The sequence below is a fragment of the Chthonobacter albigriseus genome, from assembly GCF_013839445.1.
Taxonomy (GTDB): Bacteria; Pseudomonadota; Alphaproteobacteria; order Rhizobiales; family Pleomorphomonadaceae; genus Chthonobacter; species Chthonobacter albigriseus.
The window spans coordinates 1-114484 of sequence record NZ_JACDIT010000009.1 but is presented as its reverse complement, the minus strand read 5'-3'; the positions used below and the strand labels follow the sequence as shown (position 1 = coordinate 114484).

Here is a 114484-nt window from a genome sequence, read left to right as displayed (position 1 = left end):
TGAAGCCGGATGCGGCGGAAGCCGGCGAGATCGTTCACGTCGACGGTCGCGTGCTGGGGCGGCACGACGGGATCATCCACTACACGGTGGGGCAGCGTCGGGGTCTCGGCGTCGCGACCGGCGAGCCGCTGTTCGTCGTGAAGCTTGACGCCGGACAGCGCCGCGTGGTGGTCGGGCCGCGGGAAGCGCTGGAAACGCGACGGCTCCAGCTTCGCGACCTCAACTGGCTGGGCGACACGCCGCTGTCCGCCCTTCCGGCGGCGGGAATGGAGCTGTTCGCCAAGGTGCGCTCGACGCGCCCGCCGCAGCCGGCGGTGCTGACGATCGAGCAGGGCACGCCGTTCGTGGCGCTCATGGACGGTGAGCAGGGGGTTGCGCCGGGGCAGGCCTGCGTGCTCTACGCGTCGCAGGGGGGAGAGGCGCGCGTGCTCGGCGGCGGCTTCATCGGGGCGACCCAGCGGGGCGCGGCGGCGATGCGCGGCGCGTCGATCGGGGAACCGCGGTCCGTTGTCGCCGGTTGAGGCGTCAGCACGAACCAAAGGCGAGGATCTGGGATGACGAGGGATCGGGCACGCGTGGGAACGCAGGCCGAGCGGGCGGTCGACACCGTCATGCGGGCCAAGGACGTGGTCTCCGCCTACGCGCGGTGGGCCCCGGTGTACGATGTCGTGTTCGGCCCGATCATGGAGGCTTCCCGCAAGGCTGCGGTCTCGGCGCTGCCGCCGGACGCGGACCGGGTGCTTGAGGTAGGCGTCGGCACGGGCATCTCGCTGCCGGACTATCCGCCGCGGGTGAAGGTCACCGGCATCGACCTGTCGCCGGAAATGCTCGCCAAGGCGCGGCAACGCGTGGCGGAGCAGAAGCTTTCCAACGTGGAGGCGATCATCGAGATGGACGCCGCGCGGCTGGCGTTCGACGACGACAGCTTCGACGCGGCCATGGCGATGTACGTGATGACGGTGGTCCCGGACCCGGCGCGGGTGATGAGCGAGATGCGCCGGGTGGTGCGGCCGGGCGGCCGTATCCTGGCGGTGAGCCATTTCGCCGGCGACGAAGGCGTGCGGGCCCGGTTCGGGCGGGCGCTGTCGCCGCTCGGTCGGCTGCTCGGGTGGAACACGACCATCTCGGTTGCGACGATCTCGGCCTTCCCCGGCGTCCGGCTCGTATCGGATACGGCGGCGGGCCTCGGCGGTTTCTACCGTCTTCTCGAATTCGAAGTGGTGAAGTGAGGCGGCGACCGCTCCTTCCTTGACAGGCGGGCGCCGGCTTCACTATACCCACCTCACTCCGGCGGGGCCTTCGCGCTCCGCCTACGGGGTGGTCGGCAGAGTAGCTCAGGTGGTTAGAGCGACGGACTCATAACCCGTAGGTCGGCGGTTCGAATCCGCCCTCTGCTACCAACCCCCCGTTTCACAGCCCATTTTTCATCGAACGCCCGTCGAGATGGCATGCGTTCGGCTGGGAGCCGCGGTTCCCGGCGCCCAGGGTCACTGCATCCGCGGTGTGACGCTGCGGGCGGCCTCGCGGCAGGCGGTCTCGCACGAGCGGCAGGCTTCGGCGCAGACGCGGCAATGCTCGTGCATCGAAGCATGCGAGGCGCATTCCTCGCCGCAGAGGCGGCAGGCTTCAGCGCAGACTTCCAGCATTTGGCGGATGATCAGTTCGTTGGAGCCGGTGCGGCGAGATGCGACCCGGCCGGTTGCGGCGCAGACGTCGGCGCAGTCCATGTTGAAGCGGATGCATTGGGTGAGGTCGGCGACCATCTTCTCACCCAGACAGGCGTCGGCGCAGGCGGTGCAGGCCTGGGCGCAGTCGTAGGCGGCTTCGATGGCGCGGACGAGCGCCGCGTTGACGTTGCCGCGGACGTGCGGGTGCGTGGAAATCATGTCGTGCGCGTGCATGGCTCGCTCCATTGTCGGGTGGGGATATCCACCGAACCGGTGCGCAGCGCGCGTGTTCCCTCAAGTTTCGTCCGGGTCGACCTCATCGGCAACGATCGGGCGGCGAACGCCCCAGGCGCCAAGGACATCCGTCATGTCGTCGAGCACGAAATGGCGAGCGCTGTCCTGGTCGTAACCTTCATCAAGGAGGTCGTCATAGTCGGTGAAGACGTGGCGGACGTAGGCGACCAGGGCAAGCCAGGCAGCGTTTTCAGGCGCTGCCGTGACCAGCCCCGGACTGTCCATGGCACGGTCGGCGACCACCCCGAACTCGTGGTCCGGGATGGCGGGGGCAAGGGCGCGGAGCGCGATCTCCACGTCGGTGCGGCGGCCCATCCGGTCGCAGGTCCCTTGGTCAGAGGTTGAGCATCTTCATGCCGGCCTCTGCGTAGCGCTCCCCGGCCGCGGCGCCAACAGGGAAGGCGGAGGCGAGTTCCTGGATCTCGTCGGGGGTCAGGACGATGTCCGCTGCGGCGACGTTCTCCTCCAGGTACTTGACGCGCTTCGTGCCGGGGATCGGCACCACGTCGTCACCCTGGGCGAGGACCCAGGCGAGCGCCAGCTGCGAGGGCTTTACGCCCTTGGCCGTCGCCAAGTCCTCGACGACGCCGACGAGATCCAGGTTGAGCTGGAAGTTCTCGCCGGAGAAGCGGGGGGAGTGGCGGCGGAAGTCGTCTGCCGGCAGATCGTCGATTGTCTTGAAGCGGCCGGTGAGAAAACCGCGGCCGAGCGGGCTGTATGGCACGAAGCCGATGCCGAGTTCGCGGATGGTGGGCAGGATCTCGTCCTCCGGATCGCGGCTCCAGAGGGAATACTCGGTCTGCAGCGCGGCGATGGGGTGGACGGCGGCGGCACGGCGGATGGTGGCCGGGCCGGCCTCGGACAGGCCGAGATAGCGCACTTTGCCTTCGCGCACGAGGTCGGCCATGGCGCCGACGGTGTCCTCGATCGGGGTCTCCGGGTCGACGCGGTGCTGGTAGTAGAGGTCGATGACGTCGAGCCCCAGCCGCTTCAGGCTCGCCTCGCAGGCCGACTTGACGTAGTCGGGCCGGCCGCTGACGCCGAGGCGCTCGCCGTTCGGTCCGCGCACGTTGCCGAATTTGGTGGCGAGCACGACGCGCTCGCGCCGGTCCCTGATGGCGCGGCCGACAAGTTCCTCGTTGCGGCCGACGCCGTACATGTCGGCGGTGTCGAGGAAGGTGACGCCGAGGTCGATCGCGCGGTGGATCACCGCGATCGATTCGGCCTCGTCGCCTTCCCCGTAGAACTCGGACATGCCCATGCAGCCGAGCCCGAGGGCGGAGACGGTGAGGCCGCCGGTGCCGAGTTTGCGTTGATGCATGGGGTGTTCTCCTGACAGGTCCAGATTGAATGGGATTGGAACGAGCTTACGCCTCCGGCGCGACGCGACGCCGTCACAAGGTCGGGAGTTCGAAAGAAGTGATCGCGGTCAGCCGGCCCGCGCGAGCGCGACATCGGTCACGGTGGTTTCGCCTTCCCCATAGTCGTCGGTGACGACGATCCGCAGACTGCCCGCGCCGTCATTGACGATGCGCATGCGGGCGGTCCGATCGCCGTTGACGGGACGCGGCCAGCGGACGGCCAGGTTGACCGTGTCGCCGCGGCGCTTGCCGGCGAGGCTCGCCGGCCCGACGCGGGAGCCGACGTAGGTGCCGCTGTACTGCCGGGAGGCGGGATCGTAGGTGATTTCCGCCGAGATCTTGCGGGAGAAGACCAGGTAGGCCCGGCACGTGCCGGCGATGGAGATGCGGTTCTCCGAACGCTCGCCGCTCAGCCGGCAGTTCACCTTCTGCGGTCCGGACTCGGCGTTGCGATGGACGACGCCGGCGCCGGACCAGGCACCGGAGAAGCGCTCCAGGAACCGCGCTTCCGTGGGGGGCACGGCGGCGCCGCCGAGGAGGAGGGCGAGCGGGGCAAGGATCAGCGAGCGAAGCGGCCGGGCTGGCATCAGGCGATCTCCTCGATGGGGGGTATCGCCTCAACGCCGACCGCGGCGTTTCGTTCGCCAGCGGCGGCAGGTTCGTCAGGCGCTGGCGTCGTCGAGGCGGCGGAGGTCGTCCGGCGACAGATCGATGGCGGCAGCGCGGACGAGACTCGACAGCTGGTCGACGGTGGTGGCGCTGGCGATCGGCGCGGTGACACCGGGGCGGGCGATCAGCCAGGCAAGCGCGACCTCGGCCGGATTGGCGGCGTGTGTGGCGGCGACCTCGTCGAGGGCTGCCAGGATGCGCATGCCGCGCGGATTGAGGTAGCCCTTGATTCCGCCGCCGCGCGGGCTCTTGGAAAGGTCCGCTTCGCTGCGGTACTTGCCGGAGAGGAAACCCTTGGCGAGCCCGAAATAGGTGATGACGCCGAGGTGCTCGGCCATGCAGAGGTCGCGGAGCGGGCCGTCGTAGGACGACCGGTCGTAGAGGTTGTACTCCGGCTGCAGCGTCTCGTAGCGGGGCAGGCCCTTGTCGGCCGCGACGGCGAGGGCGTCGCGAAGCTGGTCGGCGGAGAGGTTCGAGGCGCCCACGAAGCGGATCTTGCCCTTCTCCAGAAGGCGCTGGTAGGCGCCGAGCGTTTCCTCGTAGGGCGTTTCCGGGTCGGGCCAGTGCGACTTGGTAGAGGTCGATCACGTCGGTCTGCAGGCGGCGGAGGGAGGCCTCCACGGCCTCCTCGATGTAGGGCGCGCGGAGGCCCTTCCTGCCCGGTCCCATCTCCGAGCCGACCTTGGTCAGGACGAGCACCCGATCGCGGTTGCCGCGGGCCTTCATCCAGTTTCCGATGATCGTCTCGGACTCGCCGCCGACATTGCCGGGCGCCCAGGTGGAGTAGGCATCGGCGGTGTCGATGGCGTTGAAGCCGGCATCGACGAAGCGGTCGAGGAGGTCGAAGGAGGTCTTCTCGTCGGCGGTCCAGCCGAAGACGTTTCCGCCAAAGACAAGCGGGGCGATGTGGAGGTCGGTGCGGCCGAGGCGACGCTTTTCCATGGGGCTCTCCTGGATCCGGGGGTTGTCACGAACGTAGGGTGGATCCCGGCCAGGATCCACCCACCCGATCAAGGTCCGCGCCGGAGCGCCGATCAGCCGCGGCCGGCGGGTTCGTCGTAGTCGATGACGGGACCGAGCGGAACGATGCCGGTCGGATTGATGCCCCGGTGGCTCTCGTAGTAGTGCCGCTTGGCGTGCTCCAGGTTCACCGTGCGGCTGATCTCCGGGATCTGGTAGAGGTCGCGGGTATAGGCCCAGAGGTTCGCGTAGTTGGTGATGCGCTTCAGGTTGCACTTGAAGTGGCCGACGTAAACCGCGTCGAAGCGAATCAAAGTCGGGAACAGGCGAACGTCCGCTTCGGTGATCTCGTCGCCGAACAGGAAGCGGGAGCGGGCAAGGCGGTCGTCGAGCTCGTCGAGCATCGCGAAGAGCGGCACAACGGCCTCCTCGTAGGCGGCTTGCGAGGTGGCGAAGCCGGCCTTGTAGACGCCGTTGTTGACGGTGTCGTAGACGCGGGCGTTCAGGCGGTCGATGGCCTCCTCGAGACCTGCGGGACGCAGCGTGCCCGGCGTGGCGCCCAGATCGGCGAAGGCTGTGTCGAAGATGCGGATGATCTCCGAGGACTCGTTGTTGACGATGGTGCCTTCCTTGAGATCCCAGAGCACCGGCACGGTGACCCGACCGGAGTAGCGGGGATCGGCGGACGTGTAGATCTGGTGGAGGAAGTCGGCTTGCACCGGATGGCGCACCACGCCGGGCCCGTCCTCGAAGGTCCAGCCGTTCTCCAGCATGCGCCAGTGAACGACGGAGAGGCCGATCATGTCCTCCAGGCCGCGGAGGGCGCGAACGATCAGCGTGCGGTGGGCCCACGGGCAGGCGTAGGAGACGGTGAGATGGTAGCGGCCAGGCTCGGCCGGGACCGCCTCTCGTCCGTCCGGCCCCGGCGCGCCGTCGGGCGTAATCCATCGGCGGAAGCGGGTGTCCGGCCGCACGAAGCGTCCGCCCGTGCTCTTCGTGTCGTACCAGACGTCCTTCCAGATCCCGTCGACCAGCTGTCCCATGGCGGTTCCTTTCGCTCGACCTTCTCTAGCAGATAGGCCGCGCCTCGCCTCCCCGCGAGGCGGTGAACAGTGTTTTCAGCGACCGGCGGGACGCGGAACCAAAGGCGCGGGCTTTGCGTTCAACCCCCGACATGGGGGCGGGATCCACGTGCGTTCGCGATCGACAGAGGCGTTTGCAGCCGTGCTGTTCGACGTGGCCGGCATCGGCTGCGCGATGGCGCTTGCCGACGTGCGCGAGGTGCTGCCGCTTCCCCATCTGACCCGCCCGCCAGGGGCGCCCGCCGGGCTGGAGGGGATCGCCGACGTCAGTGGTGTCGCCGTACCGGTGCTGCGGCCGGCCGCGCTGTTCGGGCTTCCGGTGAGCGAGGTCGAGCCCGATCTCGACAGCCACCTCCTGGTGCTCCGGGGGACACCGATCGCGCTGCTGGTCGACAGGGCCCGCGACGTGATCACCGTGTCGCGGTCCGGTGTTTCGGACGTGCCAGATGCGGAGACGCTGAGGGGCTGCGTAACCGGCGTGTTCACTGCCGGCGGACGACGGATCAGCCTTGTAGCCGCCGGCCGGCTCATCCATCGGCACGAACGGGACCGGCTGGAGGCCTATGCGGCCCGCGAGGCGCTCCGGGCTGCGCAACTGACGGTCGAGCCATGAGCGTGCCACGGCAGCCGGATCACGACGGGCCTCTCGATCCCGGGTTCGTGGACATCAAGCGGCTGATCATCGAGAGGACCGGCCACGCCTACTACGCCGACAAGGACGACATCCTGTTCGAGCGGGTGCGCCGTCGCATCCAGGCGGCCGGCGCACGAGGGTTCTCCGATTATCTCGACCGCCTCGCCGGCGGTTCCGACGAGGCGGAATGGAGCGCGCTCGTTTCCGAGGTGACGATCGGCGAGACTTTCTTCTTCCGTTTCCGCGAGCAGTTCGCGGCGCTGAAGAACACGATCCTGCCGGATCTCATCGCGCGGCGAGGCGGCGACCGCCGGCTGCGGATCTGGAGCGCCGGCTGTTCGAACGGGTCGGAGGCCTATTCGCTGGCCATCACGCTCAGCGAGCTGATCGGGCCGGAGATCCTCGACTGGCGAATCTCCGTGATCGGCACCGACATCGACGAGGCGGCGCTGCAGCGGGCGCGCTCGGGGGTTTTCGGGGCGTGGTCGCTGCGCGCGGTGGATGCGGCGGGGCGCGACGCCTGGTTCGATGCCGGACCGCGGTCTGGGACGTACTCGGTCAAACGGCGGTTCCGGCCGATCGTCCGTTTCGAGCGGCACAACCTGTTGTCGATGCTCGACGGCACTTCACCCCTGCAGTTCACCGACTTCGACCTCATCCTCTGCCGGAACGTCCTGATCTACTTCAAGACTGAAACGGTGATCCAGCTGGTGGCGGCGCTGGGCGAGGCGCTGCGGCCGGAGGGCTGGCTGCTGCTCGGCCATGCGGAGACGAACCCGGCTTTCACGGCGTCGCTGGTGCCGGTGGAGATCGCGGGCGCAACGGTCTATCGGCGCCCGGGGCCGCATCTGCCGACCACTCCGGCCCTGCGCGCAAGCGAGCCATCCGCTGCCGTCCCGCTGCCCGCGATAGCAGAGCCGACCCGCAAGTCCGCACCGCGCGCGGTAGCGCGTGCGACCAGAACCCTCTCGCCGACGCCACCGACCGGCGCAGCCGAAACCAAGCCGATCAGCCTCGTGGAGCAGTTGCGCAGCCTTGCGGACGCGGGCGACTTCGCCGGTGCGCTGGCCGTCTGCCGGGAGGGAGAAGCGGACCGGCCGACGGACCCGCTGCTGCGGTTCTACGAGGGTCTCATTCATCGGGCGCTGGGCGATCAGGCGGCCGCCGCCTCGGCGCTCCGGCGAGCCATCTATCTGGATCGCGCCTTCGCGCTGGCGCACTACCACCTTGGACTCGTGCTGCTTGCGCAGGGTGACCGGACTGCCGGGCGTCGGGCGGTGGCCAACGCGGGGCGGCTTGCGGCGGCGATGCCGGGAACTGCGGACCTTGCCGAGGGCGACGGCCTGACCGCAGCGGACCTCGTCGCCGTGGCCCGACTCGTACTTTCCGACGGAGGTCCGCGATGACGGAGGACGCGCGCCGCCGCCGCATTCTCGATGCGCGGACGGCGGAACTCTCTGGCCGCCAGCCGCTGCAGACGGATGCTCCTGGGCAGGGCGCCTGCGCGGTGTCGGTGGGCGGGGAGGTCTTCGCGATCCCGATCGATCGCGTGCGTGCGGTCATCGAACCCATGCGCGTGGTGCCGCTGCCGGGCGGGCATCCGCTTGTATCGGGGCTAGGCCATGCCTGGGGCCGCTTCCACGCGGTGGTCGAACTCGCCGCCCTGCTCGGCCTCTCTCCCGCCGAGCGCAAGGCCGGGGAGGGTCATGTCGTGATCCTCCGGCACGAACCGCCGGTGGCGCTCACCGTGGAACGCGTGCTCGGCACCGGAACCGCCGTTCCGATCTCCCCGGACGACCCGCTTTCGGTCCGCCTTCCCGGGCTTGCCGACGCGGCTGCCCTCGTCGACCTGGAGGCGCTTCTCGCGCCGCTCTTCATCCCTGCTTCCCCTGGAGCCTGAACGCCCGTGTCGCTCTCGATCGCCAACCGCATCCTGCTCGGCTTTCTCGCCATCCTCGTTCTGATCGTCGCCATCGGCGTCTATGCGCTCGGCCAGATCGCTGACGTGCGCCAGACGACCGCCACGATCGTTTCGCGCGACATCTCGGTGCTGCGGCAACTGGGGCAGATCCGCGCCGACCAGTTCGCGCTGCGGGACTTGCGGTCGACGGCGCTCGTCCGGTTAGTGGCCGGGGCCGCCGGGCGGAGCGTGCCCAGCGACGAGGATCCCGTCGCGGCGTGGCGGGCGAAGATCGACGCCAGCGAGAACACGATGGACGAGGCGATCGAGTTGGCGCAGACGCTGCAGTCGCAGGCGATCGCGCCGCAACGCGCTGCGGCCTGGCAGTCGATCGCGGAGCGGCTGCGGCTGGCGCGGGACGAGATGGCGCGGCTGCATTCGGCGGGCGAGGCGCAGATGGCGGCGGTGGTGGCCTCCGACGTGGACCGGGCACTCGGGGCCGAAAGCGCCGTCCGGGAAGCCCGCGAGGCCATGTTCGCCGCGCTGACGGAGGCTGAGGACGCCATGAACGAGGCGATCGCGGCCGGGCAGGACCGGGTGTCGGCGGTCTACGAGGAGAGCCGGACGTCGCTGCTGATCGGGATCGGGATCACCGGTCTGCTCGGCCTGGTGATCGCGTTCGCGATCCGGCATTCGGTGAGAACGCCGCTTGCGGCCTTCATGGCCTTCGTCGACCGGGTCGGCACCGGCGACCTCGGTGGACAGGCCGCAGCAACCGGGCGGGATGAGCTCGGACAGCTCGGCACCACGCTGAACGGCATGGTGCACGGCCTGCGGGACCTTGCGGTGCAGAGCCGGTCGGCGACCGAGAACCTGAACGCGGCCGTGGCGGAGATCCGCGCGTCCACGCAGGAGCAGGCGGCGAGCGTGGAGGAGCAACTGGCCGCCGTGCAGGAAACCGCGGCGACGGTGGACGAGATCACACACGCCGGCTCGCAGATCGGAAAGCGTGCGCAGGAGGTGATCGCCTCTGCGCAGGTGACGGCGCAGACCTCGATGCAGGGGCTGGAGGCCGTGGAGGAGACCGGGCGGGCGATGGATGCGATCCGCGAGCAGGCCCAGGCGGTGGCCGAGAACATCGTGGCGCTCAGCGAGAAGACGCAGGCGGTAGGCGAGATCATCACCACGGTGAACGATATCTCGGAGCGTTCGCACCTCCTGGCGCTCAACGCGGCGATCGAAGCGGCGGCAGCCGGTGAGAGCGGGCGGAGCTTCGCGGTCGTCGCCGCGGAAATGAAGCTGCTCGCCGATCAGGCCAAGGAGGCGACCACCCAGGTTCGCTCCATCCTCGGCGACATCCAGCGCGGGATCAACGCGTCGGTGATGCTGACGGAGGAGGCGGTCAAGCGCGTGACCGCCGGTAAGGAACGGGCGGATGTCACCCAGCGGACGATCGACGAGATTACCGGCCGGGTGCAGGAGAGCGTGAACACCTTCCAGCAGATCGTGGCGTCGACCAACCAGCAGCAGCTCGGCATCGAACAGGTGATGAGCGCACTCGCCAACATCCGGCAAGCCAGCCAGCAGACCGCGGCGGGGACCCGGCAGCTGGATTCGGCGGCCGGCAATCTCGCCCAACTGGCCGAGCAGCTGCTCGGGCTCTCCACCCGCTACCGGCTCTGAGGTGAGAGGATCGCCTTGACCGACATCCAGCGCGAACTCCTGGCAGCCTTCGACGCCGAGCATCGGGAGCATCTCGATGCGGTTCGGACGGCGCTCTCGCGGGCCGCCGCCGGCGGTGCGATCGACCTGCGCGAGGTGTTCCGGCGGGCGCACAGCCTGAAGGGCGCGGCGCGGGCGGTGGACATGGCGCCGGTCGAGGCGATCGCGCATGCGCTGGAGGATCTGATCGCACGCGTCACGGACGGCAAGGCCTCGCTGGACGAGCCGACGATCGGAGCCCTGACCGAGGCGCTCGATCTGACGGAGGCGCTGGTCGCGGCCGTCATCCACGGGGCGCCGCCGCCCGATGCAGCGCGGATCGCCGGCATCCAGGCGCGGCTTGCCGGAGGAAACGCGCCGAAGGAGACGATACCCGTCCCGCCTGCGGTCGCCCCGGAAGCGGAACCGGTGCGCGACGAGCCGTTGCCGGACTACGTGCGAGTGACGGCGGACGGGCTCGACGCATTGGCCAGAACGGTGTCGGGCATCATGGCCGACGTGGAGGCCCAGGCCGTTCTGACCAGACGGCTTCGGGCCCTGGAGGCTGAGGTGAGGGAAATCCGGCGCGGGCTATCGTCGGGGCGCGGGGATGCGACGGCGCGGTTGCGCGACGTGGACCAGCGACTGCGAACGGCGGCGCGGAGCCTCTCGAACCTGGTGCGAGACCAGCGGCGGCAGGGTTTCGCCCTGGAGCAGTCCGCGCGACGAGCACGCAACGCAGTGGGGCGGCTCGGGCATGTCGCCGCGGAGACGGTGTTCGGCGGCTTCGGCGCCATGGTGCGGGAGATCGCGCGCGAGGAGGGCGTCGAGGTCGACTACCGGACCGAGGGACTGGACCTGCCCGTCGATCGCGGCGTGCTTCAGGCGCTGAAGGACCCGGTGACGCACATCCTGCGCAACGCGATCGGCCACGGCGCGGAGCCGGCGCAGGCGCGAACCGCGCGCGGCCGGCCGGCTGCGATGACGCTGACGCTTTCCGCGGCGATCCGGGCGGGCCGCCTGCAGATCCGCGTGCGGGACGACGGACGTGGACCGGACCTCCGGCGCATCGAGCAGGTCGCGTTGGAGCGGGGGCTGCTCCCTCCGCGGCATCCCGGCCAGCCGCCGACCGCGGCGGACAGGCTGCTGGCGCTGGTGTTCGAGCCCGGGTTCTCGACCGCCGGGACGGTCGACCGGCTGTCCGGGCGGGGCGTCGGTCTGTCGGTGGTGGCCGAGGCGGTGAAGGCGCGGCGCGGCAGCGTCCATCTCGGACAGGCCTGGCCGCACGGGACGGACGTGGAGATCCAGGTGCCGCTCGGCACGGTGCTCCAGTCGGTGCTGGTGGTGGAAGCCGGCGGGGTTTCCTACGGTCTGCCGACCTACGGCGTTGAGCGCCTGTTGCGGCTTCCGACCGAGGGATTGACCAGCGTGTCCGGGCGTCCGGCGGCCTGGATCGAAATCGGGGGACGCGACGTTATCGTTCCGATCGTTACGCTTTCCGAGCTGCTGGGTGGATCCTCCGTGTCGCTTCCCGTCGAAGCCGGCCATGCCAAGGTAGCAGTCTTGCGGCGGGGCGCACGGCGCTGCGCCGTGGCCGTCGAGGCGTTCCACGAGGCGCGGCCGATGCTGGTGGAAGCCATAGACGGCTTCGGTGCGGACCGCCGGCTGGTGACCGGCGCCGTGCTGCTGGAGGGCGAGACCCCGGCGCCCGTGCTCGACCCCGAGGGGCTGGTCGACCGGTGGATCGAGCGCGACAGCGAGCGGTCCGGCGGAACGCTCGGCCTGCCGGACTGGCGACCCCAGGTCGAAACCAAGCCCGCGACCATCCTGGTGGTGGACGACAGCATCACCACGCGCACGCTGGAAAAGAGCATCCTGGAGGCCCAGGGCTACCGGGTGCTGCTCAGCGTGGATGGGATCGATGCGCTGCAGGTGCTGCGGTCGGGCGATGCCATCGTCGACCTCGTCATCGCGGACGTGGAGATGCCGCGGATGGACGGGTTCGCGCTGCTGGCCGCGATCCGCAACGACGCCCGACTGGCGCCGCTGCCGGTGATCATGATGACGTCGCGGGCGGCGCCCGAGGACGTGCGGCGCGGCCTCGACCTCGGCGCGGACGCCTACGTGACCAAGCAGAAGTTCGACCAGCGCGAACTGCTGGCGACGATCGGGCAACTGCTATGAGGGCCGGAACCGGACCGACCCGGGTGATGATCGTGGAGGACTCGCCGGTGGTGCGGCGGCTGCTCACGCATATCGTGTCGCGCGATCCGCGGCTCCAGGTGGTGGCCGCCGTGGAGAGCGGGGAGGAGGCGCTGGCCGAACTGGACCGGGTCAGGCCGCAGGTGATCTCGATGGACATCCGCCTGCCAGGGATGGATGGGCTGGAGGCGATCGGACGGATCATGGCGCAGCGCCCGACCCCGATCGTCGTGGTGGCCGACGCGGTCGAGGACGCCTCGCTCAGAATCTCGCTCAATGCGCTCCGGGAAGGCGCGCTGTCCGTGGTGGAGAAGCCGGTGGCGCCCACCAACGCCTCCTACGAGGCGGTGGCGAACACCATCTGCACCCAGCTTGCCATCATGGCCGACGTTCCGGTGATCCGCCGCCGCAGCTTCGCCCAGCGGCCACAACCGGTTCAGCGGCCGCTGCAGCCGGATCCGGAGGCGCTGCAGGTGCCGACGGTGGTCGGCATCGGGGCATCCACCGGCGGGCCGCCGGCGCTGGCGCGGCTGATCGGGGCGCTGCCGCGGTCGTTCCCGGTGCCGATCCTCGTCGTCCAGCATATGGGCGCGAGTTTCATGGAGGGTTTCGCCGCCTGGCTGGACGGTCAGGTGGAGCTCGACGTCCGCTTGGCGCGGTCCGACGAGGTGGCAGTGCCGGGACGGGTCTACGTGGCGCCCGGAGACCGGCAGCTGACGGTGGCTCCGGGCAACGTATTGAAGGTGAGCGCCGACCCTCCGGTTGGCGGGCAACGGCCAAGCGCGACGGCGCTGTTCTCGTCGTTGGCGCGGGCCGCGGCGGGGCGGGCGGCCGGCGTGCTGCTCACCGGAATGGGCGAGGACGGCGCGGCGGGGCTGCTTGAGATCCGGCGGGCCGGCGGCTTCACGATCACCGAGGACGAGAGCACGGCGGTGGTCTACGGCATGCCCGCGGCGGCGGTGAAGCTCGGCGCTTCGCGTATCGCGCTGCCGCTGGACCTGATCGCGCCGCGGCTGCTCAGGCTTGTTCCAGGAGGCGGACGATGACGCCCGACATGCAGCCGCAGATGTCGGCACCCTCGCCAGGACGGCTTCTCGTGGTGGAGGACAGCCCGACGCAAGCCGTGAAGCTGCGGCTCAGCCTGGAGCGTTACGGCTATTCGGTCGACACCGCTCCGACGGCGGAGGCGGCGATCGAGAGCATCAACGCCCGGATCCCGGACCTCGTGATCGCCGACTATCACCTGCCGGGGATGAACGGCGACGGGCTCGCCCGGCAGATCCGGATGAACGTGCGGACGCGCACGCTTCCGGTGCTGATGCTGACGGAGGTGGGCGAGCGCGATTTCGAACGGCGCGGGCTGGAGAGCGGGGCGGACGCCTATGTGCTGAAGTCGGCGCCGGAAGACCTGCTGCTGCTGCGGATCCGGGCCTTGTTGCGGCGCGGACCGTCGGGCGGCGAGCATGCGGACAGCGAGCGGGCGCGCGGCGAGTTCCGAACTGCCAGCCTGCTCGTCGCCTGCGACCCGGGCGAGCGATCGGAGGCCATCGGCGAAGCCTTCGCGCACGAAGCCTATTCGATCGCGGTGGTGCATACGCCGGAGGACGCGCTGGCGGCGATGTCCGGTGCGCACGCGGCCGACTGCGTGATCGTCGACCTGCGCGCCACGCGCTTCGACGGCTGGGCGCTGCTGGCCGGCCTGGACACCCTGCGTAACGGGATGACCGGTGCGCAGCGGGACGCTTCCGCCTTCCTCCTGGTGGCGCTCTCGGCAGACGAACCGGCCGCCGGCAACCAGATCGCGGCGGCCTATGCCGCGGGCGCGGACGACGCCATTCCGGAAGCGGCAGAGACGGACGTGCTCGGTCTCAGGTTGCGGGCGCTGGTCCGCCGCAAGCTGTTCGAGGACGACAACCGCCGGATCGAGATCGAACTGCGCGACCGGCGCCTCGCCCTGCAGCAGGCGCAGGCGGAGGCTGCCGAAGCGGAGGCGAAGGCGGCGCTCGCCGGCAAGCTCGCCTTCGCCAACAGCGAATTGGAGACGGCGAACCGAAGGCTGCGGGAAACGCAGGGCCAGCTGGTCCACGCAGCCAAGATGGCGTCGTTGGGCGAACTGGTCGCGGGGATCGCGCATGAGATCAACAACCCGCTCGCCTTCATCCTGGCGCACCACGGGACCGTGCAGCGGCTGGTGAAGGCGGCGGCCGCCGAGGTCGGGCCCACGACGACGGCGGGCGGCAAGCTGGCCAAGGCGAGCGATCGTCTGACGGCGATGACCGTCGGCCTGCAGCGGATCCAGGATCTCGTGCTCAACCTGCGCAAGTTCTCGCGCCTGGACGAAGGCGCCTTCGGGGACGTGGAGGTGGCGCCTTCGATCGAGACGGTGCTGACGCTGCTGTCGCACAAGATCGGTGAGGGGATCACGATCCTGCGCGACTTCCAGGGCGCGCCGCGGCTGCGCTGCTCGGCCTCGCTCCTCAACCAGGTGGTCATGAACATCGTCAGCAACGCCGCGGACGCGGTGGGAGCGGAGGGCACCATCGCCATTGCAACGCGTTCGGACGCGGACACCTACGAGATCAGCATCGATGACAGCGGAGAGGGTGTTCCTGAGGAGATGCGCGACCGGATCTTCGAGCCGTTCTTCACATCCAAGCCGGTCGGTTCGGGGACCGGCCTCGGCCTTGCCATCTCCTACAGCGTGGTGCTGGCGCACAAGGGAGAGATCACAGTTGGGGAAAGCCGGTTGGGCGGCGCCCGCTTCGTGATCACCGTACCGCGGAGCCTTCCATGACCATCGCGACAGACGATACGCCCGACCGGGCGACGGTGCTGGTCGTCGACGACGAACGCGACATCCTGGTGGCGCTCCAGGATCTGCTCGAAGACGAGTACGCGGTGCTCGTCGCGGTCTCCGCCGAGGAGGGGTTGCGCCTTCTGGCGGCGCACCCGGACGTGGCGGTGATCATCTCCGACCAGCGGATGCCCGGGATGACCGGCGAGCGGTTCCTTGCCGCTGCGCGCGCCTTCTCGGACGCGGGCGCGATCCTCTTGACGGGCTACGCCGACCTTTCCGCCGTGGCCGACGCGATCAACAAGGGCGGAATCACCGGCTACGTGCCCAAGCCGTGGGATGCGGCGGCGTTGACCGCGATGGTGCGGGCGGCCGCGGAACGCTGCCTGATCGGGCGGGCACTCGCCGTGGAGCGGTCGCTGCTGCACGGACTGCTGGAGAGCAGCCGGGACGCCGTCTCGTTCAAGGATCCGCAGGGGCGCTTCGTCCGGCTGAACGCCCGGAAGGCGGCGCTGCTCGGTGCGGAGCCGGCAACGTGCCTGGGGCGTACGGAAGCGGAGATCCGCGGCTGCGATCCCGGCGACGGCGCAGCGGCTGACCGCACCGCGATCGAAAGCGGCGCGCATAGCGAGACGGTGAGCGAGACCGCGGAGAGCGACGGGCGCAGCGTTTGGACGGAGACCAGCCGGACGCCGATCCCGGGCCGGGACGGGCGCACCGCCTACCTGATGACGGTGGAACGGGACATCACGGAAAACCGGTTCATCGAGGCACGGCTCCGGCAGTCCGAGAAGATGCAGGCGCTCGGCACGCTGGCCGGCGGGATCGCGCACGACTTCAACAACCTCCTCACCGCGATCATCGGCAGCCTCGACCTTGCTGAACGGCGGCTGCCGGAAGACGAGCGCCTGAAGCGCTACGTCACCGGTGCGCGGCAGGCGGCCGAGCGCGGCGCGGTGCTGACCAAGCGCCTGCTCGGGTTCAGCCGGCAGCGGGAGCGCAAGCAGGAGCAGACCGACGTCAACGGGCTGGTGGCGCGGATGAAGGATCTGCTCGACCATGCGCTTGGCGGCACGGTGACGGTGGCCTGGTCGCTGATGGCGCGTCCGGCGACGGTGATGGTGGACGCAGAGCAACTGGAGCTCGCCATCCTCAACCTTTGCGTCAACGCGCGCGACGCGATGCCCGACGGAGGAACCGTCCGGATCGCCACCGGAAACCAGAGCGTGGCGGAGGGCAATCCGGAGCAGCTGGAACCCGGGCCCTATGTCACCATCTCCGTGGAGGACAGCGGCAGCGGAATTGCTCCCGACGTGCTGGCCCGGGTGTTCGAGCCGTTCTTCACCACCAAGGACGTGGGGAAGGGAACCGGTCTCGGCCTGTCGATGGTCTATACCCTGGCGAACCAGGCCGGGGGTGACGTTCGCCTCGACAGCGCCGTGGGTGAGGGAACCACCGTGACGCTTCGGCTGCCGCTCAGCGAGGCGCGCATGGAGGCCGTTGCGGAGAACCGGGCAGCGGCTCCGCAGAAGGTCCGGCCCGCGCGGGTGCTGGTGGTGGACGACGATCCGGCGGTTCGGGCCGTCACCGCGGCCTATGGCACGACCATCGGCCACCAGATCCAGGAAGCGGACGGTGGTCCGGCCGCGCTTGCGCTGATCGAAGCCGGCGAGCCGTTCGACGTCATGGTCGTGGACTACGCGATGCCTGGCATGAACGGGGTGGAACTGGCCGAGCGCATCCGCGCGCTGCGTCCCGGCCTGCCGATCGTCTTCGTGACGGGTCATGCGGAGGCGGACGCGCTGGATGCGATGGAGCGTTATCTGCCGAAGCCGTTCCGGCAGGAGGATCTGCAGGCGGCGATCGCCGCCGCGCTGCCGGCCGTTCCCGCGGGGACGACGGGACGCCGTCATCGCGTCGGCGTGTAGGCGGTCAGCGGCAGAGTTCGTCCGGATCGATGTCGATGGTGACGACAAGGCCGGCGCGGCGCCAGTCGTGGCGGATGGAGCCGCCGAGCTGACCCATGGCCGTGCGCGTGGCGAGTGTGGAGCCGAAGCCGGCCTGGGCGGGCGGGCCATCGACCGGCGGGCCGCCGACCTCGTGCCAGGTGACGACGACGCGATCATCCTGCTGCCTGCAATCGATGACCAGCCGGCCGTCGGCCGCGGACAGTGCGCCGTATTTCACAGCGTTGGTGGCTAGTTCGTGGAGGATCATGGCGAGCGCGGTGGCCGCCGGACCGGAGATCGGGCGGTCGTCTCCGGTGATGGAGATCTGTTCGACGGGGTAGGCTTCCAGGAGGATGGAGGCGAGGCCGAGGATGCTGTGGGCGTTCTGCAGCGATCGGCGGCTCGTCGGGCGGACATAGTCGTGCGCCTTCCAGAGCGCGGCGAGGCGGGCCTTCAGCTTCTCGGCGAAGGATGCGGCCGCCGGATCGGCGCGGGCCGACAGGGTGATCAGGCTGTTGATCACCGTGAAGATGTTCTGGATGCGGTGGGAGAGTTCGCGGCTGAGCAGGTCGCGCTGCTCGTCGTCGCGGCGGCGGTCGGAGATGTCGCGGGCGACGGCAACGACAGCTTCGGTTCCCCCGTTGTGGTCGCCGATTGCGGTGAAGGTGACGTCCCACCATTTCGGCGTGCCGTGCAGCGTCTCGCCATGGGCCTGAAAGCGCCCGACGTCGCCGGACCGTGCCCGTTCGAAGGCAATGCCAGCCACCGCGGGGTCATCGGTCCGCCAGAATGTGGACCAGTGCTGGCCGGCAATGACGGGGTACCCGTCCACTTCCAGCGTGCGCATGCCGCCATCACTCATGAAGGTGAGGTTGCCGGACAGGTCGAAAACGGCGATGCAGTCGTTGCTGCTGGAGAGCACACGCCGCAGGAAGTCTGCGCTCTCCGGTGGGCTGGGAGACAACTCTTCGACGAGCGTTTCGTCAGCTTTTACCATAAGCTCGACCTCATCCCCTTATCACCGCTCGTCTGTTCCCGTATTGTTTTCGCAAGTGTATTGTAGTCGACAGTCGAGTTCTCCGTATGTCCTGAATATACTATGCCTTGAGCTTGGCTCTCGCGCCGTTTGTTGGGTTTTGCTCTCCGTAGACCCCGATCAATACTTTGTCATAGTGAAGCCTGACGCAGGCGTAACACTCGCAGGACACTTCCTCGAGGGCGTTGCGGCTGAGCACTTCCACCGTTCCCCGGCGGGAGCGGACAAGGCCGCGCTTCTGCAGAATTCCGAGAACGCGCGACAGATAGGTCCGCTGTACCCCGAGCGCCTCGGCCAGGAACTGGTGGGTGACTGGCAGGTGGTCGTTGCCGATGCGGTCCTGGATGGTCAGGATCCAGCGCGCGCACCGGGCGTCGATCGGGTGCAGCGCGTTGCAGGCGACGGACTGGACGATCTGCGCGAGGATGCAGTCCGCGTAGCGGGCCATCAGGTTGCGGATCGCGATGGACTGCTGCTTGGCTGCCTGTAGGCGCGCCGCCTCGATGCGGTAGGCCGGGCCTGCAATCTGTACGACGGCGCGTGAAAAGGCGGGCAGGTTGCCCTGGCTGACGATACCGCCGATCGCGCCTTCACGGCCGATCGTGGCACTCTCGGCCACGTCGCCGTTGCGCATGACGACCAGCAGCGCGCCAATGGTCTGACCGCAGGGAAAGTGGATGGTGTTGACCTCGTCGCCGGCCTCGAACAGGGTCTGGCCTTGGCGCAGATCGACGCGCTGGAGGAAGGGCGCGATCAGCCCCAGGTCGCCCGGCGCCAGAACGTCGAGCAGGAAGTTGCCGGTACCTTTTAGCGTCCGCTCGCTCGCGTCCGTCATTCCGTCCCCGCCGCCGAGCCAATCAGCAATGTATGCGGGCTATAGCATATGGGGTCAGGCCGGTTTGTATGATTTCATACACAGGCGGTACAATTCAGATCCTGGTTTTTGTCCGGCGCGGCGGCGGTTTTCCGGGGCGAACGAGGCCGGCGGCGGTCAGCCGCGCGGCCGGACGTAGCGCGCGTAGGCGACCTGGACGCGGCGCTGATATTCGTCCGGCGTGATCTGCCGCGCGTCCACGCGCGCCGCTTCGGCCATGGAGATCTGCCAGAAGCGCTCCTCGTCTGGCGAGAGGCGGTAGCTCGACCGCTCGATCGCATACTGACGGCGTGCGGCTTCCGCATAGCCGATGCGGCCCTGGTTGCGGAGGATCGCGATGTCCTTCTTCTGGTCCTCGATCGACGCGGCGCGAACCGCGGTCGTCGGCGGAGGACCGAAGCCGACGCAGCCTGCGAGGGTGCCGGCCAGGAGGAAGGTGAGCACGGTGGATCGCTGCCAGGGGGTCATCGTGCGGGGTCCTTTGTCGTTGGTGCCAGACGGAGAACCTCCGGCACGCGCGGCTGTTCCAACCGTCCGCAGCGGCGTGGCGGCAGGACCGGAACTTTCGGGCGGCTTGCCGATTGAGACCACTCCGGCCGCCAGAGGCGGCGCGCGCGACGGAGGACAAGGTCATCACCGCGATCGAACCGGCGGCCTCGCCCAGCCTGATGAACCCCCAGGCGGAGGCCTTCTACACCGAGGCCCTGAAGGAGCTTGCCGACCTCGGCCTGCCCTTTCTGCTGGCCGGGACCTATGCGGTCAGCGCCTACACCGGGATCCGGCGGGCGACCAAGGACCTCGACGTGTTCTGCAAGGGCGGCGATTTTCCGCGCATTCTCGACCACTTCCGGCAGCTCGGCTACGCCGTTGCGATCGAGGACGAACGGTGGCTCGGCAAGGTGCACAAGGGCGAGATGTTCTTCGACGTGATCTTCGCCTCCTCGAACGGCACGATGCCGGTGAACGACCACTGGTTCCAGGACGCCCGGACGCTCGACCTGTTCGGCACCAACGTGCGGATCGTTGGGCCGACGGAGCTGATCTGGTCGAAGGCCTTCATCCAGCTGCGACATCGCTACGACGGTGCCGACATCGTCCACGTGATCCTGAAGCAGTCGGACGCGATCGATTGGAAGCGGCTGCTCGACTACATGGAGCTGCACTGGGAGGTGCTGCTGGTGCATCTGCTCAATTTGCGCTGGATCTATCCGACCGACCGCGACCGCATTCCGCGCTGGCTAATGGACGAACTGCTGGACCGGCTCTCGCACCAGCTGGAACTTCCGCCGCCGGACATGAAGGTCTGCCGGGGGCGGATGCTGTCGCGGGTGGACTACGCGATCGCTGTGTCGGACTGGGGCTATGCGGACGTCGGCGGTGAAGGAGAGTGGCGCAATGAGTGAGGCGGCTGACGGGGTGCGCAGGGTCGCGGCGATGGGCGACATCCACGTGCGGGACAATCACGACGTGGGGGCGCTGCGCGATCTCTTCGGCGAGATCTCGCGGGCGGCGGACGTGCTGGTGCTCTGCGGCGACCTCACCGACCACGGCACGCCCAAGGAGGCGGAGGTTCTGGTGGAGGCGCTGCGCGGCGCCTCGGTGCCTGTCGTCGGGGTACTCGGCAACCACGACTTCGAGTGCGGCCGGGTGGACGAGGTCCGCAAGATCCTCTGCGACGGCGGACTGAAGCTCCTGGAAGGTTCCAGCGTGGAGGTGGACGGGATCGGCTTCGTCGGCGTGAAGGGGTTTGCGGGCGGGTTCGGGGCGCGGATGCTGGGCTCGTTCGGCGAACCGGCGATCAAGACCTTCGTGGCGGAATCGGTGCAGGAGGCGATGCAACTGGAGATCGCCATGCGGCAGGTAAAGGCGCCGAAGTCGGTCGTGGTGCTGCACTACGCGCCCATCCAGGAAACCGTGGAGGGCGAGCCACCGGAGATCTACCCGTTTCTCGGCTCGTCGCGGCTGGCGGAAACGATCGACCGCTTCGAGGTGAACGCGATCGTGCACGGCCATGCGCACCGGGGCCGCTACGAGGGCCGGACGCCGCGGGGCGCGCCGGTGTTCAACGTGGCCTACCACATCGAGAAGCCGACGGGTCGCCCCTACGCGGTTCTGGAGATCTGAGTCGGAGCCCAATAAAAAAGGCCCCGCATCGCCGGGCGACGCGGGGCAGGCAAGCTGCCGCAGGGAGGCGACGGCAGCGCGCGGGCTATATCGAGCCCGGGGGGACGGTCGTGTGGTCGATCGACAGATGGCGAGAGGGTCGCCGCGCGGCAGCCGCGTCCAAGCCGGCTCCACTGCTCATGAATGCGGTAGACGGCGCAACGTTCCTTCGGTTCCTCCTGAAAAGCAATTTTGCAGCTTCAGCCGGAACGATGGCCGGGTCTGATGGTTCGCTTCTGATCGAACCAACGCTGGAGCAGAGCGATGACCCATGCGAGCGACGCCGGCGGCTTTCCGGCCGAGCCCGAACCGCCGGTGCCCGGCGACGTGCCGTCGCCCGACACGCCCGAGCCGACGCACAAGCCGCCGGCGAAGACGGACATGCCGGCCGCCGGTCCCCATTCCACGCCCGAGCTGACGGACGAGGACCGTACCCCCGGCGCGGGCACGCTGCCCGACCCCGGCGAACAGGGCGACATGGATTCCACGTCGGGCTGACCACCGGCGATGCAACGATCCGATCGGGAGACGCGCATGACCGACATCATTCAGGTCGGACTGGGGTTCTGGGGCTACGACTGGGCGACCGGGGTGCTGCCCGAGGTCGAGACGGTGCGCGTGGCGGCCTATGTCGACCCGTCCGAGGAGGCCCGCCAGCGGATCGCCGACAAGTTGAACGTGCCGGCCGACCGCTGTTTCGCGTCGCTCAACGACGCGCTGGCGGCGGTGAACGCGCCGATCGTCCTCGCCACGCTGCGCACCGACGCGCACTACCCGGTGGCCCGGCGGGCGCTGGAGGCGGGGCGACACGTGATCGTGGAGAAGCCGTTCGCCTCCAGTGTCGGTGAGGCCAAGGAACTGGTCGCATTGGCCGCCGCCGAAAAGCGGATGCTGATGGTCAGCCAGAACTACCGCCACTATCCCGCGCCGATCCGGGTGGCGGAGATGGTCGCCCAGCAGGCGCTCGGCCATGTCAGCCTGGTCGACATCGTCTTCCGCCAACATGCGCCGAGCATCGGCTACCGCTACTGGGACTTCCCGGACCCGCTTCTTGCCGACATGTCGATCCACCACTTCGACCTGATGCGGATGATCCTTGCCGACGAGCCGAAGGCGGTGTCCTGCCGGACCTGGAACCTGCCCGGCAGCCCGTTCCAGAACCATCCGGTCGGCGTGGTGACGGTGGAGTTCGCCGGCGGCACAATCGTCAGCTATCGCGGCAGCTGGATGAGCGGCGGCGCGGCCACGGCCTGGGCCGGCGAGTGGACGATCGACTGTGACGAGGGCGAGATCTGGTTCACCTCGCGCGGGCACGGCGCCGAACGGCTGGAGCGCGACCGGGTGGTGCTGCGCCGCCGCGGGTCGGCGGCGGAAGAGCAGATCCTCGACCACGTCAGGTACTTCGACCGCGCCGGCACGATGGCTGCGATGGAGCAGGCCGTGAGGACCGGCGTGCCTCCGGCGCGGTTCTCCTCTGGGGCCGACAACCTGATGAGCCTGGCGCTGATGCAGGCCAGCATCGTCTCGACCCAACGCGGTGGCGACTGGGTCTCGATCGAAGAAATCCTCTCAGTTTGAAGGGCTTAGCCCTATTCGCTGAGAATACGTTAACAGCGATGCGTGAAGTTTCACGATCGGCCTTACGGAATTGAAAACCGCCGGTGGGTAGGGTGATTCCAGGCAAACGGAACCTGGAAGTCACCGCCATCATGGCCACGCGCGCGCTCCCGACCGACCCGATGATCGCAACGTCGTGGCACTTCAAGGCGCTCAGCATCGACAGGGTCTGGAACGAGTACTCCGGCGCCGGCACGTCCACGGGCGTCTACGACGACGGCATCCAGATCACGCACGAGGACCTTGCGGCGAACTACGACGCCTCCAAGGAACTGGTGATCGGCGGCGTTCGCTATTCCGGCGCGATGGGCGACGCGCAGCACGGCACCGCGGTCGCCGGCATCATCGGCGCGGTGGCGGACAACGGCAAGGGCGGGGCCGGCATCTCCTACGGCACCAAGCTCACCGGCGTGACCATCCTCGGCGACGGGCCGGACTTCATGACGGCGATCCGGTCGATGAACCGGTTCGACACCACCAACAACTCGTGGAACTGGGTCGACAAGTTCGTCGACAGCCCGACCAGCTGGTGGGGGTCCGAGTTTCTCGCCGGGCTGAAGTCGGCGGTCGACACGGGCCGCGGCGGTCTCGGTACGGTCATCGTCAATGCGGCGGGCAACGATTGGACCTATGACCGGCGCGACGCCAACACGTCCGAGTTCAACGCGACACGCTTCACCATCACGGTGGCGGCCACCTCGTCCAACGGCGACGTTTCCTCCTATTCGAACCGCGGCGCTTCGATCCTTGTCGCCGGCGCCGGCGACGGCATCGCAACCACCGACCGGATGGGAACGTCCGGCTATGGCAGCGGCAACTACATCACCGGGTTTGCCGGCACGTCCGCAGCCACCCCGACAGTGACCGGCATCGTCAACCTGATGCACGAAGCCTCCGGCAACAAGCTCGGCTGGCGCGACGTCCAAGACATCATCGCGATCACCGCCGATCAGACGACGGCCACCTCGCTGTCGGCCACTGGCGTCGCCGGCCAGGGTGCGTTCACCTGGACCATCAACAAGGCGAACGGCGTCGACGGCGGCGGCATGCACTTCTCCAACGACGTCGGCTTCGGGCGCATCGACGCCTACGAGGCGGTACGCCTGGCCGAGGTGTGGACCCGTTTCGGTGCAGCCAAGACCAGCGCGAACGAGCTGAAGGCGGTGGCGAGCGGATCCAGCTCGATCCAGCTCACCGACAACGCCAGCGCGAGCTTCAGCTTCGCAATCGGTACCCAGCTGCTCGTGGAGCATGTGGACCTGACGCTGACGCTCACCCACGGCAACCTCAACGACCTGCAGGTGGAGCTGTTCTCCGCCGAGGGAACGCGGAGCATCGTGCTGACGCCGGGAACCGGCGTCCAGATCTCGGAGAGCAACTTCACCTGGGCGTTCGGGTCCGAGGCATTCCGTGGCGAGCTTTCCGCCGGCACCTGGACGGTGAAGATCACCGACACGCGGGCCGGCAGCACGGGGTCGCTGTCCGGCTGGAAGCTGGAGGCCTTCGGCAGCGCCGTGTCGCAGGACAGCGTCTACCACTACACCGACGAATTCCTGAAGCTGAAGGCCCTCGACGCTTCGCGCGGGGTGCTCGCCGACACGGGCGGCATCGACTGGATCAACCTTGCCGCGGTGGGCGGCCAGGTGGTGGCGGATCTGCTCGGACCAATCGTCGTGGCCGGCAGCAAGTGGATCGACATCGCCGCCGGAACACTGATCGAGAACATCGTCTCCAGCGACGGCAACGACATCCTCAAGGGCAACGGCGCGGCCAACAAGCTGGTCGGCATGCGCGGCGACGACACCCTGGCCGGCCTTGGCGGCGCGGATGTGCTCGACGGTGGCGTGGGGACGGACACGGCGGACTACAGCGCCTCGGCCGCGGCCGTCCAGGTGGACCTGGCCGCCCTGTTCCAGATCGGCGGCGACGCCCAGGGCGACAGCCTCGTGTCGATCGAGAACGTGATCGGTTCGGCGCTCGGCGACACCTTGTCCGGCGACGCGGGGAACAACGTCCTGGCGGGCGGGGGCGGCAACGACAGCATCGACGGCCGGGTCGGCATCGACACCGTGGTGTTCGCCAACGTGCTCTCCAACTATGCGATCGCCAAGTCGATCGTGAACGGCGTCACCTTCTACACCCTGACTGACAAGACCGGCGCGACCGGCGTCGATACCGTGAGCAACGTGGAGATATTCCGCTTCGCCTCCGGCGACCTCACCGTGGCGCAGGTCGACGCGCTGGCGGTCAACGGGGTCGTGGTGAACAGCATCAGCGGCACGACCGCCGCGGATACGCTGAACGGGACGGTCGGTGCCGACCAGATGAAGGGTTTGGCCGGCAACGATCTGATCCGCGGCAGCGCCGGAGCGGACAGCATCGACGGCGGTGACGGGATCGACACGGTCGACTACAGCCTGTCTACCGCGGCAGTCCAGGTGCACATGACCAATCCGGTGCAGACGGGCGGCTTTGCCGCCGGCGACGTCCTGACCAATGTGGAGAACCTGACCGGTTCAGCCTATGGGGACGAATTGCGCGGCAACGCGGACGCGAACACGATTCTCGGCGGCAACGGCAACGACGTGCTGGAAGGCCGGGCGGGCGCCGATCGGCTGGACGGTGGGGCCGGCATCGACATCGCGACCTACTGGTCGTCGAGCAGCGGCGTGAACGTCGACCTCGCCCGGGCGAGCCAGCTCAACGGCGATGCGCAGGGCGACGTGCTGATCGCCATCGAGAACATCAACGGCAGCAACTTCGCCGACTTCATCGCCGGAAACGGGGCGGCCAACACGCTGAACGGATTTGCCGGCAACGACACGTTCATCGGCCGGGCGGGCGCCGACACCATCGACGGCGGCGACGGCATCGATGCCGTCAGCTACGCCGGATCGCTGGGTGTGAACATCGACCTGACGCGGGCGTCCCAGTTGCTCAACGATGCGGCCGGCGATGTGCTGCGCAACATCGAGAACGTCACTGGCAGTTCCTACGCAGACACGCTGGCCGGCAATGCGGGCAACAACGTGCTGACCGGCAGCGGCGGTGCCGACTTCTTCCGCTTCGTCGGCGATTTCGGCAACGACACCATCTCCGACTTCGTGCGCGGCACGGACAAGATCGTGGTGGTGGGCCGCGCCTACAGCAACCTGCTGTTCTCGGTTTCCGGGGCCGACAAGCTGATCGCGGTCGCAGGGACCGACGACACGATACGCTTGGCCGGCGGGGCGTCGCTGGCGCTCACGTCCAGCGACTTCCGCTTCGCGTGACGCGGAGCCACCCGGCTCAGCGGGGCGGGGGATAGACGTCGAACGGGGACGGTGACCGGCGGCGGCGTTCAACCAGCCGCCCGCCGAGCGCCGCCAGACCAAAGAGGATCAGCGCCCCGATCGCCCAGACCACCCAGACGGCGGCGACGCCGATCCCGGTGAGGCCCTGGAACATGTCGGACGCGAAGACCACCCACTCCGGGTCGATCGGGATCAGGTCCGCGTTGGTGGCCGCGGCTCCTCCCGCGATCTCGACGGCCTTGCCGCCGAGCCAGGCGAGCCCGGTCCAGATGGCGATCAGAACCGCCGCGATCCCGTAGATGAGTCCCTTCACCGGTTACCTCCGCGCACAGGGTTGATCGGCCGGGCGCGCTCCGCCTTGAGGCGGGAGACATGCTCGCGCAGGAGAGCCACATTCTTGGTGTTGGCGCGGAAGAAGAGGTCGGCCACGTCGCCGACCAGGGGCACGACGCCGACGACCGTGTCGATGGCGAGATTGCCGATCATCCGGGCCACCGTGCGGTGTCCGGCGCCCAGTCGCCAGGCTTCCGCGACGATGTAGAGGCCGAGGCCCTGCGTCACGAGATCGCCAACGCCGGGAATGAAGCCGACGATGGTATCCGCGCCGAAGCGGATGCCGGTGCCGGGAATGCGGAAGGCGCTGTCGAGCGCTCGCGCGATCAGGGCGAGCCGCCGCTCGACGGCCTCGATCTCCTCGATGGTCCAGCGATCGATGGCGGGGGTCGTGTAGGTCCGGCCTTCGGGCGTGAGAATTTCGGTCACGGTCATATCAGCCTCCCAAGGGGCGGCGGGGCCGCCTGATGGAAGGGTCCGACATCGCGAGCGCTTCTGCTCGCCAGAGGGGCCCGGACCCGACGGCTTCCATATGGTGCCGATATCCCGGATTTTAAGAGCCATCGCCGCAAACCCCCTCCAACCGCAAGGACATGGCGTCCGAACGGGGCGGCGGGCGTGGTGTTCCCGGCGGAGCAATCCGCGTCAGGCGGTCTCCTCGACGCGGGTCGTTTCAGTGTGGATGCCGAGGTCGATCACCTTCTGCAGGCGGGCGGCCGTGGCAAAGGAGGGTTCGGTGGTGCGGCCGGCCGCGACCGCCGCGACGAACCGCTCGTAGTTGGTCGGCACGGGCTCGACCTGCACGTCGCGCCAGGTCTGGGTGTGGACGTCCTCGCCGGCGCAGAGGCGCAGGGTGGAGCCGTCGAAGCCGTGCTGGACCTCCAGGCCGCCCTTGTCGCCGTAGAGGCGGAGTCGGAGCGTGTTGGCGTATCCGGTGGCCCAGCGGCTGGCGTGGACGGTGCCGAGCGCCCCGTTGCCGAACTCGACGCTCATGGTGAAGCTGTCGTTGGCGTCCAGGTTGTATTCGCCGATGCGGTCGCCGTCGGACTTGTGGAAGGTCTTGAGGCGGCAGAAGACGCGGTCGATCTCGCTGGCGGCGCCGTAGGAGGCGAAGTCGAGGATGTGGATGCCGACGTCGCCGAGGACGCCCTTGGAGCCGTGGCTTTCCGAGAGGCGCCAGAGCCAGCGGTCCTCGGTGCGCCAGTCGCCCCAGTGGAGGCCGACGAGCCAGCTCTGCAGGTAGCTGGCTTCCACGTGCTTGACTCCGCCGAGCTGGCCGGAAAGCACGATGTCCCGCGCCTTCTGGATCTCCGGGACGTTGCGGTAGGAGAGGTTGACCATGGCCACCAGGCCCAGCTGGTCGGCGATGGCGGTCATCGCCTCAGCGTCGGCGTGGTTGGTGGCGAGCGGCTTTTCGCAGAAGACGTGCTTGCCGGCCCGCAGCAGCTTCATGGTTGTGGGGTGGTGCTCGCTGTCGGGGGTGACGTTGGCGACGGCGTCGAACTCGCCCCAGGCGATCGCCTCGTCGAGGGAGGTGAAGCCGCGCGGGATCGAGTGGCCGGCGCAGAAGGCCTCGACTCTGGAATCGAGCACGTCGACCGCGCCGGTCAAGGTGACGCCGTCGATGGCCGCGAAATGGCGGGCATGGTTCGTGGCCATCGAACCGGTGCCGAGGATCAGGAGACGCATCGGGTTGTCTCGGGGTGGGGGTGGCGGGGATTTATGGTCGGGGCTGTTGCCCCTTTTTGTTATCGAGCCCCCGCTCCGGTGGGGCGGGGGCTGGGTCATTTCCCGGGAAATCCGGGCTTTTCCTTTGATCGACGTTCAGCGGTAGCCGGCTTCGCCCGCCTGGTGCAGGCGGGGGCCGCGCTCCTCGATCGGCTCCAGCGCCGTCTCGACCGGGACGTTCGGGGCGTCGGTGATCGCCGTCCAGGCGGGGCCCGGGTTGTAGGCCCACTTCACCGCGTTGCGCAGGACCTTGCGGACGTTCTCGTCGTAGTAGGTGGGGTAGGTCTCGTGGCCCGGGCGGAAGTAGAACATCCGGCCGGAGCCGCGCTGGTAGGTGAGGCCGGAGCGGAAGACCTCCCCGCCCTGGAACCAGGAGACGAAAACCGTCTCCATCGGCTCGGGCACGGAGAACGGCTCGCCGTACATCTCCTCGTTCTCCAGCTCGATGCATTCGGGCAGGCCGGCGGCGATCGGGTGGTTGCGGTTGATCACCCAAAGGCGCTCGCGCTCGCCCGCCTCGCGCCATTTGAGGGCGCAGGGCGTCCCGGTCAAGCGCTTGAAAATCTTGGAGAAATGGCCGGAGTGGAGGATGATCAGGCCCATCCCCTGCCAGACCCGTTCGACAACCCGCTCGACCACCGCGTCGGACACCTCGCCGTGGGCGACGTGGCCCCACCAGAGGAGGACGTCGGTTTCGGCGAGCTTCTCGGCGGTGAGACCGTGCTCTGGTTCCTGCAGGGTGACGGTGGAGGAAACTATCCCCGCATCCTCGCGCAGGGCGGCGGCGATGGTCTCGTGCATGCCGTCTGGGTAGATGGACCGGACGATCGGGTTCTTGTTCTCGTGGACGTTCTCGCCGAAGACCGTTGCCCTGATGACCATGCCGTCCGCTCCCGCTCTGGTGGCGCCCGGTTGCGGAAACCCGCTTTCAAAGCGCTTTGAGACTAGCGATAGCACCAGTCCGAATTGGCGACAATCGGGGAGCGAAGCGATTTTTTCGTGGCGCTTGCGAGGTCATTCGATGAGGCGTGCCACGGCTTCCTGGTTTGCTATCCGTGGATGCCTCACCCTCTCGATTCCTCGTGGCGGTGTAGTCGCCTTTTCCGGGGGAGAAGGCGATTACGTAGCGCTCGACGTCAGCCGATGGTCATCAGGCTGGCGTTGCCGCCGGCGGCGGCGGTGTTGGTGCTGACCGACACCTCCTCGAGGAGGAGTTCGAGGGCATAGTTGTCCTCGCCCGGGGATAGACCCTGGACCGGGACGATCGGACCGTCGCGATCGGCGACCGCGCGGGTGAGGTCGAGCAGGGCGTCCGCGTCGCCTTCAAAGAGCACACCACGCAGAGACTTATCCCCGGCCCAGTCGGGCGAGGTTACAACACGACGGGCAAGGTCGGACGGCAGCTTGGCGAGGAGCGCGGCGGCGGGGTTGTCGGGCAGCACGACAGCCTCGTTGCCTGTGGCGAGGATCGCGCCGAGCTGGACCAGGAGGCCGGACTCCGTGCGGGCGAGGGCGGCAATCCGGCCGCGGGGATGCAGGGCATAGACGTTGCGTTCGCCGACCGGGCCGGGCAGCTCCTTGGCGACACCGAGGCCCGAGCGGGCGATGAAGCCGGCGACGGTCGCCGCTTCCGAGGACCGACCCGCGGAGGCGAGGAAGTCGCGGTAGGCGACGGCCGGCGCGACGGCCGTCTCCGGCGCGGGTTCGGGCAGGACCTGGACCGGGCGGGTTCGGGTGGTGAGGCGGGAGAGGTAGAGCGGGCCGCCGGCCTTGGGGCCGGTGCCGGACAGGCCGCTGCCGCCAAAGGGCTGCACGCCGACGACCGCGCCGATGATGTTGCGGTTGATGTAGACGTTGCCGGCGCCGGCCTTGCGTGTGACGCGGGCGATGGTCTCGTCGATGCGGGTGTGCAGGCCGAAGGTGAGGCCGTAGCCGGTGGCGTTGATGGCGTCGATCAGGCCGTCGAGGTCGTCGCGCTTGTAGCGGACGACGTGAAGGACAGGGCCGAAGACCTCGCGACCGAGATCGGCGATTCCGTCGAGCTCGATGATGGTGGGCGGCACGAAGGTGCCGTTGCGGGTGGCGGGTCCGAGCGGCAGCTGCTCGACCTTGAAGCCCTTGCCGCGCATGGCGGCGATATAGGCGTCGATGCCGTCGCGGGCCTCGGCGGTGATGACGGGGCCGATATCGGTGGAGAGCCTGTCCGGGTTGCCGATGACGAGCTCGCGCATCGCGCCCTTCAGCATGGCGAGGACGCGGTCGGCGACGTCGGCCTGCAGGCAGAGGACGCGGAGCGCGGAGCAGCGCTGGCCGGCGCTGTCGAAGGCGGAGGCGATGACGTCGCCGACGACCTGCTCGGCGAGGGCGGAGCTGTCGACGACCAGGGCGTTCTGCCCGCCCGTTTCGGCGATGAGCGGGATCGGACGGCCGTCCGGCGTCAGGCGTCCGGCGAGGCTGCGCTGGATGAGGCGGGCCACCTCGGTGGATCCGGTGAACATGACGCCGCGGGTGCGCCGGTCGGAGACCAGCGCCGCGCCGATCTCGCCGGCACCCGTGACCAGCTGGACCGCGCCGGCGGGAACGCCGGCCTCGCGCAGGATGCGGACCGCCTCGGCGGCGATGAGTGGGGTTTCCTCTGCGGGTTTGGCGAGCACCGGGTTTCCGGCGGCGAGCGCCGCCGCGACCTGGCCGGTGAAGATGGCGAGCGGGAAGTTCCACGGGCTGATGCAGACCACCGGGCCGAGCGGACGGTGGGTGTCGAGATCGAAGCCGGCGCGGACTTCGGCGCCGTAGTAGCGCAGGAAGTCCACGGCCTCGCGCACCTCGGCGATGGCGTTGGGGATCGACTTGCCGGCCTCGCGGATGATGACGCCGAGGAGGTGCGGCATGCGCGCCTCCAGAAGATCGGCGGCGCGGGCGAGCGCGGCGGCGCGCTCGGCCGGAGGCGTGGAGGACCAGATCGGCTGGGCGGCGAGGGCCTCGGCGAAGGCGGCATCGACGTCGGCCGGGGTGGCGTCCACGACAGTGCCCACCACGTCGCGGTGGTCGGCGGGATTGCGCACGATGCGGGCCTCGCCCTGGCCCTCGCGCTCGCCGATCAGCGGCACGGCGCGGTGTGGCTGGTCGGCGCCGGACAGAAGGGCGGCGGAGAGAGACGCGAGCCGCTGCTCGTTGGAGAGGTCGATGCCGATGGAGTTGGCGCGCTCGGCGAAGAGGTCTCGCGGGTGGGCGATCTTCGGATGCTTGGCGCCGACGGGCTCGATGGCGCGGGCGGCGTCGACGGGATCGGCGATGAGGTCGTCAACCGGTACCGCGTCGTCGGCGATTCGATTGACGAAGGAGGTGTTGGCGCCGTTCTCCAGAAGGCGGCGGACGAGGTAGGCGAGCAGGGTCTCGTGGGTGCCGACGGGCGCGTAGACCCGGCAGGGACGGTTCAGCTTGTCCTTTCCGACGACCTCCTCGTAGAGCGGTTCGCCCATGCCGTGCAGGCACTGGAACTCGTACTGGCCGGCGTAATAGTTCTCGCCCGCCATGGCCATGACGGCGGCGAGCGTGTGGGCGTTATGGGTGGCGAACTGCGGGTAGACCGCGTCGGGCGCGGCCAGCAGCTTTCTGGCGCACGCGAGATAGGAGACGTCGGTGTGCACCTTGCGGGTGAACACCGGGAAGCCCTCCAGGCCATCGACCTGGGCGCGCTTGATCTCGCTGTCCCAGTAGGCGCCCTTGACGAGACGGATCATCAGGCGATGGCCGGAGCGGCGCGCGAGGTCGACAACGAAGTCGATCACGAAGGGGCAGCGCTTCTGGTAGGCCTGGACAACGAAGCCGATGCCGTTCCAGCCGGCGAGCTGCGGGTCGAAGCAGAGCGCCTCCAGGAGGTCGAGCGAGAGCTCGAGGCGGTCGGCCTCCTCGGCGTCGATGTTGAGGCCGATGTCGTAGCGGCGGGCGAGAACGGCGAGGCTCTTCAGGCGGGGCAGGAGCTCGGCCATGACGCGATCCTCCTGCGCGCGGGAATAGCGCGGGTGGAGGGCGGAGAGCTTCACGGAGATGCCGGGGCCCTCGTAGATGCCGCGCCGGCCGGCGGCCTTGCCGATGGCGTGGATCGCCTGCTCGTAGTCGTCGTAGTAGCGCTGGGCGTCCTCGGCGGTGGTCGCGGCCTCGCCGAGCATGTCGTAGGAGTAGCGGAAGCCCTTGGCTTCCATGCGGCGGCTGTTGGCGAGCGCCTCGCCGATGGTCTGGCCGGTGACGAACTGTTCTCCCATCATCCGCATGGCGATGTCGACGCCCTTGCGGATCAGCGGCTCGCCGCCGCGGCCTATCAGCCGCGTGAGGGCCGAGGAGAGGTTGCCCTCCGACGACGTCGCCGTGAGCTTGCCGGTGACGACGAGGCCCCAGGTGGCAGCGTTGACGAAGAGCGACGGGCTGTGACCGACGTGGGCGTGCCAGTCGCCGGTGGAGATCTTGTCGCGGATCAGCGCGTCGCGGGTCGGCCGGTCGGGGATGCGGAGCAGTGCCTCGGCGAGGCACATCAGGGCGACGCCCTCCTGGCTCGACAGCGAATACTCCTGGATCAGGCCCTCCACACCGGTGCCGCCGCCGCGCTTCTTCTCGCGCAGGGCGACGACGAGGGTGCGGGCGAGATCGCGCGCGGAGTCGGCGGTGTGGCGCGGCAGGGTGGCGTCGGAGATCAGGAGGGGGAGGCACTCCGTTTCCGGACGGCGATAGGCGGCCGTGATCTTGGCGCGGAGGACGCTCTGCGGATGGACGGACTGGGCGAACTCCATGAACGGGCGCGGTGCAGCGTCGGGGTCGGTTGCGCCGTCGACGACGTCCAGGGTTGCGCCGTCACCGATGAGGTGCGCCACGTCCTCGCCGCGCTCGATCCGCTCGACGGTGGAGAGCAGCGCCTGCTTGATCAGGAAGTGCGGGGATCGGCCGACCCGGTCGGCGGCGGCCTTGAGCCGGAGGCGGAGATCGTCGGTGACTTTGACGCCAATTGTGGTCGCGGCCATGGGGGTGTTCCAGCGAGGGTGATGGTGTGGTGGTTATCGCTGAAAATGGGGTGAGGTGCAACCCGGGTTTTGAGGAGGTTGCGACGGGGCAGTCGGCAAGTCGGCAGTCGGTATTCGGCAGTCGGGACGCGAGTGTCGCCTCGTTCTCCACCGTCACGGTCCGCGCAGGCGGACCACCCACGCATTTGGGAGAGCGGTAGTCGGTGAGCGGCGGAGAAAAAAGTCGTGGGTGGTCCGCCTGCGCGGACCATGACGGTTGGGGGGAGGAGGTTTAGCGACCGCCGCTTCCCGACTGCGACTGCCGCCTCGTTTTCCATCGTCATAGTCCGCGAAGACGGACCACCCACGCATTTGTATTGGGCGGAAGGTGGGAGGTGGGGAGTGGCGGATAAGAAAGTCGTGGGTGGTCCGCCTGCGCGGACCATGACGGTTGGGGGGAGGAGGTTTAGCGACCGCCGCTTACCGACTGCGACTGCCGCTTACCAACTGCGACTGCCGCCTCGTTTTCCACCGTCATGGTCCGCGAAGGCGGACCACCCACGCATGTGGGAGGGCGGGAGGTAGGGAGCGGCGGAGAAAAAAGTCGTGGGTGGTCCGCCTGCGCGGACCATGACGTTTGGGGGAGGAGGTTTAGCGACCGCGGCTTCCCGACTGCGACCGCCGCTTACTGCCACCGCCGCTTACCGATTGCCACCGCCGCTTACGGACTGCCGACCGCCGACTGCCGACTGCCGGTTGCCCACTGCCGACGCGCGGTTGTTTGAATACGGCATCCCGCGCTTATTGCCTGCTGCCCACGCGCGCCAGCGCCATCAGCGCGATGCCGGCGAGGAGGCCCCAGAAGGCGGCGCCGATGCCGAAGTGGGCGGTGCCGGAGGCGGTGGTGACGAAGGTCAGGATGGCCGGAAGGCGGTCTTCTTCGCGGGACAGGGCCGATGACAGGGCCGCGCCGAGGCTGCCGAGAAGGGCGAGGCCGGCGACGGCCTCGATGAGGAGGGGCGGCGAGGCAGCGATGAAGGCGGCGGCGAAACTGGCGACGAGGCCGAGCAGGAGGTAGGTGGCACCGCCGGTTGCGGCGGCGATCCAGCGGCGGTCGGGATCGGGGTGGGCGTCGGGGCCGGCGCAGAGCGCGGCGGTGATCGCGGCGAGGTTGACTGAGTGGGCGCCGACGGCGGCGATGACGGCGCTCATCAGGCCGGTTGCGACGAAGATCGGGCCGGGATCGGGGCGGTAGCCGTTGACGGAGAGCACCGCGAGACCGGGCACGTTCTGCGAGGCCATGGTGACGATGAAGAGCGGCAGGGCAAGGCCGATCGCGGCGTCCCAGGTGAACACGGGGGCGACAAAAACCACACGCGGGGCGATGGAGGCGAGCGCGCCGTCCGGGATGGGCGTCGACCAGACGACCAGGGCCGCGGTGACGACGACGGCGATCGGCACGGCGTAGAGCCGGGCGAAGCGCCAGGCGAGCGCCCAGACGAGGACGATGGGAAGCGCGAGGGCCGGCATGGCCGCCACCGCCTTCACGGGCGCGAGGCAGAGCGGGAGGAGCACGCCGGCGAGCATCGCGCTGGCGAGGGGCATGGGGATGGAAGACACGGCGCGGCCGAAGGGCTTCCAGATGCCGGCGGCGGTGATCAGGGCGCCGGCGAGAAGGAAGGCGCCGACCGCGACGGGAAAGCCGCCGACGGGCGCGCCGGTGGCGGCGCCGGTGGCGATCAGGAGCGCGGAGCCCGGCGTCGACCAGGCGATGGCGATCGGGATGCGCCAGTGCCAGCTGAGGACGAGGCCGAGGAGGCCCATGCCGATGGAGACGCCGAGCAGGCCGGAGGCGGCCTCGTCGGCGGTGGCGCCCATCGCCGTGTAGCCGGAGAGGACGACGGCGAAGGTGCTTGCGAAGCCGACGACGGAGGCGAGGATGCCGGCCGAGACGGGCTGGAGGATGGAGCCGGCGCGGGGGAGGGGCGTGTCGGTGGGCATGGCGGATCCGGGTGGCGGTTCGCCGAGGCATAGCCGGAGCGGGCGCGGACGGGAAGGGCGGCGCGCGCATGGGCGCACCGCTTTATCGACAGGGGTGGACCGTCAGCGGGACGGGCCCTGGCGCTCGGCGCTGGCGGCCCAGAGGTTGATGCCGCCCTCCACGGCGTGGGCGTCGATGGCGGCGAGCTCGTCGGCGGTGAAGGCGGGGTTCTTCAGGGCGCCGACGCATTCGACGACCTGCTCGGGACGGCTGGCGCCGATCAGGGCGGAGTTGACGCGGCCGCCGCGCAGAACCCAGGCGACGGCCATCTGGGCGAGCGTCTGGCCGCGGCTCTTGGCGAAGGCATCGAGGGCGCGGGCGCGGGCGATGTTCTCGTCGTTGAGGAACTCCGGCTTCAGGGAGCCGCGCTTTGCGGCGCGGCTGTCGTCGGGCACGCCGGCGAGGTACTTGGCGGTGAGCAGGCCCTGGGCGAGGGGGGAGAAGACGATCGAGCCGATGCCTTCGCCGTCGAGGGTGTCGAGGAGGCCGTCGTCCTCGATCCAGCGGTTGATCATGGAGTAGCTGGGTTGGTGGATGAGGCAGGGCGTGCCGAGGCGGCGGAGGATGCCGGCCGCCTCGCGGGTGCGCTGGGCGTTGTAGGAGGAGATGCCAGCGTAGAGCGCCTTGCCGGAGCGGACCGCCTGGTCGAGGGCCGACATGGTCTCCTCCAGCGGCGTGTCCGGGTCGAAGCGGTGGGAGTAGAAGATGTCGACGTAGTCGAGCTTCATCCGCTTCAGGCTCTGGTCGAGCGAGGAGAGGAGGTACTTGCGGCTGCCCCATTCGCCGTAGGGGCCGGGCCACATGCGGTATCCAGCCTTGCTGGAGATCACCAGCTCGTCGCGGAAGGGGCGGAAGTCCTTGTCGAGGATCAGGCCGAAGGCTTCCTCGGCGGCGCCCGGCGGCGGGCCGTAGTTGTTGGCGAGGTCGAAGTGGGTGATGCCGAGGTCGAAGGCGGTGCGGCAGATGGCGCGGGCGTTGCCGAGCGACTTGTCCTCGCCGAAGTTCTGCCAGAGGCCGAGCGAGACCGCCGGGAGCATCAGGCCGCTACGGCCGATGCGGTTGTACTTCATCTCCGCGTAGCGGGTCTCGGCGGGCTGGTAGGGCATGGGGCACTCCGTCTTCTTGTTCGGGCGGACTATGGCGTTTCCCTCAGGCGCGGACAACTCCGGTGGTGCGGATCGGCCGACCGCTCACCGGGATTTGTGCGACGTGACGGAGCGTGGCAGATTGGGGCTGCGGCGGATGGAGGAGGTGGATTTTCCGGGGGCGTTCCGATGAGTCTTGTGAGGAAGCGTGTGCTGGGCGCGGCGTTCGCGCTGGCGATGATGGTGCCGGCGATGGCGGCGGCGGAAGGGCCGGCCGAGATCGTGAAGGACATCTATGCGCCGTATCTGTCGACGACGACGATGCCGAGGCCGCCGTTCGACTTGCCGATCTATTCCAGCCACCTGAAGGGGATGATCGGAAAGGCCGTGGAGGGCGCCTCGGAGGAGGAGCCGGGGCAGCTGGACTTCGACGTGTTCCTCTACGCGCAGGACTACCAGCTGAGCGACCTCACCATCCGCGCGGTGAGCGAAGCCAGCGATCGGGCCGAGGTGGAGGCCGCGTTCAAGAACATGGACCGCCCGACGACGGTGGTGTTCCGCTTCGTCAAGGAGGACGGCGCCTGGAAGGTGGACGACATCGCCTGGCCGGAAGGGCAGGAGACGCTGACCGGGATCCTCAGCCAGACGCCGTAGGGAGGTTCAGCTCCGCTTTCAGCTGAGCCGAAAACTTCGTTTTCAGCTGAGCAGAACGCTTCGCGTTTAGCTGAGCTAAATGCTTCGCGTTCAGCTGAGCCGAAAACTTCGTTTTCAGCTGAGGTATCCGAGGAACCAGAGGATCAGGATGATCGGCAGGGGGATGCCGATGAGCCAGAGAAGTCCGCCTCGCAACATGAGTGTTCCTCCATCAGATGTTTTCGGCAGCCGAAGCGGCCGGTCGGATTTCCAACCTCCAGCTCGGCGGTTCGTTCCGCGGGGGCGTTGACGGCAGCGTGAGGAAACCGGATCGGGGCACGGCGCGTATCCTGCCCCGACCCCCTTCTCCGGAGCCCGCCCGCACCATGATCACCCGCCGCCGCCTTGCCGCCCTCCTTGCGCTGCCCCTCGCCGGGCTCGCCGCCGCGGCCTGCTCGCCGCTCGCCACGTTCAATGCGCTGGTGCCGAAGGACGGCGGGTCGCGCGTGGCGGCGCGGGGGCTCGCCTACGGTCTGGGGCCGCGGCGGATGGTGGACGTCTACGCGCCGACCGAGGGACGCGGCCCCTTCCCGGTGATGGTGTTCGCCTACGGCGGCAACTGGGCGAGCGGCGACCGGGCGGGGTACGCGTTCGTCGGGCACGCGATGGCGGCGCAAGGGTTCCTGACCTTCGTGTTCGACTACCGGCTGGTGCCGGAGGTGCGCTACCCGGCCTTCGTGGAGGATACGGCGGCGGCGATCCGCTTCGCGCGCGACCGGGCTGCTGAGTTTGGAGGCGATCCAGACCGGATCGTGCTCTCCGGGCATTCGGCCGGCGCCTACAACGTGGCGCAGGCGGTGATCGACCGGCGGTACCTGCGCGAGGCGGGGGTGCCGCGTCAGGCGATCCGCGGCGTGGCGGGGCTGGCCGGTCCCTACGACTTCTTTCCGTTCACCTCCGATGTCGCCGAGGAGGCCTTCAAGGGCATCGAGGACGGCCCTGCGACGCAGCCGGTGAACCTGGTGCGGGGCGGCGAGCCGGCGTTCTTCCTGGCCTGGGGCACCGAGGACGACACGGTGAAGCCGCCCAACAGCGAGGAACTGGCGCGGCAGCTGCGGCGGGCGGGGGTGCGGGTGGAGACGCGCGCCTACAAAGGCGTCGGGCACGCCGGGCTGGTGCTGGCGCTGGCGCGGCCGCTCCGGGGGCGGGCGGGCGTGCTGGAGGACTTGGCGCGGTGGGCGCGGGGGGTGGCGGGGTGAGGGGGCGACCTCTCTGTCCCGCGGTCATGGTCGCGCAGGCGGACCACTCACGCGTTTATCCAGGACGGCGCGTCTGCGGGAATGCGGCGTGACGCGGCACCACAAAGTCGTGGGTGGTACGCCTGCGCGGACCATGACGCCGAGGGGGACGATCAGGGGCAGGGGTTTCGGGTGGGTGGTCCGCCTGCGCGGACCATGACGGCGAGGGGCAGGGCGATCAGGGGACGAAGTTTCGGGTCGGTGCGGGGATAATTGCCCCGACCCTCCGGCCTCGAAGTCCTTTGCCGTTTCGGCGTTCGGGCTGCGCCCTCACCTCGAGAGGGGGAGGGAGGTCTGCGGCGTTGAGTGTTCGCCCGCGATCCAGGTGGCTTGGACGTGGAGGTCGGGGGTGAGGTGGACGAGGTCGGCTGCGAGGGCGGGGGCGAGGCGGCCTCGGATCCGGTCGTGGCGGAGGAGGGCAGCGGGGTAGACGGTGGCCATGCGGAGCGCCTCGTCGGCGGAGACGCCGAGGTGGGCGACTGCGTAGCGGACGCTTGCGGCCATGTCGATGTCGGAGCCGGCGAGCGTGCCGTCCGCGAGGACGAGCTTGCCGTCGACGCGGCGGGCGGTGCGACCGTTGAGGGTGAAGCTGTCGCCGTCGGCGCCGACGGTGGACATGGCGTCGGTGACGAGGACGCAGCGGCCGGGGCCGCGCTTGGCGCGCAAGGCCGCGGAGAGGCTGGCCGGGTGGACGTGGTGGCCGTCGGCGATGACGCCGCACCAGACGGCGCCGGAATCGATTGCCGCGCCGACCATGCCGGGGGCGCGATGGCCGAGCTGGCTCATGGCATTGAAGAGATGGGTGACCGAGCGCGCGCCGGCGTCGATGGCACGCATGGCGGCGTCGTAGTCGGCGTCGGTGTGGCCGAGGCTGACGATGACGCCGGCGTCGGCGAGACGGCGGATCAGCGCGGGCGGGGCCTGCTCGACGGCCATGGTGACGAGCAGCGTGCCGATCGCCTCGGCGGCGGCGGCGAGCTGGTCGGCGTCGGCCTCGGTGAGCGGGCGCATCAGCTCGGGCAGGTGGGCGCCGCGCCGGGCCGGGGCGAGGTGCGGCCCTTCCAGATGCAGTCCGATGACGCCTGGGCGGGTGGAAACGGCTTCGGCCGCCGCCGCTATGGCGGCCGCGGTTGCGGCGGGCGTGTCGGTGATCAGCGTCGGCAGCAGGCCGGTGGTGCCGAAGCGCCGGTGGGCGGCGGCGATGGCGGCCATGGCGTCCGGCGTCGGGGCGTCGTTCAGCATGACGCCGCCGCCGCCGTTGACCTGGACGTCGATGAAGCCGGCGGTGAGGATCCCGCCGCCGAGGTCGGTGACGGCGGCGTCGGCCGGGATTTCGGAACGCGGGACGACGCCGGCGATGAGCGCGCCATCGACGAGAAGGGCGTGGCCCTCCAGCCGGCGTTCGCCGTCGAAGAGTGTGGCACCGGTGAGGGCGACGAGGCCGGCGGGGGCGGAGGTCATCAGCGGGTTTCCGTGACCTTGGCAAGGTTGGCGGGGCGGTCCGGATCGTGGCCACGGGCGCGGGTGACCGCCTCGATGAAGCGGTAGAAGGAGGTGACGATCGAGATCGGGTCGGTGAGGCCGTGGCCGGTGGGCGCTGCGGGAAGCGCGACGCCCGGCATCGGCACGGTGGCGGCGGTGAAGACCTGACCGCCCGCCTTCAACAGGCGCTCGATGCCGTCGCGGTTGGCGGCGGCGGCGCGGTCGTCCGGGGCGAGGGCGAGCACGGGAAAGCGGTCCTGCACCAGGCGGAGCGGGCCGTGCATCACCTCGGCCGTGGAGAAGGCCTCAGCGTGGATCGCAGCGGTCTCCTTGGATTTCAGCGCGGCCTCCTGGGCGATGGGGAAGCCGGGGCCGCGGCCGACGACGTAGAGCGACGAGGCGGTCCGGAAGGTTTCGGCGGCGGCGGACCAGTCGGCCGCGAGCGCGGCGGCGAGGGTTTCGGGCAGGCGGGCGACGGCGGCCTTCAGCGCCGCGTCGCCGGTCCAGGCGGCGGTGAGGGCGGCGGCGGCGGCGACGGAGGCGATGAAGGACTTGGTGGCGGCGACGCTGAGCTCCGGGCCGGCGTGAAGCGGGATCACCACGTCGGCGGCGTCGGCGACGGGGCTCTCCTCGACGTTGACGAGGGCGACAGTGAGCGCGCCGGACGCCTTGGCGGCCGCCTGGAGGGCGACGAGATCCGGGCTCTGGCCGGACTGCGAGATGGTGACGAGGACGCCGCCCTTCAGCTTCAGCGGCGCGGCGTAAACCGAGGCGATCGACGGGCCGATGGAGGCGACCGGAACGCCGGTGCCGAGTTCCACGGCGTATTTCAGATAGCCGGCGGCGTGGTCGGATGAGCCGCGGGCGCAGGTGGCGACGACGGGCGGATCCAGCGCGCGGAGGCGGGCGCCGAGATCTTCCAGGCGGCCGGTTTCGCGGGCGAGGAGACGGGCGACGGCGTCGGGCGCCTCAGCCGTCTCGCGGGCCATGGCTGTCATGTCGGTCAATGATCCGCTCCGAGATTGAGTTCGGCGACGAAGTCGTAGGCGTCACCGCGGTAGTAGGACCGGGTGAACTCCACCACGCGCCCATCGGCGAGGTAGGAGACGCGCTCGATCCTGAGCGTCGCCGAGCCGACGGGCACCTCCAGGAGGGCGGCTTCGGTGGCGGCGATGTTGGTGGCGGCGAGCCGCTGCAGGGCGCGGACCGGCCGGATGCCGCGCGCTTCCAGGACGGCGTAGAGCGACTGGTCGACGAGATCGGGGTCGGGCAGGAAGGCCTGGGGCACGACGGCCATCTCGATCGCCATGGGCACGCCGTCGGCGAGGCGCAGGCGATGCAGCCGCGTGACGCGCTCGCCGACCTTGAGGCCGAACACCATCGCCTCCTCCGGGGAGGGCAGCGAGACGCGACGGTCGATCACCTGGACGGTGGGGCGGAAGCCGCGGGCGCGCATGTCCTCGGTGAAGGAGGTGAGGCGGGAGAGCGGCTGCTCCATGCGGTGGGGCGTGGGGGCGACGTAGGTGCCGGAGCCGCGGCGCTGCTGCAGGATGCCGGCCTCGACGAGACCGGCGAGCGCCTTGCGGACGGTGACGCGGGAGATGCCGAGCTCGGAGGCGAGCTCGCGCTCCGGCGGCAGCGCGTCGCCGGGGGCGAGGGAGCCTGCGCCGACCGCCTCGCGGATGGCAGACTGAAGGCGCAGGTAGAGCGGGGCGGGATCGTCCTGCGTGAAGCGCTCGGAGCCTAGGATGGCGGACAGGGCCGTCATGCCGGACCTCCGAGGCCGGAGAGGGCGAGCGCGCCGTCGAGGGCATCGCCGCGCGGAGCGACGAGCACGGGGTCGAAGCGGCTGTCGAGCCAGGGGCGGTAGGGGCCGGAGAGGCCGCCCATCAGGGCGATGCGCGTGGCGCCGTGGGCGACGAGGCGGTCGAGCAGGCGGCCGGCGTCGGCGGCGGCTTCGCGGACGATCTCGGCGGCGACGGGATCGCCGGAGGATGCGGCCTCGAAGACGAGCGGGGCGAAGACGGCGTAATCGCGTGGGATGGCGGTGAGCGCCCAGGCGAGCATGGCGGACGGGTTGGCGTCGAAGCGGGCCATCACCGCCTCGGTAAAGGGCGAGGGCGGCTCGATCGCCTCGTGGCCGAGGAGGGCGCGGCGGACCGCTGCGCGGCCGAGGGTGGCGCCGGAGGCAGTGTCGGAAACGAGGAAGCCCCAGCCGCCGACCGTTCGCACGCGGCCGTCGACGCGGGCGACGCCCTGGCTGCCGGTGCCGAGGATGAGGATGCCGCCATCCTCGCCGCGATGGGCGCCGAGGCAGGCGGTCTCGGCGTCGGATGCGACGGCGACCGAGGCGAACGGAAAGGGATGGGCGGGCAGGCGCTCGGCGGCACGCGCGGCGTTGGCGCCGGCGAGGCCGAAGCCGGCGCGGGCGCGGGCCATCTCACCGGGCCGTAGATCGGCGGCGGCGAAGGCGGCGGCGGCGACGTCGAGGATGGAGGAGATCGCCCCGGCAAAGTCGGTGTTGACGTTGGCCGGACCGCCCGTCGCCTCGCCGAGCACGCGGCCGTCGGCGTCGGTCAGCCGGGCGCGGCAGCCGGTGCCGCCGCCGTCTATGCCGAGATGAAGGGTGTGTGCCCTGTCCGCCAACGCGCAACCCCCGAAGCGCCGGTTTCAGCTCGCGCCCGAGGCGCCGGTCCGGCTTGCCGCGCGATAATACCAAAACAAATCCAATTTGGAAGAGCGCGTCTGGCGAGCCCATAACGGGTGCCGCAAACGTCCCAGAACGGATCAGATTGGTTAAAGTTCGTCGGAATTCGTTAAGTCGACCCGATTTTCGTGCGGCGTATGGACAAGTGGTATCATTTTGGTAGTATCCCATGGCGTTCGCGGAATTGGGATCCCGCGGGCACCCGAATCCGGGCAAAAGGATCCGCGCCTTGCAGCCGAAGCTGGTCACCGAAGAGACGAACGAGCGCTACCGGGCCGTGGAGACATGGGCCGACGCGGACGTGCTTTCGGCGATCGCAGACGGGCAGGGGCGGGCGATCGAAGCGGTGCGGGCAGCCATCCCGGCGCTGTCGGCGGCGGCCGGCGCGCTGGCGCAGGCCTGGGGTGGCGGCGGGCGGATCGTCTATGTCGGCGCGGGCTCGTCGGGGCTGATCGCGCTGCTGGATGCGCTGGAGCTGCCGGGCACCTACGGGCTGACGACCGACCGGCTGCCGGTGCTGCTTGCGGGCGGGGCGGCGTCGCTGACGCACCTCGATGCGGCGTCGGAGGACGACCGGGACGGGGCGCGCAAGGAAATCGAAGCGTTGGGGCTGCGGGCCGGAGACGCGGTGATCGCGGTGTCGGCGAGCGGCTCGACGCCCTACACGGTGGCGGCGGCGGAAGCGGCGCGCGCGGCCGGCGCGACGGTGATCGGGATCGCCTGCAATGCGCGGGCGCCGCTCCTTGACGCGGCGGACCTGCCCGTGTCGATCCTGGCCGGGCCGGAGATCGTGGCCGGCTCGACCCGGATGAACGCCGGCACGGCGCAGAAGTGCGCGCTCAACATGCTTTCCACGCTGGCGGCGATGAAGCTCAACCACGTCTATGACGGGATGATGGTTAACGTGCGGGCGGAGAACGCCAAGCTCGTGGACCGGGCGGCGCGGATCGTGGCGCGGGCGGCCGGCGTCGACGAGGCGGCGGCGCGGGCGGCGATCACTGCAACAGGCGGCGACGTGAAGCCGGCGGTGCTGGTGGCGCGCGGCGCGACCGCAGCGAAGGCGCGACAGTTGATCGAGGCGAGCGGGGGCGACCTTCGGGCCGCGTTCGCCTCGCTTCAGGACCAGCCCTGACCGGTCCGGACGACCCGGGGGCAGGGATTGAAGAACCGCCGCGCAACGCCGCGGCGACAACAGGGAGCAAAGACAACGATGAAGGGGATCACTCTCTCCCTCGGCCTCATGGCCGCCACGGCGCTGACCGTCGGCCAGGCGTCCGCGGAAACCGTCACGCTCACGATCGAGAGCTGGCGCAACGACGACCTTGCCATCTGGCAGCAGACGATCATCCCGGCCTTCGAGGCCAAGCACCCGGAGATCAAGCTGAACTTCGCGCCGATGGCGCCGACCGAATACAACGCGGCGCTGAACTCCAAGCTGGAGGCGGGCTCGGCGGGCGACATCATCACCTGCCGGCCGTTCGACGCCTCGCTGCAGCTGTTCGAGAAGGGGTATCTCTCGTCGGTGAACGACGTCGCGGGGATGGACAACTTCGGGCCGGTGGCCAAGTCGGGCTGGTCGACGGACGACGGCGCGACGACGTTCTGCGTGCCGGTCGCCTCGGTGCTGCACGGCTTCATCTACAACAAGGACGCGTTCGACAAGCTCGGCATCGCGGTGCCGACGACGGAGGACGAGTTCTTCGCCGCGCTCGACAAGATCAAGGCGGACGGCACCTACATCCCGATGGCGATGGGCACCAACGACCAGTGGGAAGCCGCCACGATGGGCTACCAGAACATCGGGCCGAACTACTGGAAGGGCGAGGAAGGCCGCAACGCGCTGATCAAGGGCGAGCAGAAGCTGACCGACGCCGCCTGGGTTGAGCCCTACAAGACGCTCGCCCGCTGGAAGGACTACCTCGGCGACGGCTTCCAGGCGCAGACCTATCCGGATAGCCAGAACATGTTCACGCTCGGCCGCGCGGCGGTCTATCCGGCGGGTTCGTGGGAGATCTCTGGCTTCAACACGCAGGCCCAGTTCAAGATGGGCGCCTTCCCGCCGCCGGTGAAGGCTGCGGGGGACACCTGCTACATCTCCGACCACGTGGACCTCGCGATCGGCATGAACGCCAAGACGGCGCATCCGGAAGCGGCGAAGACGTTCCTGGCCTGGGTGGCCTCGCCGGAGTTCGCCTCGCTCTACGCCAACGCGCTGCCGGGCTTCTTCTCGCTGTCGAACCAGCCGGTCGAGCTCAAGGACCCGCTGGCGCAGGAGTTCGTGTCCTGGCGCGGCAAGTGCCAGTCGACGATCCGCTCGACCTACCAGATCCTGTCGCGCGGGACGCCGAACCTGGAGAACGAGACCTGGGTGGCGAGCGCCAACGTGATCACCGGCGCGGAAACGGCGGAAGCCGCCTCCGAGCGGCTGCAGAAGGGCCTCGACGCCTGGTACAAGCCGGGCAAGTGACGTGACGAGGGGCGCGGGGCCGGTCCGGTCTCGCGCCCTCCCTTGCGAACGGCCGAACCCCTCTTCCCGGAAGACGCGCCATGTCCAGTGTCGAGCTTGATGCGCCGCGCCGGCCGGTTCGCTGGCATATCGCCGTGTTCCTGGCGCCGGCGGTGATCGTCTATTCGCTGATCATGATCGTGCCGCTGTTCGAGACGCTCCGGTCGAGCTTCTATCGGGTGGCGGAGAACCAGGCGTATTTCGCCGGGCTGGAGAACTTCAAGACGCTGTTCCTGGACGACCGGTGGGCGCCGCAGTTCTGGAACGCGCTCTGGAACAACTTCTACTTCTTCCTGATCCACATGGTGGTGCAGAACCCGATCGGGATCGCGCTCGCGGCCATCCTGTCGATCCCGCGGCTTCCGGGGCGGACGTTCTACCGGACGGCGATCTTCGTGCCGACGATGCTGTCGTTCGTGATCGTGGGCTTCGGGTGGAAGCTGATCCTGTCGCCGCTGTGGGGCGTGGCGCCGAGCCTGCTCGACGCGGTGGGGCTGAAGTTCCTGTTCGCCCCCTACCTCGGCAAGCCGGAAACCGCGCTGACGACGCTGGCGCTGATCTCGGTGTGGCAGTACATCGGCATCCCGATGATGCTGATCTACGCGGCGCTGCTCTCCATCCCCGACGAGATCATCGAGGCGGCCGAGATAGACGGGGTGACCGGGACGGCGCAGTTCTTCAAGATCAAGCTGCCGCTTCTCTGGCCGACGATCGGGATCATCTCGATCCTGACCTTCGTGGGCAACTTCAACGCCTTCGACCTGATTTACGTGGCGCAAGGGGCGCTGGCCGGCCCGAACTTCTCCACGGACATCCTCGGAACGCTGCTCTACCGCACCTTCTTCGGCTTCCAGCTGCAGCTGGGCGATCCGAACATGGGCGCTGCGATCGCGGCGATCATGTTCCTGATCATCCTGGCGGGCGTGGCGCTCTACCTGTTCGTGATCCAGCGCAAGATCACCCGCTACCAGTTCTGACGGGAAGGGAGGTCAGCACACCATGAGCCGCGCCCGCACCTCGCTTCCCCGCACGATCGCAGCGCACGGGATCCTGATCACCTACACGATCATCGCGCTGTTCCCGGTGATCCTGATCGTGATGAACTCGTTCAAGTCGCGGAAGGCGATCTTCGCCTCGCCGCTGACGCTGCCGGGGCCGGAGACCTACGATCCGATCGGCTACACGACCGTGCTCGGGCAGGGCGACTTCACGGGGTACTTCATAAACAGCCTGATCGTGACCTGCGGGTCGCTGGCGGGCGTGCTCCTGTTCGGGGCGATGGCGGCCTTCGCGCTCAGCGAATACCGGTTCCGGATGAACACGCTGACGGGGCTCTACCTCGCGCTCGGGATCATGATCCCGATCCGGCTCGGCACCATCGGCATCCTGAAGTTCATGGTGGGGGCGAACCTCGTCAATACGCACCTGGCGCTGATCCTGGTCTACACGGCGCAGGGACTGCCGCTCGCCGTGTTCATCCTGTCGGAGTTCATGCGGACCGTTTCGGACGACCTGAAGAACGCCGGGCGGATCGACGGGCTTTCGGAATACCGGATCTTCTTCCGCCTGGTGCTGCCGCTGGTGCGGCCGGCGATGGCCACCGTGGCCGTGTTCACGATGATCCCGATCTGGAACGACCTCTGGTTCCCGCTGATCCTGGCACCGGCGGAGAGCACCAAGACGGTGACGCTCGGCGCGCAGGTGTTCATCGGCCAGTTCGTCACCAACTGGAACGCCGTCCTGGCGGCGCTGTCGCTCGCCATCGTGCCGGTGCTGGTGCTCTACCTGATCTTCTCCAAGAGCCTCATCCGGGGCATCACATCCGGAGCCGTGAAATGACCGCGCCCATCCGCACCCTCGTCGTCGGCCTCGGCAACATGGGCCTCAGCCATGCCAAGGCCTACCACGCGAACCCGGGCTTCGAGATCGTGGGGCTCGCCAACCGGTCGAAGCCGGCGCTGCCGGAGGGGATGGAGGCCTATCCATTCTTCGAGACCTTCGAGGACGCGCTGGCCGCGACGAAGCCGGAGCTCGTGTGCGTGGCGACCTACACCGACACGCACGTGGACTACGCGATCGCGGCGATGGAAGCGGGCGCTCACGTGTTCGTGGAGAAGCCGCTGGCGATGACGGTGGCCGACGCGGAGCGGGTGGTGGAGGCAGCGACGCGGCTGAAGCGCAAGCTCGTGGTCGGCTACATCCTCCGGCACCATCCCTCCTGGACGCGGTTCATCGCCGAGGCGCGCGCACTCGGCGGGCCCTTCGTGATGCGGATGAACCTCAACCAGCAGAGCGTGGGCGCGACCTGGGAGGTGCACCGCCGCCTGATGGAGACGACGAGCCCGATCGTCGACTGCGGCGTGCACTACGTGGACGTGATGTGCCAGATCACCGACGCCGCCCCGGTGGAGGTGCGCGGCATGGGGGTGCGGCTCTCCGACGAGATCGGGCCGGACATGTACAACTACGGCCACCTGCAGGTGCTGTTCGCCGACGGATCGGTGGGCTGGTACGAGGCGGCGTGGGGGCCGATGATCTCGGAAACGGCGTTCTTCGTGAAGGACGTGATGACGCCGCGCGGGTCGGTCTCCATCGTGATGGACGAGAGCGCCAAGTCTGACGACATCGACACCCACACCAAAACGGCGCGGATCCGGATCCACTCGGCCGCGCAGGCCGGCACGCGGTTTGCGCAGCCGGACACGATGCTCTCGATGGCCGACGAACCCGGCCACCAGGAGCTCTGCGACCGCGAGCAGGCCTACATGCTGAAGGCCATCCGTGAGGACGTGGACCTGACCCGGCACATGCGCGACGCGGTGACGAGCCTGAAGGTGGTGCTCGCCGCCGACGAGAGCGTGCGGACGGGCGCCGTGGTGAAGCTCTGACGACGGAACGTCACGGGACGCGCAGCACATCCAGGGGGAGCCAGTGGGATCGCTCGAACTCAGGCAGGTGAAGAAGTCCTTCGGGGCGGTGGACGTCATCAAGGGGGTCGACCTCACGGTGGCGGATGGTGAGTTCGTCGTTTTCGTCGGTCCGTCGGGATGCGGGAAGTCGACGTTGCTGCGGATCATCGCGGGGCTTGAGGACCAGACCGCCGGGGCGGTGCTGATCGACGGGAAACGCGTCGATGCGACGCCGCCGGCAAAGCGCGAAATCGCAATGGTCTTCCAGACTTACGCGCTCTACCCGCACCTCAGCGTGAAGGGGAACATGGAGCTCGGCCTGCGCCAGGCGGGCGCGCCGGAGGCCACCATCGCGGAGCGGGTGAAGAAGGCCTCCGAGATCCTGCACCTGGAGCCTTATCTCGACCGCAAGCCGTCGGCGCTTTCCGGCGGGCAGCGGCAGCGGGTGGCAATCGGGCGGGCGATCGTCCGCGAGCCGAAGCTGTTCCTGTTCGACGAGCCGCTGTCCAACCTCGACGCCGCGCTTCGGGTGAACACCCGGCTGGAGATCGCCAAGCTGCACCGACTCCTGAAGGCGACGATCATCTACGTGACGCACGACCAGGTGGAGGCGATGACGCTCGCCGACAAGATCGTGGTGCTGAACGCCGGGCGGATCGAGCAGGTGGGCACGCCGATGGAGCTCTACCACCGGCCGGCGAACCTGTTCGTCGCCGGCTTCATCGGCTCGCCGAAGATGAACTTCCTCACCGGTCAGGTGGCGGAGAAGGCCGGGGCGACGACGGTCGGGATCCGGCCGGAGCATCTGTCGCTGTCGCGCGAGAGCGGGGCGTTCGCCGGGGTCGTCGCGCATGCGGAGCGGCTGGGCGCGGATACCTTCGTCTACGTGGAGGCGGACGACGGGGCGCTGCTGACCGTGCGGGTGATCGGGGACACGGACGCTGACGCGGGAGATCGCGTGTTCCTGACGCCGACGGGTCCAGTGCACCGGTTCGATGGGGGCGGGGTGAGGGTGGGTGAGTAGGGGCAGAGTGGGGAGTCGGCAGTGGGGAGTAGGGAGTAGGCCGTCGGGCTTCGGCAGGGGGCAATGGGCAGTGGGGAGTAGGCCGTCGGGCTTCGGCAGTCGGCAGTCGGCAGTAGGGAGTAGGGAGTGGGCAGTAGGCATTGGGCCTTGCCCTCCCCGTCATGGTCCGCGAAGGCGGACCACCCACGCCTTTTTCCGGGACGGCGCACCACACGCGGGACATGAGGCCGAACGGCACCCACAAAGTCGTGGGTGGTCCGCCTGCGCGGACCATGACGGCGTATTGGTGGGGTACGGCTGCTTTTTTCCGGGAGGGCGCACCACACGCGGGACATGAGGCCGAGTGGCACCCACAAAGTCGTGGGTGGTCCGCCTGCGCGGACCATGACGGCGTCGGGGGGCGAGTGCCTACTGCCCTCTGCCTAAGGCCGGCTGCCCGAGCCTGAGTGCTCGGCTTCCTTCAATGAACATATTGACTTGATACGAGACAATTGTACACTCGCTCCAACAAGGACGGACCGGGCCCGCGAAACGCGAGGTTTCGGCCGAGGGGAGGGTGAGGCATGTCGGGCAGAGGCTGCCGCGGAACGGCGGTGGATCCGGTTGCAATGCCGCGCAGTGCGCGGGGTGATCGGCGGTCCGGCAGGGCTGGCTGCGGCGCGAACGCCTGCGATCCCCGATGAGACCGGAGACCCCCATGGACCTGATGGAGAAGGCGATGTCGTCGGCCGAAGTGCGCGCCAATCTGCCGGAGGCCTATCGCAGGCTATCCCCCGACCAGCTGAAGCAGGCGCTGAAAAAGATGCACCTGATCCGCCTGTTCGAAGAGGGCGCGGAGGACAGCTACCAGCGCGGCCTGACCTACGGGACGATGCATCTGTCGATCGGGCAGGAGGCGAGCGCGGTGGGGATCTGCGCGCCGCTGACCGACGCGGACACGATCACCTCCACGCACCGCGGGCACGGCCACTGCATCGCCAAGGGGGCGGACCCCAAGAAGATGTTCGCCGAGTTCTTCGGCAAGGAGACCGGCTACTGCCGCGGCCGGGGCGGCTCGATGCACATCGCGGACGTGAAGACCGGCAACCTCGGCGCCAACGGCATCGTGGGCGGAGGGCTGCCGATCGCGGTGGGCGCGGCGCTCTCCATGAAGCTGCAGGGCAAGGACAGCGTCTCGATCTGCTTCTTCGGCGACGGTGCGAACAACGAGGGTGCCTTCCACGAGGCGCTGAACATGGCCTCGGTGTGGAAGCTGCCCGTGGTGTTCGTCTGCGAGAACAACCAGTACGGCATGTCGACCTCCACGGAGCGCTCCACGGCGGTGAAGAACGTGGCGGACCGGGCGGTGGCCTATTCGATGCCGGGTGTGATCGTGGACGGCAACGACTTCGCGGCGGTGGCGAGCGCCTCGATGGCCGCGGTGGACCGGGCCAAACGCGGCGAAGGGCCGACGCTGATCGAGTGCAAGACCTACCGCACGCGCGGGCACTCGCGCTCGGACCGCAACCGCTATCGCACCAAGGAGGAGATCGAGGCCTGGGTGCAGCGCGACCCGATCCCCCGCTTCGAGCAGGAGCTGATCGGGCTCGGCTTCCTCACGGCGGCGGAGGCGGAGGAGATCCGCGCCGCGGCTGCCGCGGAGATCGACGAGGCCTACGAGTTCGCCAAGGCGAGCCCGAGCCCCGATCCCGCCGACGTCACCCGTTTCGTCACAACCGTCTGAGGCCCACAACGATGGACGCTCCGGTCCGCGAACTTTCCTTTGCACAGGCCATCTATGAAGCGCTGGCGATCGCCATGGAGGCCGATCCGCGCGTGTTCCTGATGGGTGAGGACATCGGCGTCTATGGCGGCGCCTTCCAGGTAACGGGCGATCTCGTCCACCGGTTCGGGGCGGAGCGCGTGCGCGACACGCCGATCTCCGAACTGGGCGGGGCGGGCGTCGCGGTGGGCGCCGCGGTGACCGGGATGCGGCCGGTCTACGAGTTCCAGTTCTCCGACTTCGCCACCCTGGCGATGGAGCAGATCGTCAACCAGGCCGCCAAGATGCGCTACATGCTGGGCGGCGAGGTTTCCGTGCCGCTGGTGTTCCGGATGCCATGCGGATCGGGCACGGGCGCGGCGGCGCAGCACAGCCAGAGCCTGGAGGCGTGGTTCGCCCACGTGCCGGGGCTGAAGGTGGTGGAACCTTCCACACCGCACGACGCCAAGGGGCTGCTGCTGGCGGCGCTGGAGGACCCGGACCCGGTGCTCGTGTTCGAGCACAAGCTTCTCTACAAGATGAAGGGCCCGGTGCCGCAGGGGCACTACACCATCCCGATCGGGGAGGCCGCGACCGTGCGCCAGGGCCGCCACGTGACGGTGGTGGCATCCGCGATCATGGTGCACCGGGCGCTGGAGGCGGCGGAGACGCTGGCTCAGGAAGGCATCGAGCTGGAGGTGATCGACCTGCGCTCGCTGCGGCCGATCGACAGCCGGACCATCATCGAGAGCGTGAAGAAGACGACGCGGCTGATGAGCGTCTACGAGGGCGTGAAGACGCTGGGCATCGGCGCGGAGATCTCGGCACTGATCGCGGAGAGCGAGGCGTTCGGCTACCTCGACGCGCCGATCGTGCGGCTGGGCGGGGCGGAATGCCCAATCCCCTACAATCCAGAGCTGGAGAAGGCGGCGGTGCCGCAGGTGCCCGACATCGTTGAAGCGGCGCGGGCGCTCGCCGGCGGGAGGACCTGAGCCATGCCGGTGGAGGTGATCCTGCCGCGCGTCGACATGGACATGGCCACGGGGAAGATCTCCCGCTGGTACGTGGCCGACGGCGAGACGGTGACCAAGGGCCAGGTGCTCTTCGAGATCGAGACGGACAAGGCGGCGATGGAGGTGGATAGCCCGTCGGCCGGCACGATCCGCGACATCGCAGCAAGCGAGGGGACGGACATCCCGGTCGGCAGCCGCGTGGCGTGGATCTTCGCCGAGGGCGAGGCTTACGCGCCGCCGGTGGAGGCGACCGCCGCCGCCGCCGCCGTTCCTGCAGATACGCGGCCGGCGCCCGCTCCCTCCCAGGGCGCGCCGGTCCTGCCGCCGGAGCGTTCCCCCGCTCCGGCGGCCTCTGTCACGGCTGGCGCCGGCAACGGTCCTGCCGCCACGCCGCTCGCCCGCCGGCTGGCCCGCGAGCATGGCCTGGAGCTTGCCAGCGTTCCGGGCAGCGGGCCGCGAGGCCGCATCCAGGCCCGCGACGTGCTCGTCCGGGCCGAGGCGCTGGCCAGGCCGGCCGCGATCCAGAGTTCCGCGCCGGCGGTTCCGGCTCCGGCGAGACCTGCGGCGGCTTCGGCCGGCGGCGGCTTGCACCGGGAATGGCTGCAGCGGGGCGAGGGCGTGCCGATCGTGCTGGTGCACGGCTTCGGGGCGAGTCTCGACGGTTGGCGAAGCTTCGTGACGGGCGCGGCGTTCGACTGTCCGGTGCTGGCGGTGGATCTTCCGGGGCACGGGCGCAGCGGGCCGGCGGAGGCGTGGAGCCTGTCGGCGCTGGCGGCGGCGCTGGAGGACGCGGTGCGCGGCGAGGGAGTCGCTTCGGCGCATTTCGTGGCGCATTCGCTGGGCGCGGCGGTTACCGTGACGATGCTGGACGAATTGCCGGTGGAGGCGCGGTCGCTGACGCTGCTGTCGCCGGCGGGGCTCGGGCCGGAAATCAACGGGGCGTTCGTCGACGGGTTCCTGCGGGCCAGCAAGCGGGAAAGCCTCAGGCCGTGGCTGAAGCTGCTGTTCGCCGATCCGGACGAACCGCGCGAGGCCTTCGTGGCGGCAACGCTGCGGCAGAAGGCGGACGCGGCGAGCGTGGCGGCGCAGGCGGCGCTGGCGGCGACGGTGTTCCCGGACGGGACGCAGGCGATCGACATCCGCGCGGTGCTGGGGCGGCTCACGGCGCCGGTGAAGGTGATGTTCGGCGTGGACGACCGAATCATCCCGGCGCGGCACGTCCAGGGGCTGCCGGGCGAGATCGGCGTTCACCTGTTCTCCGGGGTCGGGCACATGCCGTACCTGGAGCGCCGTGAGGCGGTGGCGCGATTGGTCCGCGAAGCGGTGCGCAGCGGCAGCTGAAACGGGGCGACGCCTGCGATCAGGCGCGGGCTTCGAGCCGGCTGCCTGCGCGTGCGGCAGGCCGCAGGATCGGCATCTCCGGGGTGGTCCAGTTGGGGCGGCGGCCGACGAAGAGGTCGAAGAAGGAGATGGCCGTGGCCGGATCCTCCTCGGCGTTCTCGCGGAAGGACGTCCAGATGTCGGCGCGGTCGAGGATGGCGGCGGGGGAGAGCGGGGCGCCGATGTCCTGCTCCTGTACCGCGGCGGCCACGGACAGGCAGTAGCTGACGTAGACGAAGCCGGCGGGCCAGACTTCGGCGGGGCCGCCGAGACCGGGCTGGACAACGCGGACCCTCAGCGGCTCGGCGCGGATCAGTTCCGACAGCATGCAGCCGGCGGTGTAGCAGATGAAGTCGGGCCGGTTCATGCGGGCGTAGAAGCGGGTGGCGTGGAAACGCTCCAGCCAGGCGAGGAAGGCGGAGGTGAGGCGGGTGCCGTCGACCTCGCCGGAAAGGCCGTGTTCGCCCATGACGAGGGCCGCGTGGCGGCGGAAGGTGGACTGGAACCACCGGAGCTGCCGGACGCGGTGTCCCACGTCGGGAACGCGCACGATGGAAGATGCCGTCGCGAGATCCATGCCGATCACCCAAGGGCCAGTTGCCCACAGTCTAACGCAAAAACGCCACCGGCGCACGCCGTGCCCAGACAATAACATATTGACAGTCGACAGAACAAATGTTCACATCATCGTCAGGGAACGGGTAAGCTTCGCCGGTGCGGCGAGGTGAGGCCCGACTGGCCGAAAAACCGGGCGTGAAGCTCCGGAACGAGCCGGGGAGGAAACACGGATGGAATGGTGGCAGACGGCTCTTCTTCTGCTGGCCTTGGTGTGGGCGCTGCAGGCGTTCGGCACCTGGTTCCAGATGAAGCACTATCGTGACGTGATGCGCGGCATCGCCTCGCAGTGGGCCGATGGATTCGTGGGGGCGGGCAACGCCCGCGGCGCGCTGGGCAAGGGGGTGATCCTCCTCGTCGTGGTGACCCCTGACGACATCGTCCGCAAGCTGCTGGTCATGGAAGGGCGAAGCGTCTTCGCCAAGTTCCGCGTGCTTCCGGAATACGAGGGGATGACCCTCGAGAGGCTTTCGTCCGGCGCGTTCGGGCGGAAGGAGAAGGGGCGCGCCGAAGCCCTGGCCAAAGCGGTCGAACAGATCCGCAAGGCGCAGGGACGGGCGGAAGCTCCGAACGGGCAGGCAGCCCAAACGGCGTGAGGACGCCGCGGCAGGCCGCAATCGAAGCGTGAAGGGGATGGAGGGAGGAAGATGTCGCTCACGACATTGATGGCGCATGGCGCCGACTTGATGACGCATGCCGCGCATTCCGCGACCTACGGCCAGCTGGCCGTGGACGCGGCGATGCACGGGCTGACCGCCCAGGGCGCCGATCTCGGCCACCACGGGCTGATCCAGCTGGTGCAGGACACCACCACGACGGCCGCGCCGGCCGCCGATGCCGCGGCAGGAGCCGCGGGCGGCATCTCGGCCGAGGACTACGCCAAGCGGGTGCAGGAGATCGGCCAGAACCAGGAAGAGCAGCTGGGCTGGCTGACCACCGCCGGCAAGCACTTCATCGGCGTGTTCCAGAAGGGCGGCGAGGTCTTCGTCGGCTTCGTGACCGGCATCGTGCCGACGCTCGTGGTGCTGATGACCGCCTTCTACGCGGTGACCGGCCTGATCGGCGAGGAGCGCGTGCACGGCGTGGCCCGGGCTGCGGGCCGGGTGGCGCTGACGCGCTACACCATCCTGCCGCTCCTGGCGGTGTTCTTCCTGACCAACCCGATGGCCTACACCTTCGGCACGTTCCTGGAGGAGAAGCACAAGCCGGCGTTCTACGACAGCGCGGTGTCCTTCGTGCACCCGATCCTCGGCCTCTTCCCGCATGCGAACCCCGGCGAATACTTCGTGTGGGGCGGCGTGCTGGTGGCGCTGCTGGAGCTTGAGAAGAGCGGAGCGGTTCCGGCCGGATACCACATCAACGTGGCCATCTGGTACTTCATCGTCGGCGTGGTCGTGATCCTGCTCAAGGGCATCGTGACCGAGAAGATCACCGACATCCTGGCCCGCCGCGAAGGCGTGGAACTCTGATCAACTCGGTTTGGGGGAGTTTTCCATGTCCAAGCAATACAAGTCCGTCCGCGTCGAGCAGGGACGCGGTGGTTGGGGCGGCCCGCTGGTGATCAAGGTGACGCCGGAGCGCGACAAGATCGTCGCGGTGACCGGCGGCGGCATCCCGGCGGTGGCCCAGAAGCTCGCCGACATGACCGGCGGCACCGTGGTCGACGGCTTCCGCACCCCGCCCGTGGAGGGCGAGATCGCGGCGGTGGTGATCGACTGCGGCGGCACGGCCCGCTGCGGCGTCTATCCGCGCAAGCGCATCCCGACCGTCAACCTGACGCCCGTCGGCCAGTCCGGCCCGCTGGCGCAGTTCATCACCGAGGACATCTACGTCTCCGGTGTGAGGGAGGAAAACCTGAAGTACGCCGACGGGTCCGAAGCGGCCACCGTCGCAGGAGGGGGGGCTTCGACCATGGCCAGCAGTTCGACTTCGGCTCCGCGCAGCGCGCCGGCTCCCCAGGGAAGCCAGGGCGGACTGGTGGGGATCATCACCAGCGTGGGCCGGGTGATGGGCCGCGCGGTCGGCATCTTCTTCAACGCCGGCCGCCGCACGATCGATCAGGTGGTGCGCAACGTGCTGCCGTTCATGGCCTTCGTGACCATGCTGATCGGCCTGATCCTCTACACCGGCATCGGCGACGCGCTCGCCGCGCCGATGGGACCGCTGGCCAACAACATCATCGGCCTGCTGATCATCTCGGCCATCTGCGGCCTGCCGTTCCTGTCGCCGATCCTCGGCCCGGGCGCGGTGATCGCGCAGGTGATCGGCGTCGCCATCATCGGCCCGCAGATCGCCAACGGCACCATCGCCCCGGCGATGGCCCTGCCGGCGCTGTTCGCCTACAACACGCAGGTGGGCTGCGACTTCGTGCCGGTGGGTCTCGCCCTCGGCGAAGCCAAGCCGAAGACGATCGAGATCGGCGTGCCGGCGGTGCTGATCAGCCGCCAGATCATGGGCCCGATCTCGGTGGTGATCGCCTGGCTCGTCAGCTTGGTGATGCTCTGAGAAACGCCTGACCGCAAACCTGACGGGCGGGCGCCCATGGGGGTGTCCGCCCGTCCAGACCCGGACCGTCCGGGCTTTCCAAGGGAAACGCGTTGCGATGTCCATCCTGATCAAAACCACCATCACCGAAATCGGCACCGATGCGGTGGAACTGGTGGAAGGCGGCGTGCTGATCCTGTTCGCCGAAGGAGCGCCGCCGGAGCTGGCGGAGGTCTCCGTGATGCACCGGGTGGAGGAGGGGCCGGCGCATGCCGGGCCGGCCGCCGGATCGGTGATCGAGGTCGGCGGCCTGACGGCGGCAGTGACCGCCGTGGGCGATGCGGCCTGGAAGAAGGTGATCGACATCGGCCACGTGGTGGTGAACTTCAACGGCGCCGGTTCGACCGAACGGCCCGGCGAGATCTGCGCGGCGGAAGTCGACACAGCCGAACTCGTGGCGGCGCTGCAGCCGGGCGCGACCATCATCATCCGCGCGGCCTGAGGCCGGCGGAGGGCCGCTCGACCCGCAGCGGGCGGGCGACAGCCGCACCAGCCTCGACGACCGCTTGCGGCGGACGGGGGCGAACCGACACTATCCCTGACGACCATCCCGGCTCCGGCCGGAGGAGCGGTGAACCATGTTCGAGAAGCAAGTCGTCGTCCGCGTGAGCGAGGGGCTGCATGCCCGCCCGGCCGCCCGGTTCGTGCAGCTGGCGAAGAGCTTTTCCGCCGAGATCGAGGTGGTGCGCGGCGAGAAGACCGCCAACGCCAAGAGCTCGGTGAAGCTGATGCTGCTCGGCGTCAAGGAGGACGACCGGATCGTGATCCGCGCCACCGGCGACGACGAGGAGAAAGCGGTGGCGGCGCTGGCCGTGTTCGCCGAGACGCCGGACGCGGGACTGGAGATCCATCCGGGATCGAGCGCGCCGCCGCCCGCGCCCGCGCCGAAGCCGGCCGCCGTGCCCGCGGCGGCGCCTTCCGTGTCGAAGGACGGGACGGTTTCGGGCGTGCCGGCGAGCGAAGGAACCGCGATCGGGCCGGTCTACGCCTTCTTCCGCGAGCCGGTGGCGGCGCTTCGCCAGGCGATCGAGGCGGAGGAGGTGGACAGCGAGCTGCAGCGCTTCCGCGAGGCGGTGGACGCGGTGGCCGCCTCCGTGGTGGGCGAGCGCAACGACCTTTCCACCGATCCGGCCGACCAGGAGATTCTCAACGCGCTGATCGAGGTGATCCGCGACGGCGAGTTCGTGGGGCGGATCGAGACGCTGATCGGCGAGCGAATGGATCCGGTGGCGGCGACGCTGGCCATCGCGGGCGAACTGGCGGCGAGCTTCCTCGCCGTGGGCGACGCCTACATGGCGGCGCGGGCGGAGGACGTGCGCGGCGCGGCGCGGCTGATCGCGTTGAAGCTGCTCGGCCGGGAGGACGTGGATCTGGCGCAGATCCCCGTGCCGTCGGTGGTGGTGGCCGAGGAGATCAGCGCGTTCGACTTTGCCAAGGCGCGGCTCGCCAACATCCTGGGGCTGGTCTGCACCACCGGCGCGGCGACGAGCCACGTGGCGATCATGGCGCGCACGCACGGCATACCGGCCGTGCTCGGGGTTTCCGCCGATCCGGCCGTGCTGAAGGCGGCAAGGACGGCGGTCGTGGACGGAAAGTCCGGCGCGGTGACGCTGGACCCGGCCGACGACGTGGCGGATGCGGTGCGGGCGCGGGTGGCGGCGGAGGCGCGCGAGCGGGACGCGCTTTCGGTGTGGCGCGACGTGGAGCCGAAGACGAAGAGCGGGACGGCGATCGAGGTGGCCGCAAACCTCGGGTCCCTGAAGGAGATCGACAAGGCGCTGGCGGCAGGGGCGATGGGTGTCGGCCTGTTCCGCACCGAGTTCCTGTTCATGGAGCGGCGGATGCCGCCGACCGAGGATGAGCAGGCGGCGGTCTACACCCGGCTGGCGGAGGCCTTCGCGCCGCGCCCGGTAATCATCCGCACGCTGGACGTGGGCGGCGACAAGCCGGTGGCCGGCGTCGACTTCCCGCACGAGGAGAACCCGTTCCTGGGCTGGCGCGGCATCCGCATGTGCCTGGACCGGCCCGACTTCTTCAAGACGCAGCTGTCGGCGATCCTGCGCGCGGCGGCGGTCGGCAACGTCAAGATCATGTTCCCGATGGTGGTCGAGGCCGCGGAGATCCGCCGGGCCAAGGCGCTGATCGAGGATTGCGCGATGGAGCTTCGGGCGCAGGGGATCGCGCACGGGTCGCCGGGGGTCGGCGTGATGCTGGAGACGCCGGCGGCGGCGCTGATGGCGGACGAACTGGCCGAGGAGGTGGAGTTCTTCTCCATCGGCACCAACGACCTGACGCAGTACGTGATGGCCGCGGACCGGATGAACCCGCGCGTGGCGCATCTCAACCGGGCGGACCATCCGGCGGTGCTGAAGGCGGTGGAGATCGTCTGCCGGGCGGCGGAGAAGGCGGGGATCTGGGTAGGCGTGTGCGGCGAGGCGGCGGCGCGGCCGGACCTGATCCCGACCTTCATCAAGCTCGGCGTGCGGGAGCTTTCGATGAGCCCGCCGTCGATCCCGCGGGCCAAGACCTGCGTGGCGGAGGCCGACTGATCAGAGCAGGTGCGGGGCGAACAGGCGGTATTCCGCGGCGATCGACTCCACCGGCTCGGGGCTCTTCAGGGCGTCGAGGAGACGGGCGCGATGGGCGGCCACCACATCGGCGGCAAGGGCGAGGATCTCCGACAGGGAGGCGTCGATCGGCTGCTCGGTCAGGCTGGCGGCGGCCGTGGCGAAGCCGAGCGCGGCGAAGACCTCCAGGTTCAGCGCCTCATCGCCGTGGATGGCGCGATGGCGGACCAGCGAGACGGTGAGGGCTGCGGAGAGGGCGGCCGGATCGTGGATCGGGCGGCCCTTGGCCTCTGCCGCGGCGACGCGGTGGCGCACCTCGTCCCAGGCGGCTGCGATCGCATTTTCGTAGACCAGCGGCGCCGCGCCATGTCGCTCGGCCATGTAGGCCTTGGCGGCGCGATAGGTGGACTTCACGAACAGGCGCTGGCCGTCCGGCCGGTTCCAGTAGGCGGCGATCGGCTGCGGAAAGGCCGGCCGCTGGGCGGTGCGGTCGGTGACGATGCCGCGCATCACCTGCTCGGCGCCGCTGAGCACGCCGTCGGCCGCGCGGGCGACGCGGCGGGGCACGCGGCCGAGGAGATCGACCGGGCTGACGCCGTCCGGCGGGCGCTGAGCCTTGCGGCGAATGGCGTGGCGGATCACGCGCACCGCATCCTTCAAGGTGAGGGCGGTGTTCTGGAACGCCCGGGGCGGTTCGGTGCGATCTTCGGGATCTACGACCATTGTCAATTTCCGTGGCGGCCGAACTGGCGCTATTGCCTTCCCCGGGAAGCAGGTTACGCATGCGCGGGACCATCGCATTCTAAACCGCACCGGCGCCCGGCCGGAAGAGGTCGAACGCTTCAGTGGAGGGACTGACCCGTGGACCAGCCAAGAAAGCGCAAGACCGCCGCCGAGGCCGATCCGGGCCGCGCGACGAACGCGCAATCGGGGGGAATCGCCGAACGGCGGCGGCTGCGGATCCGCGCGGCGTGGATGTACTACGTGGAGGAGATGACGCAGAGCGAGATCGCCGAGCGGCTGGGCATCGGCCGGGTCACGGTGGTGCGCCTGCTGTCGGACGCGCGCGAGCGCAACGAGGTGAAGCTCTCCATCGAGGGCGAACTGTCCGAGTGCGTGCGGCTGGAGCGGCTGTTGGAGCAGGCGTTCGGGATCGGCGAGGCGGTGGTGGTGCCGGTTTCGGACGACCGCGATCCGGCCCATTCGATCGGCACGGCGACGGGCGACTACCTGTCGGCGCTGCTGAAGCCGGACATGACGATCGGCGTCGGCTGGGGGCGGACGCTCTACCGGGCGCTGGGCTCGATCGGCGAGCGGCCGATCAACGACCTGAAGGTGATCTCGCTGCTGGGCGGGATCACCAAGGCGCGGGAGTTCAACCCGTCGGAGTTCGCGTGGCAGTTCGCCAGCCTGTTCCGGGCGGAGAGCTACCTGCTGACCGCGCCGGCCTTCGTGGACAGCCCGGAGACGCGGCGCGCGCTGATCGAACGCTGCGGCCTGAAGGAGGTGTTCGATCAGGCCGAACGGATGGACGTGGCGCTGATCTCCACGTCGGGGATGGAGCCGGACACCACGACCTTCAAGCATGGGCTGGTGACCGCGGAGGAGCGGGAGAGCCTGATCAGGGCGGGCGCGGTGGGCGACTGCCTCTGCACCTTCTTCGACGCCACCGGCCAGACGATGGACCACCCGGTGAACCGGCGGGTGATGGCGGTGCCGCTGGAGACCATCGCGCGCATCCCCAAACGCATCCTCGCCTCGGGCGGCAAGGGCAAGGTGCCGGCGCTGCAGGCCTTCCTGCCCGCGATGAAGCCGACCACGTTCATCACCGACGAGGTGAGCGCGAAGGCGATCCTGAAGGGGGCGGCGAAGGGGAAGCGGTAGGGGTGAGGGGGAGTGAGGCTGTGGGCGGTGGGCAGTAGGCGGTAGGGGTGAGGGCGTCGGTAGTAAACAGTCGGGCGGCTATCGTCGGTTGCTTGTAGGCGCTCCGCCCTTCCCGCCGTCATGGTCCGCGCAGGCGGACCACCCACGAATATGTGGGTGGGGCTTTGTGGGCCACGTGGCCAGCAGATCTCCCGGTAAAATGCGTGGGTGGTCCGCCTGCGCGGACCATGACGACCGAGGTGTGGTGGGAAGAAAGGTCTGCGGCCGGCATTGGGCGAGCGGTCAGCGGGCGGCGGCGTGCCAGGCGGTGCCGTAGGTGTGGTCCGCCTGCGCGGACCATGACGGCGTTGGGGTGGGTGGAAAGAAGGGTCCGCGGCCGGCATTGGGCGAGCGGTCAGCCGGCGGCGGCGTGCCAGGCTGTGGCGTAGGTGTCGAAGGTGGGGCCGAGCCATGAGCCGTCGGCGGTGATCTCGGCGCCGGTAGCGACGGGGTGGCCGGGGGCGGCGAGGAGGGCGGCGCCGGTGCTGGTGCCGGTGGAGCCGGCGGTGCGGACGACAGGGCGGCCGGTGAGGCGGGCGAGGGCGTCGGCGTAGAGTGGGTTGCGGGCGAAGGGGCCCTCCACGACGGTGGGGCCGGCGGCGTTGCAGAGGGCGAGGGCGGTGGCCGTCATCAGCGCCTCGTAGAGGCTGGCGGCGGCGGTCCGCTCGGCGGGGGGCAGGGTTTCCGGATCGTGGGTCCAGCGGCCGGTGCGGCCGGGGAACGGGCCGGAGTGGGACACGAAGGCGGGCAGGGCCATGACCTGGCGTTCCAGCACGGCGCGGACGGTGTCGGCGTCGGGCGGCACGGGGTTGCCGTCGGTGAGGAGATCGAACTCGCGGCCGCCCATGAAGCGCGCGCCGGGGACCGGGCGCCCGTAGGCGTCGATATTGGCGAGGGTGTCGCGTGCCGGGTCGAGCCCCTCCATGGGCGCGCCGACGGCGAAGAGGATCACCCAGGTTCCGGTGGAGACGACGGTGAAGGGCGCCGTCCGCGTCAGGAGGTGCGGAAGCAGCGAGGCGTTGCTGTCGTGGATGCCGCAGTGGACGGGCGTATCGGGCGGAAGGCCGGTTGCGGCCGCGATCTCCGGGCGGACAGGGCCGAGCGCGTCGAAGGCGGAGCGGAAGGGAGGGAGCAGCCGGTCCCAACCCATGCGGACCATCAGGCTGGAGGGCGATCGGGCCCCAGGGTTCCAGAGGTCCGTGTGGCAGCCGAAGCTGGTCGCCTCCGCCGCCTTCACGCCGCAGAGCCGCCAGGCCCAGTATTGCGGGTAGGGGATGATCGTGTCCGCACGGGCGAAGGCATCGGGAAAGGTCCGCTGCAGCCAGAACAACTGCGCGCCGACGTTGAGGCCGCCGGCAAGGCGCGGCGAGGCCGTTTCGGAGAAGGGCGGGCGGACCGCATCGTAGGCGGCGGCGAGGCTGTCCGGCCCGGCGTGCTCGTAATCGAGGACGGGGAGGGCGAGATCGTCGCCGGCCATCAGCACGGTGGAAGCGCCGTGGGTGGTGACGGTAACGGCGTCGACGGAGTGGGCGGCGGCGGCTTCGCGCAGAGCCTCGATCAGGAAGGTGTCGATGGCATCCATGTCGTAGTGCGGATAGGGACCGTCGACGAGCACGCGGTTGGGGCGCGTGCGCACGAAGACGTCCTCGCCCGTCACGAGGTTGTGGACGACGAGCTTGACGTTGGTCTTGCCGATGTCGAGGACGGCGACGTTTCGCGGAGCCATGACGGCGTCAATCCATGTGGAAGACGGTCTGGAGCGGCAGGACGACGGGTTCGTTCGTCGGGTGGCTGGCCATGATGTCGGCCATGTAGGCCCACCACCGCTTCATAACGGGATGGTCGGGAAGCGAGTCCAACGTGTGGTCCTTGCGGCGCCAAAGGACGGCGAAGAGGGTGTTCGTCTCGCCGTCGAGGTGGATCGAGTAGTCGGAGATGCCGGCGTCCTTCAGGAGAGCGGAGAGTTCCGGCCAGATCTCGTCGTGGCGGCGGCGGTACTCGGCCTCCATGCCCGTGTTCAGGCGCATCTTGAAGGCGATCTTCTCGTGGGTGGCGCGGTCCGGCATCAGGCGCTCCTGCGGTGGCGGGCGACGCGGCCGGCGAGGATAGGGATGGCGATGACGCCGATCAGCATCAGACCGATGAAGATCGACATGATGACGCCCGGCACGTTGAGAAGACCGAGGCCGAAGGTGACGAGGCCCATGACGAAGGCGGCGATGACCACGCCGAGGATGGTGCCGGATCCGCCGAGGATGTTGACGCCGCCGAGCACGACCATGGTCACCACCTCCAACTCCCAACCGAGGGCGATGGAGGGGCGGGTGGAGCCGAGGCGGGAGGTCAGCATCACGGCGGCTATGCCGGACGCGAGACCGGTCATCAGGAACAGGATGAACTTCACCCGCTCCACCCGGACGCCGGAGAAGGTGGCGGCGAGGGGGTTGTTGCCGATGGCGTAGACCTTGCGGCCGAAGGTGGTGCGGTGGAGGACGATGCCGCCGACGAGCGCGACGATGAGAAAGGCGACGAACTCGAAGGAGATCACCCAGCCGACGTAGCCCTGGCCGAAAAAGGCGAAGTCGGCGGGGTAGCCCTTGTAGACCTGATCGCCGAGGACGACGAAGGAGATGCCGCGGAAGAGGCTCATGGTGCCGATGGTGACGACGATCGACGGGAGGCCGAAGCGGCAGACGAGCAGGCCGTTGAAGGCGCCGCAGAGGAGGCCGACCGCAAGGCCGACGGCGACGAGGCCAGGCGTGCCGATGCCGAACTGGACCGCCGCGCCCATGGCGGTGGAGGCGAGCGCGATGATGGCGGCGACGGAAAGGTCGATCTCGCCGGCGATCACCAGGAAGGCCATCGCGATGGCGATGATCGCCTTTTCCGTGAAGTTGAAGGTGGCGTCGGACAGGTTCCAGGGATCGAGAAAATAGGGGGAGGCGAAGGCGTTGGCGACGAAGATCGCGATGGCCACGGCGAAGAGCAGCGCCTCCCAGCTGCGGAGACCGCGGGAAAGCCGGGTGTCCAGGCGATCCGGTATGGCGCGAGGCGAATGGGTTGGGACGTCGGTCATGCGGGCGCTCCGACCTGGCGCAGGATGATGCGGCCCTTGCGGCGTTCGGCCCGGGCGTTGATGAACACGGCCGCGATGATGATCGCGCCGGAGATGGCCATCTGCCAGAAGGGCGATACGCCGATCACGGGCAGGGCGTTCTTGATCAGGCCGAGGAAGAGCGCGCCAAGCACGGCGCCGCCGACCGAGCCGATGCCGCCGGCGATGGAAACGCCGCCGATGACGCAGGCGGCGACCACGTCGAGCTCGAAGCCGCCGGCGATGTCCACGTAGGCGACGGCGTAGCGCGCGACCCAGAGATAGCCGCAGGCACCGGCGACGAGGCCGGAAAGGCAGAAGGCCATGAAGCGGGTGCGGCCGACGTCGATGCCCGCGTAGACGGAAGCGACCGGATTGCCGCCGGTGGCGTAGAAGGCGCGGCCGACGGCGGTGCGGGTGAAAATCACCCAGGCTCCGAGGATGACGGCGACCGCGATCCAGGTGAGGACGGGCAGGCCGAGGACGAGCTGGCGCGGGGTGTCCAGGAAGGGGCGCGTCATCTCGTGGGCATTCACCCATTCGCCGCCGGAAATGACGAAAGCCATGCCGCGGTAGATGGTGAGCGTGCCGAGGGTAACCACGATCGGCGGGATATCCAGCTTCCAGACCAGGATGCCGTTGATCGCGCCAAGGACGAGGCCGATCAGCATGGAGAGGCCGATCAGCAGCGCCAGCGGCAGGTCCGGGTGGGTGTCGTTGAGCATCGCGACGACCATGCCGGTGAAGGCGAGGTTCGCGGCGACGGACAGGTCGATCGAACGGGTGAGGATCACTGCGGTCTGGCCGAGGGCCAGGATGATCAGGATCGACGTGTCGTTGAAGACGTTGGCGAGATTGGCCGGCGTGGCGAAGGCAGGGAAGCGCCTGGTGATGGCCACCAGCAGGATCGCCATGGCCACCACGAGCAGGGCTTCGCGACGGGCGAGAAGGGCGGAGATCATGGGCGCTGGCCTGGGGGGTGGGGAGAGAGGGGGAGTGGAGAATGGGTGGGTGGTCCGCCTGCGCGGACCATGACGGCGGGACGCGGACGAACCACGGCCCCGTCCACCCTCCCCTTACCCGTCATGGTCCGCGAAGGCGGACCACCCACGACTTTGTGGGTGCCGCCCCGTTCGGCACTGAAACGAGCATGCTCCGCGGAAAAATGCGTGGGTGGTCCGCCTTCGCGGACCATGACGGCTGAGGAGGGGAGGGGGTGGGCACGCGCGTGGAGGGAATGCGTGGGTGGTCGGCCTTCGCCGACCATGACGGGTAATCGGTGGCGGTGAGGAAGGCAAGTCGGCATCTCGTCAGCCCTCGTTGCCGGTGGCGGAGCGGACGAGCATTTCGGGGGTGAGGCCGGCGCGGTCGTAGGTGGCGACCATGCGGCCTTCGCGCATGACGACGACGCGGTCGGACATGCCGAGGATCTCGGGGATCTCGCTGGAGACCATGATGACGGCCAGGCCCTCTGCGGCGAGCTCGCTCATGAAGGCGTGGACGGCGGCCTTGGAGCCGATGTCGATGCCCTTGGTGGGCTCGTCGAGGATGATGACCTTGGGGCCGGTGGCGAGCCACTTGCCGATCACCACCTTCTGCTGGTTGCCGCCGGAGAGCGTGCCGACCGGCTGGCTGAGCGAGGAGGCGCGCAGGTCGAGCCGCTCCGCGTAGCGGCGGGCGAGGGCGAATTCCTCGGCCATGCGTATGAAGCCCTTGCGCGCCGTTCGGGCGAGCGAGGGCAGGGAGATGTTCTCCACGATCGGCATCGCGGTGATGGCGCCGTGGCGGCCGCGCTCCTCGGGCACATAGACGATGCCGGCGGCGATGGCGTCGGCGGGCGAGCGGACCGTGATCTCGCGGCCTTCGAGGACGAGGCTGCCGCGGGCGGGGCGGGTGACGCCGAAGATCGACTGGCAGACCTCCGACCGGCCGGCGCCGACGAGGCCGTAGAGGCCAAGGATCTCGCCGCGGCGGAGCGTCAGCGAGACGGAATCGAACTCGGTCGGGTGACTGTAGTCGCGAACCTCCAGGACGGTGGGGCCTATGGCGACCTGCTGCTTGGGGAAGACCTGGGTGACCTCGCGGCCGACCATCAGCTTGACGAGGTCGTTGTGGCCGACCTCGGCGAGCGCGCCGGCGCCGACGGCCTTGCCGTCGCGGAACACGGCGAAGTCGTCGGCGATGCGCCAGACCTCCTCGAACTTGTGGCTGATGAAGAGCACGGCCTTGCCCTTGGCCTTCAGCATCTCGACGATGTCGAAGAGGTCCTGGACCTCCTTGTGGGAGAGGGCGGCGGTGGGCTCGTCCATGATCACCACGCGCGACTCGATGGAGAGGGCGCGGGCGATGGCGATGAGGTGGCGCTGGCCGATGGAGAGTTCGCGCAGGCGGGTGCGCGGGTCGATCGGCGCTTCGATGGTGTGGAGGACGGCGGCGGCGCGGGCGTTCATGGCGCGCCAGTCGACAAGGCCGAGGCGATTACGCGGGGCGTGGCCGAGCCAGATGTTCTCCGCCACGGTGAGCTCGTCGAAGAGGACGGTTTCCTGGTGGATGGCGGTGATGCCGGCCTTCTGGGCGGCCTCGGCGTCGGGCAGGGCGCGGGGCGCGCCGTCGATCCGGATCTCGCCTTCGTCGGGCTGGTAGATGCCGGTGAGGATCTTGACCAGGGTGGACTTGCCGGCGCCGTTCTCGCCGATGAGGGCGGTCACGCGGCCGGGCCGGAGCACGAGCGAGACGTCCTGGAGCGCCTTCACGCCGGGGAAGGACTTGGAAATGCCGCGCATTTCCAGGATGGGGGCGGTGAGGGCCGTCGTGGGGTCGGTCATCGCGTTCATGCTGGAACTCGGGGGGATGCGAGGCGGCCCGCGGCTTCTGATGAGCCTTCGGGCGGCGGGTGGGCGCCGGCTAGGGTCCGGCGCCCACCCGGTTCGGGAGATCAGAAGATCTTGGCGAACTCTTCCACGTTCGACGCGTCGTAGACGAACGGGTCGGACATGGCGCCCTCGGCGTTGTCGTCGAGCTTCACGGTGCCCATGCGGCCGATCGGGATCTCGCCGCCGGCCTTGGCTTCGGCGTCACCCTTGACGAGGTGGTAAGCGATCGTCGTGGCGGAGTAGCCGAGGTCGATCGGGTTCCAGATCGCGAAGGACTTGGAGGCGCCCGACTTCACGTGGCCGGCCATCTCGGAGGGAAGGCCGAGGCCGGAGACGTAGATCTGGCCGACCTTGCCGGCGTCGGCGACGGCCTGCGAGGCGGCGACGATGCCGACCGTGGTCGGGGCGACGATGACCTTCAGGTCCGGGTACTTCTGCAGCAGGCCCTGGGCTTCGCGATAGGACTTGTCGGCGAGGTCGTCGCCATAGGCCACTTCGACGAGGTTCACGCCGGGATAGTTCGGCAGGACCTTCTTCATCTCCTCGATCCAGATGTTCTGGTTCGTGGCGGTGGCCGAGGCGGAGAGGATGGCGAAGTCGCCCTTGCCCTCGGGCATCACGTCGGCGGCGAGCTTGACGCACATGTTGCCGATGAGGGCGTTGGACGACGGATTGAGGTGCATCAGCCGGCCTTCGGGCGCGACGCCGCTATCCCAGGAGATGACCTTGATGCCGCGGTCCATGGCCTTCTTGAGGGCCGGGACGAGGGCGTCCTTGTCGTTGGCGGAGATGGCGATGGCGTCGACCTTCTGGGCGATCAGCGCGTTGATGACCTCGATCTGGCCTTCGGCGGTGGTGTCGGTCGGGCCGGTGTAGATGACCTCGACGTCGCCGAGTTCCTTGGCGGCTTCCTGCGCGCCCTTGTTGGCGGCCTCGAAGAAGCCGATGCCGAGCGCCTTCACGACAAGGGCGATCTTGACGTTTTCGGCGTGGGCGGGGCCGGCGAGAAGGGCGACGGCCATCGCCGTGGTGACGGCGAGCTTGCGGAACAGTGACATGCTTTCTTCCTCCCTTATTGACAATGCATCGCTCGCCGGAAGCAGCTGGCCGCGGCCCTTTCGCGGGCTTGTCGGTTCAGGCTACGGACGAGGATCCCAGGGCGTCCTCCACCGGGTTGATGCCGGCGATGACGAGATCTGTGCCGGCGTTCTCGACGAGGCGGCGGGCCTCGTCGGTGATGCCGTCGTCAGTGATGATGGTGGTGGCGCGTTCCAGCGGACAGAGGATGAGGCTGGAGCGGTTCTGGAACTTGGAGCTGTCGACGAGCAGCACGAGCTCGTCGGCCTGGCGCATCAGCCGCTGCTCGGACTGAATGATCAGGCTGTCCTGCTCCATGATGCCGAGCGCGGAGATACCGCGCGCGCTCATGAACATGCGCCGGGCGTAGAAGTGGGCGATGCCGTCGTTCTCGAAGGGCGAGAGGATGATGTTCTGCTCGCGGTAGACGGCGCCGGCCGGCAGAATCACCGTGCACTTGGAGTGCTTGACCAGGTGCTCGGCGATCGGGAACGAGTTGGTCAGAACCTGCAGCCGGCGGCCGGCGAGGTGGTGGACCATCTGGAAGGTGGTGGTGCCGCCGTTGATGATAATCGCTTCGCCGTCCTGGCAGAGGCGCACGGCCTCGCGGGCGATTGCGCGTTTCTGAGCGGTGTTGAGCGTTTCATCGACGCGGAACGGACGGGCGACAAGCGTGCCGATCTGCGGCGGATGCAGCGCCTCGGCGCCGCCGCGCACCTTGCGAAGGCGGTTCTGCAGCGCGAGCGCGGCGATGTCGCGCCGGATCGTGGCCTCGGACGCGCCAGTCAGCTCGACGATGTCCTGCACCGTCGCGATCGGCCGTTCGTGGATGGCGCTGAGAATGAGCCGGTGACGCTCACGTTCGTGCATTCTGCTGCTCCCTTGGTCGTCATCAAATCGATATAGGTGCGATCTGTCAATCAGGTTCCGTCAAAAATGATCATGTTGCGGTGCAATATGACGAATAATGATCAGATACGATTGACATGGCTGTTTGGCTTGCGCGATATCTGGACGCGACCGGCGGCAAGGGCTGGGGCGCATTTCGGCCCAGCGAAGACCGCCCGATGATGTGACATGGAGGACGCCGATGGCCGACTTGGCCGAGATCCAGCTTCTGGAGAACCGCTGGGACGATGCCGTCGCGGCGCGCCTCGACGAGCCCGGCCTGCTGCTCTACCGCTCCAACCTCCTGGGTGCGGACAAGCGGATCACCAATTACGGCGGCGGCAACACGTCGGCCAAGGTGGCGATGAAGGATCCGCTCAGCGGCGAGATGGTGCAGGTGCTCTGGGTGAAGGGCTCGGGTGGCGACGTCGGCACGATGAAGCTCGACGGCTTCTCCACGCTCTACCAGGACAAGCTGGAGCGGCTGAAGGGGATCTACCGTGGGCCGGACTACGAGGACGAGATGGTGGGTTACCTGCCCCACTGCACGTTCAACCTCAACCCGCGCGCGGCCTCCATCGACACCCCGCTGCACGCCTACCTGCCCTATGCGCACGTCGACCACATGCACCCGGACGCGGTGATCGCGATCGCGGCGACGGAGAACTCCAAGGCGCTGACCCGGGAGATCTTCGGCGAGGAGATCGGCTGGCTGCCGTGGCGCCGGCCCGGGTTCCAGCTGGGGCTGGACCTTTCCGCCTTCGCCAAGGCCAACCCGAAGGCGAAGGGCGTGGTGCTGGAAAGCCACGGGCTGTTCACGTGGGGCGACACGGCCAAGGAGGCCTACGAGACGACGCTTCGGATCATCAACACGGCGATCCGATTCTTCGACCGGAAGACGCGCGGGGCGACGGTGTTCGGCGGCGCGGTCGCGAGCGCGCTGGACGGGGCGACGCGCAAGGCGATCGCGGCGCGGCTGATGCCGGAGATCCGCGGGCGGATCGGCGGCGGCGAGAAAAAGGTCGGCCACTTCGACGACCAGCCGGCGGTGCTGGAGTTCGTCAATTCGGCTGAGCTGCGGCCACTGGCGGCGCTCGGCACGTCGTGTCCGGACCATTTCCTCAGGACCAAGATCCGGCCGCTGGTGCTCGACTTCGATCCAGCGAGCGGGGACGTGGACGCGGTGGTCGCCGGCCTGGACCGGGCCGTCGCGGCCTATCGGGACGACTACGCCGGCTACTACGAGCGCTGCAAGCATCCGGACAGCCCGGCGATCCGCGACCCCAACGCGGTGATCTATCTGGTGCCGGGCGTCGGCATGCTGTCGTTCGCGCGCGACAAGGCGACGGCGCGGATCGCGGCGGAGTTCTACGTCAACGCGATCAACGTGATGCGTGGGGCGTCGACGGTCGGCACCTACGTGGGCCTGCCCGAGCAGGAGGCGTTCGACATCGAGTACTGGCTGCTCGAAGAGGCCAAGCTGCAGCGGATGCCGAAGCCGAAGTCGCTGGCCGGCCGGGTGGCGCTTGTGACGGGCGCCGCGGGCGGCATCGGCCGGGCGATCGCGGGCAAGCTCCTGTCGGAAGGCGCCTGCGTGGTGCTGACGGACATCGACGCCGGCGCGCTCGGCGAGACGGAGGCCGGGTTCGCCAAGGCCTTCGGCGCCGACCAGGTGCGCTCGGTGGCGCTCGACGTGACGGACGAGACGGCGGTGGCGGACGGGTTCATCCGCGCGGCGGCGGAGTTCGGCGGCGTGGACATCCTGGTGTCGAACGCGGGCATCTCGTCGTCGGCGCCGATCGAGGAAACCGGCCTCGACATGTGGAACCGCAACATGGACATCCTCGCCAAGGGCTACTTCCTGGTGGCGCGCGAAGCGTTCCGGCTGTTCCGGCGGCAGAAGCTAGGCGGCTCGGTGGTGTTCATCGCCTCCAAGAACGGGCTGGCGGCCTCGCCCAACGCGGCGGCCTACTGCACGGCCAAGGCGGCGGAGATCCATCTGGCGCGCTGCCTGGCGCTGGAAGGGGCCGACGTCGGAATCCGTGTGAACGTGGTCAACCCGGACGCGGTGCTGCGCGGCTCCAAGATCTGGACCGGCGAATGGCGCGAACAGCGAGCTGCCGCCTACAAGCTTTCGCCGGACGAGTTGGAGGAGCACTACCGCAAGCGCTCGATGCTGAAGCTCAGCGTGTTCCCGGAGGACATCGCCGAGGCGGTGTACTTCCTGGCGAGCGACCTGGCCGCCAAGTCGACAGGCAACATCATCAACGTGGACGCGGGCAACGCGCAAAGCTTCACGCGGTAAGGCCGCACGGGCGGGGCCCGGCTCCGCCCTCGACAAGAAAAGCGATCCGGAGGAGACCCCATGGCCGAGCTTCCCCTTTCCCCCGATGTCATCGACGCGGAGAACGAGAAGCGCGCGCGCTATCTCCAGCGCTCATACGAGGCACTGGGCGAACGGCTGTCGTGGCACGGCATCGACATCGAGGCGGTGACGGCCAAGGTGGCGGCGTTCACGGTGGCGGTGCCGTCGTGGGGCGTCGGGACCGGCGGTACGCGGTTCGCGCGCTTTCCGGGACCGGGCGAGCCGCGCGGCATTTTCGAGAAGCTCGACGACTGCGGCGTGATCCAGCAGATCGGGCGTGCGACGCCGGCGGTTTCGCTGCATATCCCATGGGACAGGGCGGACCCGAGCGAGCTGAAGGCGAAGGCCGCCTCGCTGGGGCTGACCTTCGACGCGATGAACTCCAACACCTTCCAGGACAGCCCTGGGCAGGCGCTGACCTACAAGTTCGGGTCGCTCAGCCACACCGATCGGGCGGTGCGCGCGCAGGCCGTGGCGCACAACATCGAGTGCATCGAGATCGGCCGGGCAATCGGGTCGAAGGCGCTGACGGTGTGGATCGGAGACGGGTCCAACTTCCCCGGACAGGCGAATCTCACCAAGGCCTTCGAGCGCTATCTTGATGCGATGACGGAGGTCTACGCGGCGGTGCCGGAGGACTGGTCGCTGTTCATCGAGCACAAGATGTACGAGCCGGCGTTCTACTCCACGGTGATCCAGGACTGGGGATCCAGCTACCTGGCAGCCACCCATCTCGGGCCCAAGGCGAAGTGCCTGGTCGACCTCGGCCACCACGCGCCGAACGTCAACATCGAGCAGATCGTAGCGCGGCTGATCCAGTTCGGCCGGCTGGGTGGCTTCCACTTCAACGACAGCAAATACGGCGACGACGATCTCGACGCCGGATCGATCGATCCGTTCCGCCTGTTCCTGGTGTTCAACGAACTGGTGGAGGCGGAGACCGCGCGCGGCGAAAGCTTCCGGCCGGCGCACATGATCGACCAGTCTCACAACGTGACCGACCCGATCGAAAGCCTCATCCGCTCGGCCTGCGAGATCCGCCGGGCCTATGCGCAGGCGCTGCTGGTGGACCGCAAGGGGCTGGCGGAAGCGCAGGAGGCCAACGACGCCATGAGGGCCCCCGACCCCCTAAAGGGGGGCTTCCGCTTCGCCGTGGAGCCGACCCTGGCGAAAGCCCGCCGCCGCGCCGGCGGGGCGATCGACGCGATCGGGACGTACCGGGCGAGCGGCTACCGGGCGAAGGTGGCAGCCGTGCGGCCGGCGGTGCAGGGCGGGGGCGGGGGGATCGTGTGAGGGATGGGCAGGGGGCGGTGGGCAGTGGGCAGTAGGCAATAGGCAGTAGGCACTGGGCGGTCGTCAGGCGGCAGTCCGTGGTTGGCGGTCGGAGTGGTAGCCGGTTGCCCGTGGTGCCACCCCTCACACCGTCATGGTCCGCGAAGGCGGACCACCCATGCGTTTATCAGTCCCGGGCGTGGGTGGTTCGAACCAGTTTGTCAAAACAAAAACAAAGTCGTGGGTGGTCCGCCTTCGCGGACCATGACGGGGTGAGGTGATACTGCTCGACCGCCGACCGCCGACCGCCGACCGCCGACCGCCGACTGCTAATCGCCGATTGCCGACCGCCGACCGCCGATCGCCGACCGCTTACCGCCGACCGCCGACCGCCGATCGCCGACCGCTTACCGCCGACCGCCGACCGCCGACCGCCGACTGCCTACCGCCGACTGCCGACGGCGCCCTTTCCGAGTGCCTGCGGCCCCTTTGACACTCCCCGCTTTTCCACACCCCCTCCCGACATCCCTTCGACTCCGGGGAGCGAATCGGAAAGGGTCGGGTCCTGGTGGGCGAGGTTGTGGGTTCGGCATGACGGTTGGCGTGGATATCGGAGCGAAGGGGGGCGGGCAGAGGGCGGTGGTCGACCTGGAGGAGCTGCTGGCGACGCGGTTGCTGGTGCAGGGGAACTCGGGGTCGGGGAAGTCGCACCTCTTGCGCCGGCTGCTGGAGCAGAGCGCGCCGTGGGTGCAGCAGTGCGTGATCGATCCGGAAGGGGATTTCGTCACGCTCGCCGATCGATACGGGCATGTGGTGGTGGACGCCTCCGGGACGGAGCGGGATCTTGCCATCATCGCCAACCGGGTGCGGCAGCATCGGGTTTCCGTGATCCTCAACCTGGAAAGCCTGGACGTCGACCGGCAGGTTCGGGCGGCGGCGGCGTTTCTCAACGGGCTGTTCGAGGCGGAACGGGACCATTGGTACCCGATGCTCGTGGTCGTCGACGAGGCGCAGCTGTTCGCGCCGGCGGCCGCGACGGAGGCGGGCGACGAGGCGCGGCGGCAGTCGCTTGCCGCAATGACGAACCTGATGTGCCGTGGGCGCAAGCGCGGCCTTGCCGGCGTGATCGCCACGCAGCGGCTCGCCAAGCTCGCCAAGAACGTGGCGGCGGAAGCCTCGAACTTCCTGATGGGGCGCACTTTTCTCGACATCGACATGGCGCGGGCGGCCGATCTCCTCGGCATGGAGCGGCGGCAGGCGGAGGCGTTCCGGAACCTGGAGCGCGGCCAGTTCGTGGCGCTCGGCCCGGCGATGACGCGCAAGCCGGAGACGGTAAAAATCGGCGCGGTGGAAACGCAGGGGCGTGGCGGCAGCCCGAAGCTGGTGCCGCTGCCGGAGCAGCCGAGCGAGGACGCGCATGCGCTGATCTTCACCCGCGGCGAGGGCGAGCTGATGCCGCGGCGGGAACCGGCGCCGGTGTCGACGGCCGAGGTGCTGAGCCAGCTCGCCCGGTCGCGGCCTGAAGCGCCGCCGGCGCCTGAAGCGCCGGACCTTTTCGCCGAGGCGGAGCGGGACGAGGCGATCGAGGAGGTGCTGACCGCGATGCTGGCCGAGCCCGAAGCCGGGTTCCAGCCGGTCTCCATCCTCTATCAGGACTTCCTGGTGCGCTGCCGGATCGAGAAGATCGCGACGCCGTTGGACCTGCCTGCCTTCCGCAAGCGGTTGGCGCTGGCGCGCGCCGGGGTGGGCCAGGGCGAGCGGGCGGTGGAGGGCGGCGACTGGGACCAGGCGACGCTGGTCGCCGCGTCGTTGCCGGAGGACATTCGGGGCGTGTTCCTGCTGGTGGCGCGGGCGGCGCTCCTCAAGGCGCCGTGCCCGTCGGACGCGGATATCGCCAAGGCCTACGGAACGCGATCGCCCGGACGGGCGCGGCGGCTGCTCGCCTACATGGAGGAGCGCGGGTTCCTGGTGTGCGCGTCCGATCTGCGGGGCAACCGGCTGGTCATGCTGCCGGACTTGGGCTGGCAGACCGCGCCCGGCGATGCGGACGCGGTGGCGGCGGAGTAACTCTTCGCGATTGTGGGACGACATTGGCCGAAATGGAAGAAGCCCGCGGAGATCGCTCTCCGCGGGCTTCCTGATTTCAGGTCGTGCGACGACCGGAGGCGTCAGCGCTGCTCGCGGCGACCGTCGGTCTTGCCAGCCGGGCGGGCCGGGCGGCTGGACGGGGCCAGGAAGCCGACGCGGCCGAGGCTCGCCTCGGCGGCGCCGGTGTCGCGGTTCTGCGGCTTGGCCGGGCGGCTGTTGCGCTCGGTCGGGCGCCCGTCGCGGGCGTGCGACGCGGCGTGTTCGCCGGTCGGCTTGCCGAAGCCGGGCTTGCCGCCGCGACGGTTCTGGCCGGCGGGAGCGCCAGCGGCGCGGCCGGGAGCCGGAGCGGCACTGCGACCGTTTCGGCCACCGCCGTTGCGGCCGTCGCGCCGGGGGGCGCGCTCGTCACGGTCGTCTGATGCGGAGCGGGGCGCTTCGGTGATGGTGCCGCGGCGGTCTTCGGCCGGGATCTTCTGGCGCGTCAGCTTCTCGATATCGCGCAGGTAGGCGCGCTCCTCGCCGTCGCAGAAGGAGATGGCCATGCCGCTCGCCCCGGCGCGCGCGGTGCGGCCGATGCGGTGGACGTAGCTTTCCGGGATGTTCGGCAAGTCGAAGTTGATGACGTGGCTGACGCCGTCGACGTCGATGCCGCGGGCGGCGATGTCGGTGGCGATCAGGATCGGCGTCGCGCCGGACTTGAAGCCGGCGAGGGCTTTCTCCCGCTGCGCCTGGCTCTTGTTGCCGTGGATGGCGACGGCGGCGATGCCGTCCTGCTCCAGCGAGCGGACGACGCGGTCGGCGCCGTGCTTGGTGCGCGTGAAGACGAGGGCGCGGTCGGGCTTCTTCTCCACGATGATGTCGCGCAGGAGCGTGCGCTTGGCGGACGTCTCGATGTGGATGATCAGCTGGTCGACGCGCTCGGCGGTGGTGGCGACCGGGGCGACGGCGACGGTGACCGGATCGGTGAGCAGGTCACCGGCGAGCTGGCCGATCTCCTTGGGCATGGTGGCCGAGAAGAACAGGCTCTGCCGCTTCTTCGGAAGCTGCTTGACGATGCGGCGGACGGCATGGACGAAGCCCATGTCGAGCATCTGGTCGGCCTCGTCGAGGACGAAGACCTCGGTCTGGTCGAGCGAGACGGCGCCGGCTTCCATGTGGTCCATCAGGCGGCCCGGCGTGGCGACGAGCACGTCGACGCCGCGGCGCAGGCGGTCCTCCTGCGGGCGATGGCCGACGCCGCCGAACACGGTGGCGATCGACATGTGCCCGAGGTGGCGACCGTAGGCGCGGAAGCTTTCGGCGATCTGGGTGGCGAGCTCGCGGGTGGGCGAGAGAATCAGAGCGCGCACGCGGCGGGGCTGGGCGAGACGGCCCTGCGCCAGCCGGTCGAGGATCGGCAGCGCGAAGGCGGCGGTCTTGCCGGTGCCCGTCTGCGCGATGCCGAGCAGATCGCGGCCCTTCAGGAGTTCTGGGATAGCCTGCGACTGAATCGGAGTCGGGGTCGTGTAACCTTCGTCGGCGAGAGCGCGGAGGAGGTTTTCGGACAGGCCAAGCGTGGTGAAATCGGTCAAGGAGCTTACTTTCGATGTGGCAAACCAAGCTCACCCGGCAGGGCGCCAGGGAGGTGTTCGCGGGGTAAGAACGCCCCGCGTGATTGGGCCATTCATCGGAAATCCAGCGCGACCAGCCTATCGATGCCCCGAACGGGGCTCCGCTCACGCGGCTCGGTCGTCTTTTTTGCGGCGCAGCATTCTGCGCTCTGAAGGAGATGACGGCTGCGGACCGGAATGTCAAGGAAAATGGCGATCAACCGGAGCAGTCCCTCCTCGCGGGCGCGAAGACGCAAGCAACTCCTGATGCGCCGCCCCTCCGTCGAATTAGCAGGGCCTTCCACAGTCGTCCTACGGCCGCGTGTAGCATTTCTTCCCTCCTCCGACAGGATAGACGTTCTGACGCGGGGTTATTTTCGGAGTCGGAATGAACCAGAAGATCTGAGCAGCTCTCAGCGCAGTTGAATCGAATCAATAGGGTGGCTGGCCGGAGAACATCGGAAATTCCGGGATCGCACTATTGGAAATCCCGTATTGAAGTTGGCTGACATGGATAGTATGTCGCAGATGTAAGCGATTGCATCGCGACGCCTCCCCGATCTTTATAGGGGGCAGAGACCTTGTTTTTCGCGTAGTCGGTCGAGACCGAGTTTCCAAGGGGGTGCCATGTCGCCGTTCACGACTGTCGAAAAAGTACAGGTGTTCAGCCATATCCTCGCGGAGGAAGCCGAGCAGTGTGGCTTCGTTCACCTGGCCAATCTCCTGCGGGCGGCACAAGGAGAGGCGTCAGAACTCCTGACGCTGGCCCGCGCGGAAGGCGAACCCCAGGTCTACGGAGTGGCGATCACGCAAAAGGCGCATCTGGCATCCTAACGTATCGGATACCGAACCGTTTCGGTTCCTGTTCAGCCTGCGCCGCGTACCTCGTCGCGCAGGCTATCGCTGTCCCAGCCCGACTCGTCCAGGTCCGGAACCGTCTGGAGGTCTCGGCTGAGAACGCGGGCGAGATCCTCGCGGCGCTTGCGGAACGCAAAGCTGTAGTCGCCGACATTCTTGTTGCGGATTTCGCGCAGGGCGTTGAAGCTTTCCATGTCATGCCGCCGGAAGATGCGACCCGAGCGCTCCGCCTCGAAGGCGGGAATGCCCATCGCCTTGAGGCTTTCCGTCGCCATCTCGACGCCGCCGGCGAACGTTTCCCGGATGATGCGATCGGCCCCGGCCTTCTCCAGCTCGTAGGCATGCGAGCGGTCGTAGGCGCGCGCGACCACGGTCAGGTTGGGGAAGTTGCGGCGGGCCATCTCGACGATCTCCGTTGTGGCCTCCTTGTCGTCGGTGGCGACCACCAGCAGTGAAGCCTCGTCGGCACCGGCCGAGATCAGGAGATCGTGGCGGCGGGCATCGCCGTAGTAGAGCGTGAAACCGTACTTGCGGAGTGCTTCCAGTTGTTCGGCGTCGTGCTCGAGCACGGTCACCGAGATGCCGCGGCCGAGGAGCAGGCGTCCGACGATCTGCCCGACGCGTCCGAAGCCGGCGATGATGACCTTGTTCCGCTCGGGGATCTCGTCCGCCGCCCGCTCCTCGCCTGTCTCGGTGCGGTTGGCCATGATGCGCTCGAAGGCGATGAAGAGCAGCGGCGTTGTGAGCATGGAGAGCGCGACCGCGCCAGTCAGCAGCGAGCGCGTGGCATCGTCGAGGATCCGGTTCTGGCCAGCGAAGGAGAGCAGCACGAAGGCGAATTCACCGATCTGGGAGAGCGCGATGGCGGTAAGCCAGGCGTCCGGCCGGGCGAGGCGAGCCGCGCGGGCCAGCGGGAAAACGACGGCGATCTTCAGCGCCACAATGCCGAAGACGATGCCGGCGAGCAGGAGCGGCTTGGCCATCATGAGGTTCAGGTCGATGCCGGCGCCCACGGAGATGAAGAAGAGCCCGAGCAGCAGGCCCTTGAAGGGCTCGATGTCGGTTTCGATCTCGTGGCGGAATTCGCTGTCGGCCAGGACCACGCCGGCGAGAAAGGCGCCTAGGGCGGGCGAGAGGCCGACCGTCTGCATCAGGAGGGCTGTGGCCGCGACGAGGAGCAGGGCGGTGGCGGTGAAGATCTCGCGCAGCCGCGTCATCGCCATCGCGCGGAACACCGGGCGCACCACATAGCGCCCGCCGACGGCGATCGCGCCGATCGCGCCGAAGACGAGCAGGGTGCTCGCCCAGCCCGGCAGATCCGCGAGCAGCCCAGCGTCGTGGGTCGACCCGGCGTCGACGGGAGCGTTGGCCGCCAGCAGGGGCATCAACGCGAGGATCGGAATCACGGCGATGTCCTGGAAGAGCAGGACGGCGAAGCTGGTCTCGCCGGGCGGGCTCTTCAAGAGGCCCTTCTCGGCAAGGGCCTGGAGCACGATGGCGGTGGACGACATGGCCGCAATGAGGCCGATGGCGACGGCGGGACCGAAGCTGAGGCCGATTGCGTAGCCGGCCAGCGCCACCACGGCTGCGGTGAGGACGACCTGCGAGCCGCCGAGGCCGACGACGGCGTTGCGCATCGCCCAGAGGCGATCCGGCTGGAGTTCCAGCCCGACCAGGAAGAGCATCATCACCACGCCGAACTCGGCGACGTGCATGACATCGGCGCCGGCGTTGACCAGGCCGAGCACCGAGGGCCCGATGATCAGACCCGCGACGAGATAGCCGAGCACGGAGCCGAGGCCGAGGCGTTTGGCGATCGGCACCGAGACGACCGCGGCGGCGAGGTAGGTGGAGCTCTCGATCAGAAAACCGTCGGCGGCCATGGCAGTCCGTCCTCAGCTGGCGACGGCGCGAACGGGCGAGCCGTCGCGCAGGGCGAGAATGCGGGCGCGGTAGGCGGCGGCCGCGGCTGCGGCCTCCGCATCGCCGGCCACGTGGGTGGCATGCACGACGAAGGGCTTCTGCCAGACCATGTGGCAGAGGTTGGCGGTCGCCTCGAAGGGGCGCAGCAGTTCCTCCACCGTCCACTTGTTGAAGCCGTCCTCCCGGTAGGCGGTGTCGCGGCCGCCGGCGGTGACGGACTGCAGCCAGAGCTTGCCCTCCAGCTGACGGCCGTGGCGGCCGTAGGCCCATCCATGCTCCAGGACGAGGTCCTGCCACTCCTTCAGGATCGCGGGGCAGGAGTACCAGAACAGCGGATGCTGGGCGACGACGACCTGGTGCTCCAGAAGCAGGGCCTGCTCGTGGTCGGTGTCGATCGCAAAGTCGGGGTAGGTTTCGTAGAGATCGTGGATCGTGACGTCCTCCAGGCCGGAGACGGCGTCGATCAACGCGCGGTTGATCCGCGAGCGGCGGTAGGCCGGGTGGGCGAAGAGGACGAGCACCTTGCGGGTCATGGGTGGCGGCGAGCTCCGAAGCGAAAAACCATCATCGCCAGTGGTCGGCGGAAGGGAAGGGGTAATGCGTAGCGGCGGACAGCGCGGAACCTGAAGCTTCGCCGTGGCGTTTCCGGACAGTTGCCCCGTTCATGAGAAAGGAACGTCATGACGCTCTCCCGTCCTGTCCTCATCGGCCTCGTCGTCGTCATCGCCGCCATCGCAGTCATCCTGGCGTTCCAGCTCGGGGAAGAGCGCGCCGACAACGGCACCATCGAACTCAACGTCGGGGAGAACGGGGTTCGGCTGGATACGAAGTGACGCGTCGGCGCGCTTCACCCTCGTCGCCGGTCTCCAGGCGGAGGCGCAGGTCGGCGAGCTGATGGCGGAGGCCACGAATGGCGGAAACGTCGAGGCCCATGACGCAGCCGAGGGCGGCCGGTATGCCGGCCGCTTCGGCGCGTAGCGCGTCGCCCCGCGGCGTCAGGCGGACGACCACACGCCGCTCGTCGGATTCGTCGCGCGAGCGGCTGACGTGGCCGGCGGCCTCCAGTCGCTTGAGAAGCGGCGTAAGGGTTCCGGAATCGAGGCTCAGAGCCTCGCCGATCTCCTTCACCGTGCGGGCGTCCCGCTCCCAGAGAACGACCATGACGAGGTATTGCGGATAGGTCAGGCCGAGCGGCGCGAGCAGCGGCCGGTAAGCCCGCATGAAGGCATGGGCAGTGGCGTAGACGCTGAAGCACAGGAGGTCGGAAGCCGGGATCAGTGCCGTCTTCTCCGTCGCCAAGCTGTCGTCGAGGCCGTTCGCCATGGTTCTGTCTTCTCGCAATTGCGGGCGTTCGTCGAGCCCTCGGACAGCTTGAACACCAGAATGTGAATTGAGCGTAATTCGATTGTGCGCAATTGAATATGGGCCGGACGGGTCGACCCTCCGGCCGACCAGATTCTCCAAGGAGGGACGATCCATGAAAGTTGCCTACACCACCCGCGCCACGGCCACCGGCGGCGGCCGCGACGGCACCTCGTCGCTTGACGACGGCAGCATGTCGGTCAAGCTGGTCGTTCCCAAGGAGATGGGCGGACCGGGCGGCGACGGAGCCAACCCGGAGAAGCTGTTCGCGCTCGGCTATTCCGCCTGCTTCCTGGGCGCGCTGCGCTTCGTGGCCGGCAAGGAGAAGGTGCAGCTTTCGCCCGACACGACGGTGAGCGCGACGGTGGGCATCGGCGCTCGCGACGACGGCGGCGGGTTCGGTCTGACTGCCGAACTGGAAATCAAGGTTCCCGGCGTGGACAAGGCCGTTGCCGAAGACCTGGTACAGAAGGCGCACATCGTCTGCCCCTACAGCCATGCGACCCGCGGCAACGTGGACGTCAAGCTGAGCGTGGCCTGATCCGATCCGGCCGCCGAGCCAAGGGTTCCGGCGGCCGATCATCGTTAAAGCTTTCCCTACACATCAGGGCCTAGGGTCTTGTCCCGACAACCGCACGCCGCATTGCGGCCGCCATCACCGGGCGGCCACAATCGCGCGTATTGTGTGGCGGGATGGCAAAGAGATCCGCATGAGGCCCACCGGCAGCCCCGATCCCGACAAGGCCCTGCGCGACGACGACCTGCAGAAGGCGCTCGACGCGGCGCTGGAGTCTGCCTACCGCAACGATCCCGTCGACCTTGACTACGGGCGCGATCCGCTGGATCCGCGGCAGCGGCGGCCGACGTCGCCGGTGGCGCCGGCGATGCTGCCGAAGCAGCGGCGTGGGTTCCTGCGCAGGCACGCCGGGCTGCTGCTCGCGGTCGCGGCGATCGCGCTGGCGGCCGGCGGGACGGTGCTGAAGATCGGCGTCGAGCCGATCGTGGTGGCGGGCGAGGGGTTTCTGCGGCTGCTGCACGAGGGTCCGGCGCAGAGGCCGAAGATCGTCACCGAGGAGATCGAACCGGCGCGGCTGCCGGATCCGCTCGGGGCCTTGCCGCCGGAGATCCAGGCGGTGCTGATCGACAAGACGCCCGCGCCTCAGGTGTCGCCGTTCCGCGCGGCGATGATCGCCTCCCCGGATGCGGTGTGCAAAGCGCTGGGCAAGGCTGGGCTTCCCAATTTCGGATGGCTGCCGCTGATGGAGGGGAGCCCGGTCTACGAGTGCCTGTCGGAACTGGTGCCGATCTCCAATCCTGAGATCTCCGCCGCACTGGCGGCGCTGCCGCCCGAACCGGCGCCGGTGGCCGCCCCCGAGGCGGGCGAGGCAGTGGAGGGTGAGACCGCCGCCGCCTTTGTCGAGCCGGAGGAGACGCAGCCGGCGCGGCCGAAGCTTTCCACCTTCTTCTTCTCGGCGCGCGGCAAGCGGGACCGGATCGAGGCGATCCGCTTCAAGCTGAACCTCGACGACCCGTCCGTGCGCGGCAAGGCGCTCGACATGCTCCTCGGCTACGTCGACCGGATCGCGCCGATCATCGCCTGGAGCCGACCGGAGGACCTGAAGAAGGCGCTGCAGGACGGCAAGCGGCTCAGCGGTTCGTCCCGCGGAGTGCTCTACCAGGTGCTGCCGGAAGCCGGCCCTGTGACGCGGTTGAACGTCGTGCTGCTGATCACCGAGCCGGCCGACCTGCCCAAGCCAGGGTTGACGGTGGCCGCGGTTCCCGAACCGGTGACCATGACGCCGGTCGATCCGGCCGCGTCGCTGCCGGTCGCTCAGGGGGTGACGCCGGCGTTCTCCGACGCGCAGAAGCCGGGATCCACCTTCGATGCGGCGGCGGCGCCCGCCGACCTGCCGGACGGCGCGGTCGGTCCGCTGTCGCCGGTGACGTCGATGCCGCTGCCAACGCTGGGCGGCGAGGGCGAGCCGCCCGCCGAGGCGACCGCGCCTGCGGTGGCGAACCTGCCCGCACCGTCGGAACCGGCTGACGCGGGCGTGCTGCCCGTCGCCACAGACCCCGTTTCGCCCGCGCCTGCGCCGGTGGAGGCTGCCGTCGCGCCGGCCGAGCCGGTACCCGCCGCGGGAACGCCGACACCCGTGATCGGCGAACAGGGTGAACTGCCGGCAACGGCGACCGCGCTGGCGCCCGATGCCGGCACCGTGCCGGCCGTCGAGGAGATCTTCGCCCCCGTGCCGCCGGTGCTGCCGCCGCGCCGTCCGGCATCGCCACCGCCGGCCGTTGCCGCCGTGGCGCCTTCTCCGGCGCCGGCTGCTCCAGCCGCAGCGCCGGTTTCCGTCCAGCCGCAGGCGCTGCCGCTGCCGCAGTTGGAGGAGTTGCCCGGCGTGACACCGGTTCCCGCTCCCGCTGCGACGGCACAGCCGGCCGCGCCGACGCGGCCCCGCGCCTTGCCGCTGCCGCAGCTGGAGGAGGCGCCGCCGGCAACCGCGACGGCGCAGCCCCCGGCCGTGACCGGGCCGGACACGTTCACGCTGCCGGTCCTGGACGGATCGGGCGATGCGCCGGGGCTGCCGGGCGTCAACTTCTGAGGGTCAGGGCGTCAGGAAATCGTCGCGCCGGGGCGTGAAGACGTCGATCAACGCGCCTTCCTCCACCGCGAGCACACCATGGACCAGGTTGGTCGGCACGATGAAGGTGCCGCCCTTCTCCAGGCGCACTGTGCGGCCGTCGATGGTGACGTCGAAGACGCCGCGTTCCACCAGGCTCGCCTGGATATGCGGGTGGTTGTGCAGCTTGCCGACCGCGCCCTTCCGGAAATCGACGCGGACCATCATCAGGTCGTCGGTGTGGACGAGGATCTGGCGGCGGACGCCGGGTTCGGTGTCGGTCCAGGCGGTGCCTTCCGGGCCGGTGAAGAGATCGGACATGACAGGGTGCTCCATCAGCGGGCGAGCCAGCCGCCGTCGACCGGCAGGACGATGCCATTGACGTAGTCGGCGGCGTTGGAGGCGAGGAAAACGGCAGCGCCGCCCATGTCCTCGGGCCGCGCCCAACGGCCGGCGGGAATGCGCTTCAGGATGTCCGAGGCGCGCTCGGCGTCCTTGCGCAGGGCTTCGGTGTTGTTGGTCTCCACGTAGCCGGGGGCGATGGCGTTGACGTTGATGCCGCGCGCGGCCCACTCGCAGGCGAGCAGCCGGGTGAGGCCGGCGAGGCCGCTCTTGGAGGCCGTGTAGCTCGCCACGCGGATGCCGCCCTGGAAGGAGAGCAGGGAAGCCACATTGATGATCTTCGCCGGACGTTCGGCCGCGAGCGCGTGGCGGGCCAGCGCCTGGGCGGCAAAGAAGGCGCTCTTCAGGTTGAGGTCCATCACCGCGTCCCAGTCGGCCTCGGTGAAATCGACCGCGTCGGCGCGGCGGATGATGCCGGCGTTGTTGACGAGGATGTCGAGAGGTCCGACTTCGTCCCAAAGTCGTCCGATGACTTCGGCGGCGGCCATGGGCGGCGAGAGGTCGGCGGTGACCTCGCGGGCGGTGCCGCCGGCGGCCTCGATGCGGGCGAGCGTGTCGGCCATCGACGAGCGGCCCATGGCAAGCACCTCGGCGCCGGCGGCGGCGAGGGCGACCGCGATGCCCTGGCCGATCCCGGTGTTGGCGCCGGTGACGACGGCGCGGCGGCCATGCAGACTGAACGGACTGCTCACTTCAGCACCTGCAGCGTGACGGGATCCTGGTCGGTGTAGTCGACGTTGTCGCCGCCCATGGCCCAGACGAAGGTGTAGGCGCCGGTACCGGCGCCGGAATGGATCGACCAGGGCGGGGAGAGCACCACCTCGCCGTCGCCGACCACGAGGTGGCGGGTCTCGGTGGGTTCGCCCATCAGGTGGAGGATCCTGGAGCCCTCCGCGAGGCCGAAGTAGAGGTAGATCTCGGAGCGGCGATCGTGGATGTGCGGGGGCATGGTGTTCCAGACCGAGCCGGCGGCGAGCTCCGTGATGCCGAGAACCAGCTGGCAGCTGTCGCAGACGCCCGGGATGATCATCTGGTAGATCGAGCGGACGTTGGCGGTCTCCGGCGCGCCGAGATCGAGGCGCTTGGCGTCGGCGATCTTCAGCAGCCGGGTCGGGTAGCTGCGGTGAGCCGGGGCGGAGAGGATGTAGAAGCGGGCAGGATTGGCCGTGTCGTCACTCTCGAACACCACGCTGCCGGCGCCCATGCCGACGTAGAGCACGTCGCGCGGGGCGAGGGCGTGGCCGGCGCCGTCGACGGTGATGCGACCGGGGCCGCCGATGTTGACGACGCCGAGTTCGCGGCGGGCGAGGAAGCTCTCGGTGCCGGTCTCGCGGGTGGCGACCAACGGCAACGCGGCGCCGGTCGGAACGGCGCCGCCGACGATCAGCCGCTCGTAGTGGGTGTAGGTCAGCCGGATCTCGCCGGGGCGGAAGCAATCGTCGACCAGGAAGTTCTGCCGGAGGCCCTCGGTGTCGAGGGTCTTGGCGCGGACCGGATCGACGGCCTGACGCGTCGTGACGTGCATTCCGGATGTGCTCCCAAATTCGTATGATGACTATATCAGGAGGTCATACTAATTCAGGAGCCTGCATGGCGCAACGGGGATGCGACGGCCGCGGGCCGGTTCAAGCGGGCTGCCCAAGGCGCAGGCCGTCGGGGCCGGCCGGCGCGGGCCGGTTGCCGGCGGACTTCTGCAGCAGGTGCTGGTAGCGGCGCTGGCTCTGGGCGAGGTGCCGGCGCATGGCCTCGCGTGCGCCCTCCGCATCCGACACGGCGATCGCGTCGAGGATGGCGGCGTGCTCGGCCTGCATCGTCTCCAGGTAGGGGCGGGAGAGGACGTAGTCGGGCGCAGCCATGGCGACGAGGTCGCGCGGGATGGTGCGGCGGCCGAGCACGTCGAGGATCTCGACGTAGAACGGGTTGTTGGTGGCTTCGGCGATGGCCCGGTGGAAGGCGAAATCGGCGTCGCCGGTGGGCACGCCCGCCTCCAGATCACGATTGAAGCCTTCGAAGGCCTCGCGGATCTCGCCTTCCTGGGCGGCGGAGCGGCGCTGGGCGGCAAGGCCCGCGGCCTCGATCTCCACCGCCATGCGGACTTCCAGGACGTTCAAGACGGCGGAGAGGCGGCCGGAGAGATCGGCGATCAGGTGGGCGAAGCCGTCTCTCGGCCTGTCGAGCACGAAGACGCCCGCGCCCTGGCGGGCCTTGACGAGGCCGTCGCCGGCGAGCACGGCGATCGCCTCGCGCACCACGGTGCGGGAGACGCCGAACTCCTTGATGAGTTCGACCTCCGTGGGCAGCTTGGCGCCGGGTCCGAGAGCGCCGGACGCGATGCGGCCCTTGAGGTGCTCGATCACCTTGTCGGCCCGCTTGGGCTTCGGCTTCAGACCGGGTTCCGCCATCTCCAGGCCCCTCGATGGAAGACGAGCGAATCAGCCCGTCCATGGTGACAATTTCTCACGCGGTGGCGGTTTCCGCCGCCTCCGCGTCACATCACGGCGCCGATCTGCCAGGGCACGAACTCGGCGTCGCCGTAGCCGTGCTCCTCCGACTTGGAGTGTTCGCCCGAGGCGATCTTCAGCATCAGGTCGAAGATCTGCCGTCCCTTCTCCTCCAGCGAGACGCCTTCCAGGACGTCGCCGCAGTCGAGATCCATGTCGTCGGACTGGCGCAGGAAGAGATCGGTGTTGGTGGAGAGCTTCACCGACGGCACGGGCTTGGCGCCGAAGGCGGAGCCGCGACCGGTGGTGAAGACGATCAGGTTGGAGCCGGAGGCGATCTGGCCGGTCGCGGAGACGGGGTCGTAGCCGGGGCTGTCCATGTAGACGAAGCCGCGCACGTTGACCGGTTCGGCGTAGCGGAAGACGCCCCGAAGCGGCGAGGTGCCGCCCTTGGCGGCCGCGCCGAGCGACTTCTCCAGAATGGTGGTGATGCCGCCAGCCTTGTTGCCGGGCGAGGGGTTGTTGTTCATGTCGCCGTCGTTGCGGGCGGCGTAGTCCTCCCACCAGCGGATCCGCTCCATCAGCTTGGCGGCGATCTCGGGCGTCTCGGCGCGGGCGGTGAGGAGGTGCTCGGCGCCATAGATCTCGGGGGTTTCGGAGAGAATGGCGGTGCCGCCCTGGGCGACGAGCAGGTCGGCGGCGACGCCGAGCGCCGGGTTGGCGGTGAGGCCGGAGTAGCCGTCGGAGCCGCCGCACTGCAGGCCGACGGTGAGTTCGCTTGCCGGCACCGTTTCGCGGCGGGCCTGATTGGCGACCTCCAGCATCTCGCGCACGGCGGCGACGCCGGCGGCGACGGCTTTCTTCGTGCCGCCGGATTCCTGGATGGTGAAGGAGCGGAAGTGCGGGCCCTCGACGAGGCCGTAGCGTTCCTTGAGGCGCGGGATCTGGAACACCTCGCAACCCAGGCCGACGAGGAGCACGGCGCCGAAATTGGGGTGCGAGGCGTAGCCCCACTGGGTGCGCTCGATCACCTCGTAGGCCTCGCCCTTGCCGGCCATGCCGCAGCCGGTGCCGTGGACGAGCGGCACGACGCCGTCGACGTTGGGGTATTCGGCCAGGATGCCGGACTGCTCGACGGCCTTGGCGATGTACTTGGCGACGGTGGCCGAGCAGTTCACCGATGTAAGGATGCCGACGTAGTTGCGCGTGCCCACTTTGCCGTTGGCGCGGCGGTAACCCTGGAAGGTGGCCGGCTCGATGGTGGGGACGGCGCGGGCGGCGAGGTCCTCCGGGTCGGCGTGGCGCTCGAAGGCGTGCATCTCGACGTTGTGGACATGGACGTGTGCCCCCGCCTCGATCGGCTCGCTGGCAAAGCCGATGATCTGGCCGAATTTCAGGATCGGCTCGCCCACCGCGATCGCCTGCGCGGCGAGCTTGTGACCCTTGGGGATCCGGCCGCGCGCGACGAGGCCGCCGACGGGGATGCCGGCGTCGATGCGGTCCAGAGCGACGACCACGTTGTCGGCGGGGTTCAGGCGAAGGATGCGGGGCTCGCGGCGGGGGGCATTCATGGGTTCATGCTTCCGAAGGTAGGGATGCGACCGTCCTGGCGGCGCCGTCCCGGAGCAGCCGGCCGAGGGCGTCCGTCACGGCGGCGCGGAACCTCGGGTCGGCCGGCAGCGCGGTGCCGAAGACATCGACGATCTCCAGGTAGCCGTTCGCCAGCCTTGCCGCGTCCTCCCCGGCCGCATCCGCAACGGCGCGGAAGCGCTCGGCGAGGGGGTCGCGGACGTCGATCGCGCGTCCCTGTTCGTCAACTCCTCTGACATAGGCCATCCAGGCGGCCACACCAAGCGACAGGCGGTTGATGGAGGCACCGGAGGCGAGACGATCGCGGATGGTGCCGAGCAGGCGCTGCGGGAGCTTCTGGCTGCCGTCCATGGCGATCTGCCAGGTGCGGTGCCGGAGGCCGCGGTTGCGGAAGCGGCGGATCAAGGCGTCGCGGTAGGCAGGGAGGTCGATGCCGGGGACGACGAGCGTCGGCATCACCTCGCTTGTCATCAGGCCATGGACCAGAGCGGCGAAAGCTGGGTCGGCCATGACGTCGGCCACGGTTTCGTAGCCAGCGAGGTAGCCGAGATAGGCGAGCGTGGAGTGCGAGCCGTTGAGCATGCGCAGCTTCATCAGCTCGAAGGGCTCGACGTCGGCAACCATCTCGACGCCGACGTCCTCCAGGCGGGGCCGGCCGGCGGGGAAGTCGTCCTCCACCACCCACTGGGTGAAGGGCTCGGTCATGACGGGCCACGCATCGGCGGTGCCCAAGGCCTCAGCGACGGCGGCGCGGTCGGCGTCGGTGGTGGCCGGGACGATGCGGTCGACCATGGAGCAGGGGAAGGCGACCTCGGTCTCGACATGGCGGCCGATGGCCGGATCGCGCAGCTCGGCGTAACGCGCGACGATGCGGCGAACGGTGCGGCCGTTGGCCGGGAGATTGTCGCAGGACAGAACGGTGAAGGGCTGGACGCCGGCGGCGCGACGGCGGGCGAGCGCCTCCACGAGGAGGCCGGGGGTGGTGCCGGGCGCCGTCGGATCGGCGAGGTCGGCGCGGATGCCGGGGTGGTTCTCGTCGAGGCGGCCGGTCGCCGGGTCGTGGCAGTAGCCCTTCTCGGTGACGGTGAGGGTGACGATGCGCACCCGCGGATCGGCCATCAGCGCCAGCAGCCGCTCGCGCTCGCGCGGGGCGACGATCACCTCCAGGATGGAGCCGATCACCGCAAAGTCGGTGCGCTCGTCCTCACGGACGGCGAGGGTGTAGAGGCCGTCCTGCGGGTTGAGGGCGTCGGCGGTTTCTGGCGAGCGCAGCGACGCGCCGACGATGCCCCAGGACGGGTCGCGGCGGAGCAGGGCATCGACGTAGACCGCCTGGTGCGCCCGGTGGAATGCGCCGATGCCGAGATGGACGATGCCGGGGGTGACCGCCGCGCGGTCGTAGTCCGGGCGGCTGATGCCGGGCGGCAGGGCGGCGAGGGATGCGGCGTCGAGGGGCATGGTATGCGAGGCCTTTTGGGGGTTGCGTCAGCGGAACGCCGCCGGCAGCCACAGCGACAGCGCCGGGATGTAGGTGACGAGCAGCAACACCAGAACAGACGCGCCGAAGAAGGGCCAGATGGTCTTCATCACCTCGCGAATGGTGATCTTGCCCACAGCACAGCCCACGAAGAGCACCGACCCCACCGGCGGCGTGTTGAGGCCGATGCCGGCGTTGAGGATCAGGATGACGCCGAAGTGCACGGGATCGACTTCGAAGGCCTTGACCACAGGCAGGAGGACCGGGGTCGCGATGATGATCATCGGGGCCATGTCCATGAAGGTGCCGAGCAGCAGCAGCGCAACGTTGATGAGGAGCAGGATGACGATCGGGTTGTCGGAGACCGCCTGAAGCGCAGTCACCAGCGACGTCTGCACCTGGAGGAAGGCCATCAACCAGCCGAAAGCGCCGGCCGTGCCGATGACGAGGAGCACCATGGCCGTGGTGCGCACGGCGCCGAGGGTGGCTTCCACGAAGCCGGACCAGTCGAGCTCGCGGTAGACGAAGAGCGCGACCAGGGCGGCGTAGATCACCGCGATGCAGGAGCTTTCCGTGGCGGTGAAGACGCCGGAGCGGACGCCGCCGAAGATGATGCCGATGAGGAGCAGGCCTGGGAGGGAGACCAGCAGCGCGCGACCGACCGCGGCGACGCCGGGGAAGGTGCCGGAGGGATAGCCGCGCCAGCGCGCGACCCACCAGGCGGTGAGCATCAGCGCGGCGGCGAGCAGCAGGCCGGGGATGATGCCGGCGGTGAAGAGGTCGGCGACCGAGACGTTTCCACCGGCGGCGATCGAGTAGATGATCATGTTGTGCGAGGGCGGGATCATCAGCGCGATGATGGCGGAATGGACGGTGACGTTGACCGCGTAGTCCCGGTCGTAGCCGCGCTTCTCCATCTGCGGGATCATCAGGCCGCCGATCGCCGAGGCGTCGGCGACGGCCGAGCCGGAGATGCCGCCGAAGAGGGTGGAGGCGACCACGTTCACCTGACCAAGTCCGCCGCGCAGATGCCCAACGAGAGAGGCGGCGAAGGCGACGAGGCGCTCGGCGATGCCGCCGCGGATCATCAGGTCGCCGGCGAAGATGAAGAACGGGATCGCCATCATGGCGAAGGCGTTCATGCCGGAGTTGATCTGCTGGAACACGACCACCGGCGGCAGGCCCATGGTCAGCACGGTGGCGAGGGCGGAGATGCCGAGGCAGAAGGCAATCGGCATGCCGATCAGGATGAGCACCGTGAAGGTGCCGAAGAGAACCCAGAGCTCCATCACACAACCTCGATGTTGGCGACGTTCTCACCCTCGACCACCACCGGGCGGGTGCCGGTGAGGAGGTCGACGAGGCGTTCGGCGGAGAAGACGGCGATCAGCACGCCGCCGATGGCGAGGGGGATGAAGTCGAAGCTGCCGGGCCAGCCAAGGGCCGGGAGGGTCGCCGTCCAGGTGCCGATGGCGAGCTCTGTGGAGTACCAGGCCATGGCAAGGCCGAAGCCGATCATCAGCACCAGGGTGATGACGTCGAACACGCGGCCGACAGCCTCGGGGAGGAGGTAGTGCAGGAGGTCCAGCCCCAGATGGAAGTTCTCGCGCACACCAACGGCGGCGCCGAACAGGATGAACCAGCTCATCAGCTGCAGCGTGAGCGGTTCCGACCAGATCGGCGTGGCGTTCAGCACGTAGCGGCCGAAGACCTGCCAGCCGACGATGCCCGTCATGGCGACGAGGCCCAGGCCGGCCAGCCAGAGCGCGCCGGTGGCGATCATGTCGAGGATGCGCCGGATCAGAGGGAAGGGTCTGGAGGTCATTCGCGGGGCCTGGTTGATGGCGAGGTGAAGTGGCCCCGGCGGCGCGGGTGGGCGCCGCCGGAGACCTCGTCGATTGCCGGTGTCGCCGGAGCGACTACTCGGTGGCCTGGATCTTCTGGACGAGGTCCTGAAGCTCAGGCGTGTTGGCGAAGCGCTCGTAGACCGGCTTCATGGCGTCGATGAAGGGCTGCTTGTCGATCTCGGCGACAGTGGAGCCGGCCTCGCGAACCACGGCTTCCGACTTGGCCTCACGCGCCTGCCAGAGTTCGCGCATCTTGGGGACGGATTCCTTGGCGGCGGCCTTCAGGATCGCCTGGTCCTCCGGCGAGAGCTTGTCCCAGCTGATCTTGGAGACGACGAGCACTTCCGGCGACATGGAGTGCTGGCTGAGGGTGTAGAACTTGGCGATCTCGTAGTGCTTGGAGCTCTCGTAGCTCGGCCAGTTGTTCTCGGCGCCGTCGATCACGCCTGTCTCGAGCGAGGAGTAGACCTCGCCCATGGACATCGGCGTCGGGTTGGCGCCGAGGGCCTCCATGGTGGCGAGCCACATGTCGGACTGCTGGACGCGGATCTTCATGCCCTTGACGTCTTCGATCGACTTGATCTGCTTGTTGACGGTGTAGAAGGACCGGGCGCCGCTGTCGTAGAAGGCGAGCCCGATCAGGCCGTGCGGCTCCAGGGCGGCGAGGATCTGCTCGCCGATCGGGCCGTCCATCACCTTGTGCATGTGGTCGGTGGACCGGAAGATGAAGGGCAGGGCCGGCACGACCGTCTGCGGCACCAGGTTGTTGAGCGGCGCCAGGTTGATGCGGTTCATGTCGATGACGCCGAAGCGCGTCTGCTCGATGGTGTCCTTCTCTTCGCCGAGCTGGCGGTTGTTGAACACCTGGATCTCGATGCGGCCGCCGGTGCGCTCCTTGACGAGATCACCCATGAACTTCACGGCGTCGACGGTCGGGTAGCCGTCCGGATGGATGTCGGCCGAGCGCAGGGTGATGTCGGCAGCAAGCGCCGGGCTGCCGGCGAGCGCGGCCGCAACGGCGATGGCGGCGGTGAACGTCTTGAAACGGAACATGTCAGGTCTCCTCCACTGGTCTTCTGAACAAGTCTTCTGTCGTTGGCGTCAGAGCTTGTAGGCCCGCTTGGCCAGCCCGTAGGCGAGGTCGCGGGCCACCTCGGCCGCTTCGTCCTCGTCCAGCCGGTGTTCGACCACCAACCGGGCGAGAAAGGCGCAGTCCACCCGCCGGGCGACATCGTGGCGGGCGGGAATGGACGGAAAGGCGCGGGTGTCGTCGTTGAAACCGACCGTGTTCTGGAAGCCGGCCGTTTCGGTGACGAGTTCGCGGTAGCGCATCATCCCCTCTGGGCTGTCGTGGAACCACCAGGCCGGGCCCAGCTTCAGCGCGGGATAGACGCCGGCGAGCGGGGCGAGTTCGCGGGAATAGGTGGTTTCGTCGAGGGTGAAGAGGATGATGGTGAGGCCCGGCTCCATGCCCACGGCGTCGAGCAGCGGCTTCAGGTCGGACACGTAGTCTGTGCGGCCGGGAATGTCGCAGCCGCGGTCGCGCCCGAAGCGATCGAAGAGGGCCGGCGAGTGGTTGCGGCGGGAGCCCGGGTGGATCTGCATGACGAGGCCGTCGTCGAGGCTCATGCGCGCCATCTCGGTCAGCATCTGGGCGCGGAAGAGATCGGCCTCGGCGGCCGTTCCGCCGCCGGTGCGGACGGCGGCATAGAGGCGTTCGGCATCGATGCGGGACAGGTCGGCCGTGCGGGCGGAGATGTGGCCGTGGTCGGTGCTGGTCGCGCCGAAGGACTTGAAGAAGGCGCGGCGGACCCGGTGAGCCTCCAGGTAGCCGGCGTAGGTGGCGACGTCGCAGCCGGTGATCTCGCCGAAGCGAGCGAGGTTGGCGGCGAAGCCCTCGAACTCGGGATCGACGACGGGATCGGGGCGGTAGGCGGTGATGACGCGCCCGGACCAGCCGCTGTCGCGGATCATGGCGTGCCACTTCAGGTCGTCAAGCGGGCTTTCCGTGGTGGCGATCACCTCGATGTTGAAGCGCTCGAAGAGGGCGCGGGGCCGGTAGGCGTCGGTGGCCAGCCGCTCCGCGATCCGGTCGTAGTAGAGGTCGGCGGTTTCCGGGGAGAGGCGGACTTCCAGGTCGAACAGGGTGGCGAAGGCGTGGTCCAGCCAGCTGCGCGTCGGCGTGCCGCGGAAGAGATAGTAGTTGGCTGCGAACAGATCCCAGATCAGGCGTCCGTCGGTCTCCACCGGTCCGTCGTCGCGGCGGGGGACGCCGAGCCGGGCGAGATCGATGCCCTGGGAGAGCAGCATGCGGAAGATGTAGTGGTCGGGCACCACGAACAGCTGGGCGGGATCCGGGAACCGTTCGTTCTCGGCATACCAGCGCGGATCGGTGTGGCCGTGCGGGCTGACGATGGGCAGGTTGCGCACTTCGGCATAAAGCCGGCGGGCAACCCCGCGCGTCGAGGGATCGGCCGGGAACAGCCGGTCGTCGTGGATCAGCACTCACCATCCTCCCCAATGCGAAGCCGGCCGGTTCGCCCGTTCTCCCGACGGGCCTACGACACCCCAAAGCACGGGGTTGGCAGCCGACCGTCCGGCTCGGGCGTACCATCCTTGAGGCGACCTCTGTCGTCAAGTGGTGTGATGAATTTTTCGAAACTCAGATGATGAATATGCGGGAGGATTTGACGTGCAGGCCGGTTCGGTGCCATGGCTGGCACGGATGGACTGCAGTCAGGGAGGAAACCGGGCCGTGAGCCGCGTTTTTGCCAGCATCGGCGAGTGCATGATCGAGCTTTCCGCGGTGGGCGAAGGGCTATACCGCCAAGGTTTCGCCGGCGATACGTTCAATACCGCCTGGTACGTCCGGGCGCTCAGCGACCCCTCAGCTTGGACCGTGCGCTATGTGACGGCGCTCGGGGACGATCGGTTGTCTGATGAGTTGAGGCGATTCATCTCGGCGTCCGGAATGGACGCGTCTCGGATCCTTTCGGTGAAGGGGCGGCCGGTTGGGCTCTACGCGATCCACCTCGATGGCCACGAACGGTCGTTCTCCTATTGGCGGGAAACCTCGGCGGCGCGGTTGCTGGCCGCCGACCAGGACCACCTCGTCGCGGCGCTGGCGGATGCGGATGCGGTGTATTTCTCCGGGATCACGCTGGCGATCCTGTCGCCGGAGGATCGGCGGACACTGCTCGATGCTCTCGCCGCGGTGCGGGCGCGCGGCGGGCTGGTGGCCTATGATCCGAACGTGCGGCCGCGGCTTTGGCCCGATGCGGAGACGATGAAGGCGGCGATCGCCGACGGCTACCGGGTCGCCACCGTCGCGCTGCCGACGTGGCCGGACGAGAAGGATCTCTACGGCGATGCCGATCCCGCGGCTGAGATCGCACGGGTGACGGGCTACGGCGTGCCGGAGGTGGTGCTGAAGGCCGGGGCCGATCCGTGCATCGTCGCCTTCGACGGGCGGATGGAGAGGGTGCCGGCGGTTTCGGTTGCCGAGCCGGTCGACACCACGGGCGCGGGCGACAGCTTCAACGCCGGCTATCTGACAGCGCGGCTGGCCGGCTGGGCGCCGGTGGAGGCTGCCCGGCTGGGTCACGCGGTCGCGGCACGTGTGATCGGCGTCAAGGGCGCCCTTGCGCCGATGCGGGAGATGGCCGACCTGAAGCCGTGATGCGGTGTGCCGCCGCGGGGCAGCGGGACGCGGCAGGGATCTTGCAGGTTTGGCTTGATGCCAACGGCGAACCGTGGCTGATACCGCCGCAGCATCTGGAGACCTGAACCATGGCGCCTTCTCCCCGATCGCCCCGCGAGGCCGCGCCCGCCCGGATGGGTCGGCTCGCCAAGCTGCCCCTGTTCATGGAACTGACGGGCAAACGGGTGATCGTGGCCGGCGGCGGTGCCGGGGCAGCCTGGAAGGCCGAACTGCTGGCGGCGGCCGGGGCGGATGTCGCGGTCTATGCTGCCGAGCCCGCGGAGGAGATGGAAGCGCTGGTGGCGCGCGGGGTCGAGGGCGGCAGCCTGACACTGCACGTGCGGCCGTGGGCGCTGGACGTTTTCGAGCCGCGGCCGGTGTTCGCGCTCTGCGACGCGGAGGGGGAGGGCGAGGCTTGGGCGTTCCGATGCGCGGCCAAGGCGGCCGGCGTGGTGTGCAACGTGGTGGACAAGCCGGAGTTCTGCGACGTCCAGTTCGGCTCGATCGTCAACCGGTCGCCAGTGGTGATCGGCATCTCCACGGATGGCGCGGCGCCGGTGCTGGGGCAGGCGATCCGCCGCAAGATCGAGGCGCTGCTGCCGCCGTCGCTGGCCGCTTGGGGCGCGCTTGCCAAGCGCGTGCGAGAGACGGTGAACGAGCGGCTGAAGCCCGGGGCGGAGCGGCGCAGCTTCTGGGACCACCTGGCGGAGAGGGCGTTCGGGCCGGCGCCGGCGGAGGGCGACGAGCGGGCGCTGATGGATGCCGCCGGCCGCATCGCGTCGTCGGGCGATGGTGCGCGCGGGCGGGTGGTTCTGGTGGGGGCCGGGCCGGGCGAGGCCGACCTTCTGACGCTGAAAGCCGTGCGCGCGCTGCAGTCGGCGGACGTGATCCTGTTCGACGACCTCGTCTCGCCCGACATTCTTGAACTGGCGCGGCGCGAGGCCAAGCGCGTGATGGTGGGCAAGCGCGGCGGGCGCGACAGCTGCCGGCAGGAGGACATCAACGACCTGATGATCAGCCTGGCGCGCCAGGGCCGGCGCATCGTGCGACTGAAGGCCGGCGACCCGATGGTGTTCGGCCGGGCCGGCGAGGAAATCGCAGCGCTGCAGCGCGAGAACGTGCCGGTGGAGGTGGTGCCGGGCATCACCGCGGGTATCGCGATGGCGTCCGCGCTCGGCGTGTCGCTCACCCATCGCGACGCGTCGCATTCGATCCGCTTCGTCACCGGGCACGGCAAGAGCGGCGAGCTCGACGAGCACCTGGACTGGAAGGGCCTCGCGGATCCGGAGACGACGCTGATCGTCTACATGGGCGGGCGCACCTCGTCGGGCATCGCAGAGCGGTTGATCCGGGAAGGGCTGCCCGAGGCGACGCCGGTGGTGCTCGGCTACGCCATCGGGCAGAGCGGGCAGAAGCTGGTGCCGCTCAGGCTGCGCGACCTGCTGACGGACGGGGTGATCGAGAAGGGTCCGACGGTGGTGATCGGGGTCGGGCGGGTTTTCGAGGACGCGGTGGCTGCGGTTGACCGAAACGTTGTCAAGCGGGCGGTGGGAAGTGAATGAACCGATTTTAAGTGCACCTACGCCCGGCTGCTGAACTGGATTGTCGTTACGAGGTGGATTCACTGCCGTATCCGTTGTGGCGGTTCGCGCGCGGTCCTTGTCTAGCGACGGGTTCCAAGCTGGCGAGCGGCGTGGCTCTGCGGGCATCGCCTTGTCCCTCCGGCGCCCCCGCTTCCCTCGACGGCGGGTCTGATCTACGGTCGCGGTTCCGAAGACGACTGACGGTTGACATCCCGTGGCGCTCAGCAGACCCAAGTTCACCCGTGAAGACCCGGAAACCCGGCGTGCGGACCTGATCGCGGCGACGGCGCAGTGCCTGGCGGAGTTGGGTGTGGCGGGAACGTCGGTGCGCGAGGTCGCAGCGCGGGCCGGGGTGTCCGCGGGGCTGATCCGGCACCATTTCGGGTCGATGGACCAGTTGATCCTCGACACCTACCGCTTCGTCGGCGAACGGGTGTCGGCGGCGATCGACGGCGCCATTGCGGCGGCAGGCGACGACCCCTATGCGCGGCTCGACGCGTTCCTGGAGGCGAACTTCCGGCCGCCGATCCTGGACGCGGATCTGCTCTCCACGTGGCTGGCGTTCTGGTCGCTGGTGCGACGCGATCCGCGGGTCCGGCAGGTCCACGCGGAAATCTATGCCGGCAACCGCGCGCAGTTGGAAACCATCCTGGCCGCGATCGCCGAGGCGCGCGGACGGCCGCTCGACACGCGGCTCACCGGCATCGCCATCACCGCCCTGGTGGACGGGCTGTGGCTGGAGCACTGCCTTGATTCCACGACGTTCTCGCCCGCGGAGGCGGTGGAGATCGCGCGATCCTTCGCACGGGTGGTGCTTGGCTGAAGCGGCGACGAACGCGAAACGCTGTTGCACGTCTGTATCAGAGTGGTAGCGTTGCAGACCCGAATTGGTGAGGAGCGGTGCCGGATGGAGCGGACGGTCGAGACGATTTCCGGCGACACGCCCGGCATCGAGCACCGTTTTTCCGTTCTGCGCTTTCGCGGGGCCTCCGCCGACGCTCCCACGGCCTACCTGCAGGCGGCCCTGCACGGCAACGAACTGCCGGGCGTGGCGGCGTTGCACTACCTGATCCCGATGGTCGAGGCGGCCGAGCGGGACGGGCGGCTGCTCGGGGCCGTGACGGTGGTGCCCTACGCCAATCCGATCGGCTCGGCCCAGCACCATTTCGGTGAGCACATGGGCCGGTTCTCGCTCGGGAGCCGAGTGAACTTCAACCGCGACTTCCCGCTGCTGCCGCGCCCCGACCCGTCGCTGCTGCCGGGCGACGACGCGCCCGTCTTCGCCGAGAAGCGGCTGAAGGCCAGGCTCGTTGCGCTTTCGCTCGGGCACGACCTGGTGCTCGACCTGCACTGCGACGACGAGGCGCTCCCCTACATCTACGCGCCCAGGCAGGTATGGCCGGGCATGCAGGACCTTGCCGCCGCGCTCGGCTGCGAGGCGGTGATCATCTGGGACGAGACCTCCGACGGGGCCTTCGAGGAGGCGGCCATCGCGCCCTATCTCGGCCTGTCGCCGGAGGAGGCGCGGTGGGAACGGCGGGCGATCTCGACCGTGGAGCTGCGCGGACGGCGGGACGTTTCGCCGGAGCTCGGGCAGCGGGATGCGGCGGGCCTCTACCGGTTCCTGGTCGGGCGCGGGGTGATCCGCGACGCGGCGGTCGACGGCCCCGCGCGGTTCGAGGGGCCGGCGGTGCCGCTCGACCACGTGGAAATGGCCTATGCGCCGGCGGGCGGCGCGATCCTCTATCACGTGGAACCGGGCGACCGGGTGAGGGCGGGCGATCCGCTCGCCAGCATCCTCACGGCGCCGGGCGAGGCAGGCGGTGCGGTGATCGTCACCGCGCCGCAGGACGGACTGATCCTGACGCGTCGGGCGCACCGCCTGACGCGGGCGGGGGACGATCTTCTGAAGCTTCTCGGCACGAAGCGGTCGGCGACCGCCAAGTCGGGCGCTTTGGAGGACTGATGAAGCGTCGGCCGGTCAGACGGCCGCGCTGTAGACGGGTATGAACGCCAGCCGGAATACCGGCGGTGCACGACAAAAAACGTCGAAAGACGGGAACACGGTCGGTCGACCACGAAAGCAGGGAACCAGAAGCCATGTCGTTCAAGACTATCGCGTATGCTCTCGCCATCACCGCCGGCCTTGCCGGCGCCGCGGCCGCGGAGGACACGGTCCGCATCGGCACCACGCCGGAATCCTATCCGCCCTTCACCACCATCGACGCCAACGGCAACGTCCAGGGCTTCGAGGCGGACCTGCAGGCGGCGCTCTGCGAAGAGATGAAAGTGAAGTGCGTCTGGGTGCTCCAGGCTTGGGACGGCATCATTCCGGCGCTGACGGAGAACAAGTTCGACGCCATCATCGCCTCCATGTCGATCACGGAAGAGCGCAAGCAGGTCGTCGACTTCTCGGACAAGTACTACAACACGCCGGCGATGTTCGTCGGCCGCAAGGACGCGACCTTCGAGACCAACGCCGACGGCACGCTCGCGCTCGACAAGCTGGAGGGCAAGGTGGTCGGCGTGCAGGTTTCCACCACGCACGCTTCCTATGCCGACGCCAAGCTGAAGGACAAGGCGGAGATCAAGACCTACGACACGCAGGAGAACGCGAACCTCGACCTGATCGCGGGCCGTGTCGACCTTCTGCTGGCCGATTCCATCGCGCTGACCGACAGCCTGCTGAAGACGCCCGACGGGGTGGATTTCGAGGTGAAGGGCGCGCCGTTCACCGATCCGCTGATGGGTGACGGCGTGGGCGTCGCCGTGCGCAAGGGCGATCCGCTGAAGGACAAGTTCAGCGCGGCCATCAAGGCGATCCGCGACAACGGCAAGTACAAGGCGATCAACGACAAGTACTTCGACTTCGACGCATTCGGCGGCTGATCGCGGACGCGTCCGGGTCTTTCCGGCACGAGAGGTCCATCCTGCCCCCCTTTCGGGGGAGGGATGGATCGGCTCGTGCGTGGCCGGTCGCATGCCGAGGCCGGGACAGGACGACCCGGGCGCCCTGCCGATCATACCGGCACGGGCCGCCCAGCATTTCCCCTTGGCCCTTCCGTAAAATCGCATAGCATCCCTCCAGTGCTCCAGCCTTTGGATGGGTTGATGAAACCAACGGATCCCTTCGTTCTGCTCGGCTTCGGAGAAGGCGGGTGGGGGTGGACGCTGATGGCGGGCACCTGGGTCACCGTGCAGATCGCGGTGCTGTCGTATCTGCTGGGCCTTGCCATCGGCCTGATCGGGGCCTGGGCGAAGCTGAAGGGTCCGGCGCCGGCCCGCTTCGTGGCGGAGGGCTACACGACCGTGGTGCAGGGGTTGCCGGACATCCTGGTGATCCTGATCATCTACTACGGGGGAACCTCGGCGATCCGCGACCTCGCCTCGCTGGTCTCGCCGGGCGTGGAAATCGAGATCAACGCCTTCGCGGCCGGCGTAACGGCGCTGGCGGTGATCTGCGGCACCTACACCACGGGCGTGTTCCGCGCCGCGTTCATGGCAGTGCCGCGCGGACAGAGCGAGGCGGCGCTGGCACTCGGGCTTCATCCGCTGCAGGTGTTCGCGAAGGTGACGCTGCCACAGGCGATGCGTCTTGCCGCCGCCCCGCTCGGCAACGTCTGGCTGGTGACGCTGAAGGACGCGGCGCTGATCAGCGTCGTCGGCATCCGCGACCTCGTCGGTACAGCGGCGTCGGGTGCCGCCTACTCCCGGCAACCCTTCACCTTCTACATGGCGGTGGCGGCGATCTTCCTGGTGCTTTCGCTGGTCTCGATGGGGCTGAAGGCCTGGGTCGAGCGACGGGCCTACAAACCCGGCATGAGGGCCTGAGCGATGGACACGGCCTTCTACGCACGGGTGTTCACGGCGCTTTTCGATGGGCTGTGGATCACCATCTTCCTGCTGGTCACGACCTCGATCGCCGGCAACGCCGCGGCCCTCGGAGTGGCGCTGGCGCGGTCGTCTCAGCGGGCGGTCGTCCGGCTTCCGGCGATCGCCTTCATCGAGGTGATCCGCGGCACGCCACTCCTGGTGCAGATGTTCATCATCTACTACGGGCTCGGCCAGTTCCGCGAGGTCCGGGCCAGCTTCCTCTGGCCGATCCTCAGGGAGCCGCTCTGGTGCGCGTTCATCGCGCTGACCATTTCGACCGCCGCCTATTCGGGTGAGGTGCTGCGCGCGGCGATCCAGAACGTGCCGCGGGGCCTGACCGAAGCGGGCAAGTCGATGGGGATGGGCAAGTGGCAGATCCGGCTGACGATCGTGCTGCCGCTCGCCATCCGGCAGAGCCTGCCGGTGCTCGCCAACGAAACCGTACTGCTCCTCAAGGCGAGCGCCATCGTGTTCACGATCACCGTGCGCGACATCATGGGGGAGGCCAACATCCTGCGGTCGCAGACGTTCCGGGTCTACGAGCCGCTGCTGGCCGCGGCGGTCCTCTACCTGTCGCTCACCTTCGTCATCCGCCAGGGGTTCGGCCTGCTGGAGGGGCGGATGAACCGGCATCTCCTCCGCAGTCCGGCGAAGAGCGCGGTCGCGCTGCCCGAGGCCCGGTGATTCGCACGGGGGCGGAGAAGGAATCTTCCCGGCGAATCAATTCCCGGCTACGATTCGGGCCACGGGCGAATCGGGGCGGGCCAGTCAGACGTTGCCGCGCCGTTCCCACCAGTCGGGACGGTTTTCAAGAGGGCACGGTGCGGGCACTGTTCTATTCGATCAAGGGCGGGCAGGGTAAGACGACGCACGCCGTCAGCTATGCCAAGCACGCCCGCCTGCGGCTCGTGACCAACGATCACCAGAACGGCACGCTGGAAATCTACGGCGGCGTTTTTCCGCCCGGCCACCTGACGGCGGTTCGGCCGGAGGACAGCTTCGACCCGTTGCGCCATCCGGACACCGTGTTCGATTTCGCCGGATACCTGGACGGCCGGGTGATCGCGGCGGCGCGGGCGTCCGATGTCTGCGTGGTGCCGGTGTGCTTCCAGTCGACCGCCGACATGGTGCCGGCGATCTCCACGGTGCGGGCGCTCCTGAAGCTGAACCCGAACGTGACGGTGGTCATCAACAACACCGAGCGCGACGTGATCCCGCTGGTGCGGGAGATCCTGGGGGAGCAGTTCCCCGATCTGCCGGTGTTCGTCGTCAACAAGTCGCGCTACGTCTGGCGGCTCGCGGACGAGGGCCGCACGCTGCTGGAACTGGTGACCCTCGGCGGGCTCTACGAGCATACGCTGCGCAAGATGATCCCGCAGGTGGAGGCGCTCTACCGCCATCTCGACCGGTTCCGCTACCGGGCCGAGGTGGACCGGACGGCGTTCGAGCCGATCCGGCTGTTCGGAGGGCTGCGCTGAGGCCGGTCAGGCGAGCCAGCGCAGCGACATGCAGGACAGGCCCGCGTCCAGCTTCATCACCTCGTCGAGCTTGAGCTCACGCACCGTGTAGCCGCGGTCGCGCAGGAGCGCGGCCGTCTTCGGGAAGCCGTCGGCGATCAGCACGGTGTCGTTGACGCGCAAGGCGTTGGCGACGGGCTCCTCGCCCTCCGGCACCACGACACGCTTCAGGTCGGGGAAGAGGCCGGCGTCGGCCAGTTGGGCGGTGGCGAGCACGGTCTCCCCGTCGAGCATGGAGCAGGCGGTCTTCAGGTGGAGGACGCCCGGCGGCGGCTCGACGATCACACCCTTGCGGCCGAGGCTCGACAGCGCGGCGACCAGGGCCTCCGCGCCGGCCGTGTCGGTGCGGGCGGAAAGGCCGATGTAGACCGCGTCGGCGGTCACCATCACGTCGCCGCCGTCGGAATAGCCGGGCGCTTCCAGAGCAATGACGGTGCCGAAGTGGTCGCGGATGGCGGGGGCGATCTCGGCGGTCTCGCCGAAGCGGGTCGGCGCGCCGGGTCGCAGCAGGATCGCGCCCTCGGTGAAGACCAGCGCGGGATCCTCCACGAACATGCTGTCCGGATAGGCCTCCAGGGCCGGCAGGACATCGACCTTCAGGCCGAGGCCGCGCAGCGTCTCGACGTAGCCGTCGTGTTCGGCGCGAAGCGCGTCGATGTCCGGCGCGCCGCGGTCCACGGCGCGCAGGCCGTTCACGGCGGAAGCGGCGGGACGGCGCACGATGGCGCGGTCGAAACGGAAGAAGGCGGGCAAGATGGAGCTCCTTTCGACACGCGGGCCGGCATGTTGCGGGCAACGGCGGCGCGTTCGGCGGATCAGAGGCCGAGGGTGGTGGACTTCAGGTCGTCGGCCAGCAGCGTCGCCGTGCCGAGCGCGATGGTGACGAGCGGCGGCATCGGGCTGCGGTCGATCGCGACGAGGCCGACGGCGTGCTCCACGTCCGGCGCGACGAGCGGAACGGCCACGAGGTCCGAGCCGGGGCCGAGGGTGGACTTGACGTACTCCGGCATCACCGCGGCGAGGCCGGTCTCGCGCACGTTGGCGCAGAGGTTCATCAGCGAGTTGGTCTCCACCTTGGCGACCGGGCTGGCGCCGGCGGACTGGAAGGCGCGGTCGACGATGCGACGGTTCTGCATGTTGGGCGTCAAGAGCGCCAGCGGATGGACGGCGGCCTCGGCCCAGGTGACCTGGCGCAGTTGGGCGAGCGGGTCGTCGTGGCGGACGAACAGGCAGTAGCGCTCGCGGTAGACCGGGCGGGCGACAAGGCCGGAGATCGGCTCGTTGTCGAGATAGGTGAGGCCAACGTCGGCAGAGAAGTCGTCGAGCGAGCGAAGGATCTCGATCGAGGTGTGCGAGAGCACGACCATGTCGACGTTGGGGTGGGCGGCGCGGAAGAACTTGGCGAGCCGCGCGGCGATCGGCAGGGCGGACGGGATCACCGCCATCACCAGGCGGCCGGAGATCTGAGCGTCGCCCTCGCGCAGCTGGTTGATCTCCTGGCGCATGGCGCTCCAGTTGTCGAGAATCACCTGCGCCCACTTGAGAACCCGATCGCCTTCCGTGGTGAAGCCGTGGAAGCGCTGGCCACGCTCCACGATGGGGACCCCGAGTTCCTCCTCCAGCTGGCGGATGCGCTCCGACAGGGTCGGCTGCGTCACGTTGCAGGCCTGGGCGGCACGGGTGAAATGCTTCTCCCGGGCGAGCGCCGACAGGTACTGGAGTTGCCTGATGTCCATGGTCTCTTTCTGGTCCCGGATCTCTTGCGAATTCCGTGTTCGGGCGAATGGCGCGCCCGGCCGTCGCTTGCCGTGAGCGACCCTAGCGGTCCCACCGCGGAATCTCAATTCGCCTGCCGTCTGATCGGCCTGCTCCGTCCGGCGGCGGGCAAAAAGAAACCCCGCCGAGGCGGGGCTTCCGAGGTGTCGGGCCCGGCCCGGCGCGAGGCCGGACCGGATGCCTTCCGAGGGCCTTAGATGTTGTCGATGTCCACGTCCTTCGTCTCGCGGACGAAGAGCATGCCGATCACCAGCGTCGCGGCAGCGATGACGATCGGGTACCAGAGGCCGTAGTAGATGTCGCCGGTGGCGGCCACCATGGCGAAGGAGGTCGTCGGCAGGAAGCCGCCGAACCAGCCGTTGCCGATGTGGTAGGGCAGCGACATCGAGGTGTAGCGGATGCGGGTGGGGAAGAGTTCCACCAGCATGGCGGCGATCGGGCCGTAGACCATCGTCACGTAGAGGACGAGGACGAAGAGCAGCACGACCACCATCGTGGTGTTCACCCCGGCCGGATCGGCCTTGGCGGGGTACTTGGCGGCGGTCAGCGCGTCGCCGAGGCTCTTGTCGAAGGTTTCGGCCGGGGTCAGAACCTTCGGCGCGGCCGGGTCGGCGGTCGCGGCGGCGGGAGCTGCCGTGGAGGCAGCCGGGGCCGGAGCATGCCCGAGGTTGACCTCGGTGGTGGGCGCCGGGGTGGCGGCGTAGGACGGGATCACGGTGGAACCGACCGCGATCGAGGCCACTGTGCCGGCCGGAGCCTCGACGTTCGCGTAGGGGATGCCCTTCTTGACGAGCGCCGCCTTGGCGATGTCGCAGGAGGTGGTGAACTTGGACGTGCCCACCGGGTTGAACTGGAAGGAGCACTCGTTCGGGTCGGCGGTGACGACGACCGGCGAGGTGGCGACGGCCGCTTCAAGCGCCGGGTTGGCGTAGTGGGTGATCTGCTTGAAGATCGGGAAGTAGGTCAGGCAGGCGAGCAGCAGGCCGGCCATGATGATCGGCTTGCGGCCGATCTTGTCGCTGAGCGAACCGAACACGACGAAGAAGGGCGTGCCGAGGAGAAGCGCGCCGGCGATCATCAGGTTGGCCGCCTGGGCGTCGACCTTCAGGGTCTGGGTGAGGAAGAAGAGCGCGTAGAACTGGCCGGTGTACCAGACCACCGCCTGGCCGGCGACGAGGCCGAACAGGGCGATCAGCACGATCTTCAGGTTCTTCCACTGGCCGAAGGATTCGGTCAGCGGCGCCTTGGAGGTCTTGCCCTCTTCCTTCATCTTCTTGAAGGCCGGGCTTTCGTTGAGCATCAGCCGGATCCAGACGGAGATGCCGAGCAGCACCACCGAGATCAGGAACGGAATGCGCCAGCCCCAGGCGTTGAAGTCGTCGGCCGACATCGACAGGCGGCAGCCCAGGATGATCAGCAGCGACAGGAACAGGCCGAGGGTGGCCGTGGTCTGGATCCACGCGGTGTAAGCGCCGCGCTTGCCGGCCGGGGCGTGCTCGGCGACGTAGGTCGCGGCGCCGCCGTATTCACCGCCGAGCGCGAGGCCCTGCAGCAGGCGAAGGCAGATCAGGATGATCGGGGCGGCGATGCCGATGGTGGCGTAGTTCGGCAGCAAGCCGACGATGAAGGTCGACATGCCCATGATCAGGATCGTCACCAGGAAGGTGTGTTTGCGGCCGATCATGTCACCGAGGCGACCGAACACCAGGGCGCCGAAGGGGCGCACCGCGAAGCCGGCCGCGAAGGCCATCAGCGCGAAGATGAAGCCGGCGGTCGGGTTGACGCCGCTGAAGAACTGCGCGGCGATGACCGCGGAGAGGGAGCCGTAGAGGTAGAAGTCGTACCATTCGAACACCGTCCCGAGGGACGATGCGAAGATCACCTTCTTCTCTTCCGCCGACATGGGCCGCGGCGCTGGCCGGGCCCCAGAGGTTACTGACGTCATGGGATTGTCCTTGGGTTTCGACTGATCCGGGTTGAGCTTTCAGGACCACGTGCGGGCGACACGGCTGTGCCGTTCGCGCTCTGCCGGTCGGGCAGGCTCGTGGTCGCGGGTTCTTGGCTTTTGCAGTTCCGAAGGAACGTATCCGAGCGACGCCCTCAGGCGGGCGGTGCAGTGGTCATGGCGGTTCCTCCTCGATCTTCCCCCGATCGCCCTGTTCTCACGGCCCTCCCAGGCCGTCTGTCCTCGGAAAAGAGGGCGGTCACGATTTGTTTAGACATGGAAAGGCGGGGTGACCAGCTAAACGATACGCTATTAGGCTTTTGGCTTAAGTAGATGAGCGTAGTCTTTTCTTTCCTTGTCGCAGCAGTCGGTGAGAGTGACGCGCGCGCAGGACAGGGAGTTGACAGTCTGGCTTCAGAAAATATTGGGGCGACCTTCACAGAAATCGAAGGTGCTGCTGGCAGTTTCATGAAGTATTCGGATCGGGTCCTGCGTCCTGTTGCCTCAATGCGCGAATTCGTGGTGACAACAGGCCGAACCGGCCGCAATAAACCTCGAGAAGGAGCCGGGCTGCGGACAGAGTCCGCGGCGTACGGCGCGCGACACTGCATGCCACCGGCGCGGTCCGGCGGCGGAAAACGGGAAGGTGACCATGAGTGCCGAGATCATCGACGGGTTTGCCGTCGCCGCCGAGCTCCGTGAGAAGATCGCCGCGGACGCCGCCGCCCTCAAGGCGTCGCACGGCGTGGTTCCGGGTCTGGCGGTGGTGCTCGTGGGCGAGGATCCGGCCAGCGCGGTCTATGTGCGCAACAAGCTGAAGGCGACGGCCGAATGCGGGCTGAAGAGCCTGGAGTTCAAGCTGCCCGCCTCCACCGGCGAGGAGGAGGTGCTTGCGCTGGTCCGCCGGCTCAACGCCGATCCGGCGGTGCACGGCATTCTGGTGCAGCTGCCGCTCCCCAAGCAGATCGATGCGGACAAGGTGCTCGGCCTGATCGATCCGGACAAGGACGTGGACGGCTTCCATCCGGTCAACGCCGGCCGTCTTTCGGTGGGCCTGCCCGGCTTCGTGCCGTGCACCCCGCGCGGCTCGCAGATCCTGATCGACAAGATCCTGCCCGACCTCTCGGGCAAGACCGCCGTGGTGATCGGCCGCTCCAACATCGTCGGCAAGCCGATGGCGCAGCTGCTGCTGTCGCGCAACGCGACGGTGACGATCGCTCATTCGCGGACCAAGGACCTGCCCGCCGTCTGCCGCACGGCGGATGTGCTGGTGGCCGCCGTCGGCCGGCCGAAGATGGTGAAGGGCGACTGGATCAAGCCGGGCGCGATCGTCATCGACGTGGGCATCAACCGCATCGAGGTGGACGGCAAGGGCAAGATCGTCGGCGACGTGGACTTCGACGAAGCGGTCGAGGTGGCCGGGGCGATCACGCCGGTGCCGCGCGGCGTCGGGCCGATGACCATCGCGTGCCTGATGCTGAACACGCTGGACTCGGCGCGCCGCTCCGTCGGGGGCTGACGCAGATATACAGCCGTGCAATAACGACGACGGACCTTGATCTCCGCCGGCCGCGGTGCTGATGCTCGCGCCGGCGATTTTCGTTTTTACACCACGTCAGGAGCAAGCGATGAGCGACATCTGGTTCAAGGGCGGCGAGGCGACCGTCTTCGCGGCCGAGGGACAGGCGACGGATGCCATGCCGGAGGTGCTGATCGGCTCGGTGAAGGGGCCGGTCGGCCAGGCCTTCGCGTCCATGATGGGGCAGTCGGCGGGTCACACGCGGATGTTCGTGGTGCGCGACTGCAACCAGCTCGTCCGCCCGCTGACGATGATGACGTCCAAGGTGACGATCCCCGACGGCGAGTATGCCAACCTGTTCGGCGGCGTCGTGCAGGGCGCGATCGGCGATGCGATCGTCGATTGCCTGATCGACGGCACGTTGCCCGAGGCGAACATCGACGACATCTGCATGATCATCATGGTCTGGCTGGACCCGCGCTGCCCGGAAGATCCGAACCTGGATCTGAAGGATCTCTACCGGACCAACCACGAGGCGACCAAGCTGGCCATTCGCCGGGCTATGACCGGGAAGCCGAGTGTGGAAGAGCTGATCGCCAACCGCAAGAGCGTGAAGCACTACGCGCTCGACGGTGTGATCGACTACTGAGACGGACGGCGGCGGCGCGTTCAGCCCGCCGTGCCGAGCCTTTCGGCGATGCCGTCCGCGGCCCAGCGGCCGGTCGCCATGCAGGCGGTGAGGAGATAGCCGCCGGTCGGCGCCTCCCAGTCGAGCATCTCCCCGGCGACATGGATGCCGGGGAGCGCCTTGACTTCGAAATGAGGCCCGAGGGCGTCGAAGCGGACACCGCCGGCCGAGGAGATCGCCTCGGCGATCGGGCGCGGCCGGATGACCGTGAGGCGGATCGCCTTCAGCGCCGCGGCGAGGCGCGCCGGATCGGCGCGGGTCGCCTCGTCGAGCGTTTCGCGGACGAGGGCGGCCTTGACGCCCTCAAGGCCCGTCGCCTTGCGCAGGAAGGTGGAGAAGGACTGCTTGCCGCGCGGACGGGCGAGGTCGCGGGCGAGGCGCTCGGGCAGCCGGTTGGGCACCAGGTCGAGCGTCAGCCGGGCCGGCCGACCGGCTTCCAGCGCATCGCGGAGCGCCGCGGCGTGCGCGTAGACGAGGCTGCCCTCGATGCCCGTCCGCGTCACCACGAACTCGCCTGGGGCGATACGCCCGTCCACGGTCATCGTCACGGACTTGACCGGCGCGCCGGCATTTCGATCCGCGAAGGGGGCCGACCAGTCGACGTCGAAGCCGCAGTTTGCGGGCCGCAGCGGCGCGACGGCGACGCCCTCCGCTTCCAGGATCGGAACCCAACCGCCGTCCGAGCCGAGACGCGGCCAGGACGCGCCGCCGAGCGCAAGGACGACCGCGTCGGCGCGAGCCGTCAGTGGACCGCCGGGTGTTTCGAAGCGCAGCGCGCCGTCCTCGGCGAACCCGGTCCAGCGGTGGCGGGTGCGGATGGTGACGCCGGCCTCGGCGAGCCGGCGCAGCCAGGCGCGGAGCAGGGGCGAGGCCTTCATCGCCTTGGGGAACACGCGGCCGGAGGAGCCGGCGAAGGTTTCCACGCCGAGGCCGTTCGCCCAGGCGATCAGCGCCTCGGGCGGGAAGGCGTCCAGCGCCGCGGCAAGGTCCGCGTTGGCGGCGCCGAAGCGTGTGCGGAAGCGCTCGTATGGCTCGGCATGGGTGATGTTGAGGCCCGATTTGCCGGCGAGCAGGAACTTCCGCCCGACCGTCGGCATGCCCTCGAAGATCTCGACGGCGAAGCCGCGCCCGGCCAGGCGCTCGGCCGCCATCAGGCCGGCAGGGCCGCCGCCGACGATCGCTACGCGTGCTGCTGCCATCTTCTGTCGCGATCTCCGAGGATGATTTCCGTGCGGCCGGGGCTTGCCCCTGCCGGTGATCTATCCTGTCGCCGGGATGGGCGAAACCCCCGGGCGTCACTTCCGGAAAAGGGGAGGGCTCGTGTAGTGTCCGCGCATGATCCCGGTGACCGAGCACATCTTCATCGACGAGCGCGACCTTTCGGAGAGCTTCGTGCAAGCCTCCGGCCCGGGCGGGCAGAACGTCAACAAGGTCGCGACCGCGGTGTCGCTGCGCTACGACCTCTACAACGCCAACGGTGTGCCGTGGGAGGTGAAGGTGCGGGCCTCGCGGATCGCGGGGCGCCGCCTGACGCGGGAGGGCGCGATCGTGATCAACGCCCAGCGCTTCCGCACCCAGGAGCGCAACCGCGCCGACGCGCTGGAGCGGCTGGTGGAGATCCTGAAGGAAGCGGCCGTGCCGCCCAAGCCTCGGATCGCCACCAAGCCAACCAAGGCCAGCAAGCGGCGCCGGCTGGAGACGAAGGCCAAGCGCTCCACCACCAAGCGGCAACGCCAGGCGCCGGCCGACGAGCACTGACGGCGACGCCCGACCGACACGTCAACCCGAGGATCGCGCCATGAGCGTCCCTGTCCTGTCCGGCGGCTGCCTCTGCGGGCACGTCCGCTACGAAGTCCGCTGCGAGGATCCGTTCGTCGACTACTGCCATTGCGTGATGTGCCGGAAGGCCGGCGGCGGAACGGTGACCGCGTGGATCCAGGTGACGCCGGCCGACTTCCGGGTGACGGCTGGCGAGGCGGCGGGCTACCGCTCCTCCGAGCGTGCGACGCGCCACTTCTGCCCGCGCTGCGGCGCCCAGCTCTACATGACCGATCCGGCGGGCAAGTCGGTGGGCGTGACGGTGGGGACGCTGGACGATCCCGAGCGGATCCGGCCCACCGTGCACGGTTGGGACGGCGCGCGCGTCAGCTGGCTGCATATCGCGGACGACCTGCCGCGTTTCCCGGCCGACATCCCCTACGACGTGCCCGACGAGGGCTGATCGTCAGAGCCGGATCACGGACGCCCGCGCGCCGAGCGCTTCGCCCGCGATCGCGGCGACGTGCTCGTGGTGGGTGAAGAGGATGGCCTGGGTGGTCTCGCCGAAGTCGGCGAGGGCTGTGAGGCCCGCTCGGGTGCGCGCCTCGTCGAAGGTGACGAAGAGGTCGTCGCCGACGAAGGGCAAGGGCTCGGCGCGCGTGGCGTGGTCGGCGAGGGTTGCAAGACGGAGGGCCAGGTAGAGCTGGTCCTGCGTGCCTTCCGACAAGGCGTCCGGATCCAGCCGCCGACCGTCCTCGCGCACCACGACCAGGCGGGCGCGGCCCTCGTCGTCATAGTCAGCGGCGAGCGCGGGATAACGGCCTTCCGTGAGCGTCGCAAACAGGCTGGTCGCATGCCCCAGCACGGGGCTCTGGTGGCGGCGGCGGAACTCCTCCACAACAGCCCCGGCCAGCCGGTTGGCAGCCTGCAGCAGGCGCCAATCCTCGGCGATGCGCAGCACCGCCGACATGGCGTTCTCCGCCTCCTGTCCGGCGGTTTCGGCGCCTTCCTCGGCGATCAGGCGCTCGTAGGCGTCGCGCGCAGTGGCGAAGACGGCGACCGCGGCGGCATGGTCGCGGTCGAGCGTTTCCAAGCGTTCCTCGACAGCGTCGGCGTCGGCTGCCAGCGCGTCCGGGTCGACGCCGGCGAGTTCCGCGCGAAGGTCAGCCTCCGGCCTGCGGGCGGCGGCGATCAGCCCGGCGCGGGTGTCATCCATGCGCCGGGAAAGGTCGGCGGCTTCCGCTGACTGCGCGACCGCATGGACAAGATCGGCATCCGGCGGGAGTCCGGCGGCCGCGCATGCGCGGAGCCGATCGGCGCGGGCGGCGTGAAGCAGGGCCTCGCGGCGGCCGATCTCCTCCTCGACGGCGGCGAGGTTGGCGTCCTCCGCGGCGCGACGGTCGCGCAGCGCGCGGGCCTCGGTGAGGCGCTCGGCCAGGCGATGGGCGACGTCGGCGGTCCGGATGTCCTCCGGGAGGGGAGCGATCAGAGCGCCCAGTCGAGCCGCTTCGCGGTCGAATTCCGCCGCGCGGGCGGCGATCGCGTCCCGTCGCGCCCGGGCGGCCTCGCGGCTGCGTGCGATCTCCGGAACCTCGGCCCAGATCCCGAGCGCAGCCTCGGCAGCCTCGATCGCGGCATCCGCACCAAGGCCGACGGCGGCAACCGCGATGCGCCAGTCCGCCCGCCAGCCGTCCGCCGCGGTGGCGAGCGCAGCCAGCGCGGCGTCCGCCTCGCGAAGGGCCCATTCCGCATCCGCCTGCGCGCGGCGTCGATCCTTCTCGGCCTGGAAGGCGGCGTCGGCTTCCTGGACGGCGGCCCGCGCCCGCGCCAGCGTTCCGATGGGGTCGGCGGGGTCGGCGCGCACGCCGACCTCGGCACACAGGGCGGCCAGGGTGGCGGCGAGCCGATCGGCGTCGGCCTTCGCAACGCCGGCGTCAGTGGCGGCCGACTCCCACTGGTCGAGCCGGGCGAGGGCTTCGGCGTGTCGTTCCAGCGCGGTGCGGGTCTCGTTTGGGCTCATCGGCGGCAGGCCGTGATCCGCCAGAACGGCGGTCCAGCGCGCCGTCGCCTCCTCGCTCTCGCGGAGCGCTGCCGCGTGCTCGCCGGCGGCGGACGCGTGAGCGACTTCGGCCGCATCGGCCTCGGCCCGGCGGCGGGCGAGCAGCGCCAGCCGGTCCGCTGCCTGAAGCCTGCGATCGGCGATCGCATCGGCCTCGTCGGTCGACCGTTCCAGGTCGCGGGCGGTGTCCAGACGGGTGGACGGCGACGCGTCCACCTCCCCGAAGAGAATGGCGCGGGTGCGCGCCCAGGCACCTGACCGGCGCTCGCGCGCCTCGGAGAGGGCGTCGTCGGAGACCGGCGCCTGCGCGTCCGCGGTGCCGGCGAGGGCAGCCTCCGCGTCCTCCCGGCGCGCCGTCGTTTCTGCGAGCCGGCGGACCGCGAGGTCCAGTCGCTGCCAGGCGTCCCGGTCGTCCGTCTCGGCGCGGTCGATAGCGTCCCGTATGGGTAAGCGGCGGCGGCGGAGATCGTCGGGTCCCGCCAGCCCGACCTGCGCCAACGCGCCGTCCAGACGGACGCGCGCCTGCACGGCGGCGCCGTCGCGCTGGGCCAGCGTCCGCAGCGCGGTCTCCAGTGCAGACAGGGCGTCCAGCGTCGCCTTCAGCGGGGCAGGGTCGAGCAGGCCGACGGCGGGGCTCTCGCCGGTACGGGCAAGCCGGTCGGCGGCGGCGTCGCGGCCATCCTGTAGTGCGGTGCGGCGCGCGGCGTGGTCGCGGCCGGTGCGGGCAAGACCCTTCAGCGCGGCCAGTTCCGCCGCGGTGGGGCGGCGGGCGAGCAGGTCGGCCGGGTCGATGCCGAGTTCCGCCGCGCGGTCGGCGAGCGCGGCCTCGGCTTGGCGGATCGCCGCTTCCGCATCGGCGCGCTCCCGGTCCGCGGCCTCGCGGGTGCGACGGTCGGCGGCGAGGCGGTCGATGGCGTCCGCTTCGGCGAGGATGTCTGCGCGCGGCTGCAGGGCAGCGAGCCCGGCCAGCCGGTCGTCGCGCTGGCGGGCGAGCAGGGCAAGCGCCGTCTCCTCGGCTGCGATCGCGCGATCGAAGGCGGCGATGGCTTCGGCGAAACCGGCGGGCAGGCGGGGCGCATCGGCGAGCGCGGCGAGCGCTTCGCCGAGGCTGTCGAGGCGGAGGATCGCGGGCAAGGCGGCCTCGAGGCGGGAGAGCCGCTCCTTCTCCACGCGGGCGTTCCTGCGCTCCGCGTCGAGCCTGGCGACCTCGGCCGCGGCATCGTCGCGGGCGGCGCGCGCCTTCTCCACAGCCGCGGCGGTCAACGACAGGTCCCGGACGCGTCGGCGGGCCTCGTCCCAGCGCTGCGCGGCGGCGTTGATCGCCTTGCCGCGGCGGCCGGGGTCGAACAGGGCGGATGCGGCGTCGGCGGTGCTCCGCCGCAGTTCCACCAGCCGCCCGAGCCCCGGGGCAGCGGCGAGCAGCGCTTCGCCGAGCGAGCCCTCGCCCGCCTTCAGCGCGCGGCCGCCGGCGCGCAGCCGGTCCTGATCCAGGGCGAAGGCTTCGGTGAAGAGCGCGCGGTCGACGCGGCCGAGGTAGGGCGCCAGGCTGTCGTCGGCGATCGGCTGGTCGGTTTCGTCGAGCAGCGTCGCCTTCAGACCCTTGCGCCGGCGGAAGGCGAGTTCCCGGCCGTCGGCCGCGCGCAGAACCGCGCCGATGCGCATCGAGCCGTAGTCGTGCAGGAAGTCGTAGCGGCTGCGCGCCTCGATGCCGAAGAGGGCATCGGCGAGAGCGGCAAGCGCGGTGGATTTGCCCGCCTCGTTGGGGCCGTGCACGACCGTCAGCGGCGCGGCCGGATCGAATTCCAGGTGGCGGTCGGTGAAGGCGCCGTAGCGGTCGAGGTGGAGGCGAAGGATGCGCATCAGGCGGTCTCGCCGAGGCGGCCTTCCAGCAGTGCCCGGGCGGCGGCCAGCAGCGCGTCGGCCGGTTCTTGCTCCAGCCGCTCCTGCACGCCGGCCGGCAGCTTGGTCCGAAGCAGGGCGAAGTCCGCTTCCAGGGTGGCGGCGAGCGCCGGGTCGGCGAGGGCTGCGGCGAAGGCCTCGTCGATGTCGTCGAGCGCCGGCGCGGCCGGCCCCTCGGCACGGAGCGGCGCGGTGGCGGTTGTGACGCGCTCGAGCGCGAGGGTTTCGGAAACGCCGGCGGCGGCGAGTTCCAGGTCGGCGACGAGGCGGTCCCGATCGGCGGCGAGCGCCTGGTGGAGACGGGTCTGGCCGACGAGACGGAGGCGGACGGCGACGGGACGGCCCTCGGCCTTCGAAGCGACGTCCTCCAGGAGAAGGCGGGCGCGCGCGGCGAGATCCTCGCGGGTCTCCAGCCCCGACGCGTCCAGGTCCGCGGCCGCCCAGCGAGCCGCGTCCACGGCGCGGGTTTCCAACTCCACGACGCGGTCGCCCTCGACCGTCACCAGGGTGGCGGATTTGGCGCCCGTCTCGCGGGCGTGCCGGCCCTGGATATTGCCGGCGTAGACCACGGTCGGGTCGGCGCGGTGGACGACCTCGCGGGCGTGGATGTGGCCGAGCGCCCAGTAGCCGTAGCCGCGGTGGGCGAGGTCGGCGATGGCGCAAGGCGCGTAGCCGGTATGGTCGGGACGGCCGTCGAGGGAGGTGTGGAGGAGGCCGATGTTGAAGCGGCCGGCGACCGCGGAGGGGTAGCGCGGCACCATATTCTCGGTGACCGAGCGGGTCTTGAAGCTCATGCCGTGGACGGCGACGCCGATATCGGCGAAGTCGACGGTTTCCGGCTTGTCCGCGCCGAGCCAGGTGATGCCCTCGGGAAGGACCAGGCTGCGGGTGATCACGTGCTCGGCGTCGTGGTTGCCGCGGATGACGACCGTGCGGATGCCGGCGCGCGTCAGGCGGGTGATGCCGCGCAGGAAGGTCTGCCCGATGGCGTAGTCGGTCCAGTCCTGGTCGTAGACGTCGCCGGCGATCACCACGAAGGCGACCTTCTCGGCGATGGCCGTGTCGATGAGGGCATCGAAAGCGCGCCGCGATGCGCGCGCGAAGAGATCGGCGAGTTCGGGGTTTCGCGCGCCGAGGCCCTTCAGCGGGCTGCCGAGGTGGAGATCCGCGGTGTGCAGGAAACGGAGGGACAAGGGCGGGCCGCTTTGCCGAACAGGAGGAGAACAGAGCGCCACCATCCCCAGCCGGGCGCGCGAGGTCAACCCCCTCTGCCGGAGCACCCCCGGAGCGACCCGGCCACACGCAGGGTGGGGTCTCGATTTAAATCGATTGGTCAAAAAAATGTTTGGCGGCTTTGGTGTTTTCTGGGCTCTCGATCCCCGGGGCGATACAGCCACGGGGCCAGAAAAGCCCGAGTCTCCGCGGTTTTTCGGCTCGGAAAGAGCTTATCCACCAGGGTTCCGAGGCACCGTTCGGGCGTGCTTGACACCCCACGGGGATAGGCCTATAACCCGCTCCATCGACGGCGGCGCTGCGGTGACGTGGTGCCGGCGGGATTGGCGTCTTCGGATACGGGGGTGTTGGTCCGGGGTCGACGGGGTGGTCCGGAAGGATTGCCTGGCGGTCTGATCCTCTCCCTGAATTCTGTTGAATTTGGGCGTTCTTTTCGCTGGGCCGGCTGTTC

At 69.2% G+C, this 114484-nt stretch carries 99 protein-coding genes, 1 tRNA gene and 1 pseudogene (1 of these 101 cut by a window edge); 52 read left to right on the top strand and 49 right to left on the bottom strand.

Features of this window, described 5'->3' with window-relative positions:
• The 3 genes from mnmA to HZ321_RS18960 form a co-directional block, all read left to right on the top strand.
• Nucleotides 1-521 carry the 3' end of a tRNA 2-thiouridine(34) synthase MnmA gene (gene mnmA / locus HZ321_RS18970; protein WP_181703968.1) on the top strand. Its footprint begins 670 nt before the window's first position, so the window shows 521 of its 1191 coding nt (coding positions 671-1191); the start codon falls outside the window, past its left edge; the stop codon is at nt 519-521.
• Between the two features lie 33 nt (nt 522-554).
• A complete protein-coding gene (locus HZ321_RS18965) occupies nt 555-1229 on the top strand; it encodes a class I SAM-dependent methyltransferase (RefSeq protein WP_181703967.1) in 675 nt (224 codons plus the stop codon).
• A gap of 94 nt (nt 1230-1323) precedes the next feature.
• Nucleotides 1324-1400: transfer RNA gene (locus tag HZ321_RS18960), tRNA-Met, on the top strand.
• Nucleotides 1401-1487: 87 nt separating this feature from the next.
• Here HZ321_RS18960 and HZ321_RS18955 read toward each other — a convergent pair.
• The 6 genes and pseudogenes from HZ321_RS18955 to HZ321_RS18930 all read right to left on the bottom strand — a co-directional run bounded on the left by HZ321_RS18955 (nt 1488) and on the right by HZ321_RS18930 (nt 5994).
• A complete protein-coding gene (locus HZ321_RS18955; RefSeq protein ID WP_181703966.1) occupies nt 1488-1901 on the bottom strand; it encodes a four-helix bundle copper-binding protein in 414 nt (137 codons plus the stop codon).
• Nucleotides 1902-1961: 60 nt separating this feature from the next.
• The gene (locus HZ321_RS18950) at nt 1962-2276 is read right to left on the bottom strand and encodes a DUF2293 domain-containing protein (protein ID WP_181703965.1); all 315 of its coding nucleotides are present in this window, start codon (nt 2274-2276) and stop codon (nt 1962-1964) included.
• A 19-nt stretch (nt 2277-2295) separates the two neighbouring features.
• Nucleotides 2296-3282 carry an aldo/keto reductase gene (locus tag HZ321_RS18945; protein WP_181703964.1) on the bottom strand — a complete coding sequence of 329 codons (987 nt, stop codon included), beginning with the start codon at nt 3280-3282 and terminating at the stop codon, nt 2296-2298.
• 108 nt (nt 3283-3390) lie between these two features.
• Nucleotides 3391-3909 (bottom strand): hypothetical protein, encoded by a 519-nt coding sequence (locus HZ321_RS18940; protein ID WP_181703963.1) that lies wholly within the window; start codon nt 3907-3909, stop codon nt 3391-3393.
• A gap of 75 nt (nt 3910-3984) precedes the next feature.
• Nucleotides 3985-4933, bottom strand: a pseudogene (locus HZ321_RS18935) (aldo/keto reductase).
• Between the two features lie 92 nt (nt 4934-5025).
• A complete protein-coding gene (locus HZ321_RS18930) occupies nt 5026-5994 on the bottom strand; it encodes a glutathione S-transferase family protein (RefSeq protein WP_181703962.1) in 969 nt (322 codons plus the stop codon).
• 148 nt (nt 5995-6142) lie between these two features.
• On the opposite strand from HZ321_RS18930, the gene HZ321_RS18925 reads away from it, so the two are divergent.
• The 8 genes from HZ321_RS18925 to HZ321_RS18890 are packed head-to-tail and all read left to right on the top strand — an operon-like array spanning nt 6143 to nt 17192.
• Nucleotides 6143-6646, top strand: coding sequence for a chemotaxis protein CheW (locus HZ321_RS18925; RefSeq protein WP_181703961.1), 504 nt, complete (start codon nt 6143-6145; stop codon nt 6644-6646).
• Nucleotides 6643-8073, top strand: coding sequence for a CheR family methyltransferase (locus tag HZ321_RS18920; protein ID WP_181703960.1), 1431 nt, complete (start codon nt 6643-6645; stop codon nt 8071-8073). The genes HZ321_RS18925 and HZ321_RS18920 overlap by 4 nt, the downstream gene beginning before the upstream one ends.
• Entirely contained in the window at nt 8070-8567 is a 498-nt protein-coding gene (locus HZ321_RS18915; protein WP_181703959.1) for a chemotaxis protein CheW, read from the top strand. Before HZ321_RS18920 ends, HZ321_RS18915 begins: the two co-directional genes overlap by 4 nt.
• A gap of 6 nt (nt 8568-8573) precedes the next feature.
• Nucleotides 8574-10250, top strand: coding sequence for a methyl-accepting chemotaxis protein (locus HZ321_RS18910; RefSeq protein ID WP_181703958.1), 1677 nt, complete (start codon nt 8574-8576; stop codon nt 10248-10250).
• A 15-nt stretch (nt 10251-10265) separates the two neighbouring features.
• Nucleotides 10266-12452 carry a hybrid sensor histidine kinase/response regulator gene (locus HZ321_RS18905; RefSeq protein WP_181703957.1) on the top strand — a complete coding sequence of 729 codons (2187 nt, stop codon included), beginning with the start codon at nt 10266-10268 and terminating at the stop codon, nt 12450-12452.
• On the top strand, nt 12449-13516 hold the full coding sequence (gene cheB, locus HZ321_RS18900) for a chemotaxis-specific protein-glutamate methyltransferase CheB (protein ID WP_244636003.1): 1068 nt from the start codon (nt 12449-12451) through the stop codon (nt 13514-13516). The genes HZ321_RS18905 and cheB overlap by 4 nt, the downstream gene beginning before the upstream one ends.
• Nucleotides 13513-15264, top strand: a complete 1752-nt coding sequence (locus HZ321_RS18895) for a response regulator (protein WP_244636001.1) — start codon at nt 13513-13515, stop codon at nt 15262-15264. Before cheB ends, HZ321_RS18895 begins: the two co-directional genes overlap by 4 nt.
• On the top strand, nt 15261-17192 hold the full coding sequence (locus HZ321_RS18890) for a response regulator (protein WP_181703956.1): 1932 nt from the start codon (nt 15261-15263) through the stop codon (nt 17190-17192). The genes HZ321_RS18895 and HZ321_RS18890 overlap by 4 nt, the downstream gene beginning before the upstream one ends.
• 4 nt (nt 17193-17196) lie before the next feature.
• Here HZ321_RS18890 and HZ321_RS18885 read toward each other — a convergent pair whose 3' ends face one another.
• From HZ321_RS18885 to HZ321_RS18875, 3 genes are all read right to left on the bottom strand, one after another.
• Nucleotides 17197-18210 carry a sensor histidine kinase gene (locus HZ321_RS18885; RefSeq protein WP_181703955.1) on the bottom strand — a complete coding sequence of 338 codons (1014 nt, stop codon included), beginning with the start codon at nt 18208-18210 and terminating at the stop codon, nt 17197-17199.
• 100 nt (nt 18211-18310) lie between these two features.
• On the bottom strand, nt 18311-19084 hold the full coding sequence (locus HZ321_RS18880) for a Crp/Fnr family transcriptional regulator (protein ID WP_181703954.1): 774 nt from the start codon (nt 19082-19084) through the stop codon (nt 18311-18313).
• 156 nt (nt 19085-19240) lie between these two features.
• Nucleotides 19241-19591 carry a hypothetical protein gene (locus HZ321_RS18875; RefSeq protein ID WP_181703953.1) on the bottom strand — a complete coding sequence of 117 codons (351 nt, stop codon included), beginning with the start codon at nt 19589-19591 and terminating at the stop codon, nt 19241-19243.
• 200 nt (nt 19592-19791) lie between these two features.
• Between HZ321_RS18875 and HZ321_RS18870 the strand changes: the two genes are divergently transcribed.
• The 5 genes from HZ321_RS18870 to HZ321_RS18850 all read left to right on the top strand — a co-directional run bounded on the left by HZ321_RS18870 (nt 19792) and on the right by HZ321_RS18850 (nt 26175).
• Nucleotides 19792-20526 (top strand): nucleotidyltransferase, encoded by a 735-nt coding sequence (locus HZ321_RS18870; protein ID WP_181704021.1) that lies wholly within the window; start codon nt 19792-19794, stop codon nt 20524-20526.
• Nucleotides 20519-21247, top strand: a complete 729-nt coding sequence (locus HZ321_RS18865; RefSeq protein ID WP_244636000.1) for a metallophosphoesterase family protein — start codon at nt 20519-20521, stop codon at nt 21245-21247. Before HZ321_RS18870 ends, HZ321_RS18865 begins: the two co-directional genes overlap by 8 nt.
• A 303-nt stretch (nt 21248-21550) precedes the next feature.
• Nucleotides 21551-21784 carry a hypothetical protein gene (locus HZ321_RS18860; RefSeq protein WP_181704026.1) on the top strand — a complete coding sequence of 78 codons (234 nt, stop codon included), beginning with the start codon at nt 21551-21553 and terminating at the stop codon, nt 21782-21784.
• A gap of 36 nt (nt 21785-21820) precedes the next feature.
• A complete protein-coding gene (locus HZ321_RS18855; protein WP_181703952.1) occupies nt 21821-22864 on the top strand; it encodes a Gfo/Idh/MocA family protein in 1044 nt (347 codons plus the stop codon).
• A gap of 131 nt (nt 22865-22995) precedes the next feature.
• Entirely contained in the window at nt 22996-26175 is a 3180-nt protein-coding gene (locus HZ321_RS18850; RefSeq protein ID WP_181703951.1) for a S8 family serine peptidase, read from the top strand.
• A gap of 16 nt (nt 26176-26191) precedes the next feature.
• On the opposite strand, the gene HZ321_RS18845 is transcribed toward HZ321_RS18850, so the two are convergent.
• The 7 genes from HZ321_RS18845 to mgrA all read right to left on the bottom strand — a co-directional run bounded on the left by HZ321_RS18845 (nt 26192) and on the right by mgrA (nt 36395).
• Entirely contained in the window at nt 26192-26509 is a 318-nt protein-coding gene (locus HZ321_RS18845; protein ID WP_181703950.1) for a hypothetical protein, read from the bottom strand.
• On the bottom strand, nt 26506-26964 hold the full coding sequence (locus tag HZ321_RS18840) for a DUF4112 domain-containing protein (RefSeq protein WP_181703949.1): 459 nt from the start codon (nt 26962-26964) through the stop codon (nt 26506-26508). Before HZ321_RS18840 ends, HZ321_RS18845 begins: the two co-directional genes overlap by 4 nt.
• 210 nt (nt 26965-27174) lie before the next feature.
• Nucleotides 27175-28218, bottom strand: coding sequence for a Gfo/Idh/MocA family protein (locus HZ321_RS18835; RefSeq protein WP_181703948.1), 1044 nt, complete (start codon nt 28216-28218; stop codon nt 27175-27177).
• A 135-nt stretch (nt 28219-28353) separates the two neighbouring features.
• Nucleotides 28354-29139: a ThuA domain-containing protein gene (locus tag HZ321_RS18830; RefSeq protein WP_181703947.1), complete on the bottom strand. Its 786-nt coding sequence runs from the start codon at nt 29137-29139 to the stop codon at nt 28354-28356.
• 254 nt (nt 29140-29393) lie between these two features.
• A complete protein-coding gene (gene putA, locus HZ321_RS18825; RefSeq protein WP_181703946.1) occupies nt 29394-33269 on the bottom strand; it encodes a trifunctional transcriptional regulator/proline dehydrogenase/L-glutamate gamma-semialdehyde dehydrogenase in 3876 nt (1291 codons plus the stop codon).
• A gap of 780 nt (nt 33270-34049) precedes the next feature.
• Complete coding sequence (locus HZ321_RS18820; protein WP_181703945.1) at nt 34050-35249, bottom strand: benzoate/H(+) symporter BenE family transporter; 1200 nt, start codon at nt 35247-35249, stop codon at nt 34050-34052.
• Nucleotides 35250-35351: 102 nt separating this feature from the next.
• Nucleotides 35352-36395, bottom strand: coding sequence for an L-glyceraldehyde 3-phosphate reductase (mgrA, locus tag HZ321_RS18815; protein ID WP_181703944.1), 1044 nt, complete (start codon nt 36393-36395; stop codon nt 35352-35354).
• Between the two features lie 168 nt (nt 36396-36563).
• On the opposite strand from mgrA, the gene HZ321_RS18810 reads away from it, so the two are divergent.
• Nucleotides 36564-37028 (top strand): DUF3828 domain-containing protein, encoded by a 465-nt coding sequence (locus HZ321_RS18810; RefSeq protein WP_181703943.1) that lies wholly within the window; start codon nt 36564-36566, stop codon nt 37026-37028.
• 365 nt (nt 37029-37393) lie between these two features.
• On the top strand, nt 37394-38266 hold the full coding sequence (locus HZ321_RS18805) for an alpha/beta hydrolase (RefSeq protein ID WP_181703942.1): 873 nt from the start codon (nt 37394-37396) through the stop codon (nt 38264-38266).
• Between the two features lie 309 nt (nt 38267-38575).
• Here HZ321_RS18805 and nagA read toward each other — a convergent pair whose 3' ends face one another.
• The 4 genes from nagA to HZ321_RS18785 are packed head-to-tail and all read right to left on the bottom strand — an operon-like array spanning nt 38576 to nt 42433.
• On the bottom strand, nt 38576-39766 hold the full coding sequence (nagA, locus tag HZ321_RS18800; protein WP_181703941.1) for an N-acetylglucosamine-6-phosphate deacetylase: 1191 nt from the start codon (nt 39764-39766) through the stop codon (nt 38576-38578).
• The gene (locus HZ321_RS18795) at nt 39766-40785 is read right to left on the bottom strand and encodes an SIS domain-containing protein (protein WP_181704020.1); all 1020 of its coding nucleotides are present in this window, start codon (nt 40783-40785) and stop codon (nt 39766-39768) included. Before HZ321_RS18795 ends, nagA begins: the two co-directional genes overlap by 1 nt.
• Before the next feature lie 5 nt (nt 40786-40790).
• The gene (locus HZ321_RS18790; RefSeq protein WP_181703940.1) at nt 40791-41555 is read right to left on the bottom strand and encodes a GntR family transcriptional regulator; all 765 of its coding nucleotides are present in this window, start codon (nt 41553-41555) and stop codon (nt 40791-40793) included.
• Nucleotides 41552-42433, bottom strand: coding sequence for a glucosamine kinase nucleotide-binding domain-containing protein (locus tag HZ321_RS18785; protein ID WP_181703939.1), 882 nt, complete (start codon nt 42431-42433; stop codon nt 41552-41554). The genes HZ321_RS18790 and HZ321_RS18785 overlap by 4 nt, the downstream gene beginning before the upstream one ends.
• 290 nt (nt 42434-42723) lie before the next feature.
• Between HZ321_RS18785 and HZ321_RS18780 the strand changes: the two genes are divergently transcribed.
• From HZ321_RS18780 to HZ321_RS18740, 9 genes are all read left to right on the top strand, one after another.
• The gene (locus tag HZ321_RS18780; protein ID WP_244635998.1) at nt 42724-43626 is read left to right on the top strand and encodes an N-acetylmuramic acid 6-phosphate etherase; all 903 of its coding nucleotides are present in this window, start codon (nt 42724-42726) and stop codon (nt 43624-43626) included.
• A 78-nt stretch (nt 43627-43704) separates the two neighbouring features.
• On the top strand, nt 43705-44961 hold the full coding sequence (locus HZ321_RS18775; RefSeq protein WP_181703937.1) for an ABC transporter substrate-binding protein: 1257 nt from the start codon (nt 43705-43707) through the stop codon (nt 44959-44961).
• An 80-nt stretch (nt 44962-45041) separates the two neighbouring features.
• The gene (locus HZ321_RS18770; RefSeq protein ID WP_181703936.1) at nt 45042-45977 is read left to right on the top strand and encodes a carbohydrate ABC transporter permease; all 936 of its coding nucleotides are present in this window, start codon (nt 45042-45044) and stop codon (nt 45975-45977) included.
• 22 nt (nt 45978-45999) lie between these two features.
• A complete protein-coding gene (locus HZ321_RS18765) occupies nt 46000-46839 on the top strand; it encodes a carbohydrate ABC transporter permease (RefSeq protein WP_181703935.1) in 840 nt (279 codons plus the stop codon).
• A complete protein-coding gene (locus tag HZ321_RS18760) occupies nt 46836-47888 on the top strand; it encodes a Gfo/Idh/MocA family protein (protein WP_181703934.1) in 1053 nt (350 codons plus the stop codon). The genes HZ321_RS18765 and HZ321_RS18760 overlap by 4 nt, the downstream gene beginning before the upstream one ends.
• Nucleotides 47889-47931: 43 nt before the next feature.
• Nucleotides 47932-48933 carry a sn-glycerol-3-phosphate ABC transporter ATP-binding protein UgpC gene (locus HZ321_RS18755; protein WP_181703933.1) on the top strand — a complete coding sequence of 334 codons (1002 nt, stop codon included), beginning with the start codon at nt 47932-47934 and terminating at the stop codon, nt 48931-48933.
• 697 nt (nt 48934-49630) lie between these two features.
• Nucleotides 49631-50656, top strand: a complete 1026-nt coding sequence (locus HZ321_RS18750; RefSeq protein WP_280514513.1) for a thiamine pyrophosphate-dependent dehydrogenase E1 component subunit alpha — start codon at nt 49631-49633, stop codon at nt 50654-50656.
• Nucleotides 50657-50667: 11 nt separating this feature from the next.
• Nucleotides 50668-51666 (top strand): alpha-ketoacid dehydrogenase subunit beta, encoded by a 999-nt coding sequence (locus tag HZ321_RS18745; RefSeq protein WP_181703932.1) that lies wholly within the window; start codon nt 50668-50670, stop codon nt 51664-51666.
• A 3-nt stretch (nt 51667-51669) separates the two neighbouring features.
• On the top strand, nt 51670-53028 hold the full coding sequence (locus HZ321_RS18740) for an acetoin dehydrogenase dihydrolipoyllysine-residue acetyltransferase subunit (protein WP_181703931.1): 1359 nt from the start codon (nt 51670-51672) through the stop codon (nt 53026-53028).
• Nucleotides 53029-53047: 19 nt separating this feature from the next.
• On the opposite strand, the gene HZ321_RS18735 is transcribed toward HZ321_RS18740, so the two are convergent.
• Nucleotides 53048-53644 (bottom strand): hypothetical protein, encoded by a 597-nt coding sequence (locus tag HZ321_RS18735; RefSeq protein ID WP_181703930.1) that lies wholly within the window; start codon nt 53642-53644, stop codon nt 53048-53050.
• Between the two features lie 211 nt (nt 53645-53855).
• Between HZ321_RS18735 and HZ321_RS18730 the strand changes: the two genes are divergently transcribed.
• The 5 genes from HZ321_RS18730 (at nt 53856) to ptsP (ending at nt 58775) form a co-directional block, all read left to right on the top strand.
• Complete coding sequence (locus HZ321_RS18730; protein ID WP_181703929.1) at nt 53856-54278, top strand: transcriptional regulator GutM; 423 nt, start codon at nt 53856-53858, stop codon at nt 54276-54278.
• 51 nt (nt 54279-54329) lie between these two features.
• The gene (srlA, locus tag HZ321_RS18725) at nt 54330-55151 is read left to right on the top strand and encodes a PTS glucitol/sorbitol transporter subunit IIC (RefSeq protein WP_181703928.1); all 822 of its coding nucleotides are present in this window, start codon (nt 54330-54332) and stop codon (nt 55149-55151) included.
• Between the two features lie 25 nt (nt 55152-55176).
• Nucleotides 55177-56187 carry a PTS glucitol/sorbitol transporter subunit IIB gene (srlE, locus tag HZ321_RS18720; RefSeq protein ID WP_181703927.1) on the top strand — a complete coding sequence of 337 codons (1011 nt, stop codon included), beginning with the start codon at nt 55177-55179 and terminating at the stop codon, nt 56185-56187.
• A gap of 97 nt (nt 56188-56284) precedes the next feature.
• Nucleotides 56285-56668, top strand: a complete 384-nt coding sequence (locus tag HZ321_RS18715) for a PTS glucitol/sorbitol transporter subunit IIA (protein ID WP_181703926.1) — start codon at nt 56285-56287, stop codon at nt 56666-56668.
• Between the two features lie 136 nt (nt 56669-56804).
• A complete protein-coding gene (gene ptsP, locus HZ321_RS18710; RefSeq protein ID WP_181703925.1) occupies nt 56805-58775 on the top strand; it encodes a phosphoenolpyruvate--protein phosphotransferase in 1971 nt (656 codons plus the stop codon).
• Here ptsP and HZ321_RS18705 read toward each other — a convergent pair whose 3' ends face one another.
• Entirely contained in the window at nt 58776-59516 is a 741-nt protein-coding gene (locus tag HZ321_RS18705; RefSeq protein WP_181703924.1) for a hypothetical protein, read from the bottom strand.
• 138 nt (nt 59517-59654) lie between these two features.
• On the opposite strand from HZ321_RS18705, the gene HZ321_RS18700 reads away from it, so the two are divergent.
• Nucleotides 59655-60677, top strand: coding sequence for a sugar-binding transcriptional regulator (locus tag HZ321_RS18700; protein ID WP_342343880.1), 1023 nt, complete (start codon nt 59655-59657; stop codon nt 60675-60677).
• A 394-nt stretch (nt 60678-61071) separates the two neighbouring features.
• On the opposite strand, the gene HZ321_RS18695 is transcribed toward HZ321_RS18700, so the two are convergent.
• From HZ321_RS18695 to HZ321_RS18665, 7 genes are all read right to left on the bottom strand, one after another.
• The gene (locus tag HZ321_RS18695; RefSeq protein ID WP_181703923.1) at nt 61072-62442 is read right to left on the bottom strand and encodes an FGGY-family carbohydrate kinase; all 1371 of its coding nucleotides are present in this window, start codon (nt 62440-62442) and stop codon (nt 61072-61074) included.
• Nucleotides 62443-62449: 7 nt separating this feature from the next.
• Entirely contained in the window at nt 62450-62782 is a 333-nt protein-coding gene (gene rhaM / locus HZ321_RS18690) for an L-rhamnose mutarotase (protein ID WP_181703922.1), read from the bottom strand.
• On the bottom strand, nt 62782-63792 hold the full coding sequence (locus HZ321_RS18685; protein ID WP_181703921.1) for an ABC transporter permease: 1011 nt from the start codon (nt 63790-63792) through the stop codon (nt 62782-62784). Before HZ321_RS18685 ends, rhaM begins: the two co-directional genes overlap by 1 nt.
• Nucleotides 63789-64772, bottom strand: coding sequence for an ABC transporter permease (locus HZ321_RS18680; protein WP_181703920.1), 984 nt, complete (start codon nt 64770-64772; stop codon nt 63789-63791). The genes HZ321_RS18685 and HZ321_RS18680 overlap by 4 nt, the downstream gene beginning before the upstream one ends.
• 348 nt (nt 64773-65120) lie before the next feature.
• Nucleotides 65121-66644, bottom strand: a complete 1524-nt coding sequence (locus tag HZ321_RS18675) for a sugar ABC transporter ATP-binding protein (RefSeq protein ID WP_181703919.1) — start codon at nt 66642-66644, stop codon at nt 65121-65123.
• Nucleotides 66645-66745: 101 nt separating this feature from the next.
• Nucleotides 66746-67741: a rhamnose ABC transporter substrate-binding protein gene (gene rhaS, locus HZ321_RS18670; protein ID WP_181703918.1), complete on the bottom strand. Its 996-nt coding sequence runs from the start codon at nt 67739-67741 to the stop codon at nt 66746-66748.
• 76 nt (nt 67742-67817) lie between these two features.
• Nucleotides 67818-68630: a DeoR/GlpR family DNA-binding transcription regulator gene (locus HZ321_RS18665; protein WP_181703917.1), complete on the bottom strand. Its 813-nt coding sequence runs from the start codon at nt 68628-68630 to the stop codon at nt 67818-67820.
• 220 nt (nt 68631-68850) lie between these two features.
• Between HZ321_RS18665 and HZ321_RS18660 the strand changes: the two genes are divergently transcribed.
• The 3 genes from HZ321_RS18660 (at nt 68851) to HZ321_RS18650 (ending at nt 74352) form a co-directional block, all read left to right on the top strand.
• Nucleotides 68851-70953: a bifunctional rhamnulose-1-phosphate aldolase/short-chain dehydrogenase gene (locus HZ321_RS18660; protein WP_181703916.1), complete on the top strand. Its 2103-nt coding sequence runs from the start codon at nt 68851-68853 to the stop codon at nt 70951-70953.
• A 60-nt stretch (nt 70954-71013) separates the two neighbouring features.
• On the top strand, nt 71014-72306 hold the full coding sequence (gene rhaI / locus HZ321_RS18655; RefSeq protein ID WP_181703915.1) for an L-rhamnose catabolism isomerase: 1293 nt from the start codon (nt 71014-71016) through the stop codon (nt 72304-72306).
• Between the two features lie 570 nt (nt 72307-72876).
• Nucleotides 72877-74352: a helicase HerA domain-containing protein gene (locus HZ321_RS18650; protein WP_181703914.1), complete on the top strand. Its 1476-nt coding sequence runs from the start codon at nt 72877-72879 to the stop codon at nt 74350-74352.
• Between the two features lie 101 nt (nt 74353-74453).
• On the opposite strand, the gene HZ321_RS18645 is transcribed toward HZ321_RS18650, so the two are convergent.
• Nucleotides 74454-75944 (bottom strand): DEAD/DEAH box helicase, encoded by a 1491-nt coding sequence (locus tag HZ321_RS18645; protein WP_181703913.1) that lies wholly within the window; start codon nt 75942-75944, stop codon nt 74454-74456.
• A gap of 645 nt (nt 75945-76589) precedes the next feature.
• Between HZ321_RS18645 and HZ321_RS18640 the strand changes: the two genes are divergently transcribed.
• Nucleotides 76590-76796 carry a hypothetical protein gene (locus HZ321_RS18640; RefSeq protein ID WP_181703912.1) on the top strand — a complete coding sequence of 69 codons (207 nt, stop codon included), beginning with the start codon at nt 76590-76592 and terminating at the stop codon, nt 76794-76796.
• 32 nt (nt 76797-76828) lie between these two features.
• Here HZ321_RS18640 and HZ321_RS18635 read toward each other — a convergent pair whose 3' ends face one another.
• Entirely contained in the window at nt 76829-78703 is a 1875-nt protein-coding gene (locus tag HZ321_RS18635) for a monovalent cation:proton antiporter-2 (CPA2) family protein (RefSeq protein WP_181703911.1), read from the bottom strand.
• Between the two features lie 12 nt (nt 78704-78715).
• Nucleotides 78716-79276, bottom strand: a complete 561-nt coding sequence (locus HZ321_RS18630; protein ID WP_181703910.1) for an NAD(P)H-dependent oxidoreductase — start codon at nt 79274-79276, stop codon at nt 78716-78718.
• Between the two features lie 147 nt (nt 79277-79423).
• On the opposite strand from HZ321_RS18630, the gene HZ321_RS18625 reads away from it, so the two are divergent.
• A complete protein-coding gene (locus HZ321_RS18625; RefSeq protein ID WP_181703909.1) occupies nt 79424-79576 on the top strand; it encodes a hypothetical protein in 153 nt (50 codons plus the stop codon).
• Here the strand turns inward: HZ321_RS18625 and HZ321_RS18620 are convergent.
• On the bottom strand, nt 79536-80066 hold the full coding sequence (locus HZ321_RS18620; RefSeq protein WP_181703908.1) for a MarR family winged helix-turn-helix transcriptional regulator: 531 nt from the start codon (nt 80064-80066) through the stop codon (nt 79536-79538). The genes HZ321_RS18625 and HZ321_RS18620 overlap by 41 nt on opposite strands.
• A 154-nt stretch (nt 80067-80220) precedes the next feature.
• Between HZ321_RS18620 and HZ321_RS18615 the strand changes: the two genes are divergently transcribed.
• Both HZ321_RS18615 and HZ321_RS18610 read left to right on the top strand, forming a co-directional pair.
• Complete coding sequence (locus HZ321_RS18615; RefSeq protein WP_181703907.1) at nt 80221-80646, top strand: organic hydroperoxide resistance protein; 426 nt, start codon at nt 80221-80223, stop codon at nt 80644-80646.
• Nucleotides 80647-80815: 169 nt separating this feature from the next.
• Nucleotides 80816-82708 carry a DUF6030 family protein gene (locus tag HZ321_RS18610; protein ID WP_181703906.1) on the top strand — a complete coding sequence of 631 codons (1893 nt, stop codon included), beginning with the start codon at nt 80816-80818 and terminating at the stop codon, nt 82706-82708.
• A 3-nt stretch (nt 82709-82711) separates the two neighbouring features.
• On the opposite strand, the gene HZ321_RS18605 is transcribed toward HZ321_RS18610, so the two are convergent.
• The 10 genes from HZ321_RS18605 to uxaC all read right to left on the bottom strand — a co-directional run bounded on the left by HZ321_RS18605 (nt 82712) and on the right by uxaC (nt 92988).
• On the bottom strand, nt 82712-83047 hold the full coding sequence (locus HZ321_RS18605) for a cupin domain-containing protein (RefSeq protein WP_181703905.1): 336 nt from the start codon (nt 83045-83047) through the stop codon (nt 82712-82714).
• A gap of 14 nt (nt 83048-83061) precedes the next feature.
• Nucleotides 83062-83820 carry a 2-dehydro-3-deoxy-D-gluconate 5-dehydrogenase KduD gene (gene kduD, locus HZ321_RS18600; RefSeq protein ID WP_181703904.1) on the bottom strand — a complete coding sequence of 253 codons (759 nt, stop codon included), beginning with the start codon at nt 83818-83820 and terminating at the stop codon, nt 83062-83064.
• Nucleotides 83817-84653, bottom strand: coding sequence for a 5-dehydro-4-deoxy-D-glucuronate isomerase (gene kduI / locus HZ321_RS18595; RefSeq protein ID WP_181703903.1), 837 nt, complete (start codon nt 84651-84653; stop codon nt 83817-83819). The genes kduD and kduI overlap by 4 nt, the downstream gene beginning before the upstream one ends.
• Nucleotides 84654-84753: 100 nt before the next feature.
• Nucleotides 84754-85530, bottom strand: a complete 777-nt coding sequence (locus HZ321_RS18590) for a FadR/GntR family transcriptional regulator (RefSeq protein ID WP_181703902.1) — start codon at nt 85528-85530, stop codon at nt 84754-84756.
• 86 nt (nt 85531-85616) lie between these two features.
• Nucleotides 85617-87140 carry a UxaA family hydrolase gene (locus HZ321_RS18585; protein WP_181703901.1) on the bottom strand — a complete coding sequence of 508 codons (1524 nt, stop codon included), beginning with the start codon at nt 87138-87140 and terminating at the stop codon, nt 85617-85619.
• Between the two features lie 4 nt (nt 87141-87144).
• Nucleotides 87145-88617, bottom strand: a complete 1473-nt coding sequence (locus HZ321_RS18580) for a mannitol dehydrogenase family protein (protein WP_181703900.1) — start codon at nt 88615-88617, stop codon at nt 87145-87147.
• Between the two features lie 27 nt (nt 88618-88644).
• Nucleotides 88645-89925 (bottom strand): TRAP transporter large permease, encoded by a 1281-nt coding sequence (locus HZ321_RS18575; protein WP_181703899.1) that lies wholly within the window; start codon nt 89923-89925, stop codon nt 88645-88647.
• Nucleotides 89925-90461 carry a TRAP transporter small permease gene (locus HZ321_RS18570; RefSeq protein WP_181703898.1) on the bottom strand — a complete coding sequence of 179 codons (537 nt, stop codon included), beginning with the start codon at nt 90459-90461 and terminating at the stop codon, nt 89925-89927. The genes HZ321_RS18575 and HZ321_RS18570 overlap by 1 nt, the downstream gene beginning before the upstream one ends.
• A gap of 94 nt (nt 90462-90555) precedes the next feature.
• On the bottom strand, nt 90556-91536 hold the full coding sequence (locus HZ321_RS18565; protein WP_181703897.1) for a TRAP transporter substrate-binding protein: 981 nt from the start codon (nt 91534-91536) through the stop codon (nt 90556-90558).
• 48 nt (nt 91537-91584) lie between these two features.
• Nucleotides 91585-92988: a glucuronate isomerase gene (gene uxaC / locus HZ321_RS18560; RefSeq protein ID WP_181703896.1), complete on the bottom strand. Its 1404-nt coding sequence runs from the start codon at nt 92986-92988 to the stop codon at nt 91585-91587.
• 220 nt (nt 92989-93208) lie between these two features.
• Between uxaC and HZ321_RS18555 the strand changes: the two genes are divergently transcribed.
• The 8 genes from HZ321_RS18555 to HZ321_RS18520 all read left to right on the top strand — a co-directional run bounded on the left by HZ321_RS18555 (nt 93209) and on the right by HZ321_RS18520 (nt 101117).
• Nucleotides 93209-94162: a sugar kinase gene (locus tag HZ321_RS18555; RefSeq protein ID WP_181704017.1), complete on the top strand. Its 954-nt coding sequence runs from the start codon at nt 93209-93211 to the stop codon at nt 94160-94162.
• Between the two features lie 110 nt (nt 94163-94272).
• Entirely contained in the window at nt 94273-95745 is a 1473-nt protein-coding gene (gene cysG, locus HZ321_RS18550; RefSeq protein WP_244635994.1) for a siroheme synthase CysG, read from the top strand.
• Nucleotides 95746-95980: 235 nt separating this feature from the next.
• Nucleotides 95981-96589 (top strand): TetR family transcriptional regulator C-terminal domain-containing protein, encoded by a 609-nt coding sequence (locus HZ321_RS18545; protein WP_206682805.1) that lies wholly within the window; start codon nt 95981-95983, stop codon nt 96587-96589.
• A gap of 84 nt (nt 96590-96673) precedes the next feature.
• Complete coding sequence (locus HZ321_RS18540) at nt 96674-97732, top strand: succinylglutamate desuccinylase/aspartoacylase domain-containing protein (RefSeq protein ID WP_181703895.1); 1059 nt, start codon at nt 96674-96676, stop codon at nt 97730-97732.
• A 134-nt stretch (nt 97733-97866) separates the two neighbouring features.
• The gene (locus HZ321_RS18535) at nt 97867-98655 is read left to right on the top strand and encodes a transporter substrate-binding domain-containing protein (protein WP_181703894.1); all 789 of its coding nucleotides are present in this window, start codon (nt 97867-97869) and stop codon (nt 98653-98655) included.
• Nucleotides 98656-98877: 222 nt separating this feature from the next.
• Nucleotides 98878-99597 carry an ABC transporter permease gene (locus HZ321_RS18530; RefSeq protein ID WP_181703893.1) on the top strand — a complete coding sequence of 240 codons (720 nt, stop codon included), beginning with the start codon at nt 98878-98880 and terminating at the stop codon, nt 99595-99597.
• A gap of 3 nt (nt 99598-99600) precedes the next feature.
• Complete coding sequence (locus HZ321_RS18525) at nt 99601-100323, top strand: ABC transporter permease (RefSeq protein ID WP_181703892.1); 723 nt, start codon at nt 99601-99603, stop codon at nt 100321-100323.
• A 137-nt stretch (nt 100324-100460) separates the two neighbouring features.
• Nucleotides 100461-101117, top strand: coding sequence for a P-loop NTPase family protein (locus tag HZ321_RS18520; protein WP_181703891.1), 657 nt, complete (start codon nt 100461-100463; stop codon nt 101115-101117).
• 6 nt (nt 101118-101123) lie between these two features.
• Here HZ321_RS18520 and HZ321_RS18515 read toward each other — a convergent pair whose 3' ends face one another.
• From HZ321_RS18515 to HZ321_RS18505, 3 genes are all read right to left on the bottom strand, one after another.
• A complete protein-coding gene (locus tag HZ321_RS18515; RefSeq protein ID WP_194304070.1) occupies nt 101124-101909 on the bottom strand; it encodes a dimethylarginine dimethylaminohydrolase family protein in 786 nt (261 codons plus the stop codon).
• Between the two features lie 62 nt (nt 101910-101971).
• A complete protein-coding gene (locus HZ321_RS18510; protein WP_181703890.1) occupies nt 101972-102892 on the bottom strand; it encodes a LysR family transcriptional regulator in 921 nt (306 codons plus the stop codon).
• A 233-nt stretch (nt 102893-103125) separates the two neighbouring features.
• The gene (locus HZ321_RS18505; RefSeq protein WP_206682804.1) at nt 103126-104877 is read right to left on the bottom strand and encodes an MFS transporter; all 1752 of its coding nucleotides are present in this window, start codon (nt 104875-104877) and stop codon (nt 103126-103128) included.
• A 652-nt stretch (nt 104878-105529) separates the two neighbouring features.
• On the opposite strand from HZ321_RS18505, the gene folD reads away from it, so the two are divergent.
• Both folD and HZ321_RS18495 read left to right on the top strand, forming a co-directional pair.
• Nucleotides 105530-106396, top strand: a complete 867-nt coding sequence (gene folD, locus HZ321_RS18500; RefSeq protein ID WP_181703889.1) for a bifunctional methylenetetrahydrofolate dehydrogenase/methenyltetrahydrofolate cyclohydrolase FolD — start codon at nt 105530-105532, stop codon at nt 106394-106396.
• A gap of 109 nt (nt 106397-106505) precedes the next feature.
• The gene (locus HZ321_RS18495) at nt 106506-107045 is read left to right on the top strand and encodes a formaldehyde-activating enzyme (RefSeq protein ID WP_181703888.1); all 540 of its coding nucleotides are present in this window, start codon (nt 106506-106508) and stop codon (nt 107043-107045) included.
• 20 nt (nt 107046-107065) lie between these two features.
• On the opposite strand, the gene HZ321_RS18490 is transcribed toward HZ321_RS18495, so the two are convergent.
• Nucleotides 107066-108283, bottom strand: coding sequence for a TIGR03862 family flavoprotein (locus HZ321_RS18490; RefSeq protein WP_181703887.1), 1218 nt, complete (start codon nt 108281-108283; stop codon nt 107066-107068).
• A 136-nt stretch (nt 108284-108419) separates the two neighbouring features.
• Here HZ321_RS18490 and arfB point away from each other — a divergent pair, with 136 nt between their 5' ends.
• Together arfB and HZ321_RS18480 are read left to right on the top strand one after the other, a co-directional pair.
• Nucleotides 108420-108842 carry an alternative ribosome rescue aminoacyl-tRNA hydrolase ArfB gene (gene arfB / locus HZ321_RS18485; protein ID WP_181703886.1) on the top strand — a complete coding sequence of 141 codons (423 nt, stop codon included), beginning with the start codon at nt 108420-108422 and terminating at the stop codon, nt 108840-108842.
• A 40-nt stretch (nt 108843-108882) separates the two neighbouring features.
• Complete coding sequence (locus tag HZ321_RS18480; RefSeq protein ID WP_181703885.1) at nt 108883-109305, top strand: GFA family protein; 423 nt, start codon at nt 108883-108885, stop codon at nt 109303-109305.
• Between the two features lie 3 nt (nt 109306-109308).
• Here the strand turns inward: HZ321_RS18480 and HZ321_RS18475 are convergent, their stop codons facing one another.
• A complete protein-coding gene (locus tag HZ321_RS18475) occupies nt 109309-112761 on the bottom strand; it encodes a YhaN family protein (protein WP_181703884.1) in 3453 nt (1150 codons plus the stop codon).
• Nucleotides 112761-113993, bottom strand: a complete 1233-nt coding sequence (locus tag HZ321_RS18470) for a metallophosphoesterase family protein (protein ID WP_181703883.1) — start codon at nt 113991-113993, stop codon at nt 112761-112763. The genes HZ321_RS18475 and HZ321_RS18470 overlap by 1 nt, the downstream gene beginning before the upstream one ends.
• Nucleotides 113994-114484 lie beyond the last annotated feature (491 nt).

Bases quoted from the DNA above. Each gene is read 5' to 3' on its own strand.
- HZ321_RS18965 (WP_181703967.1), top strand. From the start codon at position 555: ATGACGAGGGATCGGGCACGCGTGGGAACGCAGGCCGAGCGGGCGGTC.
- HZ321_RS18955 (WP_181703966.1), bottom strand. From the start codon at position 1,901: ATGCACGCGCACGACATGATTTCCACGCACCCGCACGTCCGCGGCAAC.
- HZ321_RS18950 (WP_181703965.1), bottom strand. From the start codon at position 2,276: ATGGGCCGCCGCACCGACGTGGAGATCGCGCTCCGCGCCCTTGCCCCC.
- HZ321_RS18945 (WP_181703964.1), bottom strand. From the start codon at position 3,282: ATGCATCAACGCAAACTCGGCACCGGCGGCCTCACCGTCTCCGCCCTC.
- HZ321_RS18940 (WP_181703963.1), bottom strand. From the start codon at position 3,909: ATGCCAGCCCGGCCGCTTCGCTCGCTGATCCTTGCCCCGCTCGCCCTC.
- HZ321_RS18930 (WP_181703962.1), bottom strand. From the start codon at position 5,994: ATGGGACAGCTGGTCGACGGGATCTGGAAGGACGTCTGGTACGACACG.
- HZ321_RS18920 (WP_181703960.1), top strand. From the start codon at position 6,643: ATGAGCGTGCCACGGCAGCCGGATCACGACGGGCCTCTCGATCCCGGG.
- HZ321_RS18915 (WP_181703959.1), top strand. From the start codon at position 8,070: ATGACGGAGGACGCGCGCCGCCGCCGCATTCTCGATGCGCGGACGGCG.
- cheB (WP_244636003.1), top strand. From the start codon at position 12,449: ATGAGGGCCGGAACCGGACCGACCCGGGTGATGATCGTGGAGGACTCG.
- HZ321_RS18895 (WP_244636001.1), top strand. From the start codon at position 13,513: ATGACGCCCGACATGCAGCCGCAGATGTCGGCACCCTCGCCAGGACGG.
- HZ321_RS18890 (WP_181703956.1), top strand. From the start codon at position 15,261: ATGACCATCGCGACAGACGATACGCCCGACCGGGCGACGGTGCTGGTC.
- HZ321_RS18885 (WP_181703955.1), bottom strand. From the start codon at position 18,210: ATGGTAAAAGCTGACGAAACGCTCGTCGAAGAGTTGTCTCCCAGCCCA.
- HZ321_RS18880 (WP_181703954.1), bottom strand. From the start codon at position 19,084: ATGACGGACGCGAGCGAGCGGACGCTAAAAGGTACCGGCAACTTCCTG.
- HZ321_RS18875 (WP_181703953.1), bottom strand. From the start codon at position 19,591: ATGACCCCCTGGCAGCGATCCACCGTGCTCACCTTCCTCCTGGCCGGC.
- HZ321_RS18870 (WP_181704021.1), top strand. From the start codon at position 19,792: ATGAACCCCCAGGCGGAGGCCTTCTACACCGAGGCCCTGAAGGAGCTT.
- HZ321_RS18865 (WP_244636000.1), top strand. From the start codon at position 20,519: ATGAGTGAGGCGGCTGACGGGGTGCGCAGGGTCGCGGCGATGGGCGAC.
- HZ321_RS18860 (WP_181704026.1), top strand. From the start codon at position 21,551: ATGACCCATGCGAGCGACGCCGGCGGCTTTCCGGCCGAGCCCGAACCG.
- HZ321_RS18855 (WP_181703952.1), top strand. From the start codon at position 21,821: ATGACCGACATCATTCAGGTCGGACTGGGGTTCTGGGGCTACGACTGG.
- HZ321_RS18850 (WP_181703951.1), top strand. From the start codon at position 22,996: ATGGCCACGCGCGCGCTCCCGACCGACCCGATGATCGCAACGTCGTGG.
- HZ321_RS18840 (WP_181703949.1), bottom strand. From the start codon at position 26,964: ATGACCGTGACCGAAATTCTCACGCCCGAAGGCCGGACCTACACGACC.
- HZ321_RS18835 (WP_181703948.1), bottom strand. From the start codon at position 28,218: ATGCGTCTCCTGATCCTCGGCACCGGTTCGATGGCCACGAACCATGCC.
- HZ321_RS18830 (WP_181703947.1), bottom strand. From the start codon at position 29,139: ATGGTCATCAGGGCAACGGTCTTCGGCGAGAACGTCCACGAGAACAAG.
- putA (WP_181703946.1), bottom strand. From the start codon at position 33,269: ATGGCCGCGACCACAATTGGCGTCAAAGTCACCGACGATCTCCGCCTC.
- HZ321_RS18820 (WP_181703945.1), bottom strand. From the start codon at position 35,249: ATGCCCACCGACACGCCCCTCCCCCGCGCCGGCTCCATCCTCCAGCCC.
- mgrA (WP_181703944.1), bottom strand. From the start codon at position 36,395: ATGCCCTACCAGCCCGCCGAGACCCGCTACGCGGAGATGAAGTACAAC.
- HZ321_RS18810 (WP_181703943.1), top strand. From the start codon at position 36,564: ATGAGTCTTGTGAGGAAGCGTGTGCTGGGCGCGGCGTTCGCGCTGGCG.
- HZ321_RS18805 (WP_181703942.1), top strand. From the start codon at position 37,394: ATGATCACCCGCCGCCGCCTTGCCGCCCTCCTTGCGCTGCCCCTCGCC.
- nagA (WP_181703941.1), bottom strand. From the start codon at position 39,766: ATGACCTCCGCCCCCGCCGGCCTCGTCGCCCTCACCGGTGCCACACTC.
- HZ321_RS18795 (WP_181704020.1), bottom strand. From the start codon at position 40,785: ATGACAGCCATGGCCCGCGAGACGGCTGAGGCGCCCGACGCCGTCGCC.
- HZ321_RS18790 (WP_181703940.1), bottom strand. From the start codon at position 41,555: ATGACGGCCCTGTCCGCCATCCTAGGCTCCGAGCGCTTCACGCAGGAC.
- HZ321_RS18775 (WP_181703937.1), top strand. From the start codon at position 43,705: ATGAAGGGGATCACTCTCTCCCTCGGCCTCATGGCCGCCACGGCGCTG.
- HZ321_RS18770 (WP_181703936.1), top strand. From the start codon at position 45,042: ATGTCCAGTGTCGAGCTTGATGCGCCGCGCCGGCCGGTTCGCTGGCAT.
- HZ321_RS18765 (WP_181703935.1), top strand. From the start codon at position 46,000: ATGAGCCGCGCCCGCACCTCGCTTCCCCGCACGATCGCAGCGCACGGG.
- HZ321_RS18760 (WP_181703934.1), top strand. From the start codon at position 46,836: ATGACCGCGCCCATCCGCACCCTCGTCGTCGGCCTCGGCAACATGGGC.
- HZ321_RS18750 (WP_280514513.1), top strand. From the start codon at position 49,631: ATGGACCTGATGGAGAAGGCGATGTCGTCGGCCGAAGTGCGCGCCAAT.
- HZ321_RS18745 (WP_181703932.1), top strand. From the start codon at position 50,668: ATGGACGCTCCGGTCCGCGAACTTTCCTTTGCACAGGCCATCTATGAA.
- HZ321_RS18740 (WP_181703931.1), top strand. From the start codon at position 51,670: ATGCCGGTGGAGGTGATCCTGCCGCGCGTCGACATGGACATGGCCACG.
- HZ321_RS18735 (WP_181703930.1), bottom strand. From the start codon at position 53,644: ATGGATCTCGCGACGGCATCTTCCATCGTGCGCGTTCCCGACGTGGGA.
- HZ321_RS18730 (WP_181703929.1), top strand. From the start codon at position 53,856: ATGGAATGGTGGCAGACGGCTCTTCTTCTGCTGGCCTTGGTGTGGGCG.
- srlA (WP_181703928.1), top strand. From the start codon at position 54,330: ATGTCGCTCACGACATTGATGGCGCATGGCGCCGACTTGATGACGCAT.
- srlE (WP_181703927.1), top strand. From the start codon at position 55,177: ATGTCCAAGCAATACAAGTCCGTCCGCGTCGAGCAGGGACGCGGTGGT.
- HZ321_RS18715 (WP_181703926.1), top strand. From the start codon at position 56,285: ATGTCCATCCTGATCAAAACCACCATCACCGAAATCGGCACCGATGCG.
- ptsP (WP_181703925.1), top strand. From the start codon at position 56,805: ATGTTCGAGAAGCAAGTCGTCGTCCGCGTGAGCGAGGGGCTGCATGCC.
- HZ321_RS18705 (WP_181703924.1), bottom strand. From the start codon at position 59,516: ATGGTCGTAGATCCCGAAGATCGCACCGAACCGCCCCGGGCGTTCCAG.
- HZ321_RS18695 (WP_181703923.1), bottom strand. From the start codon at position 62,442: ATGGCTCCGCGAAACGTCGCCGTCCTCGACATCGGCAAGACCAACGTC.
- rhaM (WP_181703922.1), bottom strand. From the start codon at position 62,782: ATGCCGGACCGCGCCACCCACGAGAAGATCGCCTTCAAGATGCGCCTG.
- HZ321_RS18685 (WP_181703921.1), bottom strand. From the start codon at position 63,792: ATGACCGACGTCCCAACCCATTCGCCTCGCGCCATACCGGATCGCCTG.
- HZ321_RS18680 (WP_181703920.1), bottom strand. From the start codon at position 64,772: ATGATCTCCGCCCTTCTCGCCCGTCGCGAAGCCCTGCTCGTGGTGGCC.
- HZ321_RS18675 (WP_181703919.1), bottom strand. From the start codon at position 66,644: ATGAACGCGATGACCGACCCCACGACGGCCCTCACCGCCCCCATCCTG.
- rhaS (WP_181703918.1), bottom strand. From the start codon at position 67,741: ATGTCACTGTTCCGCAAGCTCGCCGTCACCACGGCGATGGCCGTCGCC.
- HZ321_RS18665 (WP_181703917.1), bottom strand. From the start codon at position 68,630: ATGCACGAACGTGAGCGTCACCGGCTCATTCTCAGCGCCATCCACGAA.
- HZ321_RS18660 (WP_181703916.1), top strand. From the start codon at position 68,851: ATGGCCGACTTGGCCGAGATCCAGCTTCTGGAGAACCGCTGGGACGAT.
- rhaI (WP_181703915.1), top strand. From the start codon at position 71,014: ATGGCCGAGCTTCCCCTTTCCCCCGATGTCATCGACGCGGAGAACGAG.
- HZ321_RS18650 (WP_181703914.1), top strand. From the start codon at position 72,877: ATGACGGTTGGCGTGGATATCGGAGCGAAGGGGGGCGGGCAGAGGGCG.
- HZ321_RS18640 (WP_181703912.1), top strand. From the start codon at position 76,590: ATGTCGCCGTTCACGACTGTCGAAAAAGTACAGGTGTTCAGCCATATC.
- HZ321_RS18635 (WP_181703911.1), bottom strand. From the start codon at position 78,703: ATGGCCGCCGACGGTTTTCTGATCGAGAGCTCCACCTACCTCGCCGCC.
- HZ321_RS18630 (WP_181703910.1), bottom strand. From the start codon at position 79,276: ATGACCCGCAAGGTGCTCGTCCTCTTCGCCCACCCGGCCTACCGCCGC.
- HZ321_RS18625 (WP_181703909.1), top strand. From the start codon at position 79,424: ATGACGCTCTCCCGTCCTGTCCTCATCGGCCTCGTCGTCGTCATCGCC.
- HZ321_RS18620 (WP_181703908.1), bottom strand. From the start codon at position 80,066: ATGGCGAACGGCCTCGACGACAGCTTGGCGACGGAGAAGACGGCACTG.
- HZ321_RS18615 (WP_181703907.1), top strand. From the start codon at position 80,221: ATGAAAGTTGCCTACACCACCCGCGCCACGGCCACCGGCGGCGGCCGC.
- HZ321_RS18610 (WP_181703906.1), top strand. From the start codon at position 80,816: ATGAGGCCCACCGGCAGCCCCGATCCCGACAAGGCCCTGCGCGACGAC.
- HZ321_RS18605 (WP_181703905.1), bottom strand. From the start codon at position 83,047: ATGTCCGATCTCTTCACCGGCCCGGAAGGCACCGCCTGGACCGACACC.
- kduI (WP_181703903.1), bottom strand. From the start codon at position 84,653: ATGCACGTCACGACGCGTCAGGCCGTCGATCCGGTCCGCGCCAAGACC.
- HZ321_RS18590 (WP_181703902.1), bottom strand. From the start codon at position 85,530: ATGGCGGAACCCGGTCTGAAGCCGAAGCCCAAGCGGGCCGACAAGGTG.
- HZ321_RS18585 (WP_181703901.1), bottom strand. From the start codon at position 87,140: ATGAATGCCCCCCGCCGCGAGCCCCGCATCCTTCGCCTGAACCCCGCC.
- HZ321_RS18580 (WP_181703900.1), bottom strand. From the start codon at position 88,617: ATGCCCCTCGACGCCGCATCCCTCGCCGCCCTGCCGCCCGGCATCAGC.
- HZ321_RS18575 (WP_181703899.1), bottom strand. From the start codon at position 89,925: ATGGAGCTCTGGGTTCTCTTCGGCACCTTCACGGTGCTCATCCTGATC.
- HZ321_RS18570 (WP_181703898.1), bottom strand. From the start codon at position 90,461: ATGACCTCCAGACCCTTCCCTCTGATCCGGCGCATCCTCGACATGATC.
- HZ321_RS18565 (WP_181703897.1), bottom strand. From the start codon at position 91,536: ATGTTCCGTTTCAAGACGTTCACCGCCGCCATCGCCGTTGCGGCCGCG.
- HZ321_RS18555 (WP_181704017.1), top strand. From the start codon at position 93,209: ATGGACTGCAGTCAGGGAGGAAACCGGGCCGTGAGCCGCGTTTTTGCC.
- cysG (WP_244635994.1), top strand. From the start codon at position 94,273: ATGGCGCCTTCTCCCCGATCGCCCCGCGAGGCCGCGCCCGCCCGGATG.
- HZ321_RS18540 (WP_181703895.1), top strand. From the start codon at position 96,674: ATGGAGCGGACGGTCGAGACGATTTCCGGCGACACGCCCGGCATCGAG.
- HZ321_RS18535 (WP_181703894.1), top strand. From the start codon at position 97,867: ATGTCGTTCAAGACTATCGCGTATGCTCTCGCCATCACCGCCGGCCTT.
- HZ321_RS18530 (WP_181703893.1), top strand. From the start codon at position 98,878: ATGAAACCAACGGATCCCTTCGTTCTGCTCGGCTTCGGAGAAGGCGGG.
- HZ321_RS18525 (WP_181703892.1), top strand. From the start codon at position 99,601: ATGGACACGGCCTTCTACGCACGGGTGTTCACGGCGCTTTTCGATGGG.
- HZ321_RS18510 (WP_181703890.1), bottom strand. From the start codon at position 102,892: ATGGACATCAGGCAACTCCAGTACCTGTCGGCGCTCGCCCGGGAGAAG.
- HZ321_RS18505 (WP_206682804.1), bottom strand. From the start codon at position 104,877: ATGACGTCAGTAACCTCTGGGGCCCGGCCAGCGCCGCGGCCCATGTCG.
- folD (WP_181703889.1), top strand. From the start codon at position 105,530: ATGAGTGCCGAGATCATCGACGGGTTTGCCGTCGCCGCCGAGCTCCGT.
- HZ321_RS18495 (WP_181703888.1), top strand. From the start codon at position 106,506: ATGAGCGACATCTGGTTCAAGGGCGGCGAGGCGACCGTCTTCGCGGCC.
- HZ321_RS18490 (WP_181703887.1), bottom strand. From the start codon at position 108,283: ATGGCAGCAGCACGCGTAGCGATCGTCGGCGGCGGCCCTGCCGGCCTG.
- arfB (WP_181703886.1), top strand. From the start codon at position 108,420: ATGATCCCGGTGACCGAGCACATCTTCATCGACGAGCGCGACCTTTCG.
- HZ321_RS18480 (WP_181703885.1), top strand. From the start codon at position 108,883: ATGAGCGTCCCTGTCCTGTCCGGCGGCTGCCTCTGCGGGCACGTCCGC.
- HZ321_RS18475 (WP_181703884.1), bottom strand. From the start codon at position 112,761: ATGCGCATCCTTCGCCTCCACCTCGACCGCTACGGCGCCTTCACCGAC.